This is a genomic window from Gaetbulibacter jejuensis (assembly GCF_039524015.1).
Classification (GTDB): Bacteria; Bacteroidota; Bacteroidia; order Flavobacteriales; family Flavobacteriaceae; genus Gaetbulibacter_B; species Gaetbulibacter_B jejuensis.
In genome coordinates this window covers 634,385-749,727 of the sequence record NZ_BAAAGF010000001.1, presented here as the reverse complement: position 1 = coordinate 749,727, position 115,343 = coordinate 634,385, and the positions used below count along the sequence as shown (strand labels likewise).

The window sequence follows — 115,343 nt, the reverse complement described above, 5'->3', positions numbered from 1 at the left end:
TAGTTTTTTGACCGAAAGTTATAAACAGTTGTAAACAAAAAACGCAACCTGATAGGTTGCGTTTTTTGTATTATTTTATTGATTAATTAAGGTGTACAATCACCTAACGAATCTATAAGAGCTTGCAAAGCTCCTGTGGTATCTCCACAAGCATCAATTTGAGCTGTTAAAGCATCTTTATAAGCATTACAAACATCAGTATATTCTGGAGCAGTAGTATCTGTAGCTATATAAGTTTGAGCCGCATTAGCTGTAGCTTCTGTTGCTTCTAGACATCCTGAACCAACTGTTACTAAACCTCCAACTAATGGCACTTTATAAAAATGACCTTCGTTAAAATTAACAGTATTCATTCCATCAGCTGTAAAAGCATAAAACCAAAACTTTCCTGAAATAGTTTTAGGATCAGCATCATTATCTACGTGTTCCACTATTATTTGCCCTTCATTAGGATAAATAGAAACACTAGGGTCTGGTTCGTTGTTTGTAGAATAAACCACTCCTTGAGAATTAGTAAAAGTAGCCTCATTACCACTTCCATCACCTAAATTGTATGTACCAGCAGTATCATTTGTTGTGATAAGCTGTATAGTTTCAAAATTATTACCTCCTTCTATTATAAATCCTCCAAAATCAATATCAGCCGAATAATACACTGCTCTCCATAATTCACCATCTTTATTTCCTTGTACTGCAGGTGAATTAAACTCAATTTCGTCGCCACAACTTAGTACTGACAGAAAAGTAAATAGAATTAAGGCTAATCTCTTCATTTTATAATAGGTTTCTTATTTTAATGATTGTTTGCGCAATTAAAATAACGTTTAATGATTTCCAAAAGTATAATAAAATTTCAAATTAGCTTAATTTATAATAAAATGTTGTAAATAAAAAAAATGTAGTATCTTTGCGCACTTATTAATAATCGAGGTCGAGAACCTCACTAATTAATTTATATGCCAGTAAAAATTAGATTACAGAGACACGGTAAAAAAGGAAAACCTTATTACTGGATCGTAGCAGCTGATGCTAGATCAAAAAGAGATGGTAGATACCTAGAAAAAATAGGATCTTACAACCCAAACACTAATCCAGCAACTATTGAATTAGATGTTGATGGAGCAGTAACTTGGTTACAGAATGGTGCACAACCAACTGATACCGCTAAAGCAATTTTATCTTATAAAGGTGCTTTATTAAAAAATCACCTTGCAGGTGGTGTTAGAAAAGGTGCTTTAACTGAAGAGCAAGCAGAAGCTAAATTCAATGCTTGGTTAGAAGAAAAAGCTTCTAAAGTACAAGCTAAGGCTGATGGTTTAGCAAAAGCTGATGCTGACGCTAAAGCTAAAGCTCTTGAAGCTGAAAAAGCAGTAAACGAAGCAAGAATTGCTGCGGCTGCACCTGTTGTTGAAGAAGCTGCTGAAGAGGCTGATGCTGAAGTAGAAGCTACTGCTAACAACGAAGAAGAGTAAAAAATTTTTATTTTATACCTTTGAACCCAGACAGTAATCGTCTGGGTTTTTTTATTCTTAAGTGTCACATCGAGCGCAGTCGAGATGTAATTAAACTGACACTTTTTTTATAGTTCTCGACTGCGCTCGAACAGACAACATGCAAAAAAAAGACTGTTTTTATCTAGGTAAAATTGTTAAAAAATATAGCTTCAAAGGAGAACTACTTATCAAGTTAGATACTGACGAACCTGAGCTGTATGAAAATTTAGACGCACTGTTTATTGATTTACGCAATAACCTTGTCCCTTTTTTTATTGAAACCTCACAATTACATAAATCTGATTTGTTGCGTGTAAAATTTGAAGACGTCGACACTGAAGAAGATGCAGACAGCCTTATAAAAAGCGGTGTTTACCTTCCTTTAGAATTCCTACCAAAACTAGAAGGCAACAAGTTTTATTTTCATGAAATTGTTGGTTTCAAGGTTGAAGATGCCAATTTTGGTTTTGTTGGTACCATAACATCTGTAAACGACTCTACAGCACAAGCGCTTTTTGAAATTGACAGAGAAGGCACAGAAATTTTAATTCCTATGAATGATGAATTTATTTCTAAAGTAGACAAAGAGAATAAAACCATTTTTGTTGAAACTCCTGAAGGGCTTATAGACTTATATTTAAATGAATAAGCCTTTTCAGTTTAAGCAATTCACAGTAAATCAAGACCGTTGCGCCATGAAAATAGGCACTGACAGTGTTTTGCTTGGTGCTTGGGCAAATCTTGACCATAACCCATTTTCTGTTTTAGATATTGGTGCAGGCACAGGTGTGCTCTCTTTAATGATCGCTCAACGCTCCAATGCCGAATTAATTGATGCCTTGGAGATTGATAGTGATGCTTACGAACAATGCGTAGAGAATTTTGAGCAATCACCTTGGGGAGACCGATTGTTCTGTTACCACGCTTCATTAGATGAGTTTACTAATGAAATTGACGATCAATATGATTTAATTATCTCCAATCCTCCTTTTTACTCAGAAGATTCCAAAACCAATATCCCAGAGCGCGATTTAGCAAGATTTCAAGATGCAATGCCTTTTCAGCATTTATTGCAATGCGCCTCAAAACTACTATCTGAAAACGGTTTGTTTTCAGTGATAATTCCTTACAAAGAAGAGCAAAACTTCATACAATTAGCATCTGATTTTTCTTTATTTCCAAATAGAATATTGCACGTAAAAGGAGCTAAAAACACTCCTATAAAGCGAAGTTTAATTGAGTTTTCATTCATAGAAGAAACAGTTATATCTTCAAATCTAATCATTGAAACCGAAAGACATAATTATACAAAAGAGTACATTGATTTAACCAAAGATTTTTACTTGAAAATGTAATTTATAATTGTGCACTGAAAACGTTTTCGTTATTTTTGTTTCGAGTCTAGATTAAAAACTAAATCTCGACTACTGAACAACTAAAACATACAAATGAAGCCAGATTTATTCCAAGCTCCAGATTATTACAACTTAGACGAGCTTTTAACCGACGAACATAAATTAGTAAGAGATGCTGCTCGCGATTGGGTAAAACGCGATGTATCTCCAATTATTGAAGACTATGCTCAAAAAGCAGAATTTCCTAACCAAATTATTGGTGGATTAGCTGAAATTGGTGCTTTTGGACCATACATTCCTGAAGAATATGGAGGTGCAGGATTAGACCAAATTTCTTATGGTTTAATTATGCAAGAAATTGAAAGAGGAGACTCTGGTGTTCGTAGTACCGCATCAGTACAATCGTCTTTAGTAATGTATCCTATTTGGAAATATGGAAACGAAGAGCAACGTAAAAAATACTTACCAAAACTTGCAAGTGGCGAATGGATGGGTTGTTTTGGTTTAACCGAACCTGACCATGGTAGTAACCCAGGAGGAATGGTTACTAATTTTAAAGATATGGGAGACCACTATCTTTTAAATGGTGCTAAAATGTGGATAAGCAATGCGCCTTTTGCACAAGTGGCAGTAGTTTGGGCTAAAAATGAAGAAGGACGAATCCATGGTTTAATTGTTGAACGTGGTATGGAAGGATTTTCAACTCCTGAAACCCACAATAAATGGTCATTGAGAGCATCAGCTACTGGAGAGCTTATTTTTGACAATGTAAAAGTACCTAAAGAAAACTTGCTACCTAACAAATCAGGATTAGGAGCTCCACTTGGCTGCTTAGATTCTGCAAGATATGGTATTGCTTGGGGAGCAATTGGTGCTGCTATGGACTGTTATGACACTGCTTTACGTTACAGTAAAGAACGTAAACAATTTGGTAAACCTATTGGCCAATTTCAATTACAGCAGAAAAAATTAGCTGAAATGATTACCGAAATCACCAAAGCACAATTATTAACATGGCGTTTAGGAGTACTAAGAAATGAAGGTAAAGCTACTTCTGCTCAAATTTCTATGGCAAAACGTAACAATGTGGATATGGCTATCAATATTGCAAGAGAAGCAAGACAAATGCTAGGAGGAATGGGAATTACTGGAGAATACAGCATCATGCGTCACTCTATGAACCTTGAAAGTGTAATAACTTACGAAGGAACTCATGACATCCATTTATTAATTACAGGATTAGATGTTACAGGATTAAATGCATTTAAGTAAATCCTTAAAAATTATTCTAAAAAGCGAGTTTTAAAACTCGCTTTTTTTATTGATATTTACAATATGTCTTCAAAGAAACGCTTAGATAGAGCTTACAAAAACGCCAAAAAAGTTTATTTTGACGATACGTCCAAGTTTATCCTTTTTAGTGATTGCCACAGAGGCGATAATAGTTTTGCTGATGATTTTGCAAACAACCGAAACATTTACTTTCATGCCTTAAAACATTATTATGCTGAAGGTTTTAGCTATTGTGAACTTGGTGATGGTGATGAACTCTGGGAAAACCTCTCTTTTGATTCTATTTTAAATGCTCATAAAAATGTGTATTTGCTTATGAAGTTATTTCATGAGCAAGAGCGTTTACATATGATTTGGGGAAATCACGACATGGTTTACAGAGATCCAAAATATGTAGAAAAACACCTTTCCACTTATTTTGACCCTAAAATAGGTGAAGATGTTGAGTTGTTCTGTAACATAGAGTATCATGAAGGCATTGTTTTAGAACATTCCCAAACTGGACAAAAACTATTTTTAACCCATGGTCATCAAGCCGATTGGTGGAACTATTTGTTTTGGAGATGGAGTCGGTTTATGGTTCGTATTTTATGGAAACCACTAAACGTAATGGGAATTGCAGACCCTACAAGTCCTGCAAAAAACTACAAAGAACTTATAAAAGTTGAACGTAGAACCAAAAAATGGATCATAGAAAACAACAATTTAATTACTGTTGTTGGTCATACTCATAGACCTCGTTTTCCTGAACCTGGAGACATTGCTTTTTTTAATGATGGTAGTTGTGTACATCCACGAAGCATTACAGGTATTGAAATTGAAAACGGAGAAATCTCGCTCATCAAATGGCAAATAGCCACTACAGATGATGGTACTTTAAAAATTGTAAGAGTGTTGTTGGAAGGTCCTCAAAAATTAGCAGATTATAAAACTTCGTCTTAAAATTAACTCTCAGGAGCTAATTCAACTTTTAGACCTTCTAATTCTGGTGTAATAGCAATTTGACAACCCAATCTGCTGTTTTCTTGTACATCAAACGCTTCGCTAAGCATAGCTTCTTCGTCGTCTTGCATTTCAGGAAGTTCATGATCTGATAACACATAGCATTGGCATGATGCACACATAGCCATTCCGCCACAAACTCCTATGGTTCCTTCAGGAGCTAATTCATAACTACGAACTACTTCCATAAGGTTCATAGCCATATCAGTTGGAGCATCAATTTCGTGAGCTTCACCATCACGATCAATTATTGTTATTTTAATGTCCTGTTCCATTATTCAATTGCTTTTACTACAGCTTTAGGTGCTTCTTTACGTGTTCCGTCAAAACCATCAATACCACTAACAGTAGTATATTTTAAAACATATTTTTTGTTAGGATTTATAATTTTATAAGCTGCTTGACACATTAACGTTGCCTCGTGAAAACCACACAATATCAACTTTAATTTTCCTGGATAAGTATTTACATCTCCAATTGCAAAAATACCAGGAACGTTAGTTTGGTAGTCTAAAGCATTATTAACTTTGATGGCATTTTTTTCAATCTCTAATCCCCAATTTGCAATTGGTCCAAGTTTGGGAGATAATCCAAACAAAGGCACAAAATGATCACACTCAATTTCAAATTCTTTTTTGATATGTTGTGCTTGTTCAACAACTACACCAGAAACGTGATCTTCTCCAAGAATACCAACTACTTCAGCAGGAGTAATTAAATTTATTTTACCTTTATTTTTAAGCTCTTGTACTTTTTCAACTGAATCTAAAGCACCTCTAAACTCATTTCTTCTATGGATAAGTGTTACTTCTTTAGCAACATTAGCTAAAAATATACTCCAATCTAATGCAGAATCTCCTCCTCCAGCAATAACAACTTTTTTGTTTCTGTAGACTTCAGGATCCTTTATCATATACTCTACACCTTTATCTTCAAACAAATGAATGTTATGGATTTTTGGTTTTCTTGGTTCAAAACTTCCCAATCCGCCTGCAATAGCAACTACAGGAGCGTGATGTTTTGTACCTTTATTAGTCGTAACTATAAAGGTTCCATCTTCTAGCTTTTCTATAGTATCAGCACGTTCTCCTAAAGTAAAACCAGGTTCAAACTGTTTACCTTGTTCTAAGAGTTTTTCTGTAAGATCTCCTGCTAAAATTTCAGGGTAAGCTGGTATATCGTAGATTGGTTTTTTAGGATAAATTTCAGAGCATTGTCCACCAGGTTGTGGTAAGGCATCAATTAAATGGCATTTTAATTTTAATAATCCTGCTTCAAAAACAGTAAACAACCCTGTTGGTCCTGCACCAATAATAAGTATATCTGTTTTAATCATAATAAAGCCCACAAAAGTGGGTATCTCTTTAATTTAGAAATTGTTTAATGTACTACATCAAAATTATATACTGTTTTTATAAAGATTTATGATAAATGTCATTAAAAAACAGGCTAGTTCCAGCATTTTGAAAAACCTTGATGAGCCTTCAGCTTAATAAATATTAAGCTTCAATATTAATAACCTTTTCTATTTGAGGCGCGTACTTTTTAATAGTCATTTCCACACCAGACTTTAAGGTCATTTGATTAACGCTACAGCCAACACAAGCACCTTGCAACTGAACTTTCACTAACTTATCATCTTCTATTGAAAGTAATGAAATATCGCCTCCATCACTTTGCAAGAAAGGACGAATTTCGTCTAGCGCTTTTTCAATATTACGTTTTAATTCTTCTGAACTCATCTTCTGTTATTTCTTTACTGCTGAACAACCAGCCATTGTTGTTATTTTAATTGCTTCGGTTGGTGGTAAGGCATCGTTACGTCTTACTACTTCTTGCACAACATTTTGAGTTAACTTTTCAAAAGCAGCTTCTAATGGTGTTGCTGTTTGAAGCGCAGCAGGACGACCAACATCTCCTGCTTCTCTTATACTTTGTATTAAAGGAATTTCGCCTAAGAAAGGTACTTCTAAATCTTCTGAAAGGTTTTTAGCACCTTCTTTTCCAAAGATAAAATATTTATTATCTGGTAATTCCTCTGGAGTAAAATAAGCCATATTCTCAATTATACCAAGTACTGGCACATTGATAGACTCTTGCTGAAACATAGCTACTCCTTTTTTAGCATCGGCTAAAGCTACTTGCTGAGGCGTACTTACTACTACTGCTCCTGTTATAGGAAGCGATTGCATAATACTTAGGTGAATGTCTCCTGTTCCTGGAGGCAAATCGATTAATAAGAAATCTAATTCTCCCCAATCTGCATCAAAAATCATTTGGTTTAATGCCTTAGCTGCCATTGGTCCTCGCCAAATTACTGCTTGGTCTGGTTTTGTAAAAAAGCCTATAGATAAAATTTTAACACCATAGCTTTCTACTGGTTTCATTTTAGACTTTCCTCCTACATTAACCGAAATAGGTCTTTCAAACTCCACATCGTACATAATAGGAATTGAAGGTCCATAAATATCAGCATCTAAAATACCAACCTTAAAGCCCATTTTTGCTAAAGTAGCCCCTAGGTTTGCTGTTACTGTAGATTTTCCTACGCCTCCTTTTCCAGAAGCAACAGCAACTATATTTTGAATACCAGGAATTGGTTTTCCCTTTATTTCGTTTTTTGGTGCAGCTGGTGCATTTACCTTAACATTTACTTTTACTTTGGCTTTTTCGTAGACTTCATTATGAATAGCTTTCATTATTTCAACTTCGGTCTTCTTTTTTGCCTGTAAACTTGGGTTTTTAATGGTAACATCAACGACTACTTCGTCACCAAAAGTAACAACATTGGTAACTGCTCCACTCTCAACCATATTTTGTCCTTCACCAGGAACTGTAATGGTTTCTAAGGCTTTTAATATATCTTGTTTATTAAGCTTCAAAATCAATAATTTAGATTAGTTCTAAAATGCAAATATAATTAATAAAGATGGAAGACAGAAGCACGAAGCTTGAAGTTTTATTATAGTACCATTATTGATTTCTATGGTAAACTATTTTCATAAAAATGGAAAAGTAACTAGAGTAATTCAGCAGGATCCCAAAACAGTTTTTTAAAATCTTGCACTTGGTTATCTATAACTTTTACACCTTCACTTTCCAATAGTTGCTGCATTAAATTTGTACCATCAAAATGGTGTTTACCAGTAAGCAAACCATTTCTATTTACCACTCTGTGTGCAGGCACATCTTTTCCTGAAGAACCGTTCATGGCATAACCAACCATTCTTGAACTGCGAGGAGCTCCTAAATACTTTGCAATTGCACCATAACTTGTAACTCTTCCATAGGGTATTAATTTGGCTACCTCATAAACTTTATCAAAAAAACTTAAGGTTTCTGGTTTCATGCTTCCATTAAAATATTAATCAATGTTACTCCAGCAATTAAACCTGTAATTGACCCTATAATGTAGTTCATATTTTTTTGAGACGTAAACTTCTTATTCTTGATTTTATCAAAAAAGAAAATGTACACATACAGCATCACAAAGGTCCCCATAGCTGCTCCAGACACGTACGAAATAATACTTGTTCTTTCAAAAGTTAACAAATCAAAAGACGCCAAAGTTACTGTCATATAAGCTTGATAAGGTATTGGGAACACATTTAATGCAGACATGAACATACCTTGAAAAAAACGACTGTGTTTGCTCTTGCTGTTTTCTTCTACATCTGGTTTAGAATTGGTTTTAGCAATGAGTAAAAAGTAAATGGAGATTAGCACAAAAATAACAAAGGCAACACGCTGTAAGATATCAACCACATCTTGATGATTGCTTAGATAACGTGCAAACATTGCAGCTATATAGGTTTGTAAAAAAACTACAACACAAGCTCCAACTGAAAAAATAATACCTCTAGAGTGTCCTTCCTTTAAGCTAATTTTTGCTGCAGTCATATTTAATAATCCTGGAGGAATTACACCAACAAGCGCAAAAATCAGTCCCAAGAAAAATACAACTGTTATATTCAAAATTACTTGATTTTAAATCTAATATACGTAATTGGTTTGTTTTGCTCTAGATATTGGCTTTCATAAAATGTTTGAATACCTGTAACCTCTTCAGGGCTGCCTTCTTGCTTATACACATTATGGTTAGCATACAACACTTCATGTCCTTCGCCATGCAATAACCCAAGCGTATAACCATGCATAAACTCGCTATCGGTTTTTAAATTAACTACACCATCTGGTTTTAGCACTTTTTTATAGCGTTGTAAAAACTCAGTATTGGTCATACGATGTTTGGTACGCTTGTATTTAATTTGAGGATCAGGAAAGGTTATCCAAATTTCATCAACTTCGTTTTCAGCGAAAGCAAAATCAATTAATTCTATTTGAGTTCTTAAAAACCCAACATTGGTCATATTGTCTTCAATAGCAGTTTTAGCACCTCTCCAAAAGCGAGCTCCTTTAATATCAATTCCAATAAAGTTTCTGTTTGGATATAGTTTAGCTAATCCAACCGAATATTCGCCTTTACCACAACCCAACTCTAAAACCAAAGGGTTATCATTCTTAAAAAAATGACTGTTCCAGTTCCCTTTCCATTTAAAATCTTGATTGACTAATTCATCTCTTGTTGGCTGAATTACGTTTGAAAAGGTCTCGTTTTCCTTAAATCTTTTTAGCTTATTTTTACTTCCCACAGTTAATTTAATATTTAGGCAAAATTAAGGAAACATATTAGGTTTACATTTGCTTTTTTTATGATTTTGAAAAAACGAATATTAGTTGCGCCTCTAAATTGGGGTTTAGGTCATGCCACAAGGTGTATTCCAATCATTAATGCCTTATTAAAAAATAACTACATACCTGTTATTGCGAGTGATGGTATTGCACTTGAACTTTTAAAAAAAGAGTTTCCAGATTTAATTGCTGTTGAATTGCCTTCTTACGGAATTACCTACGCGAAAAAAGGAAAATGGTTTAAGCTAAAAATTATTAGTAACTCGCCTAGAGTGGTAAAAGCCATTAAAAGAGAAAAACAAGCCACAAAGCAAATTATTGAAACTTATGATATTGATGGAATCATTTCTGATAATAGACTAGGAGTTTGTTCTAAAACAGTGCCTTCTGTATTTATTACACATCAATTACAGGTTTTAAGTGGAAGCACAACTTGGATTAGCACAAAAATTCATCAAAAATTTATTAAAAAATTCAACGAATGTTGGGTTCCTGATAATGTTAATGAACCAAACTTAAGTGGTAAACTAGGTCATGTTAATTTCTTAGAAATCCCTTTAAAATATATTGGTCCTATTAGCAGATTTAAAAAACTGGAGGTTGAAAAAGAATATGATGTCATGGCACTACTATCTGGACCTGAACCTCAACGCACACTCTTAGAAGAAAAGCTACTCACTCTACTTGAGAATTATAACGGCAACGTATTGTTTGTAAAAGGACTAGTTGAAGACCAACAAACTAAAGTTCACAAAGGCAGTATGACTATTTACAATTATATGACTTGCGAACAACTTGAACTTGCACTAAACCAAAGTGTTTTTGTGATTTCGCGTTCTGGCTATACTACTATAATGGATTTAGCAAAACTGAACAAAAAAGCATTTTTTATTCCTACTCCTGGACAATTTGAGCAAGAATATCTTGCTAAAAAACTAGATGAACAAAAGTTAGTTCCTACAGCAACGCAAGATGCTTTTACTATGGAAATGCTTGAAAAAATTTATGATTATAAAGGTTTAGCTGAATTGGATTATGAACTGAATTATAAAAAACTATTCAGCCTTTTCAAGGGTAAATGAAAACTCACTACCCACTCCAAATTCGCTTTCTACATATATTTTTTCATCGTGAGCTTCAATAATATGTTTCACTATTGATAAACCCAAACCTGAACCTCCTTCTTTTCTAGAACCACTTTTATCTACTCTAAAAAAGCGCTCAAAAAGCCTTGGAACATTAGGTTTAGCAATACCCTCACCATTATCTGTCACTCTCACGATAACCTTATTTTTTATAAGATTTTCTATACTAACTTCGGTAGTTCCCTTTTCTCTTCCGTATTTTATTGAGTTTACAATAAGATTTGTAAGTACCTGCTGTATACGCTCTTTATCTGCATTAACAAAAACGGGTTCTTTATAATCCATATCAAACGTAAGCGTAATTTTTTTCTTGGCTGCTTTCATTTCTAAAAGGTCAAAAACACTTTCTACCAGCTCAACAATGTCAAACCTTTCAACATTTAGACTCAAATCACCAACCTCAAGTTTAGTAATCATATCCAAATCCTTCACAATATAGATTAGTCTTTCAACACCTTTATTGGCTCGATTAAGGTATTTTTCTCTGATTTTCGGGTCATTTTGAGCGCCATCAATTAAGGTTAGTAAATAGCCTTGTACAGTAAACAATGGTGTTTTTAACTCGTGTGAAACGTTTCCTAAAAACTCTTTTCGATATTCTTCTCTTACTTTTAGAGTTTCAATTTCTAGTTTTTTATCTTTTGCATATTTATCTATTTCTTTTGTAAGCGTTGCCATATCTGTAGTAATAGGCTGTTTACGCAATGATGTAGACTCTAACAAGGTGAGGTCGTCGTATATTTTTTTTACACGACGGTAAATAAAACGTTCAACTCTATATTGAATGACAATAAAGCAAAAGCCATAACAAATTAGTGCAAAAGAGAGTATTAACAACCAGTCAAAAGACTTTGTTGTATATAAAAAAACACTCATGAAGAGCGTTAAAAAAATTGTGATGTACATTGAGGTTCTAATAGCGAACCTGTACGTTTTTTTTAATTTTTTCTGCATCTAGTCTACAAACTTATAACCAACTCCTTTAACGGTTTTAAAGCTTTTATCTCCTATTTTTTCGCGAAGTTTTCTAATATGCACATCAATAGTTCTTCCTCCTACTACAACTTCATTACCCCAAACTTTATCTAAGATTTCTTCGCGCTTAAAAACTTTTCCTGGTTTTGTTGCTAGCAAAGATAACAATTCAAATTCTTTTCTTGGCAAGACCAATTCTTCGCCTTTTAAAGATATCTTATACTCTTCGCGATTGATTACCAAACTACCTATTTTTAATATACTTTCAGAGGCGTCTTCTTCTTTAAGTCGTCTTAGTAAAGCTTTTACTTTGCTTACTAAAACTTTTGGTTTTATAGGTTTAGTAATATAGTCATCTGCTCCAGCATCAAAACCTGCTACCTGTGAATAATCTTCACCTCTTGCAGTTAAAAATGTAATAATCGTTTCGCTTAAATCTGGGTTTTTTCTTATTTGCTCACAAGCTTCAATACCATCCATCTCAGGCATCATAACATCTAAAATGATCAGTTGAGGTCTTTCTTTTTTTGCTTTTTTAACAGCTTCATGACCGTTTTCGGCAGTTATAACTTGGTAACCTTCAGATGAAAGGTTGTAGCCAACAATTTCCAAAATATCTGGTTCGTCGTCAACTAAAAGTATTTTAATATCCTTTTTTTTCATGTGTAGTTTTTATTGTTTTGGTTATCACATGTGTTTTGCTGTTTAGTTCTTCATTTTTTTGAGAAACAAACGATGTAAAGATAGAATTAATAACAAAAATTTATATTACATAATATAATCATAACGTTAAAATAACTTAGTCCTTACTGTTTTATAACCTACTCTATAAACTCTCAAAACACAATAAAAAATCTATTCTATTATAGCATCTTAAATCAGGTTTTTAGAGTAAAAATGTAAAACTGTCCCTAAGATAGTTAAAAAATAATGTTATATTATTGTAAATTAGCATACAATATAGTGGCTTTAACGTTTTAAACACCAAAATCTCACTATATTTGAAACAAAATTTAAACTTATTAAAATTAAGATTTATGAAAAAAATTTACTTTTTATTCCTTATTACTTTGATGGCTTTTTCTGGGTTTGCCCAAAATTTAGCTGTTAATGGTAGCTTTGAAAACTGGACAGCTGGTGTTCCTGATGGATACACTACTGTAGATTTTAGCACTACTGATCTTACAGAAAACACGAATTCAACTTTTGTTTCTGACGGAACAAGTTCTGCAAGTGTTAATGTTTTAACTCAAACTCAAGGAGATACTGACATAAGACAAACTATTGCATTAGTAGGAGGAGTAACATATACTATGAGCTTAGACGTCTATGCAACAAATAATGAAGCTAGAGCTCGTATTTTTAATGGTAATGGATTTTCGCCTTCTGTATATTCAGACGAAACTCTATTAAATCAGTGGCAAACTATTTCATTTGAATATACACCTGCTACTAATGAAGATTTTGATATGGGTATCCGTTTTTATGATATCGCTTCAAACTGGACTGCTGGCACACAATCGTCTTTATTTTATATTGACAATTTACAAGTAGTAGCTGCAACTACACCTAGTATTGCGGTAACCTCGCCATCTAATGGAGCTACAATTGCATCTAGTGATGTTGACATTGAATTAAGTGTACAAAATTTTGTTGTAGATCAGTTACCTGCTAATGGTGGTACTGGAGATGGTCACATACACTATACTGTTGATGGAGGTAGTAATGTTATGAAATATGACACAGATCCTATTAGCTTAACAGGATTAGCTGACGGTGAGCACACTGTTGAGCTTACTTTAGTTGATAACAGTCATGTACCTCTAGATCCTGCTGTAACTGCTTCAGTTACTTTTACTGTAACATCTTTACAAGCTGTTGCTGATATAGCTAGTTTAAGAGCAGGCACTATTGGTAATGTTTATCAAATTACTGGCGAAGTAGTTGTAACATTCGTAACTGGTAACAGTAGAAATCAAATTTTTATTGAAGATGCAACTGGAGGTATGTTAATTGACGACAACTCTGGTACAATTACAACCGTATTTAATAATGGTGATGGTATAACAGGTCTTCAAGGTCAGTTGGGAGAGTTCGCTAATGTTATGCAGCTTGTTCCTTCAGTTGATCCTGGTGCTGCTAGTTCTACAGGTAATTCAATAACTCCTCAAACTGTAACGGTTAATGACATCATCAACAACTTTGATATGTATGAGTCTGAATTAGTATCAATTGCTGATGTAACATTTGCTGATGGAAATGGTACTGCTACATTTGATTCAGGTCAAAACTATGACATTTCAGATGTTTCTGGAGGACCTTTAGCGTTTAGAACAAATTATCCAAATGATAACATGGCAGGAGAGACAATTCCTTCAACTGCTACTACAATTACAGTAATAGCTGGAGAATACTTTGGTACTCCACAAGTATATCCAAGAAGTCCTGATGAAGTACTTTCAATCAATAACCCTAATACAATTGCTTCTTTCTCTGTTTACCCTAACCCAACTTCAACTGGGTTTGTAAATATAACTTCATCTAGCTCTGAAACGATTTCAGTTTCTGTTTATGATGTTTTAGGGAAACAAGTTATCAATAAAGCTACAGTAAGCAACAACCGTTTAGATGTTTCAACACTAAACACTGGGGTTTATATTATGAATATTTCTCAAAACGATGCTTCAGTTACCAAAAAATTAGTTATTAAATAGATAAAACACATCTATATTAACAAATCATTAAAAGCCAACATTTAAGTTGGCTTTTTTTGTTGCTAGTATTACTTTTGGAGCTCGTTGAACTTTAAAACTTAATTCATGAAAAACATTTACTTTTTATTACTGCCTCTTTTAATGTCTGCTTATTCTTTTGGTCAGACAGTTATTTACACTCAAGATTTTGAAACATTAGATACTGGATATACTGCTTCTAGTACAGAAGGTTCAGGTGGAACCGATGTATTTAATAGAGTAAATCCTAACATTGGAGGTAACTCATCATATATATGGGCTGTTGAGGATACAAATGTTACTCCTGCAACTATAACTTTAAATCAAATTGATGTTACTGGTTATTCTGATTTTACTTTTTCTATAGATATGCTAACTCGTCATTATAATGACTGGGATGATTCTGATACCTTTTCAATAACTTATTCATTAGATGGTGGTTCAACCCAAAATTTACTTTGGGTTCGAAATGCTGGAGGCACTTTTAATCAAGCCGCTTCTTTAGATACTGATTTTGATGGAATTGGTGATTGTGGTTCAGGAATATTGCCTGCTTTAACTACAGGAACTAGTGGATGTACTGTAACAGAAAATACGTTTGCTACATTTTCATCTAGTACTATAACATTAAGCGGAAACTCTACACTTGATATTGTGTTGTCTTTTAATGGTTTTACTTCAGCTGATGAAGGTATTTACTTAGATAATATTTCTGTTTCAGCTAACTCTTCTGCTTGCTCAGCTTCTCTTTCAGCTAAAACTCCTGTATGTGATAATATTACTATAGGAACTGATACATACTCTACTACTTTTGACTTTTTAAACGGTACAGAAACAGATGCTTTTACTGTTGCTGTTTCAGCTGGCTCAGCTAGTGTAAGCACTATTTCAGCTGATGGTTTAATTACAGTTACAGGTATTAATGAAGGTACTGATGTTACTATAACATTAACTAACGAAAATTGTACTCTTACACAAACTACAGTGTCTCCTACTTGCGAGCCAGCAATTACATCTTGTTTTGACATAAGCAATGGTGCTGAAAAATTTGAAATGTTTACTGTAGCTACTAACTCTGACAATGATGTTTGGACTGAAAGTAGTGGTACATACAACATGAATGGCTATTGTGGTGGTGGCTGCGAAGAAGTGGTAAACACTTGGTTATTATTTGGACCATTAGATTTAACATCTGTTTCTGACTTAGCTTTAAAATTTAACGCTCAAGAAAATTTTGGAGACACTCCTTTAGCTATCAATTACACAGCTGCTTACTCAGGATGTCCTGATACAACTTCTTGGTCATCATTACAAACTATCACTGAAAGTGATGAAGGCGATGTTGAAATTGACTTATCTGCTTTAACTGGTACTGCTGTTTTTATTGGTATTCAGTATTATGATGATGGTGTTGACGGATACTCTAACTGGGATTTATCAAATGTAGAGTTAACTACTTACAACAACTGTCCTGTTTTAGGCGCTAGACCTACTTCAGATTGCCCTACTTTATCAATTGTTGATTCAGAGCAAAGAGAATTTTCAATTTTCCCGAACCCAACATCAACTGGATTTGTAAATATTATTTCTGCACATTCTGAAGCTATTTCAGTTAATGTTTATGATATGTTAGGTAAACAAGTAATTAATGAAACTATTGCTAACAACCGCTTAAATGTTTCAACACTTAATGCTGGAGTTTACATCATGAAAATTTCTCAAGGTAATACTACAACTACTCAAAAGATTGTAATTAAGTAAAACTTACCTTATACTATTTAAAAAGCGTCATCAACTTGGTGACGCTTTTTTATTTTGCATACTTTTGCCAAAATGATTGATACACGTTCCATTTTCAACAGTTCTACGCAAGCAGATTTTAATACTCTCGCTTTAGATATTTTCAAATTTCAATTTGAAAATAACACTGTATATCGTTCATATTGCGATTTGTTGTACAAAAACCCAAGCGACATAAAAAAAGTTGAAGACATTCCGTTTTTACCTATTCAATTTTTTAAAACACACCCTATTTTAAGTACAACTAATACAATAGAAAAAGTTTTTGAAAGTTCAGGAACAACTGGTCAAATAACAAGCAAGCATCATGTAAGTGATTTAGATGTTTACGAAAACAGTTTTAACACTGGTTTTAATCACTTTTACGGACCTATCGAAGATTATGTAGTACTAGCGCTTTTACCTAGTTATTTAGAGCGTGATGGCTCGTCATTAATTTATATGGTTGAGCACTTAATAGCACAATCTAACCATAAAGAAAGTGGGTTTTACCTTCATAATCTAGCCGAATTAAAAAACAAGTTAATTGCTTTAGATTCCGAAGGAAAAAAAGTGCTACTTATTGGTGTCTCGTTTGCATTATTGGATTTAGTGGAACAGTTCCAATTTCAGCTTAAAAACACTATTGTTATGGAAACTGGTGGTATGAAAGGAAGACGAAAAGAATTGATTCGCGATGAACTTCATACTATTTTAAAACAAGGTTTTGGTGTTTCTGAAATTCATAGCGAATATGGTATGACAGAGCTTTTAAGTCAAGCATATTCCAAAGGAAACGGTATTTTTAAATGTCCTAATTGGATGAAAGTTTTAACACGAGATACTGAAGACCCTTTAACTATAACAAGCACGTCTACTACTGGAGGAATTAACATTATTGATTTAGCAAATATTTACAGCTGCTCTTTTATAGCAACTCAAGATCTTGGTAAAGTTTACAACGATAATTCTTTTGAAATTATTGGTAGGTTTGACAACAGCGATATTAGAGGCTGCAATTTGATGGCTTTGTAAGGAAATAATATCAACTACGACTATTATCTAGCTAAGAGAAAGCAAGATTATTTTTTTTAGTTGGTTGGTTATTGTAAACGCCTGATTTTCATCAGGCGTTTTTTTATACAACTTTTATAATGTAAGTGTTTTTCTTTCCTTTATTGATAATGATATAGCTACCATTTATTAGGTCTTCATCTGTTAACTGATAGTCTTTTGTGACTTTTTCTTTGTTAACTGACACTGAATTTTCTTTTAATGCTCTTATGGCTTCACCATTAGAATTCAAAAAGCTTGTTTTGGCTGATAATGCAGCAATCATATCAAAACCTCCTTCAAAATCTGCTTTAGACACTTCCGCTTGCGGAACACCTTCAAACACATCTAAAAATGTTTTTTCGTCTAGTGTTTTAATATCATCTTTAAAAGTTTTACTAAACAAGATGTTTGACGCTTTTTCAGCAGTTAAAAAGTCTTCTTTGCTATGTACAAAGGTTGTTACTTCTTCTGCTAATCGTTTTTGAAGTAGTCTTTGGTGAGGTGCTTCTTTATGAGAAGCAACTATATTCTCAATTGTTTCTTTATCTAAAAACGTAAAGATTTTAATATACTTTTCAGCATCTTCATCAGTCGTATTCACCCAAAACTGGTAAAACTTGTAAACCGAAGTTTTATCGGCGTCTAACCAAACGTTACCACCTTCACTCTTTCCAAATTTAGAACCATCAGCTTTTGTGATCAACGGACAGGTCATTGCGTAAGCTTTAGCCTCTTCGCCAACATTCATACGTCTTACTAATTCAGTTCCTGTAGTAATATTTCCCCATTGATCGCTTCCTCCCATTTGTAGTAAGCAATTATGAGTTTTATATAAATGGTAAAAATCGTAACCTTGAATTAATTGATAAGTAAACTCAGTAAACGACATACCAACACTACCTTCTTCGCCAGAAAAACGCTTTTTTACAGAGTCTTTTGCCATCATGTAGTTAACAGTTATACGCTTACCTACATCTCTTGCAAAATCGATAAAAGAAAAGTCTTTCATCCAATCATAATTATTAACTAATAAAGGCGCATTGGCTGCTTTAGAATTAAAATCTAAAAACCTTGACAGTACATTTTTTATGCCTTGTACATTATGATTAAGCGTTGCTTCGTCTAATAAGTTTCGCTCATCACTCTTACCTGATGGATCTCCAATCATTCCTGTAGCTCCACCAACCAAAGCAATAGGCTTATGACCAAATCGCTCAAGATGTACCAGTAAAATAATTGGCACCAAACTCCCAATGTGTAAAGAATCTGAAGTTGGATCAAAACCTATATAAGCAGTTGTCATTTCCTTATCAAGTTGTTCTTCGGTTCCAGGCATAATATCGTGTACCATACCTCTCCAGCGTAATTCTTCTACCAATGATTTAGACATATTCAATTTATTTTTAGTTCCGCAAAGATAAAAATCAATGTAGAATTCTTATCCCTTTATGAATAATTCTTTACTTTAGTTTTATGATTTTAGTTACAGGAGGTACAGGTTTAGTTGGTTCGCATTTACTTTATAATCTTGCGAGTAATAATAAGAAGGTTCGTGCGATTTATAGACGTGAACACAAACTAGATACTGTAAAAAAAGTGTTTTCTTATTATACTGAACATTCTGAATCTCTTTTTAACTCCATTGAATGGGTTGAAGCCAACCTTACAGATATTACTGCTTTAACCAATGCTTTTAAGGAGGTAACACATGTTTACCATTGTGCTGCATTTGTTTCTTTTGAGCCTGATAAATACCATCAACTCCGAAAAATAAATATTGAAGGTACCGCTAACATTGTTAACCTTTGTGTTTCTCATAACATAAAAAAGCTGTGTTATATAAGCTCTATTGCTGCTATAGGACATCATGCAAATTCTGAAGAATTAATTACAGAAAACACCCATTGGAATACTGAAGACGACAACAGCGTTTATGCTATTACTAAATATGGTGCCGAAATTGAAGTATGGAGAGGCACTCAAGAAGGTGTTGATGCAGTAATTGTTAATCCTGGAATAATAGTTGGTCCAGGCTTTTGGAAAGGTGCTGGCAGTAGCAGTTTAATTCGTTTGATTTACAAAAGTGTTCCTTACTACACTAACGGAAGCACTGGTTATGTTGGTGTTTGGGATGTTGCAAGTGTTATGCAACAACTTATGGAAAGTAACATAAAAAATGAGGGTTTTATTCTTGTTTCAGATAATCTTACATTTAAGAACTTTATTTATAAAGTTGCCAACGCTTTAAAGGTTGAACCTACAAAGAAAAAAGCCAGTACTTTTTTATTGGAACTAGGTTGGCGATTGGATTGGCTTCGACATAAACTTACAGGCAAACGAAGACAGTTGTCAAAACATACTGCAAAATCGGCAAGACAGAGAACTTTATATGATAATTCTAAAATAAAAAACGCATTAGACTTTCAGTTTACACCAATTGATGAAGTTATAGAAAAGACGAGCAAACTCTTTTTAGAAGATATTAAAAAAGATTAATCTCGAGCGCCAAAGTTTTTATCCTTTAATCTTTTGGTTTCTCTTTTAATAGAATCAGATAATTTTTTTATTGAATCTCTTTTTTTATTTCTATCCTCTTCTTCCTCTTCTTTTAGTTTTTCGTAAGTTTCTTTTTCTTTGCTAAGACGTTCTTTAACAGATTCTATCATTTCAGCATAGTCTTTAGAATCGTATGCATAATACTCGTTACTTAATGCAAATTGAAGACTGTCTATGCTATACTTTTTAAATATATATCCTTCAGGATTAATACCATAGTTTTCAAGTTGTTGCTTTTTAATGCCTTTAGCAGCATTCATTAAATAAGTATCATATAACACTTGCTCCATCTTATCTTTTGGTATAAGATTACTTGGTTTTTTAGGTTTTTGCGTTTTATCGCAACCTAAAAACAACGCTATGATACAAACAAGTGTTACTATTTTTTTCATCTATCGAATGTTAGTCGTTTGGCAGCATTTCCGTTAAGGAATTTAAAATTATTATACACTAAAGTACCATTTAAAAATGTATGTGTTACTCTAGACTTAAAGGTAGTTCCCTCAAAAGGCGACCATCCGCATTTATATAATATATTGTCTTTGTTTACTGTCCAAGGGCTATTGGCATCTACTACAACTAAATCGGCAAAATACCCTTCTCTTATAAAACCTCGTTTTTCTATTTGAAATAATATCGCAGGATTATGACACATCTTTTCCACCATTTTTTCTAAGGAAATTCGTCCTCTATGGTAAGACTCCATCATTGCCACAAGTGCATGCTGTACTAATGGTCCGCCAGATGGCGCTTTTGTATATACATTCTTTTTCTCCTCTAGAGTATGAGGTGCGTGGTCAGTAGCAACAACATCAATTCTGTTGTCTAACAATGCTTTCCAAAGTTCGTCTCTATCGTGTGCAGTTTTTACAGCAGGATTCCATTTAATTAGCGTTCCTTTTTTGCTATAATCTTCATCACTAAACCATAGGTGATGTATACAAACTTCGGCAGTAATTTTTTTATCTTTTAAAGGAATTTTGTTTGAAAACAGCTTAGTTTCCTTAGCAGTTGACAAATGGAATACATGCAACCTAGCTCCTGTTTTTTTAGCAAGTTCTATAGCTTTTGAAGAAGATAAATAACAAGCTTCTTCACTACGAATGATTGGATGGTTTTCAATTGGGATATCCTCACCATACTTGCTGGTGAATTCTTCCATGTTAGCTCTAATAGTTGCCTCATCTTCACAATGAACTGCAATCAACAAATTGGTGCTACTGAATATTTTTTCGAGCACCTCAGGATTATCAACTAGCATATTTCCTGTTGAAGATCCTAAAAACAATTTAAGTGCTGCTACGTTTTTTTCGTCAACCTTTAAAATTTCTTCCAAGTTATCATTGGTTCCACCAAACATAAACGAATAATTAGCGTATGATGTTTTGGAAGCTATCTCAAACTTTTCTTCTAGTTTTTCAATAGTAGTGGTTTGCGGTACTGTATTTGGCATTTCTATAAAAGAGGTAATACCTCCAGCTATAGCAGCTTTAGATTCAGTACCTATGTCGGCTTTATGAGTAAGTCCTGGTTCTCTAAAATGCACTTGATCGTCAATAACACCAGGTAGCACATAGTTTCCTTCAACATCAATTACCACAACATCAGATGATTTAGCACTTATTGAGTCGGCAACTTCTTTAATATACTCGCCTTCAATAAGGATATCACCTTCTTTAACTTTGCCTTCGTTTATAATTTTGGCATTTTTAATAAGAATAGTTTTTGCTTTCATGTTACTTAGCAAATAGACTTTTAAATTTCATATTCAACACTCCAAAAATAGCTTCGGAAATAATACCTCCACTCATTTTTGATTTTCCTTTAGCTCTATCGGTAAAAATGACAGGAACTTCAACAATTTTAAATTGCTTTAAATAGGCTTTAAACTTCATTTCTATTTGAAACGCATAACCCACAAACTTAATTGTATCTAGATTAATAGTCTCTAACACTTGTCTTTTATAGCATACAAAACCAGCTGTTGTATCTGCAATTTTCATTCGAGTTATAAACTTTACATACTTAGATGCAAAGTAAGATAACAATAATCGCTTCATATCCCAATCAACCACATTAACAGTATTATTAATATACCTTGAGCCTATTGCCATATCAGCACCTTGTATTGCGCAAGTAGTATACAACCTCATCAAATCATCAGGATTATGAGAAAAATCGGCATCCATTTCAAAAATATATTCATATTCTCTTTCTAAACACCATTTAAATCCAGCAATATAAGCTGTTCCTAACCCTGTCTTCTCCTTTCTTTGAAGTAAAAAAAGCTGGTTATCAAATTCCTTTTGAAGCTCTTTAACCTTAAGTGCAGTTAAATCTGGTGAATTATCGTCAACCACTAAAACATCAAAAGCTTTCTCTTGAGCAAAAACAGCTCTCACTATAGCTTCAATGTTCTCTATTTCATTGTAAGTAGGTATGATGACAATTGCATCCTTCATTTTACCAAATTTTAGCAAAAGTAAGTTTTTTTGAAGTATAAAGTTTATTGAAATGAGCTTAAATAAAAGTTAAACAGGTGAAAATTTCTTTATAATTTAGCATCATGTTAAGAGAGGTAGTTTCAAATGAATGGTTTACAATATTCATTGTATTGGGTTTGGTATTGGTAACCCTGTCAAAGTTTTTGTTTGAAAACAGATTTAAAGATTTTCTCTTAGTTATAGGTAACTCCAAGTATTTAAAAATCTACTCTAGAGACCAAAAATTTATTGATGGGTTTGACACTTTAATGTTTTTAAACCTACTAATTTCAGTATCAATATTTTCGTTTATAGCCTACTCTGAACTTGTTTTACCTTCAGAATTTGATCTTACACTATTTGTTAAAGTTCTTTTTGCAATTGGAGCTCTCATACTTATAAAAGTGCTCTTAGAACGACTATTAGCAAGTTTGTTTGAAATAGACGAATTGATTGATGCATATTTATTTCAGAAAACCAGCTATTTAAATTATAGTGGCTTTGTACTCTTACCAATAAACATTTTACTCATATATAGCATAACTCCTTCAAAACCTATAATTTACACAGTTATTGGTCTTGTTTTATTGATTAATTTAATTGGATTTATAACTTCATTTAAAAAACATCAAAAGTTGATATTTGATAACTTATTCTATTTTATTTTGTATCTTTGCGCACTCGAAATTGGACCTTATCTAATTTTGTATAAGTTAATTACAGATTATAACGCTTAAAAACTATAACTAGAGCCTATGAAAGTGAAAACAATTTTAGTGTCACAGCCCGAGCCTAAAATAGAAAATTCGCCTTACTTTGATCTTCAAGAAAAGCAGAAAGTTAAGATTGACTTTAGACCTTTTATACATGTAGAAGGTGTTCCTGCTAAGGAGATTAGACAACAAAAAGTAGACTTAAGCCAGTACACAGCAATTATACTTACTAGTAGAAATTCTGTGGACCACTTTTTTAGAGTAGCTGAAGAAATGCGTTTTAAAGTTCCAGATACGATGAAATATTTTTGTCAGTCTGAAGCGGTTGCATTTTACCTTCAAAAATACGTAGTGTATAGAAAGCGTAAAATATATGTTGGTAAACGTACCTTCCAAGATTTATCGCCACTTATTAAAAAGTATAAGGACGAAAGCTTTTTACTACCTACTACCGACAAATTAAAACCTGAAGTTCCTGAAACTTTAAATGGGTTAAAGGTAAAATGGAAAGAAGCTGTTTTTTACAAAACAGTAATTAGTGATTTATCTGATTTAGCTGATGTTTACTATGACATTTTAGTATTTTTTAGTCCTTCTGGTATTGAATCTTTATTCCACAATTTCCCAGAGTTCAAACAAAACAATACACGTATAGCTGTTTTTGGAAACACTACTATTAAAGCTGTTGAGTCTCATGGATTAAGAGTTGATATTGCAGCTCCAACTCCTGAAACACCTTCAATGACGATGGCGTTAGAAAAGTATATTACTCAAGCTAATAAAGGAAAATAAATTTCTTACACATAACATAAAAAAAGCGATTCAAAATTGAATCGCTTTTTTTATGAATTAGCCTTGATTAATTAAAAGGCATAACGCTGCGGCCCACCTCTTCTTATTTCTTCACTTGCATATGATTCAAACTTTTTAAAGTTTTCTCTAAAAGCGTTAGATAACTTGAATGCTGTAGTGTAGTATGCTTCGTCATTGTTCCAAGTTGATCTTGGACTCAATACCTCAGTTGGAACTCCTGGACAACTTCTTGGTTGCGCCACTCCAAATACTGAGTGAATATGGTAATCATCATAATTATACAGTCCTAAATCACCATTTAAAACAGCATTAATCATAGCACGAGTGTATTTTAACTTCATTCTTGTACCAACACCATAAGGTCCACCTGTCCAACCTGTGTTTACTAACCAAACATTAACTCCAGACTCTTTCATCTTTTTGCTTAACATTTCAGCATATTTAGTAGGATGCAAAGGCATAAAAGGTGCTCCAAAACAAGCTGAAAAACTTGGTACAGGTTCAACAACTCCAGCTTCAGTACCTGCTACTTTTGCAGTATATCCTGAAATGAAATGGTATGCTGCCTGACTTGGTGTTAATTTAGAAATTGGAGGCAAAACTCCAAAAGCATCAGCAGTAAGGAAGAATATATTTTTTGGGTTTTCTCCTATTGATGGCTTTTTAATATTTTCAATATGATAAATTGGGTAGCTAACACGTGTGTTTTGAGTAATTGATGTGTCGGCAAAATCAACTTCACCTTTATCATCTATTATCACATTTTCTAGTATAGCTCCTTTTTTAATAGCATTAAAAATTTCTGGTTCTTGCTCTTGCGAAAGGTTTATAACTTTTGCATAGCAACCACCTTCAAAGTTAAACACTGTGTTTTCGCTTGTCCAACCATGTTCGTCATCACCTATTAAACTTCTATCAGGATCGGTTGAAAGTGTAGTTTTTCCAGTACCTGACAGTCCAAAGAAAATTGCTGTATCTCCATCTTTTCCCACATTAGCACTACAGTGCATTGGTAAAGTATTTTTAAATACAGGAAGTATAAAATTCAACGCAGAGAAAATTCCTTTTTTAATCTCTCCTGTATATCCTGTTCCTCCTATTAAGGCTATTTTTCTTGTGAAGTCTAAAATAGCAAAGTTGTGTTGACGTGTACCATCAACCTCTGGGTTTGCCATAAAACCAGGTGCATTAACTATAGTCCACTCTGGTGAGAAGTTTTCTAGTTCAGCTTCAGTAGGACGCAAAAACATGTTGTAAGCAAACATATTGCTCCATGGATATTCATTAATTACACGAATATTCAACTTGTAATTGTCATCAGCACAAGCATAGCTATCTCTAACAAAAACTTCTTTTTCTGAAAGGTAATCAGTAACCTTATCGTACAGTTTTTGGAATTTGTCCGACTCAAAAGGAATATTGATATTTCCCCACCATACCTTGTCTTCGGTAATGGCATCTTTTACAATAAAACGGTCTTGAGGCGATCGTCCTGTAAACTCACCTGTGTTTACAGCTAAAGTTCCATTAGATGTTTCTACACCTTGCTTTTTAGAAATTGCCGCAGCCTGAAGCTCGTCAGGAGACAACTGATAATTTACTTTTGCATTTTTAATGCCATATTGCTCTAACGAAATCGATTTCGTAGTTTGAGTATGGTTTACCATAATTTTTTGTGTTGTTTTAATTGTGCAAAGCTAAAACAATATTTTAAAACTGTCACTAAAATAGCTTTTTAATCCTTTTTAAGTTTTAAAAAGTTTATCAACAAAACAACCCATGAAAGTATAAGTAGTAATCCTCCTATTGGTGTAATAAACCCTATGCTTTTAAAATCAAACGAAGACAATACATTAGTTGCCAAACCATAAATTGAACCTGAAAAAAATAACACTCCAACAAGCACCAAATAAAAGATGGTTTTCTTAGCCTTTTGGGTTACAAGAGTTGTGCTTCCTACAAACAATAATAGAATAGCATGATACATTTGGTATTTTACTCCTGTTTCAAAAGTATCAATCATTTCGGCAGAAATAAGCGACTTTAAACCATGTGCTGCAAATGCACCAAGTACAATGCTTAAAATTCCTAATATGGAAGCGGTAATTAATATAGACTTGTTCATATAAATTTAATCTTTGGGTTTTTATTGCACGTTCGATTTACTACTTTCGTGAACACAAAATTACTCAACAAATCCCATTATGCGAAAGATTTTAGTTATTGGTTCAGGAAAATCTGCATCCTATCTTATAAAATATTTACTTGAAAAATCAGAATCTGAAAACCTACTTATAATTGTTGGAGACATCAACTATTCTAGTGCCAAAAAGTTAATTGGCGACCACAAAAATGCTCAAGCTATTGTGCTAGATGTGTTTGACAAACACTCTAGAGAAACAGCTATTCAAAATGCCGACATTGTTGTATCTATGCTTCCTGCAAGATACCATATAGAAGTTGCTAAAGATTGTATTTCATTTGGTAAAAATATGGTTACTGCATCTTATGTAAGCGATGAAATGCAAAGTTTAGACAAAGCTGCTAGAGATAAAGGCTTGGTGTTTATGAACGAAATAGGTGTTGACCCAGGAATTGACCATATGAGTGCTATGAAAGTAATTGATAGCATACGTGAAAAAGGCGGTAAAATGATTTTGTTTGAATCGTTTACTGGTGGTTTGGTTGCTCCTGAAAGCGATAATAACCTATGGAATTACAAGTTTACCTGGAACCCAAGAAACGTAGTTGTTGCAGGACAAGGTGGTGCTGCAAAATTTCTTCAAGAAGGCACGTATAAATACATTCCTTATAACCGGTTATTTAGAAGAACAGAATTTTTGGACGTTGAAGGCTATGGACGTTTTGAAGCATATGCTAATAGAGATTCTTTAAAATACCAAAGCGTGTATGGACTAGATGATATTAAAACACTTTACAGAGGTACAATGCGTCGTGTAGGGTTTTCTCGTGCGTGGAACATGTTTGTACTTTTAGGGATGACTGACGACAGCTACACTATAGATGATAGTGAGAACATGAGCTATCGCGATTTTGTAAACGCCTTTTTACCTTACAGCCCAACAGATTCGGTTGAATTAAAGTTTAGACATGCTTTAAAGATTGACCAAGACGATATAGTTTGGGACAAACTTATTGAACTAGATATCTTTAGTGCTAGTAAAATGGTTGAACTTAAAAAAGCAACGCCAGCACAAATACTTCAAAAGATATTAATGGATAGTTGGACACTTGCCGAAGAGGATAAAGACATGATTGTAATGTATCACAAGTTTGGTTACGAGCTTAACGGTAAAAAACACCAAATAGACTCTACAATGGTAACAATTGGTGAAGACCAGACGTTTACAGCAATGTCTAAAACTGTTGGCTTACCTGTGGCTATTGCTACCTTGGCGATTTTAAATGAAAAAATTACAACTCCTGGTGTTCAAATACCTATTAACAAAGAAGTGTATGAGCCTATTTTAAAAGAGTTGGAAGCGTATGATATTAAGTTTAAAGAATACGATGTACCGTATCTTGGTTACAATCCTTTAAACTTATAGTCTAAAGCATTACAAATCTAAATGTATTTACTACTTTTATGTTTTATAATTTCTATTTAAAACTTAATGAAAGTTGTAAATCAAAATATCCATATTGATGGTATAGACAAAAAAATTCTTCGTGCCTTAATGGAAGATGCAAGAACACCCATTCTTGAAATAGCAAGACAAGTGGGTATTTCAGGAGCTGCTATTCATCAAAGGTTACGAAAACTTGAAAAGTCTAAGTTAATTTCGGGATCAAAGTTTGTAATCAATCCTAAGGTTTTAGGGTATACTACTATGGCTTTTATAGGTATATACTTAGATAAAGCCGTTAGTAACCCAGAAGCTGTACGACAATTACAAAAGATACCTGAAGTATTGGAATGTCATTACACAACTGGTAACTGGAGTATTTTTGTAAAGATACTTTGTAAAGACAATGAGCACCTAATGCAAGTTCTTAATAAAGAAATACAATCTATTTCTGGTGTATCACGAACTGAAACCTTTATATCGCTTCAACAGCAAATTGACAGACAGATAAAAGTATAAAAAAAGCCTCTGAAAATTCAGAGGCTTTTTTGTTGTTATTTTATGTTTTAATCTCTTCCGCCAAATACTTGAAGTGCCCAATATAGCAATGAAGCTAAAGCACCAATTGCTGCTACTAGATAAGTTCTAGCTGCCCACTTAAGTGCATCTTCAGAGCCTTTATATTCTTCAGGAGTTACCATGTTTTTTGCTTTTAACCAAGCTAATGCTCTATTACTAGCATCATACTCTACTGGTAGCGTAATAAAGCTAAATAAGGTTGCAAAACCCATAAATACTAATCCTGCAACAGCAACCCAATATCCTAATCCTACACCAGCAGCTGCACCAAGTATTAAACCTCCTATTACTAACCATTGTGACATCCCAGAAGTTACACTTACAATAGGTACTAATGCTGAACGCATCCCTAAAGCGCTATAGGCTTGTGCATGCTGTACTGCGTGCCCACACTCGTGTGCTGCAACAGCTGCAGCAGCTGCGTTAGCTTGGTTGTACACTGGCTCACTAAGGTTTACTGTTTTGTTTTTTGGGTTGTAATGGTCTGTTAGTTGACCAGCTACCGAAATAACCTCAACATCATAAATACCGTTGTCTGCCAACATTTTTTCCGCAATCTCACGTCCTGTCATTCCGTTGCGTAATCTTACTTTAGAGTATTTGGCAAACTTTTGTTTTAATTGATTACTAACTAACCAACTTACCAGAGCAATTGCTCCAATTAATATATAATATCCAATCATCTTTTTAAAGTTTAATAGTGTAAATTTAATACTAATCTAGCAAAAAATAAGCCAAATTTAAGTTAAGAAATTTTGTCATACCACTACTGTCATTACTAACAAAAGAAGCAATCTTTTGATTAAGAATTTAATGAGATTACTAGGTCACTTTGTTCCTTATAATGACAAGAACTACCCAACAATATTCACAATCTTCCCAGGAACCACAATCACTTTTTTAGGTGTGCGTCCTTGTAGTTGGTCTTGTGTTTTTTCGTGAGCCATCACTGTTTTTTCAATATCTTCTTTACTCATATCTAATGGTAGCTCTAGTTCAAAACGTTTTTTACCATTAAACGAAATTGGATATACCTTACTGCTTTCTACCAAGTGCTTTTCGTCATACTCAGGAAAAGGTGCAGTAGCAATGGACTCGTTGTGTCCTAATTTGCTCCATAACTCTTCAGCGATATGTGGTGCATAAGGTGAGATTAACACAATAAGAGGTTCTAAAATTGCTCTACTTGTACATTTTTGAGCGGTTAACTCATTAACAGCAATCATAAACGTAGATACCGAAGTATTAAACGAGAAGTTCTCGATGTCTTCTTCTACTTTCTTAATGGTTTTATGTAAGGTTTTTAAAGCCTCTTTTGTCGGTTGGTCTTCTGTGACTTGAAAAACACCCTCCTGACCTCCCTCAAGGGAGGAATGATAGAGTTTCCATAACTTTTTAAGGAATCCATGCACTCCTGTAATACCAGCAGTATTCCAAGGTTTGTATTGCTCTAAAGGCCCAAGAAACATTTCGTATAGACGTAAACTGTCTGCGCCATATTCTTCACAAATATGGTCTGGATTAACCACATTGTATTTAGACTTAGACATTTTTTCTACTTCGCGAGCAACTTTAATTGTTATATCCGAAGAAATATTTTGATTCTCAACAACTACATTTCCATCAAAATAATGAGCGTTTTGTAAAACTTCAAAGCGCTTATCTTTTGTTAAAGAATTTAAATCAAGTTCATTTCTAAGATTAACAAAACTGATATCAATATTAGAAGTTTTAAATGCCTTATAACAAAAATCGTATTCATTATAAATACTATTTGCTTTTCTAAAAGAATCCATTTTTTCTTTCAAGAAATCTTTAATATTTATAGTCAACTCTTCTAAAGAACTCTCAAGTTTTTCTAATGAATCGAAAACTTCTTTGCTTATTATAACTTGACTATCAAAAACCTGGACATCATCAGAACTCTTCTTCAAGCGACCTTCAACCACATATAAAAAAGCACTCTCACCTAAAATCATCCCTTGGTTAATGAGTTTTTTAGCAAACTCATCAACAGGTACTAATCCTAAATCGAACATGAACTTTTGCCAAAAACGTGCGTACAACAAGTGTCCTGTAGCATGCTCGCTACCACCAATGTACAAGTCTATTTGCTGCCAATAGTTTACAGCTTCTTGCGAGAAAATTTCTTTGTCATTATGTGGGTCCATGTACCTATTAAAGTATTGTGAGCTTCCTGCCCACCCAGGCATGGTGTTAAGTTCTAGAGGAAAAACAGTGGTATTGTTTATGTTATCATTGCTTACCACAGTATTGGTTTCAGTATCCCAAGCCCAAACGCTTGCATTTCCTAAAGGTGGCTCACCTGTTTCGGTAGGTAAGTATTTTTCAACTTCTGGCAAGGTAATAGGCAAGTGTTGCGCGTCTATCATTTGCGGCATTCCGTTGACATAATACACAGGAAACGGTTCTCCCCAATAACGCTGACGACTAAATACAGCATCACGTAAGCGGTAATTGGTTTTCCCTTTTCCGTAGCCTAATTTTTCCAACTCATAAATAGCTGTTTTAGTTGCTTTTTTATAGTTTAATCCATCAAGAAAACCACTATTAGCAATTATAGTATTGTCTTTGTCGGTAAATGCTGCTTCACTAATATCAACACCTTCAAATATATTTGGAATAGGAATATTAAAATGCTTTGCGAAATCATAATCGCGTTGGTCACCACAAGGTACTGACATTACAGCTCCTGTACCATAACCTGCCAATACGTAATCTCCAATCCAGATTGGGATAGGTTTTTTACTAAACGGATGCTCTGCATAAGCTCCTGTAAATGCTCCTGTAATGGTTTTTACATCTGCCATACGATCGCGTTCGCTACGTTTTGAAGTTGCTTCAATATAGGCTTCAACCTCAGCTTTTTGTTCTGGTGTTGTAATTTTTGAGACCAATTCGTGTTCTGGAGCGAGTGTCATAAACGACACTCCAAAAATAGTATCAGGACGTGTTGTGAAGACTTCGATACTCTCATCATGGTTATTGACATTAAAAGTGACACTAGCACCAACCGATTTCCCTATCCAGTTGCGTTGGCTTTCTTTAAGTGAATCTGTCCAATCAATAGTATCAAGACCTTGAAGCAAACGTTCAGCATATGCCGAAATACGCATGCTCCATTGCGTCATTTTTTTGCGCACTACAGGATGTCCACCACGTTCTGAAACGCCATTAACAATTTCATCATTGGCTAAAACGGTTCCTAAAGCAGGACACCAGTTTACTTCAGTTTCGGCTAAATACGTTAACCTGTATTGCAATAGTATTTCTTGTTGTTTTTCAGAAGAAAAGCCTTTCCACTCTTCCGAAGAAAATATTTTAATATCATCATCGCAAGCAGCATTGACGTTTGCATTTCCTTCTTTTTCAAAAATAGAAATTAAAGTTGAAATGTTTTCAGCTTTATCGCTCTCGTTATTGTACCACGAGTTGAACAGTTGAATAAAAATCCACTGTGTCCATTTGTAATAGCTTGGGTCTGATGTGCGTACTTCTCTACTCCAATCAAACGAAAACCCTATTTGGTCTAATTGACGACGATAGGTTGCAATATTGGTTTCGGTAGTAATTGCAGGATGCTGACCTGTTTGAATAGCATACTGTTCTGCAGGCAAACCAAAACTATCATAACCTTGAGGATGCAATACATTAAACCCTTTATGACGCTTGTAACGTGCATAAATATCACTAGCAATATAACCTAATGGATGACCAACATGTAAACCTGCTCCACTTGGATAAGGAAACATATCCAGTACATAGTATTTTGGTTTATCACTATGGTTTTCGGCTTTAAACGTATTGTTTTCTGCCCAATATTTTTGCCATTTGGCTTCTATTTCGTTGAAATTATATGTCATAATAATGCTCTCGAAGGTGAGTGTTTTATTTTTACTATCGCTTTATGGATTCCGCATCAAGTGCGGAATGACAAATCACACTTAATTTGAAATTAGGTGCAAATTTAAGGTTTATTATACGATTGTAAAAGGAAGCGCTATCAAAAAACAGGTTGCATTAGTTTTCCTGAATACAGCACCCAAATCATCGATAAAAGCGCGGAAATATTCATCGCAAATCCAAAGAGTTTCATTTGTTGTACTGAATATGGTTTTTCTTTAAAACAGACAAACACATCAGCTATAAGCCATAACGAAAACACAGCTAAAAACGCAGATAGCACATAATCTTTAAACCAATATGCTAGAATGAATGTTTCTAGAAGCAATAATAAAAGCATTAATAATTTGGTGTTTTTTCTACCAATTAATGTTGCTGTGGTTTGTTTTCCAGCTTTTAAATCGGGTTCAATATCCATGATTTCTCCTGCAATATGTGCTTGAAATGCAAACAATGTTAGATATAAAATGGTTTGCCAAGGCAACATTGGTAAATCATTAAGTACAACACTGAAAAAAGCTGTGAATACATAACCAACCTGAATGCATATTTCAAAAGGTGGACGTTCTTTGACTCTGAAAGGTTTAAAATTGTAAATGATGTTTATGACAATCATAAACACTAAAAGTAACAGCATTTTTAATCCAGATACTACTGTAAAATAGATTAAAAAAGGCAACAGTATTACTGCTATTTTCTTAGGAATAGATGCTAATTGTTCTGATGTGGATTTTGCTCCAAACAAAAAATTTCCTTTACGCTCATTGACTTCGTCGGCTTCCACATCATTATAATCGTTTAAACCATACACTAAATAATTAAGCGGAAAAGTGACAAACAGTAAACCTATCCAAAAATTATAATCTTGCCAAAAATGGGTTTCTAAACTAAATGGCACCAAATAAATCCAAAGCGTTGGAAACCATAAACCTGGACGTGAAATTTTTAAATCGTGGAGCAAATACTAGATTTTAAAGTGCATTTTGCTTCAAATTTAAGGTTATTATAACAATGTTGAAAGATTAAACGTTGTAAACCTTACGGAAATAGTTTTGTTTATTATTTTTACACCATTAACCCACAATATTTATGAGTTCATCTTTTGATAGATACCAAAAACGAAAATTAATTTCGTCATACTTTTCTGTAGTTATCAGCATCGCCTTGGTTCTTTTTCTTTTAGGCTGTTTAGGTCTTTTGGTTTTAAACGCTAAAAAAGTAGCAGACCATTTTAAAGAGCAAGTTGTTGTTACTATTTTCTTGAATGATTCTGCCAAAGAGGTTGAAATCAACCAGCTTCAAAAAAGTTTAGCCATGGCTGAATACACCAAGAAAACGGTTTATGTCTCAAAAGAAGAAGCTGCTGAGTTTATGAAAGCAGATACAGGTGAAGACTTTATGGATTTTGTTGGGTACAATCCGCTACAAAACAACATTGAGGTTTACTTAAAAGCCGATTATGTTACTAACGAAACCCTTGATGGTATTACCGAAGAGCTTGCCAACAAACAGTTTATTGAAGACATACGTTATGACAATGACCTTGTGGAACTGATGAATGACAACGTTAAAAAAATAACGTTTTGGGTACTGATTGTAAGTGCATTATTTACCGTAATTGCGGTTTTACTCATTAACAGTTCTATACGATTAGCTGTTTATTCTAAACGTTTTATCATAAAAACGATGCAAATGGTAGGTGCTACCAAAGCTTTTATTCGTAGACCATTTGTATTTAAAAGCGTTCAACTTGGTGTTATAGGAGCTATTGTTGCGCTTATAGGTATGGCTTTAGTACTGTATTACCTTAACCGAACATTCCCTGATCTTGGCTTTGTTCAAAACCCTGTATTGTTGGCAATATTGTTTGCTGGTATTTTTATACTTGGTATAATTATCACTTGGATTAGTACATTTATTGCCACACAACGTTTCTTGAATTTGAAAACCGACCAGTTGTACTATTAAATGCAAAAATACTTTTATCTATTACTATTCTCTCTTTTGATAATTTCTTGTAAAAAGAATTCAGAAGAAGATTTAATGTATAGTAGAGGTATTATTTCAGAAGGGAATTACACAAACAATTACTTTGGATTTACATTAAACTTTGAGCCCCAAACTTGGAGTATTGTTAATAAAGATATTGTAGATTCATTGAGCGAAAATGCTCTAGAAAATGTTTTTGACAATGTTGATGAAGAGACAGTCGAAGTGTCAGAATCAAACCCACTTTTAGTACTAAACAAAACTTTTTCTGATTCAGAAGATGGTTTCACTTCTAGCTTTACCATTATTGCTGAAGACATAAGAGGCAATACTGTTTTAACCGCTCATGACTATATTGAAGCATTAAAACAACAGCTTTTGTTTTCAAATATCGACTATAAAATAAACGATAGTGAATATCCAAAAATTATCAACGGTTTTAAAGTTAGCTCTACAAACATTTTTTATAAAGAGAATAATTCTTTTCAAGATTTTATTGCTTTTGAAAGCAAAAGGTATTGTGTCTCGTTTCTACTCACTTACAGAAATTTATCAGAAAAAAAGCAACTTAAAAAAATACTTTATACACTAAAGCAGAATTAATCTACGTTATAGTTTAATTAATCAGTCAATCAAAAAGTTGAAACGAACAGTTCCTTTTTTTGCCCTTGCCCTTTTTCTAATGTTCTGGTCTTGCATTATTAATAATCCTAAACCAGAAGAATGTACTATGGTTACTGCTAAAATTACCAATATTACTGAAGGCACATCGTATGATATCGTGTTTCATGATGACAAAACCGACTTCTTTTACATTAATAGAGGTTTGGAACGCGGATTAAATTTAGATACTCTTAACGCAAAAGTTTTAAATAAAACCGTTACTTTGCACTTACCTAAACTTTGGTTAGGTACCTCAGAACATATTGCACAACTTGCCATAGGTGATGAGATTATTTTTACAGAATTTGAGTAATTAAAATAGATTCCTACTTTGGTAGGAAATGAATATGGGAGAACAAAAACGTAAAGAAAGCGCAAAAGCCGAATTTGTTTTCGGAAAGAAAAACTACAAGTTTATGCTAATAGGTTTAGCATTTATAGCCATTGGTTTTATTTTAATGTCTGGTGGTGGTAGCGATGACCCAAACGTTTTTGACCCAAGTATTTTTAGTTTCCGTAGAATTAGACTAGCGCCAACACTTATCTTAATTGGTTTTGCTATTGAAGTGTATGCTATTTTATTGAACCCAAATAAAGGAGACAGTAAGAAGTAAACCCAGCTTCCATTTTTTAATGTTTATCTGTTAGAACTACATCCTTTCTTTCGCTTTAGTTTCTACTTTGTTAATACTTAACATTTTTTCATTTGTTTTTAAATTTTCAAACGAAAAAATTCATGTACTTTTGCGCACATGGATATTATCGATTCAATTATATTAGGTATTATACAAGGACTAACAGAGTTTTTACCTGTATCATCTAGTGGACATTTAGAAATGGGAAAAGCCATTCTTGGAGATAATTTAGTTCCAGAAGAAAGCCTTCTATTTACGGTTGTACTGCATTTTGCCACAGCATTAAGTACAATGGTTGTTTTTAGAAAAGATATTTTGGACATCATTAAAGGTATTCTGAAATTTCAATGGAATGAAGACATGCAGTTTTTCACCAAAATTGTTATCTCAATGATTCCTGCTGTTATAATTGGATATAATTACGAATCACAACTGGCTGAACTTTTTGGCGGCAATATTCAATTGGTAGGATACATGTTATTATTAACAGCTTTCTTGCTGTATTTAGCCGATAAAGCCAAAGACACTAATAAAAAAGTGAGTTTTAAAAATGCTTTGGTAATTGGTTTTGCTCAAGCTATTGCAATGCTTCCTGGAATTTCGCGTTCGGGAGCAACTATATCAACTTCAGTATTATTAGGAAACGATAAAACCAAAGCAGCTCGTTTTTCGTTTTTGATGGTTGTTCCGTTAATTTTTGGTAAAATAGCAAAAGACGTTTTAAGTGGTGACATCACCTACGACAGCTCAAACTTTACAAGCCTAAGTATAGGTTTTATTGCTGCTTTTGTTACTGGGCTTTTTGCCTGCACATGGATGATTGCTTTAGTTAAGAAAAGTAAATTGTCTTACTTTGCATTATACTGTATTGTTGTTGGTATTATTGCCATAATCTATTCTTATAGCGCTGGATAATGACTAAAGACGATGTACTTTCTGGTCAAGTTTTATTAATTGACAAACCTTTGCACTGGACTTCCTTTCAAGCCGTTAATAAACTGCGTTGGGAAATTAGGCAAGCATTCAACATAAAAAAAATAAAAGTAGGTCATGCTGGTACTTTAGATCCTTTGGCTACAGGACTATTGGTGATTTGTACTGGAAAAATGACTAAGCAAATCAATATTTTTCAAGGTCAGGTAAAAGAATACACAGGAACGTTTGTTTTAGGTAGTACAACACCTTCTTATGATTTAGAAACCGAAATTGACCAAACCTATCCTACCGAACACATTTCAGAAGCACTCATACACGAAACCACCAAACAATTTATTGGTGATATAGAGCAGTATCCTCCTGTATTTTCGGCTATTAAAAAAGATGGTAAGCGTTTGTATGAATTTGCAAGAGCTGGTGAAACGGTTGAAATCAAATCTAGGACTGTACATATTTCAGAATTTGAAATTACGTCTATCAATGGTAATTCTGTGGAGTTTAGAGTAGTTTGCAGCAAAGGCACTTACATACGTTCTTTGGCTAACGATTTTGGAAAAGCCTTAAACTCTGGCGCTCACCTTTCGGTTTTAAGACGTACAAAAATTGGTGATTTTAGTGTTGACGACGCTGTTACTCCCGAAAAGTTTATTGAACAACTTGCTTCGGAATAATTATTGATAGCAAACTAGCTTTAAACCTAACAAAACCATGAAGCTATTTTTACAACTCTACTTTGCACTTTTTACTAGCCTTTTATTTTCTCAAGACACCATTAAAACACGAGGTCTTTTTTATAAAGTTTCGGCTGCTGTTACACTAACCACCAATGACGATTATAGCATTGGAAATGACGATGGTGAAACCTTTATAAACCCAAACGCTATTTTTATCAATAACACTTTAGGTTATCAGTTTGACGAACGCTCAAGTATTGGTTTAAACATAGAATATGACCGTTATTTTAAGCAAGAACTCAACTTTTTTCCTGTACACTTAAGTTTTAGATACAATGTGTTTGATTTTGATGACAAAGTGTTTGTAAGAGGAGGTTATGGTAAGATGATAGACTTAGGCAAAAACTTTGAAAGTGGTACGCTTTACAAACTAGGGATTGGATATCAAGCCTTTGATGACAACTTTAAAAACTCGTGGTTAATTGGGTTAGATTTTAGCCGAAAACGCTTCGGATTTAGGCAAACCGAAAAGCTATCTAGTGTATCTATTTTTTTAGAATTTATGCTCTTCTAATCTATTTTCCATATTTTAACGTATATATTGCGTACACAAATCTTAACGTTTGGAATGGATTGAACGACATAAAGCAGCATTAATTACGGTTCTTTTAGCAGGCATCATACTATTTGCTATGTTTAGTTTTCATATTACTAAACAGCAAGAATTTATCGCTGAAAGTTTTTACGAAATAGAACCACCTACTGAAGAAGAGCTTAAAGAACTTGAAGCTTTAAAAGCTTTGGAAAAAGGACTAAAAACGACTAATCAAGCTTATAACGAAGACGAAGAATTCAAGGAAATGATGAAGAACTTCAAATCCATGAATGCCAATGACTTTGATCGTACCACAAAAGCCCTTGAAGAAGAAGCTTCGCAAGAACTAAATGATGTGGTTACCTCATCGTCTTCCTACAACAGTTCTAGTGGCTATTCCGTTAATAAAGAAGAACTCAACCGTTATAAAAAAGCAAACGATGTACTTGCAATGCGTTCTCCAGAAAAGCGTGAAAAGAATCAAAAAGGAAATGCAATAAGTACTTTAACCTACTCTCTAAAAGGAAGAGAATTACTAGATTATAATACTCCTAGATACTTGTGTGAAGACAGTGGTAAAATTGTAATAAATATTACAGTAAATGCTGATGGCTTAGTAACCGATGCATATATAAACAGTTCTTCTACAACTCAAAATGAGTGTTTAACCGAACATGCTTTGGAGTATGCAAAATCAGCTACTTTTGATGCCTCAACCAACAATTCGCAAATAGGCTCTATTACGTTTTTCTTTAAAGGAAAAAATTAAACACCCAATAACTGCAACACATCTTTAATTACAGTTTTACCTTTATCTTGATTGTACCAACGCTGTAAGTCTTCTTTAAACTCCGCAGATAGTGTTCCGTGTTTTGCTTTAAAATCGTTTACCAATTTAGTTGCTTCACTAGGTCTTGGTCCATAAGTATCCACCACTTTTTGCGTAACATTATCAGTCATAATCAGTTTTGGGATAGACTTTGCTCCATTGGTTAAATACTGATTCATTAACTCCTCGTTTTCATCTCTAAAGACAAGTTGCAGTTCAATACCATCATTAAGTTCAGCTATTTTATTTAACACAGGCACTACATGTGCTGCATCACCACACCAACTCTCGGTAAGTACTACCCAAGTAACATTTCCTTTAAAAGATTTTATGCGTGCTTGGTCTTCTTCTGAAATTTTTACGGTCTTGTCCCAACGCTTCATTCTTCGGTCATTAAGCATCGTGTAATTCACCAATGCTTCAGAAGTATCGTTACCAGTTGTTGATTTGTTTTCAACCAATTCAGAAACCAACTCTCTGTATTGACTGTATGATAGTTTTGTATCTATATTTGGGTTCATAATTGTATGTTTGATAAAGCAAAAATAGTATCTTGTACACTCTTGTTTTATGACTAATGTCATGAATAAGTCTAATTTATAATAAAAAACTTACAACTAAGTTATGCAATCAAAACACAGATGCGGTTGGTGTGTTGGAGACGACCTTTACGAAGCTTATCACGACCAAGAATGGGGAGTTCCTGTTTATGACGATGATACTCTTTTTGAGTTTTTAATATTAGAAACCTTTCAGGCAGGATTGAGTTGGATAACCGTTTTACGCAAACGCGAAAACTTTAGAAAAGCCTTTGATAATTTTGACTATAAAACCATTGCTAACTACAAGCAAGCTAAGATTGATAGTTTACTACAAGATGCTGGTATTATACGTAACAAACTAAAGGTAAACGCAACCATTACCAATGCCAAAGCATTTATGGATGTTCAGCAAGAGTTTGGAAGTTTTTCAAAATATATTTGGGGATTTGTTGATGGCAAACCTATAAAAAACACGCTTAAAAACTACAAGGATGCTCCTGCAACCACTGCGTTAAGTGATGCCATTAGCAAAGATTTGAAAAAGCGAGGCTTTAAGTTTGTGGGTTCAACCGTTATTTATGCGCATATGCAAGCCACAGGTATGGTAAACGACCATGAAGTGGGTTGTTTTAGGTATGATGAGGTTTAGTTGAAAGATTTTCACAAATATCCTAAAAACACCTCTCTATCCATATCTTCTGCGCCTAAACGCTCTAAATGATTGGTATAGACTTGGCAATCTATAAGTTTGTAATTGGTGTTTTGTATAAAGGTTATAAAACCTGCTTTACTAGCATTGCTTACTTTGGCAAACATACTTTCGCCACAAAACACACCATTACCAACATCTACACCATACAAACCACCAACCAACTCATTGTGCAACCAGACCTCAACAGATTTGGCATAACCTAATTGATGTAATTCAGTATAGGCTTCAATCATGGTTTGGGTAATCCAAGTTCCATCTTGTCCTTCGCGTTTTGCCTTAGCACACTCCGTAATTACTTGTGTAAATGCTTGGTTTACGGTTATAACAAAATCAGTGTTTCTCAATACTTGTTTCATGCTTTTTGAGACTTTAAGCTTTTCAGGAAACATTACAAACCTTGGGTCTGGTGAACACCAAATAATAGGTTCATCTTCGCTAAACCAAGGGAATATCCCAGACTTATAGGCCAACAATAAGCGTTCAACAGACAAATCGCCTCCAATGGCTAAAACGCCTTCAGGTGATGCTGAGGTTATTTCAGGAAACGCTATGTCGTTATTTAAAATGTGCATTATTACTAAAACGTTTTCGTTGATTTTTTACTGTTAAATATGGCTTAACACTTTGAAAAACAAACATTTTTAGCCATATTTGAGTAGACCTTTACTAATTAAATTTTGTTCATCATTGCTTTTTTTTGAGTTTGTTTGTAAAGGTCAAACCTAAAACCACATTATAAAGTCCTGAAGTAATTCAGGGCTTTTTTTATGCATTAAAAATAAAAAATCCCAATGGGTTTACATTGGGATTTTCATTAACACTTATTTTGGTTGCCAATTAAAATGGCAAATCGTCATGGTCATCTTCATTTAAATCGCCAGCAGGCTCAAACGCTTCTGCTGGTGGTACTGGTGGCATATCACTAGAGGCTTCTTGTTGTAAGCTTTCAATTCTCCATCCTTGTATAGAGTTGAAATACTTGGTTTCACCTTGTGGATTAACCCATTCTCTTCCTCTTAAATTGATGCTTATTTTTACTGGTTGACCTACTTGATAGTTATTTAACAAATCGGTTTTATCTTGAATAAATTCTACCATTATATGCTGAGGGTATTGTTCCTCAGTAGTTACAACAATTTCTCTTTTTCTAAACCCATTACTTCCAAAAGTTTGGGTTTCTCCAATCATTTTTACTTTTCCTTGTATTTCCATCTAATATTTAATTTACTTATGATAATAATAACTTCCACGCACTACTTACATCGCCATAACTTAAATAGTTTCGCGCTATACTATGCTTTTGGTGGTGAGACATGTTTTTAATATTTGGATAATGCTCGCTTACAGTGGTTATAAATGCGTCAATCTCCTTTTGGTTCGGTAACTCTTCTACATTACCCAACATACCCAAATCGTTTCCTGTCAACACCATACTGTTTTTAACTTCTTCAGGCATTGCATCGACACCTATACCTAATGTTGAGAGTGGTTTAGGGATTTCAAAAAATCCTTTTTTAGCTCTATTGTAATAGCTTCCACCTGCTCTAGCAACTAAGTCTAGTTTTTCTTGGTCTATAACTTGGTTGTCGTCCAGTACTTCTTCAGTAATATGGAATTTAACTACCTCGCATATCACCAAATTACCTGCTCCTCCTTCGGTTCCTAGTTTAATAACATCGTTTACCTTACACTCAAATTGAATAGGTGATTCGGCTACTCTTAAGGGTTTCACCTCATCAGATGCTAACATGGTTAAACCAGCTTTATCAAACTCGTTAACACCTTTAGCGTATTCGGTACTACTCAATGATGCTTGATGTACCATATCATAATTCACCACATTAATGACCACTTCTTTTATAGCTTCAACATTTTCTAAAGTGTGTTTTACAGTATTATCCCTTACACGTCGTGCAGGAGAAAATATCATAATTGGCGGATTAGCACTAAACACATTAAAGAAACTAAAAGGTGACAAGTTTGGGTTACCATCTTTGTCTATAGTACTTGCAAATGCAATAGGTCTAGGCGCTACAGCACTTAATAAATAACTATGAAGTTTTCCTGTTGAAAGGTCTTTTGGTTCAAAAGATATCATTACACCATTGATTTTGCACAAATGTAACCATATTAGTACTGTTATAAAAATGATTTGAAGTAGTTGCTGTACAATATTATTAACAGATTTGCATTATATTTAATTATTGTAAACATTTTATAATGACACTTACCGCAAACAAGAACATTCTACGCTGGACCATTATTATAGTTTCTTTTATTATTATCTCGTTAATACTTTGGAATACCTATATTTTCTTTCAAAATTTTAAACAAGAAGAGCGAATAAAAATGCAAAATTGGTCGTTTGCTCAAAAAGAAGTTACCAAAACCACAGACCTTGATGGTGACATAGGTGAATTACCTTTAGAGATTTTAAGAAGCAACTCCTCTACTCCAATGATTTTATTGGATGCAAAAGGAAATGTAACCAGTAGTAACAATATTGATGAAGAGAAAATTCAAGATCCAGAATATGCTAAAAAGTTAATTGAACAGTTTAAAAAGGAAAACCAACCTATTGAAATAAAATATAAAGACAAGATTTTTTCTACTCTATACTATGGCAACTCTCCTCTATTGAATAAGTTGAAGTATTACCCAATGGCATTGTTGCTTATTATTTTCCTGTTTATAGCTGTGGCGTACTTTTTTTACCGAAGCGCTAAAAATGCTGAACAAAATAAACTCTGGACAGGAATGGCAAAAGAAACAGCGCACCAAATTGGGACACCATTGTCTTCATTAGTTGGTTGGACTGAAATTTTACATTCTGAAAACGTAAATCCAGATTATATAAAAGAAATTGAAAAAGACGTCAATAGGCTTCAAACCATTACTGAACGCTTTAGTAAAATTGGTTCTGTGCCAACACTTAAAAAAACTGATATTGTGCAAGAAACTTTAGACTCTTACGATTATTTAAAAGCACGTTCTTCCAAACTTATAGATTTTGAAATCACTACTCCCGATGCTAATATTTTTGTAAACCTCAACGCGCAACTTTACAGTTGGACTATTGAAAACCTTGTAAAAAATGCTATTGATGCCATGAAAGGTAAAGGTGAGCTTAAAATAGCAATAGTTGAAGATGGTAAATATGTAAAAGTAACTATTAGCGACTCAGGAAAAGGAATTCCAAAACACCAATTCAATAAAATTTTTGAACCTGGTTTTACCAGTAAAAAACGTGGTTGGGGATTAGGTCTTTCGTTATCCAAACGTATTATTGAAGATTACCACAAAGGCAAGATAAAAGTCTTACAGTCCGAAATTGGTAAAGGCACCACAATGTTAATCAGTTTAAAATTAGTTTAGTACATTTGAAGTATGGCTAAAAAGTTTTTTACACTAAAAGAAGTTAAACTTAACAACAATTGTCCTGAGTGCTACTCCAACAATGGATTGCAACTCACCTTTAAGCAACAGTTTGTTGAAAACGCTTTTTACAAAGCCATTACCGAAGAAACCACACAGTCTATGTCATGCTCTACCTGCAATACTGATATTTTCCCAGTACGTTGGACTGATGAGATTGAACAAGTCGTTGCTTACCAAAAACGTGCTGCTAAGCCAAAACCAAAGTCTTTGAAGCTAAAAACCTTAGCTTGGGTATTTATTGTTTTAGATTTACTTATCATAGCAGGAATTGTCCTGTTTGCTATGGGAGTTTTTGGGTAGTTTACATAAACGAAGCAATACGTTTTGCTGTAGCTTCAAACGCTTCTTTATCCATAGCAACTTTTGAAATAAAACGAGCATCTTCCATTGAGTTTAATGGAATAAGATGTACATGTACATGAGGAACTTCTAGCCCAATAACCGAAACACCTACACGTTTACAAGGCACTGCTTTTTCTAGCGCAATAGCAACGCTTCTAGAAAACTCCATTAAACCTATATATGTCGCTTCGTCAAGATCAAATAATTTATCTACTTCAATTTTTGGAATACAAAGCGTGTGTCCTATCGCATTTGGGTTAACATCCAAAAACGCCAAATAATCTTTAGTTTCGGCTACTTTATAACAAGGTATTTCACCATTTACAATTTTTGTGAATATGGATGCCATTTTTTAGGTTTTAGGTTTTAGGTTTTAGGTTACTTAGTTATTGCACTATTTGTAAATATAAAAAAGATTCCAACGTATGTGGAATCTTTTAGCATATTATTATGTCGTGAAAGCTTATCGGCTTATCTCTAAAATATCAAATTTCATTATACCATTAGGTACTTGTATATCGGCAACATCGCCTACAGATTTTCCTAATAATCCTTTACCTATTGGAGAGTTAACTGAAATTTTTCCTTGTGCTAAATTAGCTTCACCATCAGCAACCAAAGTATAAGTCATTTCCATACCGTTGGTTTGGTTTTTAATTTTCACTTTAGACAATACCAATACTTTTGAAGTGTCTAATTGCGACTCATCAATAAGTCTTGCGTTAGCCAAAGTTTCTTCTAACTTAGAAATTTTCATCTCTAGCATACCTTGAGCTTCTTTAGCTGCATCGTATTCAGCATTTTCACTCAAATCGCCTTTATCTCTAGCTTCGGCAATTGCTTGTGACGCTTTAGGACGTTCTATATCTTTAAGTTGGTTTAACTCTTCTCTTAATTTTTTTAATCCCTCAGCAGTATAATAAGATACTTTACTCATAACTTCATCGTTTACTTTATAATTAGCTTTGCGACTTTATTCAAAATATCCCGATGCTTATGCTCGGGACTAACGCAAAAAATCTCGCTCACACGAGATTATGACACAAATATACAAAATATTTATTTCACTATTTATTTTGTTTAAATTGCAGGCTTATAAATTCATGCTATGAAGAATTTTTTAACACTACTTACCTTTGTTTTATTGGTATCGTGCAGCAAAAGTGACGATAACAATAACTGTAATTTTTTACAAAATTCAGGAGTTAATGCAAGCATTAACCTTAACCTACCGCAATACAGCCAATTACAGTTTACGAGTAACTCTGTATATATTCCTTTCGAAGTTGCAGGCGGTAATGGCGGTATTATTGTGACCAATGTTGGCTCAGGACTGAGAGCATGGGATGCTGCAGACCCAAGTCACATACCTAGCAGTTGCTCAATCATGACTATTGATGGAGCAAATGCTAAGTGTGGTTGTGGTGATGAAAATGAATATAGCCTGTTTATTGGTCAGCCTCTTAACGAAGCATTACCTTGTGGTCTTAAAGAATACAGAGTTACTCCAACTGGAAGTAACACCTATAGTATTACTAATTAAAATCGTAAGGTTGCTCCTACTAAAAAGTTAGTAGTTGCCTGCGGATAAAAGCCTGCACCTTCAATTGTTTCAACTTGTCCTGGATTAGACCAAGTATCATCGTAGGTGTAATAATATCCGTTAGACTCATATTTTTTACCAAACACATTGTTTACCAATCCTGTTAACACTATAGATTTGAAAATAGAATTGGTTTTAATTTCATACATGATATTGAAATCGTTAACAAAATAGCTATCGAGCTTTGAAGCCTCAGCATTAGTATTTCCCATAAACTGCTCACCAACATACTTGCTTAAAAAAGACATTTGAAATTGTGGTGTTGGTTGAAATACAAAAGCATTAGCAGCAATAAACTCTGGTGAAAATGAAATATTGGTTTTACCAAGGTTTACTAGCTCGCCATCAATTGAGGCAACAGTTTCTTTGTTTTTATTAGAGCTAATGGTAAAATTAGGTTGCACTGAAAACTTAGGCGTTATGGCTAAAGCTGCATCAACTTCTAAACCTAGTCTATAGCTTTCTCCACTGTTAGCTCTTACAGGACTACCAACATCATCAATAGTTCCTGTTAAAACTAATTGCTCGTTATACTGCATATAGTAACCATTGATATTAAGTCTAAAGGTTTCTTTACTGTATCTCCAACCTAATTCAAAATCGTTTAACTGTTCTGGTTTTACATCTGGATTGTTTTCAAAATCATCACGTTTTGGTTCTCTGTTAGCTCTTGCATACGAGAAATACAGGTTATTTGCTGTGTTTAACTTATACGTGATACCTGCTTTAGGATTGAAAAAACTGTAGTTTTCATCAATATTAAATGGCACTCTATCTGATGTCTCTCCTGATGTTTTATAACCTACATTTCGCAATTGTAAATCACCATATAAACTAACTTTGTCATTCAATCTGTAGGTTGCTTTTGCAAATACACTAAAATCATTTTTCTTACCATTTCCGTCATAATAATGGTCTCTTATTTCACTATTACTAGCATATTGAGCCCAAATTATTTCTCCAAAATGATCGCCATCATAATTACTATAAGATAACCCTGAAATAACATTTATAGCATCGTCTTTATAATTAACGTTGACATTAACTACATAAAAATCGTTATCTAGCCATCTACGTCTTATCAAATCTGTTTCATTGATAGTTTCATCACCAATAGTGATTTCTTCTAAATCATAATCTGAAAAGCTTTCGTCTTCTTTATACTGCTCAAAATAACCATGACCATAGGTATAGTTAAGCCCTAAGTTAGTTGACCAATTGTTATTGTAACGTTGGTTCCAGTGTAGCTGATAGTGATCTTGCTGGTAATTATCAACCTCGTTATCGTAGAAGCGTGTATTACCATCTTCGTCAGTATACATACCTGCTGTATTGAAGGTACGATCATTTTCTAGTTTTTCTAAATCTTCCAATCCATTCCAAGATTGATAGGTAATTTCTTTACCAGAAAAAGTAATGGCTTTAATTAAGGTATTAGCATCTACATAAGCTGCTTGTAGAAAATAGGATTTTAAATCAGAAGTTGCTCTGTCTATATATCCATCAGATTTTATTTGAGACAAACGACCTGCAATTTCAATATGGTCATTTAACTTACCTGTACTAAACTTTAAGGTGTGTTTTCTAGTATTATAACTACCAAATGAGTTTGAAATTTCTCCATAAGGTTTTTCAGAAATTGCATCAGTAAGCACATTAATACTAGCTCCAAAAGCTCCTGAACCATTAGTAGAGGTTCCTACTCCACGTTGCAATTGTAAATTTTCAACTGAAGACGCAAAGTCCCCTAAATTCACCCAAAATGTTCCTAATGACTCTGCATCATTATAGGGAATTCCGTTAATAGTTACGTTAGTAGATTGCGAACTAATACCACGAACTCTAATTCCTGTGTAACCAACTCCTGCTCCAGCATCGGTTGTAGTAACAACTGACGGTAAATAATTTAAAAGTACAGGAATGTCTTGACCTAAATTGCGTTTTTTAAGGTCTTCTTTTTTTACGTTTGTGTGAGTAATTGGCGATGTTGCCTCAACACGAACTGCTTTTACTAGAACTTCGTCTAGCTTTTCTACTTCGGTAGAATCTTTTTGTTTTTCTTGTGAAAATGCATTGACAGATAGCACGAATAATGCTAAAAATGCGAATAAGTTTTTCATTACGATTATGTTTATAATCGAATAAAAAGAGGTAATTATTCTTTGGTTAATAAATTATTATAAAATAGAATACTTTAGGTTGTTCCGGATACAGCATTAAGTATTCACAGTCCCTAAACAGCATTACCTGTTCTAGGTTCATTAGGTATGATCTCAGCCGAAATCAGTGCGCAGTTTGCAGTATTACAGTTAGCAGTCTGTATTAAAAACACTTAAACTGCAACTGAATACTGTTCTACTGAGTACTGAAAAAAGCACCCCTTTTTGAGAACGCTGCAAAATTAATGAACTAATTTAGACTTTAAAAGACTTCTCAATACAATTTTTATTACTCAAAAAATCACTGAGAGTGACACCTATAACTTTTAAATTTCAGGAGGCTTTCTATTGGCTTTTTTTTCAGACAGTTGCTTTTTGTTTTGAAGTCGTTTTTGTTTTACTGCCTTAGGAACAGCTGTCTTTTTTCTTTTTTTAGGAACAATCAAACCTTGTTTAATAATTTCTAAAAAACGCTCAATTACAAGTGCTTTATTTTTATGCTGACTTCGGCTTTCACCACATTGTAAGACAAGTACGTTTTGGTTGCTTAATCTTGTTTGTAGGTTTTTGAGCAAGAGTTCCTTTTGCTCCTCATTTAAAACTGTAGATGCTTCAACATTAAAAGTCAATTCAACTTTTGAAGCTGTTTTATTAACGTGTTGTCCACCAGCTCCAGAACTCTTTATGGCTTTAAAAGATAATTCGGCAAGTAAGAGGTCTTCGTTAAGCATCACTTTTTATTTGGTGTGGTGCTTTTAATAAATCGTTTACTGTTTTTACAGAATTAAAGGTAATAAGAGGTACTTCAACAAAAACCGTGTTCCAGTTAGACATGCTTCCATTCCATAAACCAGGTAGCTCAAGTGCTTTTAAATCTTTTCCTACTTTGGTCTTCATGGTAATGAATGCTGTTTTTGGGTCTACAAAGTCAGTTAAATCAAACTTTTCTCCTTTATAGTTTTTAACACTGCATACAATATCAACAGGATTAAAGTGTGTAGATTTTTTTAAAATGGCTTTTTGCGGCTTGTTTTTCATGTTTATTTGAGCAGACTCCACAATTTGAAGCGACACATTTCCGCTTTCGTCTTTTACCCAAAATGGTCCACCACCTGGTTCACCTTCATTTTTCACCATTCCACAAATACGTATTGGTCTATTTAGTTTTTCTCTTAAATATTCAATTTGGTATTTAGCTTTATATTTTTCAAACTCAGGAGAAATTTTTACCTGTAATTTATTAAGAAGGAATTCAGCAATTTTAATCAGTTCCTCTTCAGTTGTTTCTTCATCATCCAATTGCTCCATATATTTAAACGAGGTTTCTTGAAGGTTTAGTAAAACACCTGCAAGTAACTTTTTGTATTTAGCAACTTCAGTCTTGTACTTATACACCACAACATTATCAATGTTTTTGATGAAGATAATGTCAGCATTTAGGTCGTTTAAGTTCTCAATAAGTGCTCCATGACCTGATGGCCTAAACAACAATGTACCATCGTCTTCACGAAAGGGTTTATTTTTTGGAGTTACTGCAATAGTATCAGTAGATTCTTTTTGATAGGAAAACGAAATATCAAATTTTGCGCCTGTTTTTTTCTCTACTTTTTCCTGAATTCTATTGAACTCATTCTTGAATTTGTCTTTATACTTTTCAGAAATTGTAAAGTGTAGCTTAGTTGTCGCATTTGTTGAAGAATACAAAGCCGACTCAAATAAATGCTCTTCAAAAGCCGTTGAAATTATTTTGTTTTTGTATTCATGAAAAGGCAATAAACCTTTAGGGAAATTACCATAGTTAAGCTTGTCTTCATCTAACATAGTTTTTACAAACAACAATGCTTGATGACCTGTACTTAGCGCTTTATAATTAGGATGTTTTTCATTGAGCATATCCATAACCTCATAATAAAACGGAAACTTTTCTAAACCAACCAAAAACATAGACAGGTTATTGTTTTTTGTTCTATTTATATAGGCATTTAAGGTTTCAGCTTCAGGATCATAGTCTTTTATAAACTGAAATAAAAACTTAAACATGCGAGTTGCAGCACCAGAAGCAGGAACAAATTTTAAAACGCATAGGTCATTTTTTTTGCCTTCAAACACGTTTATATAATGTTCAATCTCAGTATCAGTATACCTGATAATTCCATCACCAATGGTAGCAGCTGAGACAAGATTAGAAAAAGGTAATCCTGTTACAAAAAGTTCTATTTGAGACTGGACTTTTCTAAGCGTTAGACCTTTACTTTCAATTTGTTTTAAATCTGAATCTGAAAAACTCATGTATTGCTTTTTAATAATTGATCAATGTGTTTTATGGCAGTTTCTAGACGTTCACTTTTATTTCCTTTAAGCAAAACATAAGGTTTTTTATGCTTGATTAATGCACTTTCAAACGCTTTAAACATACGTTCTCGCTCATTGGGTTTATCACGTAAATCGTCTGCCTCCCAAGGCGTATCAATATACGTTAAAAAGTATAAACTATAGGTGTTCTCTAAAGCAAATTTTTCTAAAATTGGATCGCAAGTCCCTGAGTAGTACGCTTCAGAATAAACTTTGGTTTCTAACAAATCGGTATCGCAAATCAAAACAGTATTTGTTTTTTTAGCTAGCTCATTTTCTAAACGTATTTGCCCAATAGCAATTGGCAGCAAGTCTTTTGGTTCACAGGTTTTACGCTCATTGTTCCATTTATTTTGAAGGTACTCACGTGCATACTCTGGTACCCAAACGGAATTATAATGTCTAGCTAACTGTCTAGAAAGTGTTGTTTTGCCTGTACTTTCCGGTCCAAACAAAACTACTTTTATGCAATTTGCTGGTTGTTGTTTAAGCTGTTCTTCCATGCTTTATATCCATAAATAGCTATAATAGTAAATAAAAAATATTGAAAAGACGTGAAAATTAGACCTTTATAAAAATATAAGGGTACCGAAATTAAATCTCCTATAATCCAATATGTCCAATTTTCTAATTTCTTTTTTGCCATTAACCACATACCAACAAAAAATATAGCAGTTGTAACAGTATCTACATAAGCTGTCCAAGAATCAAACTTATCATTTACTTTATAAATTAGAATCACAAAAAGAATTGTAGCTACAAAAATAACTGCACCCCACAAGTGTTCTTTTTTTGTAGTTTTTGTTACTGGCACTTCTTGGTTATTATCATCTTTTCTTGTCCAGAAATACCAGCCATAAATACTCATAGAAAAGTAATAGGCATTTATAAACATATCTCCTAAAAGACCATAAACCCAAAGAATATAAACAAAAATTGCTGTACTAATAATTCCTGTTGGATACACCAAAATGTTTTCTTGCTTGGAATACCAAACACTTAAAAAGCCAAAGAAGACTCCTATAAACTCAAGAACTATTAAATGTGTATCTATACCTTGATACTGTGAAAATAACCAATCAAAAATGTGGCTCATAATCGTGTCTGTCTGATTTTACAATTTTCATATACAGTAAGCCTCTTTCCACAAGTTCAAATGCTTCTTTTATTTCGGTTGTAAGCACCTGCATAACCTCATCATACTCACCATAAACCTGAGTGCTTAATGGGTTTTCTAATACTTTAAGATTTGAAGCTCTCAACTTTTTAATAAAATGGATGATTGATGGTTCAAAATCGTCTTGTAATGGTGTTAATGTTAGTTCTACTGATATTTTCATATTTATTTTTTTAAACTGTCAAAAAATGATTCGTCTTCTTCAAAAGCGGTTCCTATAACCACAACATCTGCTCCAGCTTGATATGCAGCATTCATTTGTATTTTACTTCTAATTCCTCCTCCTACAATCAACGGAATATTCAGTTCACTTTTCACTTTAGAAATAATACTTTCTGAAATTAGTTCACATGCTCCACTTCCTGCTTCAAGGTAAATAAGTTTCATACCTAAAAACTCTCCAGCTTTTGCTGTGTTTACTATATGTTCACTATTGTTTTTAGGCATAGGTTGGGTTTGAGTAACTCTTTGAACTGCTGTTTCTTTTCCGTTTTCTATAAGCAAATATCCTGTTGGAATAATATCAAGCTGCGTGCCTTTTAGTTTTGAAACTGCTTTTATATGTTTACCTATTAAATATTCTGGGTTTCTTCCAGAAATCAATGATAAAAATAGCAAGCCATCAGCTTTATTTGTAATTTGAGTAACATCTCCAGGAAACAAAACAATTGGCAATTGCGTGTGTTTTTTTATTTCATTAACCAAAATATCTGTAAGCTGTTCTTGTACTTCACTCCCTCCAACAAAAATATGAGTTGCTATAGACGCGTTAACTTTACTAATGAATGCTGGTGTATGTTCTATTTGAAACTTATCAGGATCAATAAGTACTGCCAATAACTTTTTGCCATTAGAAACAGACTGTACTATGTTTTTGTAAATCTGTTTCATTTATGATGGTAAAGCTAACGCACAGGTAAATCCTTCAAATTCTAAAAATGTGGTTTGGTAACGGTATTTCTTATTATCATAATCAATCCAAGCTATTGTTTCTTCATCTTTCATCATAAATGGAATTACCAATGTATGCTGAAAAAAGCTTAAACCTGGTGTTGCAAACAACTTATACAAGGACTCTTTAATACACCAAATTACAGTAAGCTTATTAATATAATCCGTTGCAGTTTTATCGAGATATTCAAACTCATACTCAACAAACTTTTGAGCAATAATACTTATTTTTTCTCGTTGCTTTTCAATATCAATACCTACTTCTTTATCGCTTACTACAACTGCCGAAAATATAAACGAATGTGTTATGGAAATATGCTTTCCATCTTTTAGGTGTGGTTTTCCATTTTCGTCATAAAACAAATCGGCATCAGTGTATCCAAACTCTGCTAGTAAATGTCTCACACTTAAAAAACCACGTTGATGCAACTCGCTTTTCATACCTAAAACACGAGTTTCGCACTCTGGTCTTAAAAACATACCTTGCTTTAACTGGTTATAAGATTCTGTAATCTTCCAAATTTTAACAGTAGTATAAGAATTAGGAGTAAGGGTTTTATATAGAGGCATTTATTATTCTGAAAGTTATTAGTTATCTTTGCAGTCTCAATTAATTTTACAAAGACAAATATACTAATATGAACACAAAAACTGTTGCTTACGTACCTAATAAGGTAAAAGATATGTCGCTTGCGGCTTGGGGACGAAAAGAGATTGAATTAGCCGAAGCAGAAATGCCAGGTTTAATGAGCCTTCGTGAAGAATATAAAGATGAACAACCTTTAAAAGGTGCTCGTATTGCAGGATGTTTACACATGACTATTCAAACTGCTGTTTTGATTGAAACATTACAGGCTCTTGGTGCAGAAGTAACTTGGAGTTCTTGCAACATCTTTTCTACGCAAGATCAAGCTGCTGCTGCTATAGCTGAAACTGGTACTGCAGTTTATGCATGGAAAAATATGACCGAAGAAGAATTTGATTGGTGTATTGAACAAACACTTTTCTTTGGTGAAGACAGAAAGCCACTTAACATGATTCTTGATGATGGTGGTGATTTAACAAATATGGTATTAGACAAATACCCAGAGTTAGTTCCTGGAATTAACGGATTAAGTGAAGAAACTACAACAGGTGTTCACCGTTTATACGAGCGTATGGAAAAAGGTACATTACCAATGCCTGCTATTAACGTAAACGATTCTGTTACTAAATCTAAATTTGACAACAAATACGGTTGCCGTGAGAGTGCTGTAGATGCTATTCGTCGTGCAACTGACGTTATGCTAGCTGGAAAACGTGTGGTTGTTTGTGGTTATGGTGATGTTGGTAAAGGTACTGCTGCTTCTTTTAAAGGTGCAGGAAGTATTGTAACTGTTACTGAAATTGACCCTATTTGTGCACTACAAGCTGCTATGGATGGTTTTGAAGTGAAGAAACTGGAAACTGTTATTGGTAATGCAGATGTTGTAATTACAACTACAGGAAATAAAGATATTGTTCGTGGTGAGCACTTTGAAGCTATGAAAGACAAAACCATAGTTTGTAACATTGGACATTTTGACAATGAAATTGACATGGCTTGGTTAAACAAAAACTACGGTAACACTAAAGATGAAATTAAGCCACAAGTTGACAAATACAACGTAAACGGTAAAGATGTTATCATTTTAGCTCAAGGTCGTTTGGTGAATTTAGGTTGCGCAACAGGACACCCAAGTTTTGTAATGAGTAACTCGTTTACAAACCAAACATTGGCTCAAATAGAACTTTGGAATAACAAAGACGCTTACGAAAACAAAGTGTATATGTTACCAAAGCATCTTGATGAAAAAGTAGCGAAATTACACCTTGAAAAAATTGGTGTTGAGCTAACAGAACTTAAGCAAGACCAAGCAGAGTATATTGGTGTTAAGGTAGAAGGTCCTTATAAACCTGAGTATTATAGATACTAAAAAAAGCTAGCGTCTAAACTATAGATTGCTTTGCTTTTAGATAATAAAAAACCCTTACTAAATTTAGTAAGGGTTTTATTTTTATCCAATTTATTGAGCTGTTTTACTAACTAATTTCATTTCTTCAATTAGGTGTTTTGCTCCTGCATATTTATCTATTATAAAAAGGACATATCTAATATCTACCATAATGTTTCTACAAATTTCAGGATCATAATTCATGTCACTCATAGTACCTTCCCAAACACGGTCAAAATTGAGTCCTATTAAATTTCCGTAAGCATCTATAGCTGGACTACCAGAATTTCCACCAGTTGTGTGATTAGTACCTATAAAACACACTGGCACTTTTCCGTTGTTATCAGCATATGGACCAAAATCTTTAGTATTGTATAAGTCTATTAACTTTTGTGGTACATCAAACTCATAATCACCAGGAATATACTTTTCCATAATTCCTTCTAAATAAGTTACTGGACTGTAATACACAGCATCACTTGGCGAATAGCCTCGAACTTGTCCATAAGTAACACGTAAAGTACTATTTGCATCAGGAAAATAACGTTCATTAGGTAATGCTTTCATTAAAGCTGTCATATAATCAGTTTGCAATGCAGTTATTAGCTCGTTTTTTTCTTTATACTCAGGGTCTATTGTATTAAAATACTCCTCTATCATAGGTTTTGCGTAAGCATAAGCAGCATCCTTATTTATATTTTTCAGAACTTTTTTAACGTCACCTTCTAAAAGCTTTAAAGCAGAGTCTAAGTTTGTTAAAGCCGTTTTATCATAAATTGAGGCATCAACAGATTCTCCATATAATGGCATTACATTTAAGTAAACACCTTTATCAACATCAACATCATAATTTTTATGAATTTTCTTAAGGCGTTGGATTAAATCAGGTTTTTGCTTTTCAAAATCTTCAGGATTGTCAACAAGTGCTTGCTCAAATTTGTATAACCTATACGTCATTTGCATTAACTCATTGGTTACTAAAAAAACTTCGGTAAAATTCCTTCTTTTGATATTAATTGGAGCAAAGTCTTTATAAAGTCTATCAAACTCAGGAAGAATGTGCGCATATTTTTCTTCTAAATTATTCTCTTTTAAAGCTTTTGTAAATGTAGCTTCAAACTCACGTCGTTTAGCAACAGCATCACTCTTCTCAATGCCTAAATTCTCACCTATCCATTTTTTCCATGCATTTGCAATTCTAGCTTGCTTAGAGGCATATTTAATACGTACTTCATCACTCGCTTTCATCTTAGCATCAATCACTTTTAAAGCGGCTTCCCTAATTGCAATATTTGTAGGGTTATACTCTTCAGTAATATGCTCAATGGCCACAGCTGGAAGGTATTCGTTTGTTCTACCTGGAAAACCAAAAACCATTGTAAAATCCCCTTCTTCAATACCATCTAACGAAACAGGTAAAAAATGTTTTGGTCTATAAGGAACGTTGTCCTTGCTATATTTTGCTGGTCTGTTATTTTTATCAGCATAAATTCTGAATAACGAAAAATCACCTGTATGTCTTGGAAACACCCAGTTATCAGTATCACTCCCAAACTTACCTATACTGCTTGGAGGTGCTCCTACCAATCTAATATCTTCAAATCGTTCGGTTACAAATAAGAAATATTGATTGCCTTTGTAAAAAGATTTTGTTTTTACATCTTGCCATTCTTCTTTTGGCCAAGAGTCCATTACTGCATTTCTATTTTGATCAATTAAAGACTGTTTTTCTTTTTCGGTCATAGAGTTATTAATCCCTTTTAAAACGGTCTCAGAAACATCATGAATACTTACAATGAACTCAATATAAAGTCCTTCGTTAGGCAGTTCTTCTTCCAAAGACATTGCCCAAAATCCATCTTTTAAATAATCGTTTTCTAAAGAAGAATGTGATTGGATTTGACTAAAGCCACAATGGTGATTAGTAAGTACCAAACCACGTTCGGAAATCACCTCACTTGTACAACCTCCATTAAAATGTCCAATAGCATCTTTAAGGCTAGAATTATTAACATCATAAATATCTTTAGCTGTTAATTTACTTCCAAGGCTTTGCATTTCATCTTCATTCATACCTTCTAAAAGAGATGGAATCCACATACCTCCTTGTTGGGCAGACATTTGAAAAACAACGAAAAAGCAAAGCAATTTTATTATGCGCATATTTAATATTTTATAGTTTGCGTAAAAATAAAAAAAGTACATTTTTATATCTTTAAAACTTATCAATTTAACGAGATATTATGATATACCACCAATCAAAACTATCCAACGTAGGCAACTCCATTTTTTCTGTAATGAGTACATTGGCAAATACCCATAATGCTATGAACTTAGCACAAGGGTTTCCTGATTTTAAAAGCGACCAAAAACTCATTGATGCAGTTTCAAACGCAATGAATTCTGGGTACAACCAATATGCACCTATGCAAGGACATTTGGGTTTACGTCATGCTATCAGTAAAAAATATGAGTTACTCTATAATTCTAGTTACAATCCTGAAAATGAAATTACCGTTACAGCTGGAGCTACCCAAGCTATTTTCACTATAATATCAGCATTTATAAAACCAAATGACGAAGTTATTATTTTTAAACCTGCTTATGATTGCTATCAACCTGCAATTGAACTTAATGGTGGAAAAAGCATTGCTATACAACTAAAAGCACCTAACTATACTATTGATTGGAATACTGTTGCGAAAAGCATAAACAGTAATACCAAAATGATTATTGTCAACACACCTCACAACCCAAGTGGAACAGTAATGAGTAAAGCTGATATGCTCAAGTTACAAGAATTAACTAACGAAACAGATATTGTTGTTTTAAGTGACGAAGTATATGAGCATATTATTTTTGATGGTGAACAACACCAAAGTGTTTGTAGGTTTAAAAACTTAAAAGAGCGAAGTTTTATAACAGCTTCTTTTGGAAAAACATTTCATAATACTGGTTGGAAAATTGGTTACTGTTGTGCGCCAAAAACACTAATGGACGTTTTTAGAAGTTTGCATCAATTTAACGTGTTTTCTGTGCATCATCCTTCACAAAAAGGACTATCGGATTATATGAAAGAGCCAAATCATTATTTGAATTTACCTGAGTTTTATCAAGAAAAACGCAACTTATTTCTAGAATTAATAAAAGATTCTCGTTTTAAGTTTACACCTTCAATAGGCACATACTTTCAAGTATTGGATTACTCTGACATTACACTAGAGCATGATGTAGATTTTGCAAAACGCCTAACTATTGAGCATGGTATAGCCTCAATTCCATTATCAGTTTTTAACGATAATAATTTAGATGAGCATGTGCTACGCTTTTGCTTTGCTAAAACAAATGACACTCTAAAAAAGGCTGCAGAATTATTAAACAGCATTTAAAAAATAGTTGAATTAATTTGCTACAAAAGAGTTACTTTTACAATAATTCTGTGTCTTACTTTACATAGAAACCAAATACATAAATACATGAAATTCTGGATTACAATATTATTTTTAAGCTTAGGACTGTACTTAAACGCACAAGAAGTTAAACATGAAGGAAAAACTTACGAAATAAAAAAAGGAAAAATTTTCCTTGAAGGAAAAGATGTTACTGATACGTTTACTAAAGAAGAAATTGAAGCATTTAAAGTAAAAATAGCCAAAGCAAAAGAAGAATACGACAAAGTACAAAAACAAGAAAAAGAAGCTAAAAAACTCGAAAATCAAGCAAAAAAAGCTGAAAAAGCTCAAAAAAAGGCCGAAAAAGAATTAAAACGAAAAGAAAAGGCGCAATCAAAATTTGATAAAGCTTCTAAAAAATTAGAAGACGCTCAAAGCAAGTACGAAAAGCTAAAAAAGAAAGGAAAACTATCTCCTAATGACGAGACAAAATGGCTTGAAAAAATAGAAAAACTAAAAGAAAACTACGATAAGTCTAAAAAGAAGCTCAAGTGAGCCTAAACTCAATGCAAGACCAACTAAAAATCGCTTATTTACAATCGGATTTAATTTGGGAAGACCCAAAACAAAACCGCAAACATTTTAAACAAAAAATAGAAGACATCACCAAGCCTGTTGACGTTATACTTCTTCCTGAAATGTTTACCACAGGTTTCACCATGAATGCCAAGGATAATGCTGAAACCATGACTGGTAAATCTGTAGAGTGGATGCAAAAAATGGCCAATAACAAAAATGCAGCTTTAGTTGGCAGCTTAATTATTGAAGAAAATAACGCGTTTTATAATAGACTGTGTTTTGTAGAACCAGATGGAACTATCCATAAATATGATAAACGCCACACTTTCTCTTTAGCAGGTGAAGACAAAGTATTTTCAGCTGGTAGTGATAAATTAGTTATCGATTTTAAAGGTTGGAAAATTTGTCCTCTTATATGCTACGACTTAAGATTTCCTGTTTGGAGTCGAAACATTGAAGACTACGACTTATTGCTATATGTTGCCAATTGGCCTAAACCTCGCATACAAGCTTGGGACGCATTGCTGAAAGCAAGAGCAATAGAAAACATGACATATTGCATTGGTGTAAACCGAATTGGTGTTGACGAAAAGGAAAACGAATATTGTGGACACTCAGCTGCTTACGATGTTTTGGGCAATGTGATGCTACCTATAAAACCCAATAAAGACCTTACTGAAATAGTTACGCTAGAGCGTAGCCATATTACATTTTATCGTAATAAACTCAGATTTTTAAACGATAAAGACCGTTTTACTCTAGAATAAATTCAATAATAGGGTCCCAATTAGCTCTTGCGTCTATAGCATCAGGGAAGTGGCTAACGCGTTCGGGCTGTATCTTTTTAAGGTAATTTCCTGTATCCCATTTTTGGTTACCATTAGCATCATGCACAACTCTTAAAAAATAAGTTCCTGGAAGAATATACCTAAAATCTATTGGCTTTAACTCTGTAGCAAATTGTTCATATTTAACTTCGCCTTTATCATCAGTAAGTTGAACAACAGCAGGATATTTAGCGTTTCTTAAAGTCACTCTCACATTAGAATAATCAGAATAAGCTTTAGTTTTTAAATTAAAGTTTAGCGTATCATTAACTTTACCAAAAAAGTCGGTAAATGTTTCTGGTAACATCTGTATCTTATAGGTATTGTTTTGGGACTTTTCAAACTTAAAAGCATAGGTGTTTTCCATTTCGTTAAACTCTGTAGTGAAATCTACATTTACCGAATCTTGATCTAAGATAGTCACCTGCTTTTCGTTTAAAGACACAAAAGGCGTACTTCCTTGTAATGAAAAATCTTTACCAAAATCTATAGTTCCTGAAACCAACGCTCTAACAGTTAATGAGTCTTTATCTAAATCTCTAAACCTATGTTTTAGTGAATCAACATACGTTTTATTTTTAACCACAAACAATGTAGAATCTAATTCTAATTTAGGTTTGTACCAGTAATACAAAGTATCAGTTTTACTGTCTTTAGTTATTTTGGTTTTAAAGTTATTAGGTATACTGTCGTTGAGCATTTCAATCTGCATTCCGTTATAGTCTCCTTCATAGCCAAAAGCAATTCGTTGTTTTGCAATTTGTTTTGGCTTTATAGCTTTAAAATCGAGTTCTTCTTCAAATAGTTTTAAAGTATAAATGGAATCGCTAGGGACTTCAATAAAGTCTTTATGAAATCCTATTTTATCACTTTTAGGCTCAAATGTGTAATTACTGTTTTCATCTTTTACAGCAACCATCAAGTATTTACCAGCTTTTAAATTATCAATACTAAATGTTGTAACACTATCTAGTGTATTAGTAATGTATTTAGGTTTTTCTTTATAAATGATAGAATCAGTAAAAGTAGAATCGACTTCATACAGCATTACCGAAACAAAGGTATCTGGTTTTTTAAGTTTAGAATCCATAACCACACCTTTAACCGAAAGCGAATCGATATAATCACCTGTAGAGAATACATATCTGTAATAAGGGTAAGGGTTTTCTTCGTTGTTATCTACTATACTTTCACCAAAATTGAACGCATAAGTTGTATTAGGTTGAAGCGTATCTTTTATGGTAATTTTTATATACTTACTTGCTGAACTTAACGGAATAATATCTGGTTGTGTGTCCATTGGTGGTGAAATGATAAGCTGACGCTGAACATCTTTCACCTTAATGTATTCATCAAAATAAATTCGAATTTCGTTACCCTTAAAATTTGTCGTGAAGTTTTCAGGAACAGATTTTAGTATTACTGGTGGTTCAGTATCTTTTTCTCCACCTGATGGAGTTCCTCTATTAGCACAACTAGCAATAACTAATGCTAAGAAAACAATGCCTAAAATCCGTGTGATATATGAGCGCATTAAATAAGAATAATTTTGCACAAAGAAACAATTTTAAAAACTATACTCAAAACTCAAACTTATTAAGTTTTATTGTATTAAAAAACGAAAACCACCTACCGTTAAGCAATACGTTAATGTGTAATTGCCATAGTTGCCACACTTATTTTAACGCCTTCTATTTGCAACATGGCATTAGCGCAAGCTTCTATTGTTGCTCCTGTTGTAATAATATCGTCAACCAATAAAATATGCTTGTGTTTTAATGATTGGTTTTCAGATATAGCAAAAATAGTTTTACTATCATCGGTTCGTTTTAATCTGTCCTTAAATACTTGCGTTTTAGTATTTGCAATCTTTTGTAATGTTGTCGTGTTTACATTTACATTTAAGGCTTTGGCAATTTCATCTGCAAACTTTGAAACCTGATTATATCCTCGCTTTCTAAGTTTATGTTTATGTAAAGGCACTGGTATCACTACATCTATTGTGTTATAAGCTTCAATCGTTTTTAATTCAGCCCCTAACCACTTCCCTAAAAATGTTCCTACCTCTTCGTAACCTTTATATTTTAATTTATGAATAAGTTGCTGTACAATCCCTTTTTTAGAAAAGTGTAAAAAGGCGGTTGCATTTTCAAGTTTTACTCTTCCATAAAGTACTTTTTTAACGGTATCGTCCTCATTAAAATGAAAATTTGTCAATGGAAGATCATGCCTACACTTAATACAAATATATGCTTCATTATCACCCAAATAGCTTGCACATGACAGACAAACCTTTGGAAAAAACAAGTTTAACAAGTTTTTTATCATTTCATCGATAAAAATAATCAACCTTAACATAAAGTTATACTTTCGCGAGGAAATAACAAATTAATAATGATAGTTAACCCTCAATTTTTTAACTACAGATTAATTATAGGTTCATTAGTAGCAACTATTGCGGTTTTATGTGTTTTTAGTTTTACAAGTTACCAATCCATTAGAACTCATCAACAATTTTTAGAACAAGAAAAACACTTAATGGAAAATGAATTATCTCAAATGATTTTGAGATATGACAACTCGCTTACCTCTAATAATCTTTTATCTACTCAACTCGAAGATGCCAAAAGAGAAACACAAGTAGCTTTGGATTCTCTAAAGCTTATGCAAGTAGACTTATCTGTGATTTCGAAGTTTAAGAACCAAGTTATTAATCTTAAAGAAAAAAACAATTTATTGTTCTTTACTATAGACTCTCTAAAGGCTATCAACCACAACCTTCAAAAGGAAAAACTATTAGCTTACAACGAGTTACAAAAAGAGCGACTTACCAACAAAAAGCTTTCTGAAGAAAATTTTATATTAAACAAAAAGCTAGAAGAAGGAGCTGTTTTAACTGCAAATTCTTTTAAAGCTAAAGCGGTTAAAAACTTTTTAGGAAAAGCCATAATTACTCGAAAAGCTAGTAGTACCAACCAAATAGACGTAAGTTTTACTTTGGTTGAAAATGCATTAGCTGAGAATGGAGATAAAGAATTATATGTTCAAATAGTAAACCCAAAAAACAATGTAGTAGCTGATAAAGGCTCAATTGATTTTGGAAATTCGCTATTAATCTACAGTCTTAAAGAAGTGGTTAATTACCAAAATAATGATATGGATGTCACACTGTCAATAGACACAGATAATGACGATCAACCTTTAACAAAAGGCACCTATCACATTAATGTGTTTCACAAAAATCATCATTTAGGTTCAACCAAAATAGAGCTTAATTAACTAACTAATTTTATTTTTTGAAAAACCGTTCCGTTAGTTGGTGCGGTTTTTTATTTTTGCATCATGGCAAACAACGACGATCAATTTAAAAAGGTTATATCACACGCAAAGGAGTATGGATACGTATTCCAAAGTAGTGAAATATACGACGGTTTAAGTGCTGTATATGATTATGCACAAAATGGAGCCGAACTCAAAAAAAACATACGTGACTATTGGTGGAAAGCCATGGTACAAATGCACGATAATATTGTAGGTATTGATGCTGCAATATTTATGCATCCAACTACTTGGAAAGCCTCAGGACACGTCGATGCTTTTAACGACCCATTAATTGATAACAAAGACTCTAAAAAGCGCTATAGAGCTGATGTGCTTGTTGAAGACTACTGTGCCAAAATTGAAGCTAAAATAGATAAAGAAGTTGCTAAAGCAGAAAAACGTTTTGGTGACGCATTTAATAAACAAGAATTTATTACCACAAATCAACGTGTTTTAGGGTATCAAGAAAAAATTGATACTATCTTATCGCGTCTTGCAAAATCTTTAGAAAATGAAGATTTAGCTGATGTAAAAGCGTTGATAGAAGAGTTGGAAATTGCCGACCCACTTACAGGAAGTCGTAACTGGACAGATGTAAAGCAATTTAACCTTATGTTTGGCACCAAACTAGGTGCTTCTGCTGAAAGTGCAATGGATTTGTACTTGCGACCTGAAACAGCTCAAGGTATTTTTGTAAACTTTCTAAACGTTCAAAAAACAGGACGTATGAAAATTCCTTTTGGAATTGCCCAAACAGGAAAAGCATTTAGAAATGAAATTGTTGCAAGACAATTTATTTTTAGAATGCGTGAGTTTGAACAAATGGAAATGCAATTTTTCATAAAACCAGGAACCCAAAAAGAATGGTTCGACTATTGGAAAGACACACGTTTAAAATGGCATAAATCTCTAGGTTTAGGCGAAGACAACTATCGTTTCCATGATCATGAAAAATTAGCACACTACGCTGATGCTGCTACTGATATTGAATTTAAATTCCCATTCGGATTTAAAGAACTAGAAGGCATCCACTCGCGTACAGATTTTGATTTAAAACAACACGAAGAATACTCTGGTAAAAAGCTACAGTATTTTGACCACGAAGAAGGTAAAAGCTACGTGCCTTATGTTCTAGAAACGTCTATTGGACTTGACAGAATGTTCTTAGCAGTGTTTTCAAACGCATTAGTAGAAGAAGAATTAGAAGATGGTTCTAAACGCGATGTGTTGAAACTTCCTGCTGTTTTAGCACCTACAAAAGCTGCTATACTACCATTAGTAAGAAAAGATGAAGCTTTAACAAATATGGCTAAAGCAATTGTTGATGACCTAAAATGGGACTTCAACGTATTTTATGATGAAAAGGATGCTGTAGGTAAACGTTACAGAAGACAAGATGCTGCTGGTACGCCATTTTGTATTACTGTAGATGGAGAAAGTTTAGAAGACAACACAGTTACAATTCGTCATAGAGACACTATGGAGCAAAAGCGCGTTAAGGTTTCTGAGTTAAGAGACATTATCAAAAAAGAAGTTGATGTTCGTGAGTGGTTAATGAAAATGTAACTTATCACTACAAAAAACTAACATACCTCAATAAAAAAATCCCAAGTACACTCTTGGGATTTTTTTATAGCATTTTGTGTAGATTAAAATCTGTAACCAAAATTAACTCCAAACCTTAATTCGATATTTTCTAAATAATCAGTATCAAAATTTCCTAGGTTTCTTGCAATATCACCATAAAGTGTTAGAGTAAATTTATTACTAAACATCCATTTATGTCCAATTCCAAAGCCTGCTGAAAACCCATCAACATCATAGGTGTATTCTTCTTCAATTGATGTTTCATTTTCATAGTCATAGTAATAATATTCTTCAACAGTAATTTCTCCTGTTCTAACTTTTAATTGAGGGTAAAAGAAAAAACCTGCATGCTCTTTTTCTTTAGAAAAGTAAATTAAATAAGCAGCCTTAAAACTTAATGCATTGCTTTTTTCAATATATCCTGCGTCATAATAACCATAGGTATCAAAAAAGTTAGCACTAATTAATAGTGATTGATTTTTGTCGAACAAACGCTCGTAATTTACATTTAAAGTTCCTGCAACTACTAAATCTAATAGGTTTGTTGAAATTTCAGATTTTTTTGGCGCTTCATCTGTTAATTCTTGAGCATTTACAGCAAAGACAGATAATAATAAGGCTACATGCAAAATTGTTTTTTTCATAAAGAATAGATAAAAATTAATACTATAAAGATGCAATAGTAGTGAAAACGTTGCGTGAGAATTCACTTATTTTTAAAAATAAGCCTTCAACTGTACTGTTCCTGTATGAATGGTCTTGGAGGTTTCGGTTTTTCTTCCAAAGTAGTTTAAATTCAAATCTAAAAACTTAGTCAATTTCTTTTGAGCCAATAAACTCCAAGTAAAGTTTTTTCCTGGTTGTAAGCCTTCTAGCATTTGATAGCTTACAGGTGTATTGGCATTACCCTCAAAAGTGTTTTGAAACAAATTGACTTCACCTGTAAGTGAAATTTTTTGTGCGTTATTATATGTAAAAGAAACTCCATAATTATTTTGAAGTAAGGTTTCCATATTACCAATAGTATTGTCTTTTGAAGTGTATTGGTAAAACACATCAAAACTTGCATTTTCATTGAATAAATATGACAACTTTGGGTTAAACCTTACTTCGTCAATCGTATAATTTCTTGAGCTGTAATTTTCACTTTCGCTCTCATTGACATCAATAGCCGAAGTCATGTTAAGCAACCAGCTTTTCCCGAATTTATGATTAAAATTAAACTGATGACTCTTTAATTTATTTTGTTGAAATCCTATTGAAAGTACTGTTCTATTACTATTAGACAAGAATGTGTAAGATGTTGTAAAACGCTGTTTTCCTCTATTAAAAAACAACACATTTCTTATACTTTTATTAACTGCCAATTGGTTGTTCTCATCTTCTTCAAAAGGATTTAAATTAAAGTCATTGCCTTCTTTTCTCAACTTTCGGTCAATTAAAAATGCGGTTTGATTGTAAAAATGAGACCAGAACTTTTTGGATTTATTTTCTGAAACTGACCATTGCTGCGGATTTAAGGTTATAGTTTGACTCAACCTATTTTGATGTGTTTTTATAAATACCTGATTAGGCAATAACACGCGTATATAATTTCCTTCATCTTGAAATTGAGCCACTTCAAACTCGTTCAACTCTTGAATTCCATCTTCGTTATAATCAATCCAAGTATAGCTACCTTGTCCTGCTTCAACTTCAACATAAGTAAAATCTTGTTGCGGTAATGTTCCTGAATTGGTCTCAAAAATTGTATTCCATTGTATTAAATTATTAAACAAGTTTTGATTGTAGTTTACTCTAGAGTTCAACGACTGCTCATCTTCAACAGCTTCTTCTATCCATTTTAATTTTCGGTAATTAACATAAACTCCTAAATTGGTATTATCATTTTGTATCAACTTTGACTTAATATAATACGTATTTGAACTATTTACACGCTTAAGCCCTTCAACCCTTAAACTGTCATTAACCCTGTGTTTATAACCCAATTCAACAAACACATTTGTACTATCACCAATACCTGAAAACACTTCGTAAGACGTGAAGCGCTGACTTAAATTAGTGAAATTACCTGATAGTTTTTCGCGTTGCTTGTTCTCTTCTGAAGCTAATTTGGCACCAACCCATTGTTTGTTAAAACCATACACAGCACGATTAAATGACCTAAAAAACCTAGAATCTGAAATTGTGTTATCACTCTTGGTTATGCTTGTATTTGTAAATACATTTAAACCTTTAAAATTCAAATTAGCCAAAAGGCTGTGACGGTTTCCTGTGAAGTTTTCAGAAAACCCTAAATACTCAAAATTATAATTTGCAATTCCTTTTTTAGGATGAAATAATTCTACTCCAGAACTCAACAGGTTTTGATTACCAAGTGGATCTTCGAGGTTCCAATCTCTGTTAAATTCGGCATAATACAAACGTTGAATGGTTTTAAAATTCTCCTGGATAATATCTGCATCTACATAAGCATTTAAGTTCCAAAGGCTATCGGTTTGTATCAGTTTTTGGTTCACTTTTAATTTAGCAGCAAACCCATCGTTATTAGCATCATCTAAACCCGAAAATAAATTGAGGTCGTTTTTGCTTCCTGCAACTTCAAAATACACATCTGTTTTCTCAGTTGGCTTATATGTTGCATTCAGTACTGCTATCTGCAATTTTGTAGGTGCTATCAACTGCACAACAGGTTCATAATTTCCTTGTGGCACACCATTTACTGATGGCACATACTCGTAAATATTATTAATGGCATTACTATTTATTATAATGTAATTTCCTTGATTATCACCAACCAACGAGAATTTCACATTAAACAATTCGTCATCAGGATTGTTTGAAAACACAAAGGCTTCAACACCATTAATGAGTTCCTTTTTGTACAAAATTCGATTTTCACTGTAATTTTCAGGAACATCAGAAGGCGCAACCATTAAGGAGCTATCATCACCTGCATTGGCCAATATTTGCTTTTGTTCATTAGATAGGTTTTGCTGTAAGGGTTGATTTTTAGCATCCACTTCAGAATACACCGAAACACCTAACTTTAGTTTTTCGGTTTCATAACTTCCACCTCCATACGCTGTAAAACGCGAAAAATTACGTTCACTAAACTGATAATCGACAGTGATACGCATTTCAGAAGTGATAGGATAGGTTGAGTTGAAAATAATCTCACCAGCATTATAATCTATGATATAGTCTTTGTTTTCTCCACGTTCAACCGGAATTCCATTAACATAAACCGTTTCGCTTCCAGAAACAATAAGCACAAACAACTCGTTATTTGGTCCTCTAAGTTTATAAGGACCTTGGTTACCCTCTTGAGCTGTAAACTTACTGGTTGTAAACTGCCCTCTTACCAAAGCACCTGAAGCAAAAAAATTGGTTTTAGAGTTAGGGTGTTCTAAATCCACATTAACCAGCAATCCTTGTACTCGCTTAGTAAAATTGGCAAAATAGCTACTGTTGTTAACCAAATCGATATCTCCTGCTCTAATGTTCCAATTGTCACTAAACAACTCAATAAACACTTGATCAAACTCATCTAATCGTTGCGAATATCCACTCTCTTGCAAAGGTATATTTGCATCTTGTATTGATGCTCGCAGTGAGACTTTATCGTTCAATTTACCTGTGATTTGCAAATCCAATTCACTGTTTAATACTGAGTTTTGGTTATTACCAATAGTAACACCTCTAGAGATACTTCCTGAAGTATTTAAACCGTCAAAAGGTGTGAAATTATTTTGTAGTGTAGATTGTTGCAACCTATACAATCGTTGTGTATCATTGGTGTTATTGACAATAATATTGTCATCCAACTGAAAATATTTACGAGTCATAAACTCAGGAAAACGCAAGTATTCAATAACAAGTGTATCAGTTTCTACAGGAGCATTAAAAGTTAAGAGCGCTTTAGAAAAATCGACATTGTACTTAGAGCTGTCAATAACCACATTAGTTTTAGTCTTTAACACAAACTTGCTAGAGTTAATGCTTACAGTGTCAATTTTTATGGTATCACTTACTGCTACTTTTTTGGTTCTGTAATTAGAGGTCGATTCTTGCGCTAAAGCACAAAAAGACATTAAAACACACACACAAGCAATAGCAATTTTCATCAGTACCTAAAACTCTTTAAACACAAAAATATTTTATAGTTAAAAGCTCCATAAAATTTTAGTGTAAAAGTACAGTATTATTTATTTTAGCTAAAATTCAAAAAAACGATTCAATGAAGATTATTTCCTATAACGTCAATGGTATAAGAGCAGCATTAAATAAAGGGTTTATAGATTGGTTAAAAATTGCAAATCCAGATGTTGTTTGCCTTCAGGAAATAAAAGCTTTAAAAGAGCAATTGGATTTAGATATTTTTGAAGAAGCAGGTTACACTCACAACTATTGGTTTAGTGCCCAAAAAAAAGGCTACAGTGGTGTTGCTATACTTAGCAAGATAAAACCAGATCATGTAGAGTTTGGTACAGGAATAGAGTCTATGGACTTTGAAGGCAGAAACATTAGAGCCGATTTTAATGGTGTTTCAGTAATGAGTATGTATTTACCTTCAGGAACCAATGATGATAGGTTAGCGCATAAATTTGAGTATATGAATATGATTCATGAATATTTAAATGAATTACGCGAAGCCTACCCTAACCTTGTAGTGTGTGGTGATTATAATATTTGCCATGAAGAAATTGACATTCACAATCCTAAAATGAAAGGCGTTTCAGGATTTTTGCCCGAAGAACGCGAATGGTTAGGCAATTTTATCAATAGTGGTTTTATAGATTCTTTCAGACATTTACATCCTGGAAAACAAGAATATACTTGGTGGAGTTATAGAGCCAATGCAAGAGCCAACAACAAAGGTTGGCGACTAGATTATGCTATGGTAACCGAACCTTTACAAGAAAACATAAAACGAAGCGTTATACTATCTGACGCTGTTCATAGTGACCATTGTCCTATTTTATTAGAAATTGAAACCCAAAACAATTAAAACTTAATTATATGCTTAAAAAATTGTCGTTAATAGCACTTACACTAACCTTAACAACATCATGTGTATCTAAAAAAATCTATACTGATTTAGAAAACAAATATGCCGATTTAAAAAAGGAAAACAGAGCGTTATCCAGTGAGAACAAAAGTTTGTCTGATGCTTTAAACAAAGCTCAAAACGATTTGGCAAAACTTAAAAAAGATTACGACGCAACTGTTGCTCAGCGTGATAAATTGCAAACCGATTATGACGCTACAAAAACCAATCTCGACAACTTAAAAGAATCTTATGATGCTTTAGAAAAAAACAGCTCTTCAGCTATTGCAGCAAACTCAAAAAAGAATAGAGAATTGTTAGCGCAACTAGAAGCTAAAGAACAAGCACTTGCTGCCGAAAACGAGCGTTTAGAGAAATTGAAAAAAGAACTGGAAAGTAGATCGCAACGTGTAGCTGAACTTGAAAATGTGATAGCCTCTAAAGATGCTGCCATGACACGATTAAAAGACGCTATTTCAAAAGCGTTAACTAATTTTGAAGGTAAAGGTTTAACCGTAGAGCAACGCGACGGAAAAGTATATATATCTATGGAAAACAAACTATTGTTCCAATCTGGTAGTTGGGCTGTTGGTGCTAACGGACGAGAAGCAGTAAAACAACTTGGTAGTGTTTTAGCTAAGAACCCTGAAATTGCTATCCTTATTGAAGGACATACAGATAATGTTCCTTATACAGGCAATGGTCAACTTAGTGGTAACTGGGATTTATCAACAAAACGAGCAACAGCTATCGTTACTATTTTAAGAGAAAACCCTTCAATAAACCCTGAAAATTTAACTGCTGCAGGACGTGGAGAGTTTGCACCTGTTGCAAGCAATGATACTGCTGAAGGGAAAGCGAAGAACAGAAGAATTGAAGTAATTTTAACACCAAAATTAGACGAGATTTCAAAGTTATTGAATGATATATAAGCTTATCTTAAAAGGCATATAATCTTAACACATATTTAGACCTTTCAAGTTTTATAAACTGAAAGGTCTTCTTATATTTATAACTTAATATGAAGTCTCTATTAAAATACGCTTTAATCTTAATTATTCCCTATTTAAGCTTCGCTCAAAACACCAAAGATGTGGGTTTTTTGAAAGATATGAAGTATCTAGAACTAGCAACTAGAATTAATTGTGATAGTACTACAGGAACAACTATTGAAGCTAGAATTTGCCTTAACATTGAACTAAGAAAAGTAGATTCTATTATGCTCAGTGATTTTAATCAATTTTTAAAAAAAATTGATAATGATAGCTTAAAGAATGTATTTAAAGATTATCAAGCTAACTGGGAGTCTGAACGAAAAAGTATCAGTCTGTTAAAATGTGAAGGTTTAGATGGAGGTGCTGAAGCTAATACCTATATGTATTCAATGATAGAACATACCAAGTTAAGAATTAAAGCTATTAGAAAGATATTGGAAGAATTATACTAAATTTAATACTGCTAAAACCTTGTTTAATTAAAAAACGATTCCTGCTTTTACTGAAAATAATATGAAATACACTACACTCCCAAATACCGATATAAAAGTGAGCAAACTATGTTTAGGCACAATGACTTGGGGAAATCAAAACACCCAAGACGAAGGCTTTGCTCAAATGGATATGGCTTTAGACCATGGCATAAACTTTTTTGATACTGCCGAATTATATCCTGTACCAGCAACACCTGAACGTTATGCGCACACCGAAATAATTATAGGAAACTGGTTTGAAAAAACTGGTAATAGAGACAAGGTTATTTTAGCAAGTAAAATTGCTGGACCAGGAGATTACACAGCACATATAAGAACTAATGGGTTTAGCAAAAACGCACTGCATGAAGCGGTTGAGAATAGTTTAAAACGATTAAAAACCGACTATATTGATTTGTTTCAACTGCATTGGCCAGAGCGTCAAACAAACACCTTTGGCATAAGAGATTATAAACACAATTCTGCTGATGTGTGGAGTGATAATTTTCATGAGGTTTTAGAAACTTTAGACGATATTATCAAGTCTGGAAAAGTTAGACATGCTGGTATTTCAAACGAAAAAGCTTGGGGAACTATGCGTTATTTAGAAGCATCTAAAACTCATGATTTACCAAGAATGATTACCATACAAAATGCGTATTCACTATTGAACAGAACCTTTGAAGGTGACTTAGCTGAAATTTCATTACGTGAAAATATTGGGCTTTTAGCCTACTCACCAATGGCATTTGGTGTATTATCTGGTAAGTACATAAAAGGACAAGATGAAGAAAACGCGCGATTAAATCTCTTTCCTAGATTTGCAAGATACAGTAGCGCACAATCCACCGAAGCTACAAAGCGATATTTAAAAATTGCTGAAGACTACAACATGTCATTAGCTCAAATGTCTTTGGCATTTGTAACACAACGTCCTTTTGTAACCAGCAATATTATTGGAGCAACCAGTACCAAACAGTTACAGGAAAACATTGACAGTATACACATCACATTAACTGATGATATCCTTAAAGAAATAGACCAAGTACATGCTGAAATACCTAATCCAGCTCCTTGATACTTTCTTGCTTTAATCTTTAAACTTATGAGACTGAGAATAGTTATAACATACCTTATTGGAATTACAACATTTTTTTCTTGCAATCATAAGAGTTTTGATTTAAATAATAATGTTGAAGAAATTATCGGTATAACAATTGATAGTTTAAGTTTTCCTTTACCTCCATTACCTGAAATAGTAAATGATTCGTTAGTTTCAGGTTCAATAAGTGAAAAAACAAAGGATTCCTTAAAAAAGGTTCGAATGAAAGTAGCTATTCATCCTTTAATTAGTTTAGGTTTTAGTGAAGATTTTTTAAAATTAAAAGACAATAAATTAAGTTTAAACAAAACATTAGAAAACTCAATAAACAAGATAAGCAAACATAATATTGTAATAGCTGATACTCTAGTTCTAAAAAAGACTATCGATTGGAAGGAATATGATTTGTTATACAGATTCTCCAAGGTTAATTTTAATTCTGATAGTGCTTGTATAAGTTCAGTAGGTGTAAGTAGAAGTGGACTTTGGGGACAAGGATACGATATCCATTATGAAAAAAAAGATGGAAATTGGAAAATCATAAAACTATATAAAACTGAAAAATGGTAATAAAAAAACCCCTTTCCACGATAGTGAAAAGGGGTTTTAGATATTATTTGATTTCCTTACCATTTTTGTCAAAAAAATGATATTCAAGATATGTGTAAGCATCTCTAGGTAACACTTTTACCCATTTTTTATGTTCCATAAACCATTTTGTTCTAATGGATGGAAAACCTTTGGTTAAAAAGGCTGCTATAAAAGGATGTGTGTTTAAAGTCACCTTTTTATAGTCTTTATTGAAAATCCTTTCAAGGTCTTGTGTAATTTTATTCACAATTTTAATTGGTGCTTCAATTTCGTCACCATTATTACCATTAGGGTTTTCTTCTTTAGTTTTAATATTCCTTTCCGGACGTACACGCTGTCTGGTAATTTGTACTAGCCCAAACTTGCTCGGAGGTAATATCTTATGTTTTGCTTTATCATCTTTCATTTCTTCGCGAAGATGATTGTACAGTGTTTTTCGGTTTTCTGCTTTGTTCATGTCAATAAAATCAACTACAATAATTCCTCCCATATCACGTAAACGCAATTGTCGAGCAATTTCAGATGCTGATATCATATTAACTTCAAGAGCAGTGTCTTCTTGGTTTTTTTCTTTGTTAGATCGATTACCACTGTTTACATCAATAACATGTAGTGCTTCGGTATGTTCAATAACCAAGTAGGCACCTTTTGCCATTGATACTGTGCGTCCAAAAGATGTTTTTATTTGACGTTCTATACCAAATTTTTCAAAAACTGGTACGCCATTTTTGTACATCTTTACTATAGACTCTTTTTTTGGTGCAATTTCTTGCACATAATCTTTTATTTGTACGTACAACTCTTCATCATCCACAACAATACTAGAAAATGAATCATTAAATATATCTCTTAAAATAGAAGAGGCTTTGTTCATTTCTCCAAGTACTTTGCTTGGGTGATGTGCTTTGTTAAGTTTTTTACACATTGCTTTCCACCTAGATAGTAAGTTTTGTAAATCTCTATCTAGTTCTGCAACTTTTTGTCCTTCAGCTACAGTACGAACTATAACTCCAAAACCTTTAGGTGTTATACTTTTTACCAATCGTTTTAAACGATCTTTTTCTTCTTTCGATTCAATTTTTTGAGAAATTGAAATTCTATCAGAAAATGGTACTAAAACAATATAACGACCAGCTATGGACAACTCACTACTAATGCGAGGTCCTTTGGTTGAAATTGGTTCTTTTACAATTTGTACTAATATTGATTGATTGGACTTTAAGGCGTTAGTAACGCTTCCGTTTTTATCAATATCTTTTTCAAACTGAAAGTTTTTGAGTAAAAAATCTGTGTGTTTTCCTGTGCTTACACGTTTTACGAATTTTAAAAGTGAAGGTAATTTTGGTCCTAAATCATGATAATGCAAAAATGCATCTTTTTCATAACCTACATTAACAAATGCAGCATTTAAACCAGGAACAACTTTACGTATTTTGGCTATAAACACATCACCAACCGAGAAGTTGTTATCCTCTTCATCTTTATGTAATTCAATAAGTTTTCCATCTTTTAATAAGGCAAAATCAACAATATCTGAACTCGATCTTATAATCAATTCATTCTCCATATTGTAAATTTAAATCCACCATGGTCATAAATGACCACGATAGATGGATTGTACTTTATTTTTTGACACAGGATGTTAAATCCGTTAAACCCATATTTTACGAAGGTAAACGTAAAGTATTATGGATTTTATATCAAAGAACGTTTGTTTTAAAAAATTGAAAAAGTAGCTTAAAAACTACTTTTTCAACTTTATTTCTTTTTGTGTCGATTAGCGCGACGTCTTTTTTTACGCTTGTGCGTAGCTACCTTGTGTCTTTTTCTTTTTTTACCACTTGGCATAAATTGTTGTCTTTTTTAATTAATATTTATTTTATAATGTCTTAGTTAACTTCAACATTTGTCTTTACACCTTCTACAAATACTTTAGCAGGCTTAAATGCTGGTATGTTGTGAGCAGGAATTTTAATTGTTGTATTCTTAGAAATGTTTCTTCCTGTTTTTTCTGCTCTTGTTTTGATAATAAAACTTCCAAAACCTCTTAGGTAAACATTGTCTCCACCTTCTAATGAGGTTTTTACTTCTTCCATGAATGTCTCTACTGTTGCTTGTACATCTCCTTTTTCAATTCCTAACTTGTCAGAAATTCTAGCTACTATATCAGCTTTAGTCATAGTTATTTAATTTTTGGGTTACTATTAATTATAAGGGATGCAAATATAGGAATTTTAATTTCAATATTTCAAGCCTAATTAATTAAAATTTAACGTTGTAAAGATTTATTTTTGTCAATATTTAGAAATTTAAATGAATTTTAAAGAAATTTTAACTAATTGGTATTCAGTAAATAAGCGTGAACTTCCATGGCGAAAAACCAAAAACCCATATTACATTTGGTTATCCGAAATAATTTTGCAGCAAACCCAAATTAAGCAAGGTTTACCATATTATGAAGCTTTTGTTACTAATTTTCCTACTATTTTCGACTTAGCTAATGCCAGCGAAGAAGAGGTTTTAAAACTATGGCAAGGTTTAGGTTACTACTCTAGAGCCAGAAACCTCCATTTCACTGCAAAATATATTGTAAACGAACTAAATGGGATTTTCCCTAACACATACAAGGAGCTACTTAAATTAAAAGGTATAGGAGATTATACTGCAAGTGCAATAGCTTCAATTTGTTTTAATGAACCTACTGCTGTTGTAGATGGTAACGTATATCGGTTTTTATCTAGACACTATGGTATTGAGACTCCAATAAACACTACCGAAGGCTTTAAAACTTTTAAGGCTTTGGCAACAGAGCTTATTGACACCAATAATCCTGCTGATTTTAACCAAGCCATTATGGAGTTTGGCGCTACACAATGTAAGCCTAAAAATCCTGAGTGTACTCGTTGCCCTTTTAACTCTAGTTGTGAAGCTTTAAAAAATGATACCATTTCTAAACTACCTGTTAAACTCAAGAAAACTAAAGTGAGTAAAAAGCACTTTAACTTTTTGGTGTGTATCTCTTCTGATAAAAAAACTGTATTCAATAAACGAACAGGTAAAGGTATTTGGAAAAACCTATATCAATTTCCGTTAGTTGAAACTAAATCTAGTTTAAGTGTTGACGATTTTAAAACACATCCTTTGGTTAAAGATTTTTTTAATGGTCAGCGTTATGACTTTACATTATATAATGAGACTGAAATTATACATAAACTATCGCATCAACATTTACATACTAAATTTTGGATCATTGAAGTTAACACCTTGCCTGAAGAAGGAATTTATATTACTGAGTTACACAATTATCCTACTCCAGTTTTAATAAGTAACTTTTTAAACGATTTTAATTTTCCTGTTTAGTAAAGACTCATATTTTTTTATTACTTTTAAAAAAGTCATTTTAAAATGGCTAATTTTGCTAACTTAAATTTTAATTATGTCTGGAACCTTAAATAAAGTAATGCTCATTGGGCATTTGGGAGATGAAGTAAAACTGCATTATTTTGAAGGTGGAAACTGTGTTGGTCGTTTTCCTTTGGCTACAAACGAAACCTACACCAACAAGCAAACTAACGAAAGGGTTACTAATACTGAATGGCATAATATAGTGGTTAGAAATAAAGCTGCTGAAATTTGCGAAAAATATTTAACCAAAGGTGATAGAATTTATGTTGAGGGTCGTATAAAAACTAGAAAGTGGCAAGACGATAAAGGCATGGACAGGTATTCAACCGAAATACAATGTACAGACTTTACGTTTTTAACTACTAAAAGCGAATCTCAACAAAACAGCCCTACACCTCAACCACAAAAACCACAACCAACTGCCAATAGTAGTTCTGAACCAATGGTTGATGATAATGATGATTTGCCATTTTAATTATGTTTAACCAAATTTTTTAGAATTGGACCCTGAACCCTCGAGTTTAATAATAACATTAATTTCAGTAAACCTTCCGTTAATTTCGGGAATTATTCTGCTTGTAGTTTTGCTAACTTGCTCTGCACTTATCTCTGGAGCCGAAGTTGCTTTTTTCTCTTTAACACGATCTGATATTGATACAGGTTTAGACGAAAAACCTAACACTTTCAATATAATTTCTAACCTTTTGGAACGCCCAAAAAAACTTTTGGCAACCATACTTGTTGCTAACAATTTTATAAACATTGGTATTGTAATCTTGTTTGCTTATTTAGGAGAAAGCTTATTTCATAGCATACAAGTCCCTTGGGTACGTTTTTTATTAGAAGTGGTGGTTATTACCTTTTTAATTTTACTATTTGGTGAAATTCTTCCTAAAATTTATGCGAGTAGAAATAGGGTAAAGTTTTCATCTTTTATGGCTGTCCCTTTGCGCTTTTTAGATGTTGTTTTTACACCTGTGAGTATGCCTATGCGTTTTATTACCATTACTATTCAAAATAGGCTTGGAAAACAAAAGTCCAACATTAGTGTAGACCAGCTCTCACAAGCTTTAGAACTCACTAGCGAACAAGACACCACTACCGAAGAACATAAAATATTACAAGGAATCGTTTCTTTTGGAAACACCGACACCAAACAAGTTATGCGACCAAGAATGGATATTTTCGCACTTAATTCTGAACAGAAATACTCCGAAATTATTCCTGAAATTGTAAAAAATGGGTATTCTAGAATTCCTGTTTACAAAGAAAGCATAGATACTGTTGTTGGTATTTTATATGTAAAAGATTTATTGCCTTATATTGACCGAAAGCAGTTTGATTGGACTAGTTTGCTACGCGAACCATTTTTTGTTCCTGAGAATAAAAAACTAGATGATTTAATGGTTGAATTTCAAACTAAAAAAGTACATCTTGCAGTTGTAGTTGATGAGTATGGAGGCACATCAGGGTTGGTCTCTTTAGAAGATGTTATTGAGGAAATAGTTGGAGATATTAGTGATGAGTTTGACGATGAAGACCTTATTTACACTATAATTGATGATAAAAACTTTTTGTTTGAAGGTAAAACACCTTTAAAGGATTTTTATAGAATTATCTCGTTAGAAGACGACTCAGACTTTGAAGAGTTTAAAGGAGAAGCTGAAACCGTTGCAGGCTTTGTCCTAGAGATTTCTGGTATATTTCCAAGAGTGAGAAGTAAAATAAATTTCAAAAACTACGTTTTCACTATTGAAGCTCTTGACAAAAAGAGAATAAAACAAGTAAAGTTTACAATATTAGATTAATGAAGAAGCTCATTTTACCTGTCTTAGCAAGTTTATGCATGTCTTGTGGCGACGATCCAGTACCAAAACCTAATGGTTATCTTCGTTTAGATTATCCTGCTGCTGAGTATAAGCGCACAAACACTATTCTTCCGTTTTCATTTGAAAAAAATACACTTTCTGATAGTATTTCTTCAATTAAAATTGACGAGAATAGAAATGCTTATGGTATTGATATAAACTATCCTTCAATGAAAGGAACTATCTATCTTACCTATAAAAAAGTTACCGAAGACAACTTAAACAATTTACTAAGAGATGCTCAAAGTTTAACTCTAAAACATGTTAGTAAAGCTGATGAAATCGTTGAACAGCCTTATGAGAATGAAAAGCAAAGCGTTTTTGGAATGTTTTATGAGGTTGGTGGTAATGCTGCATCGCAATCTCAATTTTATGTTACTGATAGCATTAATCACTTTTTAACAGGGTCACTTTACTTTTATGCAAAACCTAATTACGACTCCATTTATCCTGCTGCTGTGTATTTAAAAAACGACATTAAGCACATAATGGAAACCATAAAATGGAGACAATAAAATAAAAAAAAACCGCTGAAGTATTTCAGCGGTTTTTTTTTATAGTGATATCTGTTATTATTCGTTCAATATCCACTCACCACCTTCTTTGATAAGGCTTAAAGATTCAACTGCACCACTACCAACATATACATCATAGCTTAATACATATTTTTGACCTTCTTCAGCAGTAGGAGCAATAACATTAGCTAATAAATCTGTTAATACAGTAAACATCATTTCATCACTCCAGCTAGTACCACCACCAGTTCTGTTAAAGTTACCAAATGATGCTAAGTTACCTGCAGCAGCTTCAAACCCTTCTACTTCAGCATAATTTGTTGCTACGTAAGAGTAATCAGTTCCTGTTAATGTGTATTGAATTGTGTTATCAGGTAGCCACTCAGTACCATCATGTCCAAACTGTAAAGTTGTTTCGATAGTAGACTCGTGACCTGTCCAAACACCGTCAGTTACAGTGTAAAGGTTTCCTCTAATTTGCGCTCCAGTAGAACTAGAGAAATAGTCATAAATAATAAACATTTCTTCATCTTCTTGACCGTAAGGGAAAGTGATTTCCATAAACGCTGGCAAGTAGTTGTTTGGTGATACAGAACTACTAAAGTTATCGTATTGACCTGGTTGACCAGAACCTTCTCCCATTGCATCAAAATCATCAGAACTTAAATAGTATACACCTTCAACAGCTACCCAAGTACCTCCAGAATACATAAAGTATTCTCCTTTAGAGTTAGTGTCTCCTGTTGCACCAAGAGTTTTAATTTTTAAACTTGCAATTCTCCATCTAGCAGCATCACTATCAGTTGACTCATATCTAAATGCAACGTTAATTGTTTCTCCATCATAAGCTGAAAAATCATAATCTTCGGAAGAAGCCATATCACCTGTTGCTGGGTTAGCTAAAGTAATTTCATCCCAAGTTGCAGTTAAAACATCATCAGTATAATCAGTTGAAACTAAGATTTTGATTAAAGATGTATCTCCAGCGAAATCTAACTCTTGAGTGATTTGGAATTTCAAATCACTTTCTCCTGATAAATCAATTGAAGGCGATACTAACCACTCTTCATTAGCTATTTGAGTTCCAAAATATCCGTTACCTTGAACATATCCTGATTGAGAAGTCCAAACATCATCAGCTCCTGATTCTTCAGCAACAGTCCATCCTTCCATGCTTCCTGCAAAGTTGTAAGCTACTAAGTCAGCTAAACCTACTTCAGGAGTTTCTGTATATTGATCGTATTTAGCTAAAACTATTTGTCCTTCAGTTGGACTAGCTATTTGAGCATCTAATATTGCAGGAATTTCGTTAGTAGCATTTACATTAGGATAGAAACCAAAAGCATCACTACCTGTTGTAGCATAATCAGAATTTGTGAATTCATAAATATCAGCTCCAGTAAAATCACTTACACCTTCAGCATTTCCAACATAAAGGTTGTACCCTACTACTACTGATGAACCATCTCCCCAAAATGGGTATAATCCTGCAAGGAAATCTGGTAACAATTCTCTAGCTTGGTCTTCAGAGTCGAAGCTACCAAAACCTAGTTCAAGATCTTCGTAATCATCATCTGTTAATGTGTATTCTGCATTTCCAACAACTGGGTTGTCAATTGCATCTATCTCATTATTGATGTCTTCCATAGGATTACATCCTACAAAGATGATTCCTACAATTGTTAATAAATAAACTATTCTTTTCATTGTTCTATTTTTTTAAAATTTAAGTTTTGCGCCTACACTAAATGTTCTTCCAAATCCGTAATAAACAAGTGCTGTTTGAGCATTAGAACCTGTTCCGTCTAAAGCATCAGCAATGTATTCAGTATCAAATACGTTGTTTATTCTCGCTGTTAAAGAAGCATCGAACTCTCCAAAAGAGAAACCGTGAGTTAATGCAGCATCAAAAACACCATACGCTGGAACTTCCCATGGATCTGGAGCACCTTCAGTACCTCTATCACTTGGGTCAAAATCAGCATATAAACGATCAAAATAATTATAATCTACTATTAATCTAGTATCAGCACCAAATTTATAGTTAATACCTAAAGCTAAAGTAGTTTGAGCAGCATCTCCTACAGGAGTATCTTCGATATATAAGTCTACTGTATCAACCACTTCTTGCTCTTCATTTAAGATTTGAACACCTGTTACATCTTCTTCCCATCTCCAGTCTCCTAAAGACGCCATACCAGTGATATCTAATTTATCAGTAGCTCTATATACAAAGTCTACCTCAATACCTTGGTGAACAGCGTTAATTCCTAAAATATTAGCAAACCCTGTTTCGTCTTCATTTAATTGGAAACCGATTGTCTCTGTTCTATCTCTCCAAGCTGTTCTGTATAAGTTAACATTTGCAGATAACTTATCACTTCTATATCCATATCCTAACTCAAAACTTAGAATTTTTTGGTTTTCAGCATCCTCATTAATTTCCTCATTGTTAAAGTTAGGGAATACAGCGTCAAAATCGGCAGCTTTTTCAAAGTATCCTAAGTTAACAAATACGTTGTGGTTATCAGTAAGTCTATAGTTAGCACCTCCTTTTGCTCCAAAACCGAAGAAGTTGTAACGATCAGTCTCTCTTAATGGATCGTCTGGAGTGTATAAGAAGTAATCTTTTCTTTTGTAAGAAGTGTTAGACGCGTTTAATGCAATAAATGTGTTGAATTTTTCATTAACGTCATACTCTAACTGAGCAAAAGCTCCAACCCAACCTACAAGACCATCGTTATAGTAAGAAATTTTATCACCTACTCTAGCAATTCCTGTTGGGTTGTTTACGTTATCTTCGTTGATAATGAATTGACCTCCTAATAAATCAGTTACTTCTCTAAAGTGAATACCTTTATAATTTCTAAAGTCTAAACCTCCTAAAAGTACTAAATCATCGTTAAGGTTAGTTTTTAATGTAGAAATAACTCCAAACCAGTTGTGGTCATTACGAGAAGCTCTTAATGCTGCAGTTGAACCGTTAGCTCCAAGAGCAATGTTTTCGTCAATTATTCTGTCGAAATCTAAAGGACCAAACTCTCCTATTCGATAGTCATCACTAGTAAATTTAGATCTACCATCTCCAGCAACTTCACCATCGCTACCAAGAGTTCCTCCTCCTCCACCAGAGCCAAAAGAAACGTAAGCTGCAGTAGAAAGACTAGTGTTATCATTTATATCCCAATAGTGGTTTAAAGATATTTGTGGTTTGTGGTAAAAGTTATCTTCTATAAAAGCAACTTCTCCATTTTTGTAACCCCAATCAGAGTTGTATTTTTTACCTCTTTCGCTATCTCTATAAGTTGCAATTGTATGACGGTTTTGTCTTTGACCGTGACGTTGTTTAGCTCCAAAAGCTGTGAAAGATAATTTGTGTGCGTCATTAATTTGCTTAGATAAGTTAACAAAATAAGAAACAGCATTAAATTGAGTTCCATCTACATATCCTTCACCATCTGTTTTAGAAGCAGAAACTGTTGCAGCAAAACCGTTATCCATTAAACCAGTAGAATAAGTCACTCCAAATTTCTTGTAACCATCGTTACCTAAAGTTGTGTAAAAATTTCCACCAGCTTCAACATCAGTAGTTTTAGTTAAAATGTTGATAGTTCCACCAACAGAAGGCACAGCTACTCTTGCAGCTCCTAAACCTCTTTGTACTTGCATTGAGCTTGTAACATCAGATAAACCAGCCCAGTTACTCCAGTATACTTGACCATTCTCCATATCGTTTACTGGTACACCATTAATCATTACAGCTACGTTTTCAGACGTAAACCCACGTAAGTTAATACGACCGTCACCAAATCCACCACCAGACTTAGTTGCATATACACCTGGAGTAGATTTTAATACTTCAGGAAATTCTTGAGTTCCTAATTTTAACTCAATGTCAGCAGCCTTAACAGTAGATACAGCAACAGGTGTTTTTCTGTCTACTGCTACAGAAGCAATAATTTGTACTTCTTGTAAACCTACTTCGCTAGATTGTAAAATGATTTCACCTAAATCTTGATTACCATTAAAAGCAATAGTCTTTGTTGTGTAACCAACATAAGTAATAGTAATCTCACCCGAAGATGCTTTAGTTGTAATTGAAAATTCTCCATCAAAGTTTGTTGTTGTTCCGTTTGATGTTCCTTTCTCAATAACATTTGCTCCAGGTAATGGTTCATTCATGTCTGAACCAATAACTTTACCTGTAATAGTGCTTTGTGAAAAAGCAATTGTCGTAAAAAGCATTAGTACGACAATCGATAAAAATTGAGTAATTTTTTTCATACTGAATTATTAAAAAATTTGAATTAGTTTTTTGGCAAAATTACGCATTAAAGGAAATAATATATTACCTAAATGTTAAGAATTAAACCGATAGAAGTTACCTATAATATTGAGGTTATCAGTTATTAACGCCTTTAAACTATCAAGAACTTTTTAACAATTTTTATGTTAAATTTTTGTAGAATTTTAAAAGGTTAAGCGTAGATGCATCGTGTTTATTAACAATTTCTTTTTCGTCAATGTCTTTTAAAATTGCATTTGCCAGTTGCTTACCAAGCTCTACACCAAACTGATCGTAGCTAAAAATGTTCCAAATTACACCTTGAACGAATATTTTATGCTCGTATAATGAAATTAGCTTTCCTAAGCTTTCAGGTGTTAATTGGTTTATTAAAATTGTAGTTGTAGGCTTGTTACCTTCAAATATTTTAAAAGGCACTAATTTTTCAGGAGCACCTTCAGCAATTACTTGCTCTTTTGATTTACCATTTAACAAGGCTTCGGTTTGCGCAATAAAGTTAGATATTAACTTATCTTGATGGTCTTGATTACCGTGTAAAGATTTAGCAAAACCTATAAATTCTGCAGGAATTATTTTTGTACCTTGATGTATTAATTGAAAAAATGCGTGCTGCGAATTAGTTCCTGGTTCTCCCCAAATAATAGTTCCTGTTTGGTAGTTTATAGGTTCTCCGCTTCTGTCAATACTTTTTCCATTACTTTCCATTATACCTTGTTGCAAATAGGTAGCAAACTGGTTTAAGTATTGTGTATAAGGGATAATGGCTTCGGTTTCTACATTAAAAAAGTTATTGTACCACACACTTAACAAGCCTGCAATTACTGGTATATTTTTATCAAAGTCTTCAGTCTTGAAATGCTCATCCATTTTATGAGCTCCTTGAAGCAGTTTATCAAAGTTTTCAAAACCAACCGACAAACTAATTGATAGTCCTACAGCACTCCAAAGCGAAAAACGACCACCTACCCAATTCCACATTGGAAAAATATTGTTTTCGTCAATACCAAAAGCTTTTACTTTTTCAATATTTGTAGATACAGCTACAAAATGTTTAGCAACTGCATTATCTGGCGCTTTTTCTAAAAACCATTTTCTAATAGTTGTTGCGTTAGAAAGCGTTTCTTGTGTGGTGAATGTTTTGGACACTATAACAAATAGTGTTGTTTCTGGATTTAAGTTTTTGATAACTTCATTAACATGATCTCCATCTACATTACTTACAAAATGCGTTTTTAAATGATTTTTATAATATGACAAAGAATCGACTACCATTGCAGGACCCAAATCGGAACCACCTATACCAATGTTTACAACATCAGTAAAAGCTTTTCCTGTATATCCTTTTAATTCGGCATTAACAATTTTATTAGTGAAATCTTTAATCTTTTCTTTAACACTATAAATTTCTGGGATAACATTTTCTCCATCTACTAAAACCTCAGCTGTTTTTGGAGCTCTTAAAGCAGTATGAAGTACCGCTCTTCCTTCGGTTTCGTTAATGATATCGCCTTCAAAATATTTTGAAATAGCATCTTTTAAATCAACTTCATTAGCTAACTCTAGTAAAAGGTTTAGCGTTTCTTCAGTTATTCTGTTTTTAGAATAGTCTACATAAAAATCTTCCCATTTTATGGTCATTTTATTTGCTCTTTCTGCATCTTGAGCAAACCATTGCTTCATGTGAACATCTTTAACATTGTTAAAATGCTCTTCTAATTTTTTCCAAGATTTTGTAGTTGTAGGGTTGATTGTTTTTAGTGCCATTATATACTTATGATATTATATCGTCCTCTATTGCTAATTCGATTTCAGGTTCTTGTTCTTCAAATAGAATATTATCCAATTGGGTTCTTATTGGTTTTATGTATTCTAAATATCTAACCTTTAAGCTATCAGTAATTGGCTCAGCTTCAGGTAGTTTTTCTCTAAAAGGATCTACTTGTTTTCCGTTTTTCCAAAAACGATAACATACGTGTGGTCCTCCTGTATTACCTGTCATTCCTACCCAACCGATAACGTCGCCTTGCTTTACATAGTCGCCTACTTTAACTTTTCGTCTGCTCATGTGCAAATATTGAGTAGAGTAGGTTGCATTATGCCTAATCTTAACATAATTACCATTTCCTCCTTTTCGTCTAGATTCAGTTACAGTACCATTTGCTGTTGCCATAATTTCAGTACCAACAGGAGCAGCAAAGTCTGTTCCTTTGTGAGGTCTAATTTTATAACCGTAATAGGCTATACGTCTTTTTAAATTATAGCGAGAAGACAATCTACCATACTTAACAGGCATTTTTAAAAAGGCTCTTCTTAGGTTTTTAGCTTCTTCGTTAAAGTAATCTTTAATACCTTTAGTAGAATCTGTTTCAAACTGAAATGCGTAAAAAGGCTCTTTGTTATGCTCAAAAAAGGCAGCTTTAATATTATGCACACCTGCATAAATACTGTCATCAATATACTTATCAGTATAAATTACTTTAAACCTGTCTCCTGGTTGTAAGCGTCTAAAATCAATAGTCCAAGCATATATTTCGTCAGCCATTTTAAATGCTAATCTAGGGCTTAAACCTTGCTCTTCTAAAGCTTCTGAAATATTGCTAGAAATAGTTCCTGTAGCAACTTTTTCGACATACTTTATTGGTTTTCGACTAGTGTAAGCATGAATGGAATCGTGAAAATTCACAACCACATACTCTTCTTTATTAGGTTGATAAATAAAACACCTAGGCGTTTGTATAGAATCTTTAGCGCATAACAAGGTATAAGGTTTTCCTACTTGCAGTTTTGTGATATCAAAAGTATCTTTAGCTCTTTCAGCAATTTGAAAAATTTTTGGATACCCTAAATTGTTTCTTTCTAAGATAACACCAAAACTATCTCCTGATTTAATAGTGTCTCTTTTTACAATATAATCGTTAAGATTAAACCCAAACTCTTTAATTCCTTCAGGTTCAACAAAGGTTTGTAGCGGAACTTCTTCAATTTTTTCTTTTTCATCATCCTTACATGATAAAATTGAAGTGAAAATTAAAAGTGCTATTAATAATTTTTTTGATTGCATTATTTTGATTGATTTTATACGTCCATTCCCCAATTATCCAATTCTTCTTTGGTCCAAAGTTCAGGAAAAAATATACGTCTTTGATATTTTGGGTGCATGTATTTTTTCCAATCGCTTCCTCCAGTAGCTTCGCCATCACCTGTACCGCTTTCAATATAGTGTTTTGCAGCGTTGTAATGCGCCATAACCCATGTAACGTTTACAGTGTAATCGTAATGTCTCATTGCCTTAACAAGATCTTCATCTTTTTGATCTTTTTCTGGCAATTCTTTAAAACGCGTCCAAAGGTTTTTGGTATTATAACTTTCCATAAACCTTAAAAACTCATCTTTGTAGCGTTTTTCAAAATTAACTAAAAGTGTTGATTTTTTACCAGTTTTATAATCTTTACCTGCTGCTTGCCAATACAAATGCTCAAAAGCATGCGTGTAAGGTGTATTTCGATCAATAGAGGCTCTAAACCTATAGTCAATTAAATTTATCAATTCGGTTGAAGCAAATTCAACCAATCTGTATTGCGCACTTTGAAAACCACTCGCAGGTGTTAAAGTATATCTAAACTTCATGTACTGTTCTATTTCCATACCTTCTCTCATAATATTGAATGAGGTGGTAAGCATATCAAAATAACGACTTATACGCATTATTTTTCCTTCAAAGAACGTAGCATCTAATTCTTCTTTTTCGGCTACTTGCTGAATTTCCCACAAAATCATTTTAAAGATAAGCTCGTTAATTTGATGATAGGCGATAAACACCATTTCATCTGGTAACGTGGTACGTTGCGTTTGTAGGCTTAAAAGTGCATCGGTTTGAATATAATCCCAATAAGTAATGGGTTTACTGTACAAAAGACCATATAAATGGTCTTCGGTATCTTGATTTATGGCTTTGTACTTCTGTTGAAGTGCTTCTATTATTGTATCGTAATCTTGTTGGTTAGACATGGTATTAATCAAATTGTACTTGAAAGGAGTGCTTTAGTCCTTTAAAAGCTTCTAAGTCTGCTCTTAATGATCCTACAGCTAAATCTGCTTTAATTTTTAATGGTATTTTATTTTCGTCTGCACTTACCCAAAGCGTCAAACTTTCTTGTTCTTTAAACACTCGTCCTGCCATAACGTATGGTCTGAATATTAGTGTTTTTACTTTTCCAAATTCAGTATCTATAGTTTCTCTTCCTAGAAATTTCAATTTAAAATTGAAGTTTTCTTCATCGAAAAACATATTAAGAGAGACCATGTCTCCTTCTTTTATAGATTCGGTTTTATAGTTATTACGTAAAAAATAAAACGCAGACACCATATCTTGTACATCTTTCTCTGTAGCAATTACTTTTTTGGTATTGTGTTTTTTATTTTCAACATGAGCTTGCCTTTTTTTATGGTCAAAGTCTATTTCAATATCTTTTGTGTGACCACCTTCATCTATTTTTCTTATAAATTTATATGGAAGTCCTGTTTGTTTATCAAAATAGCTTTCATAGCGATCTTTCACTTTAAAAAACCACTTTATAGCTCCAGTTGTCCATCCTTTACCAACCACATGGTATACTTGCTTACCATTAAGGGTAGTTTCATCTACTGTTAATGTTGCGTTACCAGCTTTTAAAAAGCCACTGTAACTCATTCTAAACTTAAACCATTCTCCATCTTGAAATGCAGTTTTCTCTTGAGCAAAAGACGTTTGCATAAAAGACAGGGCAACTATTATAAGTAGTAATTTTTTCATGATCTATACAAGATTGTAAATGTAACTTATTTGCTTACATTTTATTGTTATAAACTACAAATTACAATTACTGTTCCAAAAGTATTAAAACAAAAAAACTCCACAATATTTTAGCGGAGTTTTTTGATACTGTAATTGTTAAACATTTGTTATAATGTTCCGCGCTTTTCTTGCTCTCTTTCAATGGATTCGAACAAAGCTTTAAAGTTTCCAGCTCCAAAACCTCTTGCTCCCATACGTTGAATAATTTCAAAGAATAACGTTGGTCTATCTTCTACTGGTTTGGTGAATATTTGTAATAAATAGCCTTCTTCATCAGCATCAATCATGATACCTAAACTTTTTAACGTTTCGATATCTTCACGTAATTCATGACTAAATTCTTCCAATCGACCAGGAACTGCTTTGTAATACTCTTCTGGTGGAATAGATAAAAACTCAACACCTCGAGAACGCAACTGCGAAACTGTTGTTATGATATCATCAGTAGCTACAGCTATATGTTGAACTCCTGGACCTTCATAAAAATCTAGATATTCTTCAATTTGTGAGCGTTTTTTTCCTTCAGCAGGTTCGTTTATTGGGAATTTAATGCGACCATTACCATTACTCATTACTTTACTCATTAAAGCAGAGTATTCGGTGTGGATTTGCTTGTCATCAAAAGACAGGAAATTTACAAAGCCCATGACGTCTTCGTACCATTTTACCCAAGTATTCATTTCGCCCCAACCTACGTTACCAACCATGTGGTCAATATACTTTAAGCCAACTGGTTCTGGATTGTAATCAGATTCCCATTTCACAAACCCTGGCATAAACTGACCTTTATAGTTTTTACGTTCTACAAACATGTGAACGGTTTCTCCATAGGTGTAAATACCTGCTCTTACCACTTCTCCAAACTCATCGGTTTCAACTGTAGGTTCCATGTACGATTTTGCGCCACGCGATGTGGTTTCTTCGTAAGCACTACGAGCATCTTCAACCCAAAGTGCAACTACTTTTACACCATCGCCATGTTTTACAATATGGTCGTTAATTGGGTGTTTAGAGTTTAATGGAGTGGTTAAAACCAAGCGTATTTTGTCCTGTTTTAAGACATAAGATACTGTGTCTTTGCTTCCTGTTTCCAAACCTTTGTATGCGTAAGATTGAAACCCGAAAGCGGTTTTATAAAAGTGTGCTGCTTGTTTAGCGTTACCAACGTAAAACTCCACGTAGTCGGTCCCTAATAAAGGTAGAAAGTCTTCTGCTCCTTCAAATATTTTTTCCAGTCCGTAGTTTACTGATTCTATGTTTTTGCTCATTTTGTTTATTTTTTAGCCCTGATTGAGGCAGTTTGTTGGAGCTCTTAAAAACTGTATCTCGACTGCGCTCGATAGGACAGTTTTTAAAGCGACTGCCGAAAGCAGGATTAGCTTCTTATTAATATGTTATTCCAACCAAGATTTAAAATAATCTTCGTCTGCTATTTTTAATGCGTCTTCGGTTACTTGTAAGGGTTTAAATGTATCTACCATTACTGCTAACTCGTCGGTTTTTATCTTACCAATGCTTCGCTCTGTTGCTCCAGGATGTGGTCCATGCGGAATTCCTGCTGGATGCAGCGAGATATGACCTGCGTCAATATCGTTTCGGCTCATGAAATCGCCATCTACATAGTACAAAACCTCATCGCTATCTATATTGCTATGGTTATAAGGTGCAGGAATTGCTTCTGGATGGTAATCGTACAGCCTTGGTACAAAACTGCATACCACAAAGGCATCGGTCTCGAAAGTTTGGTGTACTGGTGGTGGTTGGTGCACACGACCTGTTATGGGCTCGAAATCGTGAATTGAAAAGGCGTACGGATAGTTATACCCATCGTACCCAACAACATCAAAAGGATGTGTGGCATAAACCATATCAAAAATATCGCCTTGCTTTTTAACTTTCATTAAAAAGTCTCCTGTTTCGTTATGAGTTTCCAATTCTTGCGGTTGACGTAAATCGCGCTCACAAAATGGCGAATGCTCTAACAATTGCCCAAACCAGTTGCGGTAACGCTTTGGAGTGTAAATTGGACGACGAGACTCCACAATAAACAAACGGTTGTCTTCGGTATCGAAATCTATTTTGTAGATGATTCCTCTTGGTACTAACAAATAGTCGCCATATTTAAAATCGAGGTTTCCTAAATGTGTTCGTAGTTTTCCGCTACCACGATGTACAAAAATAAGCTCGTCGGCATCGGTATTTTTGTAAAAATACTCTTTGGTAGATTGTTTTGGCGCTGCCAAAATAATACTACAATCGCTATTGGTCAATACTGTTTTTCGGCTTTCGAGATAATCGTTTATCTGTGGAATTTTAAATCCGTGAAGCCTATAGGATTGAATGTTATTTGCTTTGGCAATTTTAGGCGCTACACTGTATTGTTTTTTTATGTCTTTGACTTGTGTTGGCCTATGTTCGTGATACATATTGGTGGACATACCATCAAAACCAATGGTTCCAAATAATTGCTCGTAGTACAAGCTACCATCTGGTTTTCTAAACTGCGTATGTCGTTTATGTGGGATTTTCCCTAATTTATGATAAAAAGGCATTTTTTATATTTTAATGTTCTGATATTAAAAGTTTAAAGTTACAGAACAGTCGTTATTTAATTTATATAAAGATACAAAATATAAGATTTCTGTCTAAGCAGAAATTACAATAAGGCCTAATTATTCTGGGTTTCTCTTGATGAGAAAATGTAAGTGTAGTAATAAGTCTTCCCAAAATGGTTTCATGTCCTCAAATATCGAAAAATTTAAGCGATTATTAAAACCAAAACCCAATATTAAAGACCCAAATGCTTTTATTGTTCTCTGGAGACCATGTATACTTTGCTTCAAGCGGTCCTAAAAATGTTTCTACTGAATAACCTAAGGCATAACCACTGTAGTCAACCTTAGAAATCCATCCTCCAGACTCAAACAAGCCATCTTCAATATTTGCATAGTTAGCAGCAGCTATTATATGGTGTTTTTTAAATAACTCATAGTCTAAGGTTATGGTTCCTTTTACAAAACTATTACCTGTTAAGGCAATGTTTTCATACCCATAGAATGAAATAAAATTATTGATAAAGTTATTACCATAACCACCGAGTGCAAAATCGAGTGTTTTGGTAGAGTCGTCACCAATTTTAAAGCCTCCTTGTGATAAAAGGTTTACCGCAAACTTATCAGAAAAACTAAACGCATATCCTATATCAGCTTTAGCTATTGAGAATTCAGAAAACTCCTTGTTAAAGTTTGAAGCGTGTAAATACAAATGAAAATCGCCATTAAAATAAAATCCTTTCTTTGGAAAATACTTATTACTATATGTGTCTAGCTTAAGTCCTCCAAACAAACTTAAGTAATCTGTGTTTTCAAAAATGACCTCATCATCATCGCTTTGAAAATCGTCGATTATCGTTTCCGATTTAATTCTTAAACGCTTATGCTCTGCTCCAACACTAAATGCAAAGTCTTTTCTGAAAAGGGTTTGTAAATAAAATTGATTGGTTTGATCCTGTAATTCTACATCTAGTTTATTGATTCCTGTTAAGTCTTGCTCAGCATCATCTAGCAATAATTGTGCACTAATTCCCTTTTGAAATTGGTTAAATCTAGACCTTAAACCAATACTCCAGTAAAACCCTTTGTCAATAAAATATTCAAAATTATATCTAACATTATCTCCTAGAATAAAATCGAAAGAAGCTACATCGTTATCAAATAAAAATCGCTTTTTGGTAATGTTTACTAATGCTGCACTTTTATAAAGATCGTCATAATGTAAACCCAGCTTTAAAAAAGTAGTTGCTTTACTTTCTTTTAAGGTTGCATCTAAATCGTAACCATCAGAGTCTTTTGACTTTTTGAACTTGTATTGAAAGGCATCAAAATTATTGGTTGCAACCAAATTATTTACGCCACTATTAAAATCTTCATAGCTTACTTTAGAGTTTTGTTTTAATCTTAACTTTCCTAACACATACGACCTCGTGTAGCGTTTATTACCATCAAAATTTACTGAATTAATAAGTATACTATCTGGTGATTTAACTGCTTTATACTGTACAGACTTTTGATTTGTTTTTGCTAATGCTAAAAGTTCATCAATCTTTTGACTTGCAGCATATTCACCATTTTCCACAATTTGACTTCCTTCACTAAACGAAATTACAGTAAAGTCTTTAATGTCTGGTTTTATGTAAACATCGGTTTTCTTTACTTTAGACTTCATATCGTTAATTGTCCTGTAATTATTGATTTGAAGTAAAATATCAGGTGCTGAAGTCAACTCGTCCCTTGTAGCCAATCCATCTTGCACATCAACACCAATAATTATATCCATCCCTTTGGCTCTAAGCTCATCAATAGGATAATTGTTTACTACACCTCCATCGATAAGTAGTTGACCATCAATCTCAACAGGCTGAAACAACGACGGAAACGCTCCACTTGCTGTAATAGCTTTAGCTAAATTTCCTTTATCTAGAATTACCTCCTTACCAGTTTCTACATCAGTAGCAATACAAAAAAACGGAATAGGTAACTTTTGAAAATCATCAACCTCACTCACATGTAGGGTTAAATAGGTTAATAAATTATATACATTTTGCCCTCTTGAAATTGCTGAAGGTAACTTAAGTTTAAATTTATCAAACGGTAAGCTTACTGCATATTTTTCGGCATTATCCCGTTCGTAAAATGTTTTTGCTTCTCGAGGTAGATTATCGCTAATAACATCATCAAAATTTAGAGTTCTAAAAATTGAATCTAATTGTTTTCCTGTATAACCAGACGCATATAACGATCCAATAATAGCTCCCATACTGGTTCCTGCAACTTGGTCTACTTTAATACCTAAGCTATCAATAACCTTTAAAACACCTATGTGTGCAAACCCTTTTGCTCCACCACCACTTAGCACTAAACCTATTTTGGGCTTGGTTTCTTCTACGCTTTCTTGAGCATAAAGTGATATATTAAAAAATATCAGTGCTATTAAGATTATATGCTTCATTAATTATGATAGTAATTATAAATTTTATCTGCTTTTGATTTACCTACTGCATCTTCTAACTCATCTAGTTTTGCATTAGATACTCGACGAGCCGATTTAAATGTTTTTAAAAGCTCAACAACTGTTTTTTCTCCAATTCCTGGAATGGTTTCCAACTCAGTATTTAAAGCACTTTTGCTACGTTTGTTTCTGTGGTGTTCTATTCCAAAACGATGTGCTTCGTTACGTAATTGTTGAATGATTTTTAGGGTCTCGCTTTTTTTATCTAAATATAAGGGAATTGGATCATCTGGATAAAATAATTCTTCTAAACGTTTTGCAATTCCGATGATTGCTATTTTTCCTCTCAACCCCAAAACATCCAAACTCTTTAAGGCAGAAGAGAGTTGTCCTTTTCCTCCATCAATAACAATTAACTGTGGTAACGGTTGATCTTCGTCAAGCAAACGCTTGTATCGTCTAAACACTACTTCTTCCATAGACGCAAAATCGTCTGGTCCTTCAACTGTTTTTATATTAAAATGCCTGTAATCTTTTTTACTTGGTTTACCATCTTTAAACACTACACAAGCTGCAACAGGATTGGTTCCTTGTATGTTTGAGTTATCAAAACACTCAATATGTCTAGGCTCTTCACTTAACCGCAAATCGGCTTTCATTTGTGCCATAATCCTATTGACATGTCTATCAGGATCGGTGATTTTTACCTGTTTAAAGCGTTCCATTCGGTAATATTTAGCATTTCGAAGAGATAGGTCTAAAATGTGCTTTTTATCTCCTAGCTTAGGAATTGTTGTTTTTATATGTTCTCCAATATTCACCTTAAATGGCACATAAATTTCTTTTGACTTTGAATTAAAACGTTGTCTTAACTCGGTAATTGCCAATTCTAAAAGTTCAACATCAGTTTCTTGAAGTTTCTTTTTAATTTCTAATGTATGCGAACGAATAATTGAACCATAAGATAATTGCAAAAAATTGATATAGCCATAAGATTCATCACTTACAATGCTAAACACATCCACATTGCTAATTTTTGGATTGACTATAGTAGATTTTGACTGGTAGTTTTCTAAAACTTCAATTTTTTCTTTTATTTTCTGCGCTTCTTCAAACTGCATATCTTCGGCATAGTCTTTCATTTGCTGTTTAAACTGTGAAAGCGAATCTTTAAAATTTCCTTTAAGAATTTCTTTTATAGCATCAATGTTTGCGTGATACTCTGTTTCAGTTTCATAACCTTCACATGCACCTTTGCAATTTCCTAAATGATATTCTAAGCACACTTTATATTTATTGGCATCAATTTTTTCTTGTGACAAATCATAATTGCAAGTTCTTAATTGAAAAAGCCCTTTTATAAGGTTAAGCAATGTAGAAACGGTCTTCATACTTGTATAAGGACCAAAGTACTCACTACCATCTTTTATGACTCTTCTGGTAGAAAATACTCTTGGAAAACGCTCATTCTTAATACAAATCCATGGATAAGATTTGTCGTCTTTGAGCATAACATTGTAACGCGGTTGGTATTTTTTAATAAGATTATTCTCCAGCAATAGCGCATCGGTTTCGGTATCAACAACAATATGCTTTATAGTTGCAATTTTTTTCACCAACACTCTGGTTTTACCATAATCGTGCTGTTTATTGAAGTAAGAGCTTACGCGTTTCTTTAAGTTTTTGGCTTTACCTATGTACAAAATCTTGCCATCACTATCAAAATACTGATATACACCAGGTTGATTTGGTAGGGTTTTTAGCTGAATTTCTAGTGATGTATTGCTCATTACTTCAAAGGTAAATATTTTAATTTTTTAGCGTGAAAAATTTATGATTTTTAAAATTTTTTGAATTAACTTATTTACTACATTGCGCCACTTTTTTAAAACGTAAAAAAACACATGACAAAACAAATTATTGGTAGAATTGACAGAGTAGATTTTCCTACGCTAGGTCTTTTTAGCATTGATGTTAAGATAGATACAGGTGCTTACACCTCTGCCATACATTGTTCAAAAATTATTGAAAAAGACAACAAACTTTTTTGCACATTTTACAGTGCTGGTCATCCTAATTTTAGCGGAAAAGAAGTTGTGTTTGACAGCTATACTCGTACTGACGTAAAAAGTAGCAATGGTTTTAAGGAAAATAGATTTAAAATAAAATCAACCATTATATTTTTTGGTAAAACGTATAAGATTAACTTAACTTTAAGCACTAGAGATGATATGAAATTTCCTGTACTCATTGGCAGACAGTTTTTGAGCAAGAAATTTCTTGTTGACGTTAATCAACAAAATGTATCATACAATACCAGCATCCATGAACATTGTAATTCTATCTAGAAATTCGCATTTGTATTCAACGCGTCGATTAATCGATGAAGGAGAAAGAAGAGGTCATATCGTTGAAGTTATTGACCCTTTAAAATGTGATATTATTATTGAAAAAGAAAAACCAACTATCTATTATAAAGATAGGTATTTGGATTATGTAGATGCTATCATTCCTCGAATTGGAACTTCGGTAACCTTTTATGGTTGTGCTGTGGTAAGACAGTTTGAAATGATGAATGTATTTACAACTGTAACCTCTGATGCCATTGTACGTTCAAGAGATAAGTTGCGCAGTTTACAACGCCTAAGTAAAGCTGGTGTTGGTATGCCAAAAACGGTTTTCACTAACTACTCTAGAGACGTTGAAGAAGTTATTGAACATGTTGGAGGAACACCTGTAATTATTAAACTTTTAGAAGGCACACAAGGTTTAGGAGTTGTTTTAGCTGAAACAAAAAATGCTGCCGAATCAGTGTTGGAGGCCTTTAATGGTTTACAAGCAAGAGTTATTGTTCAAGAGTTTATTAAAGAAGCAAAAGGAGCCGATTTAAGAGCTTTAGTTGTTGATGGACATGTGGTTGGTGCCATGAAACGCCAAGGTAAAGAAGGCGAATTTAGGTCTAATTTACATAGAGGCGGAACTGCTGAAGTAGTAAAACTAGACGATGCTGAACTACGATTAGCAATGCAAGCATCTCGCGCTTTAAAATTACCTGTTTGCGGTGTTGATATGCTACAATCGGCAAGAGGACCTTTGTTATTGGAAGTTAACTCTACTCCAGGGCTTGAAGGCATTGAAGGTGCAACAGGGAAAAATATAGCAAAAGCTATTATCACTTATATAGAAAGAAACAGAACATGACCTACAAACAGAGGAAAGTTATAACAATTTTAGGACGCGATATTAAAGTTGGCGAAAGCTGTGAACTTAGTTTTGGTGTTGCTAATTTGCATACTTCCTCTAGTGTTGATGTTCCTGTAATTATTGAACGTTCTAAAAAACCTGGACCTGTAGTTTTATTTACCGCAGGTATTCATGGTGATGAAGTTAATGGTGTTGAAATTGTGCGTCAAATTATAGCAAAAGGCATCAATAAACCTAAGTGCGGAACTATTGTGTGTTTACCTGTAATTAATGTGTTTGGGTTTATTAACCTCAACAGAGAGTTCCCAGACGGAAGAGATTTAAACCGCGTATTTCCAGGTACAAAAAAAGGTTCTTTGGCTAGTAGAGTTGCTAATAAATTAGTTACCGAAGTTATTCCTGATGTAGATGTTGTAGTCGACTTTCATACTGGAGGAGCAGGTCGTTTTAATGCACCTCAAATGCGTATTGTAAAAAATAATCCTGAGCTCGATTTACTAGCAAACATTTTTAATGCACCTTTTATACTGTACTCAAAAAACATTAAAAAATCATTTAGAAGCGTGTTGAGCAAACATGGTAAACCTGTACTATTGTTTGAAGGCGGAAAATCTAATCATATTGATAACAACATTACCAATACTGGTGTAAATGGAGCTAAACGCGTCTTAAATCATTTAGGTATGTTATCTGCAAAATTTAAGGTGTCTAAACCTAAAAACAATCCTGTTTATATTTTAGACAGTCGTTGGCAACGTGCAAATATTTCAGGTATGTTTAGAGCTTCAGTTCAAATAAGTTCTGAAGTTACTAAAGGAGATATTATTGGTAATATTACTGACCCTTACGGAAAATTCAACCACTTTGTGAGAGCTTCTTTTTCGGGTTATATTATTAATGTTAATGAATCTCCTATTGTATATCAAGGTGATGCCCTTTTTCATATTACCACTAAACTAAAACCCTCTTCAAGTGAAAAAAGCCACCTTAAGAGCAACCTATAAACAAAAACGCAACGCTTTAACAGTAAATGATGTTGATGATTTGAGTCTTCAAATTGCAAATGCGTTACTTCAATTAGATATTTGGGACAAATCGTTTTATCATATTTTTTTATCTATTGAAGAACAAAAGGAAATCAATACCGATTTTATTTTAAATATACTCTCTGGAAAAGATAAAAACATAGTGATTTCAAAAAGTGATTTCAACACGTATGAAATGACTCATTTTCTCTTAACTGATGCAACAGTTATTAAGAAAAACCATTATAATATCCCAGAACCAGTTGATGGTATTGCTATTCCTTCGGAAAAAATAGATGTTGTTTTTGTTCCGCTTTTAGCTTTTGATAAACAAGGTCATCGTGTAGGTTATGGCAAAGGGTTTTATGATAAATTCCTGTCGCAATGCAACCCTGAAACACTGAAAATTGGACTGTCTTTTTTTGAAGCAGAAACCCAAATTGAAGACACTTTTGAAAGTGATGTTACTTTAGATTATTGCGTGACGCCAGAGCAAGTTTATATGTTTTAATTATATAACCTTGTATTGAGTTATAATAGCTTCTTCAATATCTCTATAACTATTAGTGCAAAAAATATGGTCAATATATTCTTTTAGTTCATCGAAGCCATAATTAAATTGTGCATGTGAAACATATAGAAAGACTTTACTAGCACCAAGGTTTTTTAGTGCTTTTGCCAAATCCTTAAATGTTCTTCCTCCATCAGCAATATCATCTACAATTAAACAATCTCTCCCTTTTATATTTCCCTGAATTTCTATTTTTGGCTTTCCATTTATTCTGATTTTATTCGAAGGGATTAAATCTGTTTTTAAAATTTCGGCTATTTTGTGAGTGTTTTTATACGCGCCAGCATCTGGGCTTACAAGTATTGGGGCTCCAATTTCTTCGTAAGCCATTTTTATGAATTTATAACTATTTAATTCTTTAGAGTTGTTAATTAAAGCCAATGCTACACTACTATGAGGATGAAACAATTCAACTCTATCAAAATTCATGGTATTTATAAATCTAGAAATAACTTTTAAATCAAAAGATTCAGATTCGTTAAATCTCCTGTCTGACCTTTGGCCTATTAAACAGTAAATTGTCAATATGGATGAAAGACCTTTACTTGTTACGTTTTCATTATCCCATGCCTCTTTTATAGATGCAGCTCTAAATAAATCTTCATAATTATTACCTCTTATTTTCACATGTAGATTTCCAGTCCCAATAATTTTAGCTGTCACTTGACCATCTTTAAATTTTTTTGTTTCGTAAATCATAAAACGTATTATAATATTTTATTAATTCTTTCCCTTATTTGATTTAAATTAGTAAAATTAAAAAACTTGCCATTTTCATATATTACCTTTAATTCTCCTTTATTTTCCTCAATTTCAGAAACTTCATCCTTCAATATATATATTCCATCTTCATAATCTACCTTAATAAGTCCCTTTGCGGATTTTTTTACACCATCATCCGTTATTGGATCTTTAAAAATCTCTCTTCTCATACCATTTACTACTACTGATGTAGCTTTCATAGCAAAGCCAAAAGTATCTCTAGTGTTAAATTGATAAGTAAAAGAACCTATTCCAAGCACGACATTAGTTGTGGCAAACCCTTTATCATGCAATCTTTTACATATTTGCTCTGCCCTTTCTGTAGTAATGCTATCTCCATAGATAGCTCCAATATGGCTGTCTAAAACTTTAAACCCTTGTTTGTTAATAGTTCCTCCAAAAATTTCCCAAAGTAATTCAATTACCCCTTTGTCTTTTGGCAATAATCCACCTAGTTCAAAACTTTCTCCACAAATTATATCTACTGGGTCACCACTATCTGGCCTAATAACTAACTTACCATCTCTATTTAAGATTTCATTTTTGAGTTTAGGTAAAAATTCTGTAATTACTTTCCACAAATCCCATGTGTCACTTACTACAGATAAAATCCCTTTAGGATAAATCTTCATTAAATTTTGAAAAGTAGTAATCTCGTCTTTTTTTGTTCCTGCGCACATTACAGAGTGCTCAGTTGCATTAACAGAACCAATAACAAATCCTTCTGCTGAATAATATTTACGCATACCACCAATTACAGGAAGTGTATCCGAACCCAAAAAAACACTTGCGTGTCCCATACCAGAAGACAAAGTGCTTTGTAAACCTCCCATGCCTCTCATTGAAAAATCATGTCCTTGAAACTCTATAAACCCTAAATTGTTCCTATCAGTTAAAAGTGCCCATTTTTTAAATATGCGCTTATAATTTAATGCGATTGAGGCAGAAGTCATTGGCTGCCAAAGCATTGACGAAAGTATAGTTTCTAAAAAATTTGTTACCCAATAAAATTCTTTTCTAGTATTTACTATAGTTAAAATTGGGACTCTTATAGGCACTTCTACACCTTCTGGTAGTGATTTAATCTTGATTGGTAAATATTGTAAGTCATGTAATTGTTCAAAATGCGAAACATCATAATCCATCCCTAAATACAAAGAAAGCTCCTCCTTTATTTCTTTACAAACTTGTGCTTTAGATTTAGAGAAGAAATTATTTTTAAAATAATCATGCAACCAGCTAATTACATATTGTTGCCCAAAAGAAACCACATTATCACAACCTTTGGGAGCATATTTATTACTTCTAGGAGTCCAATTTGAGTAAACCTCTTCTGTCCCATTAGGGTATTGCTTGTGATGTCCCGTTTTATATCCGTCAGTTAAAAACAAACCATTCATAATAATTGTATTTGTGTTATATGTACGCAAATATAATTTGTATTTATGTTTTAGCAAAATTATTTTGTGTTTTTTTTACACAAATACGTGATTTATAGATTTTAGATTTCGAAAATTATTCCTTCTTTTTTAAGTTGGAAGTACTTTTTTTTGTTGAACTGAAATAATTTAGCGGGTCTTCCAGAACCCTTAGATACTTTTTCTTCAAGTTCATCTAGAATATTCAGATTTAAAATCTTTTTTCTGAAATTTCGCCTATCAATTTCTCTTCCTAAAAGCGTCGTATAGAGCTTCTCTAAATCTGAAAATGGAAATTTTTTGTCAAGTAATTCGAACCCTATAGGTTCATAGGTAATCTTACCTCTCAATCGTTCAATAGCAGTGAGTAAAATCTCATAATGGTCAAATGACAACTCAGGTAAACTATCAATATTAAACCATTGCACTTGTTCTGCATCAGTAGAAGCATATAACTTATATATACTTGGTCTTACCAAGCCAAAATAAGCAACAGATACTATTCTAGTTCTTGGGTCTCTATCAGGCTTACCAAATGTATATAATTGTTCAAGGTAATTTATTTTTAAACCTGTTTCTTCATATAATTCTCTTTCTACAGCATTTTCTAAAGACTCTTCATTCCAAACAAAACCTCCTGGAATCGCCCATTTTCCAATAAATGGTTTATATTTCCTTTTAATCAATAATACAGATATATTCCCTTCTTCATATCCAAAAACAACTGCATCTACTGATAATTTAATTGATTGATTACGCATTATGTGTGAATTATACACAAAAATATATAATCTATTTTAAAAAAGCCTAAATTATTAATTGAACGCTTTTTTATTAAAGAAGATTAAAATTCCTATTCCAGTACTTATTGCCATATCAGCAATATTAAAAACAGGTTCAAAAAATGTAAAGTACTTTCCGCCATAAAACGGAATCCAATTAGGTAAAACACCTTTCCAAATAGGAAAATGAAGCATGTCTACAACCTTCCCATGAAATAACGAATCGTAGCCTCCATCTTGCGGTAAAAATGTAGCAACTTGGTTAGAGCTAGAATCAAATAAAACACCATAAAATACTGAATCTATAATGTTACCTAAAGCACCAGCAAATATTAAAGAAACTGCAATGGTTAGTGTTTTGGACGCATTTTTTTTAACCGAAGTCACTAACCAATATCCAATACCAACAACAGCTACTATTCTAAAAAGTGTTAGGCAAAGTTTAGCTGTTCTATCAGAAATAAAAGTAACAAAATCGCTGAGTTTAGTTCCCCAAGCCATTCCATCGTTTTCAACAAATACTATTTGAAACCAGTCAAAAACTATTGCTCTTTCAGTTAATGAAAAATTCGTTTTAATGTATACTTTACTTATTTGGTCAATAAGTAGTATTACAATTATTAAGAGTGTTGCTTTTTTTAATGACATATTTGGGTGCAAAAATAAACTATTATTTTATTAAAAATAAAAACGTCTTGCCATGAGCAAGACGCTAATTATAGTTACTTAAACTCGTTACAATATCACGAGGTTCTCACTTTTATGAGAATGTTATTGTTGCATATTTTTAGCTTCAATACTAAGTGTAGCATGTGGCACAAGCTTTAAACGTTCTTTATTGATAAGCTTTCCTGTAACACGACAAATGCCATAAGTTTTATTTTCTATTCTAATAATAGCATTTTTTAAATCGCGAATGAATTTTTCCTGACGAATAGCTAACTGTGAGTTTGCTTCTTTACTCATTGTTTCACTACCTTCTTCAAAGGCTTTAAACGTTGGAGAGGTATCATCAGTACCATTATTGAGGTCATTCATATAAGCACTTTTAATTAATTCTAAATCGTGCTCTGCTTTATCTATTTTCTCTTGTATTAAAGCTTTAAATTCTGCTAAATCTTTATCAGAGTATCTTACGTTTGTTTCTGCTGCCATATTCTCTAATGTTTTTGAATAAACAATTTGGTATTTACATCATCAAAAGCAATTTCTATACCATTGTTTACAGTGTCCATAATTTCAAGTTCTTCGGTTAAAGTTTCTGTTTTGATATACTCAAGATTTGTATCTATGGCTTTAACAATATTATCATCTTTTTGAAGTACAACATTAATTCTGTCTGTAACTTCAAAGCCTGAATCTTTACGTAAATTTTGAATACGGTTTACGAGCTCACGAGCAATCCCTTCTCTTCGTAAATTATCAGTAAGTGTAACATCAAGTGCTACTGTTAAAGCACCTTCGTTAGCAACAAGCCAACCTTCGATATCTTGAGATGTTATCTCAACATCAGCGAGTTCTAAAGTAATGTTTTTTCCGTTAACTTCAACATCTAAAACACCATTTTGCTCGATTTTTTTAATATCTTCTGAAGTAAACTTAGAAATTGCTCCAGCAATAAGCTTCATATCTTTACCAAAACGTGGTCCTAACGCTTTAAAATTAGGCTTTATCTGTTTTACTAAAATATCTGAAGCGTCGCTTAACAATTCAATTTCTTTAATGTTAACCTCATGTTTTATTAAATCGGCAACTGCAAGAATTTCTTCCTTTTGTTGTTCACTATCAACAGGAATCATAATTTTTTGCAATGGTTGACGCACTTTAATCTTCTCCTTTGCTCTTAACGACAATACCAACGACGATATTGTTTGCGCATTCTCCATTTTACGTTCTAAACTTTTATCTACAAAGCTTTCATCGTATTTTGGAAACTCCGCCAAATGTACACTCTCAAAGTTTTCTTTTTGTGTTACTTGTGTTAAGTCTTGGTAAAGTTTATCCATATAAAATGGTGCAATTGGCGCGCCTAATTTTGCAAGCGTTATCATACAGGTATAAAGTGTTTGATAAGCCGAAATTTTATCGGTTTGGTAATCGCCTTTCCAAAAACGTCTTCTACTTAAACGCACATACCAGTTACTTAAATATTCTTGTGTAAAGTCTGATATAGCTCTTGCTGCTTTAGTAGGTTCGTATTCTGCATAGAACTCATCTACCTTCTTGATAAGCGTATGTAGTTCAGATAAAATCCAACGGTCTAACTCTGGACGTTCTTCTAACGGAATATCAGCTTCGCTATAATTGAATGTATCTAAATTGGTATATAAACTAAAGAATGAGTAGGTATTGTAAAGTGTTCCGAAGAATTTACGTTTAACTTCCTCAATACCATCTACATCAAATTTTAGGTTATCCCAAGGGTTTGCGTTTGAAATCATGTACCAACGTGTGGCATCAGCACCATAAGTTGATAAGGTTTCAAAAGGATCTGTAGCATTACCTAAACGTTTAGACATTTTTTGTCCGTTTTTGTCTAATACCAGTCCGTTAGACACCACGTTTTTATAAGCTACTGAATCAAACACCATCGTTCCAATAGCATGTAGCGTATAGAACCAACCACGTGTTTGGTCAACACCTTCTGCGATAAAATCGGCAGGGAATGAAGTGTTGTTGTCTATTTTTTCTTTGTTTTCAAACGGATAATGCCATTGTGCATAAGGCATAGAGCCTGAATCAAACCAAACATCAATTAAGTCGCTTTCGCGCTTCATTGGTTGTCCTGATGGTGACACAAGCACAATTTCATCTACAATGTTTTTATGTAAATCTAACTTTGCATAGTTTTCTTCGGAATTGTTTCCTACTTCAAAATCAGCAAAAATATCAGCTTTCATTACGCCTGCCTCAACAGCTTTAGCCATTTCAGCTTTAAGCTCTTCAACAGAACCAATACAGATTTCTTCTTTACCATCTTCGGTTCTCCAAATTGGCAACGGAATTCCCCAATAACGCGAACGCGATAAGTTCCAATCGTTGGCATTAGCAAGCCAATTTCCAAAACGACCAGTTCCTGTTGCTTTTGGTTTCCAATTGATGGTTTCATTCAATTCAAACATTCTGTCCTTAACATCGGTTACTTTAATAAACCAAGAATCTAACGGATAGTATAGAATTGGCTTATCAGTTCTCCAACAGTTAGGATAGCTGTGTTTGTATTTTTCAACCTTAAAGGCTTTATTTTCGGTTTTTAATTTGATAGCTAACTCTACATCAACTGATTTTTCAGGAGCTTCGCCATCATTGTAATATTCATTTTTCACATACTTACCTGCAAACTCACCCATTTCAGGACGGAATTTACCTTGTAAATCTACTAGAGGCACCAAGTTTCCATTAGCATCTTTTACCAACATTGGTGGCACTTCAGGAGTTGCTTGTTTAGCAACCAAAGCATCATCTGCACCAAAAGTTGGCGCAGTATGCACAATTCCTGTTCCGTCTTCAGTCGTTACGAAATCTCCAGCAATAACTCTAAAGGCATTTTCAGGATTGTCGTTTGGTAACGAATAAGGCAATAATTGCTCATACGTAATACCAACTAAATCGGCTCCTTTAAATTCTTTTACAACGTAGTATGGTATTTTCTTATCTCCAGATGTATATTCTAATAATTCTGGTTTTGTTTCAACACGCTTAAACTTTCCGTCAAATTGCTTGTTAACTAACGGTTTTGCTAGCACTACGTTAATTGGTTCAAACGTATATTGGTTATAGGTTTCAACTAAAACATAATCTATTTTAGGCCCAACCGTTAAAGCTGTATTACTTGGAAGCGTCCAAGGCGTGGTAGTCCAAGCCAAGAAATGAATGGTTCCTTCGTTTTGTAAAAAGTCAGGAAGCGATGCTTCATTAGCTTTAAACTGCGCAACAACCGTTGTATCTGTTACATCTTGATAGGTTCCTGGTTGGTTTAACTCATGCGAACTTAATCCTGTACCAGCTTTTGGCGAATATGGTTGAATGGTATAACCTTTATACAACAAGCTTTTGTTGTATATCTGCTTTAGTAACCACCAAACCGATTCCATGTATTTAGGTTCATAAGTAATGTATGGATCGTCCATATCAACCCAGTAACCCATTTTTTGAGTCAGGTCATTCCAAACATCAGTGTAACGCATAACTGCTTTACGGCAGGCAGCGTTGTAGTCTTCAACCGAGATGGTTTTACCAATGTCTTCTTTTGTAATTCCCAATTCTTTTTCCACACCTAACTCAATAGGTAATCCGTGGGTATCCCAACCAGCTTTACGCTTTACTTGGAAACCTTTCATGGTTTTGTAACGCGGAAAAATATCTTTGATAGCACGTGCTAAAACGTGGTGTACACCAGGTAAACCGTTTGCAGAAGGAGGCCCTTCAAAAAACACAAATGGTTTAGCGTTTTCACGTGTGGTTACACTTTTTTCAAATACGTTATTTTCTTGCCAATAATTGCCAATTTCTTCAGCAACTTTTGGTAAGTCAAGACCTTTATATTCAGGGAATTTCTTACTCATTATATCATTAATTCGTTTCGACGTGCGAAATTAATGATTTTTAGTAAAATAGTCATTGAAATGGTCTAAAACTATTTTGTATACAATCTAAAGGAATCAATGTGTTTTCTCAAAGTCTCTTTTAAATATTTCAGCCTTTTTAGAAAGTCTAGCAAATTCCCTTGCATGTTCTAAAGTACACCATCTATTTGTAAAGTATAGATATTGAGGATAAGAAGCTTCCGTTTCACCAACTAAAACGAAATAAAATTCACCATTTTTAAAGTAATAATTTTCAACTAGTGTCTTATCAGTTATTTCTATATTCTTTATCCTAAAGAGCTCATTTGTTTTCTCATTATAGAATACTGAATGTTTAAATCTTGTTGTATCTGTTGAGATTACTTCAGCAATTTCTTGCTTTAAATTTTTATTGTTTTTAACCTCTCTTTCGTAATTTTTAAATGCTATTATTTCTTCTTTTAAATCTTCAAAAGACTTAACAAAAGTAGTTTCTTGGTTAATTTCTGGACTACATGAAGCAAAAATTAAAAAAACAATTACTATTCTAATTTTCATTTGATTTTTTTATTAAACAATAAAATCTACCAAATCCTCAATTTTCGAAATCATTTGAATCTTGATAACAGTATTCTTGAGTGATATTTTATTGTACTTAGATACGAAAATAGTTGAAAATCCTAATTTTTCAGCTTCTAGAATACGTTGCTCAACACGTTGAACAGGTCTAATTTCACCAGACAAACCAACCTCAGCAGCAAAACAAAAATCGCTTTGCAAAGCCTCGTCTTCATTAGATGATAAAATGGCAGCTACAACCGCTAAATCTATTGCAGGATCATCAACAGTAATACCTCCTGTGATGTTTAGAAAGACATCTTTTGCTCCAAGACGAAAACCAGCTCGCTTTTCTAAAACCGCTAAAAGCATATTTAAGCGTTTTGCATTAAAACCAGTGGCACTACGTTGTGGTGTTCCATAAACTGCTGTACTTACCAAAGCTTGTACTTCAATCATTAAAGGTCGCATACCTTCTAGTGTTGCTGCAATAGCGTTACCACTTAAGGCTTCATCTTTTTCTGAAATTAATATCTCGCTTGGGTTGGTAACTTCTCGCAAACCAGAACCTTGCATTTCGTAAATTCCGAGTTCGTTAGTAGATCCAAATCGGTTTTTATTGGCCCTAAGGATTCTAAACACATGATTTCGGTCGCCTTCAAATTGTAAAACCGTATCTACCATGTGCTCCAATATTTTTGGGCCAGCTATATTACCATCTTTGGTGATATGACCAATCAAAATTACAGGCGTTGCTGTTTCCTTGGCAAATTTGATAAGCTCTGTAGTACACTCCTTAATTTGCGAAATACTCCCTGAAGACGACTCGATATAATCGCTGTGCAATGTTTGAATAGAATCTACAACAACAATATCTGGTTCTAACTCTTCAATTTGCCTAAAAATATTTTGTGTTTTGGTTTCGGTTAAAATATAACAATTGCTACTGTTTGGGTTAATACGTTCAGCACGCATTTTTATTTGCTTTTGGCTCTCTTCACCTGAAACATATAGTGTCTTGTATGGCAATTTTAAAGCTATTTGAAGCAAGAGTGTGCTTTTTCCTATTCCTGGTTCGCCTCCTAAAAGCGTTAACGATCCAGGAACCAATCCACCTCCTAAAACACGATTAAACTCATGGTCTTGGGTGTTTAAACGCGCTTCTTGGGCTGTATCAATTTCATTAATCAATAACGGTTTTGAAACGCGTTTTGTTGATGCTTTTTCGGGAGTTTTCCAGTCGCTTTTTTCTGGTTTTTGTATGAGTTCTTCAGCAATGGTATTCCACTCTTTACACGCTGTACATTGTCCTTGCCATTTAGAGTATTGTGTGCCACAATTTTGACAGAAAAATGTCGTTTTTACTTTAGCCATTAACCTTTCCTAACAACCTCTCCAAAGGAGAAGGAATTTATATTTTTATTATAATTTAGTACCCAAAATCTGCTTTAATCTCATCTGCCTTTTCTAGCATTAAATCTTTTGTGATGCCTCCTATTTCTTCTAAAATATAAGCAGACCTATAAGTTTTCATTGCTTTTTTAGGTTCTCCAGTTTGTTCATAAAACTGAGCTAAATAATAATGTCCTAAAAGCGTATCAGGATATTCTTTTCTGGCAATTTTACCTAATTCTTCAAAATAGTCCCACTGCTCTTTCTTTTTAATAGCAGCTTCAATAGCTCTAAAATCGTTTACAAGAATTTTCTTATCAATTCCAAAAAGGTCTTTTATTGTGGTGTATTTTTCCTGAAGGTATTCTACTGGAGAAGAGTCTAGTTTTAAGATACTTTCGGTATATTCTTTTTTACTAATAGGTTGAAACACAAAAAAGATACTTTCTAAAGCTTTAGGAATTGCATGAGCTGGTAAAGCATAATGAGAAGGTCCTTCAAAAGTATCAAAATTATATAATAGGTTTTTATTGTCTAAGCCTGTTAAACTTTTATTTAAAGCTTCGGTTCCTTCTTTTATTGAACCAACGTCGTTGGTTGATGTTGCTAAATAATAAAAAATCTTGTTCTCTAATTTTCCAAATCTTTCCGCTAAATACTCATTCATATTTGGTGCTAAATCTGGACTAATAGTAATGTAAGCTTGAAATAACGGAACGTCTTTCAGTAAATAATAATTAATGAAATTAGCGGTTTCTCCATGACCTACTGCTACTCTAAAGTTTTCAGTTTTGTACGATTTGTTCAAATACGGAATAAGTTCCATGCCTACAAATTCAAAAAATGCTGCACCTGTTTCAATTGGAAGCGAATTTTGTTCAGAATACATACAATCGTCAAACCTTTTATCGGCTTGCTTGATACCTACAACAATAGCTTCAGGAATATCTTCCCAATAGGAATAATAATCTACATTTCCAGCTACTGCCTCAAACAAATAATCACCATCCATAACAATGATTAACGGATATTTTTTATCGTCATCATCACTATAACCTCTTGGTAATAATATTTTTAACTGTCTATCTTCTCCTAGTTTTTCAGAAAAAATAGATTCGTAATTAGCTTGTGAATAAATTGTGTTTGCTGAAAAACACAACAGCATTAGCAGGATAAGTTTTTTCATGGTTAGCCTATTAAAAATTGTTACTGCAAGGTAAACAATTATTTTATTCTATTATAGATTGGTAAGTACAGAAACGATATACTTCCTAAAACAATAACCATTATGGTTTGTGAAGCCCACATAATCCACCCAAATGCATAGCTTGGGTCTTTTTCAATTCCAAAAAGTGTAAATGCAGCCATAACAGCAGCAGGATACACAAAAATCCCTCCATTGGTTGCTGCAATGGTAAAACTTGCTGAAATAAAACCAACCAACACCACACCAATTGTAACTTTATCTAAATCTGGTAAAGCAAAAGTAGTAACGTAAAACATTAAAACATACATTCCCCAAATGAACAATGTATGAGCAATAAATGCCCATTTATGTTTCATTTTAAAAATGCTTAACACACCTTCCATTAATCCTGTGAAGAAGGTCTTTACTTTTACAGCAAATTTAGAACTGCTTTTTTTGATATAGATGAATACTAAAAATAGAACTACAATTCCTGTAAGGCCTAATAGTAATAATTTTTTAGGCTGAAATGATTGCTCAAGAAGGTTTAAAATAAAATCGTATTCTATAATTAAAGTCACTAAGATAATACCAAGCATAACTACCAAATCTGCCATACGCTCAGCCACAATAGTTCCAAAGCTTTTTTCAAATGGTACTTTTTCATAATTAGTAAGTACTGCTGCTCGCAATACTTCGCCTGATCTTGGAATACCATAATTAGCCAAATAAGCGATAAATACTGCCATAATTCCATTAGGTAATTTGGTAGTATATCCTAAAGGCTCTAGCAAATACTTCCACCTGTATGCTCTTGATAAATGACTTAAGATACCTAAAAACACACCAAAAGCAATCCACCAATAATTAGCAGATTTTACAAAAGGAATGATTGTATCTACAGGTAGTTTAGAAAAGGTGTACCAACCAAAAAATACAGCAAGAGCAATTGGAATTGCTATGCGAAGTAATTTTTTAGTTTTTGCTGTCAAAGTTTACTTTAATAAATTGGTTGCTTCGTCTGGAAACACTAGTGAAGGTTTAAAGCTTTTTGCTGTTTCAATATCCATGAATGCATAGGTAATTAAAATAAGCGTGTCTCCTACTGATACTTTTCTTGCTGCAGCACCATTAAGAGTAATTTCGCCACTTTTTCGAGGTCCAGGAATACAATAGGTTTCTAAGCGTTCACCATTGTTATTATTTACAATTTGAACTTTTTCACCTTGAATTATGTTTGCTGCATCCATTAAGTCTTCATCGATAGTTATACTACCAATGTAGTTAAGTTCAGCACCTGTACATTTTACTCTGTGAATTTTAGATTTTACGACTTGAATTTGCATGAGGCAAAGGTAATTAATTTAATGCGATATTATCTATTAGTCTTATATCATCTGCATATACAGCTATAAATGCTCTATATGTTTTGTCTTTTGACTTTCGTTTTACTGTTTTTAGTGTTTGGGTATCAGCAATTGTGAAATATTCTAGTTTTAATAACTCATGATTTTCAAACTGTTTTTCAACCCATTCCGTCACTGTATTAGCACTTTTTGTGCCAAACTTTTGTTTGGCAGCTAATAGCGTTTTATAAATAAAAGGAGAAGCGTTTCTGTATTCTGGTTTTAAACGTGTATTTCTAGAACTCATTGCCAACCCATCCTTTTCTCTATGTATAGGACAGCCTACAACATTTACAGGAATATCATGCTTTTCAACAAGCTTTTTGATAATCATTAATTGCTGAAAATCTTTTTCTCCAAAATAAGCATTGTCTGGTTGTACAATTTCAAAAAGACGTTTTACAATAGTACCAACTCCGTCAAAATGACCATGTCTAAATTTACCTTCCATAGCATGCTCTAGACCATCAAAAGTATAGTTAACTGACGTTACATTATCGCCATAAACATCTTCAACGGTTGGTGCATACACAACAATATCGTTAGATACTGTTTTAAGCAGCTCTACATCAGACTCTAAAGTTCTTGGGTATTTTTTTAAATCGTCCTTGTTATCAAACTGAGTTGGATTTACAAAAATAGAAATAGCAACCCTGTCATTATTTTCAAGTGCTTTTTTGATTAAAGACAAATGACCATCGTGTAAAGCTCCCATTGTAGGCACTAATCCTAAGGACAGTTTTTGAGCTTTCAATTCTTTAATGAATTGATTTAAATTTTGCTTTTTATGATAAATTTCCACGTGTTTACTAAAAAATAACAGCTTGCAAACTTAATATTTTACTAGCAATCTGCATAAATTTTTGTAATTTTGCATGTTTTTTATTTTTAATTTCCAAAACGAACTGATTTATGAAAGATAAGCGAATATTGTATGTGTCTTCTGAAGTTGTACCATATTTACCAGAAACTGAAATTTCCTCAATGTCTTTTGAGGCTCCAAAAATGGTAAACAAACAAGGAGGTCAAATACGAATATTTATGCCTAGGTATGGAAATATAAACGAAAGAAGACATCAACTACACGAAGTAATAAGACTTTCAGGAATAAACCTAGTTATCAACGACTTAGATATGCCTTTGATAATTAAAGTTGCTTCGATTCCTAAAGAACGTATTCAGGTTTATTTTATTGATAATGAAGAGTATTTTAAAAGAAAAGCAACCTTAACAGATGAAGATGGAAATCTTTTCCCTGATAATGACGAACGCGCTATTTTCTTTGCTAAAGGTGTTATCGAAACAGTTAAAAAATTAAATTGGTCACCAGATATTATTCATGTAAATGGATGGATGGCATCATTACTGCCTTTATATCTTAAGGAGTTTTATAAAAATGAACCATTATTTAATGAAAGTAAAATAATAACTTCGATATACAATCAAAGCTTTGATGGTACGTTAGATAAAAACATGATTGGTAAAGTTAAGTTCGACAATATTGACGAAGAGATTATAAAAGTACTTGACACACCTAATTATAACAACTTGATGAAAATTGCTATTGATCATTCAGATGCTTTGATTAAAGGGTCTCAAGAAATTCCTAATGAGCTTGAAGATTACTTAAAAGCATCTAAAAAACCTGTGTTAGATTATTTTTCACCAGAGGAGTTTGCTGAACCATATACTGAGTTTTATAATTCTCAGTTTTAGACTAATACAAATTCACTGAGCACTTTCTAAAGTTTTGTTAAACCAAAGGCATCAAAAAAGATAAGATGTTACATTTGACAATCAAAAAACAAAAATTTTAAATGAAAAAGATAAAGTTTGCCCTGAAATACATTGCTATTTTAACAGTGTTAATAAGCTCATTTATTGCATGTGATAAAGATTTTGCAAGTATTGATTCAGATATCATAAATGGAGATAATGCTACACATTTCAATTCAAGCCAAATCCAGTATGATGTTATAGCTTACAACAAAAAGCTGCCTCCTGTACAAACAAACAATCTTCCAGTAAATCTATTTGGGATATACAATGATCCAGTATATGGAAAAACAACAGCTAATTTCGTAACACAACTCAACATCAGCACACTAGATCCTGACTTTGGCGATAATATTGAATTAGATTCGGTAATATTATCAATCCCATATTTCAGTACAGCTATAGAATCTGATGGTGAAGGAGGCACAATCTATGAGTTAGATTCAATATTTGGTGATGGTTTTATGAAGTTTTCTATTCATGAAAGTAATTACTATTTAAGAGATTTTGATCCAAATTCAGAGTTTGATATTTCTCAACGCTACTATTCCAATTACTCAACGTCTTCCTCAGATTTTATTCCTGAGTCTTTACTTGAAGGTGACTTAATTTATTACACAAATTCAATGAATCATCCTCCTGATGGGCTATTTAAACCTAGTGCAAGTCAAATTGTCCTAAAAGAAGAAAACGAAGATGGTGAAATGGAAATTTCTGATAGACTAGCACCTGCATTACGTTTAAAACTTGACAATGCATTTTGGCAAGAAAAAATTCTTGATAAAGAAGGAGAACCAGAACTAACAAATCAAAATAATTTTAGCGACTACTTTAGAGGCTTATATTTTAAAGTTGAAGAGGTAAACCCTGGCAGTGGGACACTTTCTCTATTAAATCTAACTGCAAGTACCGCAAATGTAACCTTATATTACACCAAAGACCCTCTAACAGAAGGAGCTGACAGAATATCCTCTACCTTTACAATTAATTTTACTGGTAATCGTGTAAATTTACTTAACAATGACTACAATATTCCATTAGCAGATGGCAATCAAGTTAATGGTGACGAAAAACTTTACTTAAAAGGAGGTGAAGGCTCAATGGCTATAATTAATTTATTTAATGGAGACGAAAATGGAGACTCTCCTGAGCTAGAAGAATTCAAATCAAATAACTGGTTAATAAACGAAGCAAATCTAGTGTTTTATGTTGACCAAGATATGATGATTGGTGACAACGAAACTGAACCAGATAGAGTTTATTTATACGATTTAAAAAATCAAACTCCTTTGATAGATTATTACTACGACTTAACTAACACAACATACCCTCTTTTATCTAAAGCTAATCACCTAGGTGCTTTACAAAGAGAAGATACTGGTTCTGATGATTTAGGAAAAGGAATAAAATATAAAATTAGAATCACTGAACACATCAACAACATTTTACTTAACGACTCTACCAATGTAAAGCTTGGGTTAACCGTTAGCAGCAATGTTGATTTTGAAAACAACACAGTACAATATAGCTTTCAAACTGATGATGAGGATTTTAATAGGATTCCTGGTAGTTCTATTATATGTCCTGAAGGAACTGTTTTATTTGGAAACAACACAACAAACGAAGAAAAAAAGGTATATTTAGAAATCTTTTATACCGAACCAAATAACTAAAATATTATGTGCGGAATAGTTGGCTATATTGGACATCGAGAAGCTTACCCAATAATTCTAAAAGGTTTAAAACGATTAGAATATAGAGGCTACGACAGTGCAGGTATTGCACTTTATGATGGCTCTGATATAAAACTTTCCAAAACAAAAGGAAAAGTTGCCGATTTAGAAGCACGTTTAGAAAAAGAAATAACTACAAATGGAACTCTAGGAATTGGTCATACTAGATGGGCAACTCATGGTGTTCCAAACGATATAAACTCTCATCCTCACTATTCAAATTCAGGCAACCTTGTTATTATTCATAATGGAATAATCGAAAACTATGAGTCTTTAAAAAAAGAACTTATAAAAAGAGGGTACACTTTTAAATCAGATACAGACACAGAAGTTCTTGTCAATTTGATTGAAGATGTGATGAAAAAGGAAAACACAAAACTAGGTAAAGCTGTTCAAATTGCCTTAAATCAAGTTGTAGGAGCTTATGCCATTGCTGTGTTTGACAAAAACAAACCTAACGAAATTGTCGTTGCTAGATTAGGAAGTCCATTAGCCATTGGTATTGGTGACGATGAATTTTTCATTGCTAGTGATGCATCTCCTTTTTTAGAATACACTAAAAACGCCATTTATCTTGAAGACGAAGAAATGGCAATAGTAAGAAGAGACAAGGAAGTTAAAATCAGGAAAATTAAAGACGACTCTCCTGTTGCTCCTTACATGCAAGAGTTACAACTCAACCTTGAACAAATTGAAAAAGGTGGTTATGACCATTTCATGCTTAAGGAAATATATGAACAACCTAGAGCAATTTTAGATACTTTTAGAGGTCGATTAAGAACCAACGAAGCCATAATAAAAATGTCTGGTGTTGAGGATAACATGAAAAAGTTCCTTAATGCTGACAGGATTATTGTTGTGGCTTGTGGCACCTCTTGGCATGCAGGTTTAGTATCAGAGTACATCTTTGAGGACTTAGCAAGAATACCTGTTGAAGTTGAATATGCCTCAGAATTTAGATATAGAAACCCAGTTATAACAGAAAAGGACTTAGTGATAGCCATTTCGCAATCAGGTGAAACCGCTGACACATTGGCCGCAATAAAACTCGCTAAATCTAAAGGTGCTTTTGTTTTTGGTGTTTGTAATGTAGTAGGCTCTTCTATAGCAAGAGAAACTGACGCTGGAGCTTACACTCATGCTGGACCAGAAATTGGTGTTGCTTCTACAAAAGCGTTCACTACACAAATTACTGTCTTAACGCTTATTGCTTTGAGATTAGCTAGAGCAAAAGGAACTATTTCAAGTTCAGACTATAGACATCACTTAATCGAATTAGAACTTATTCCTGGTAAAGTGGAAAAAGTTCTAAAATCTGATGACTATGTAAAAACTATAGCCAACATTTATAAAGATGTAAAAAACTTCCTGTATTTAGGGAGAGGTTACAACTTCCCTGTTGCACTTGAAGGCGCTCTAAAGCTTAAAGAAATTTCATACATCCATGCCGAAGGTTATCCTGCAGCAGAAATGAAACATGGACCAATAGCATTAATAGATGAAAACATGCCTATTGTAGTCATTGCTACAAAAAAAGGACACTATGATAAAGTTGTAAGTAATATTCAAGAAATAAAATCTAGAAAAGGAAAAATAATTGGAATAGTTACTGAAGGTGACCAGCAAGTAAAAGAGTTAGCTGACCACGTTATTGAAGTTCCTGAAACTCTAGAGTCGTTATCTCCATTAGTTACTACAATTCCGCTTCAATTATTATCATATCATATTGCAGTAATGCTAAATAAAAATGTAGACCAACCAAGAAACTTAGCAAAGTCAGTAACTGTGGAGTAAATTTGCTCTTATTTTACTAAATATCAAATGTTAAATTCTCAGTTTAAGTGTTCAAAATTGCTAAAAACACAATTTTAACCCTTAAATATTTTCAAAATTTTACTATGCGTGCATACTTTTTTAAAAAAACGCATTAAAATTTCGTATATTTATTTATATTGCCATTAATAAATTAACTAATTCTCTATACATGAAAACAATTCTTAAGATTTTTATGCTGTTTTGTTGTGCTGTTTCCTTTGCACAAACTACCGTGAAAGGGACTGTGACTGACAATAACGGTCAACCTTTACCTGGAGCGAATATAATAGTAGTAGGTACAACAACAGGTACAATTTCAGATTTTGATGGTAAATTTACCCTAACCTACAATCAAGAGCCACCATTTTCTATACAAATAAGTAGTGTTGGCTTTGAAACAGTAACAAAAGAAATAACCACAAACCCTCAAACAGTAGAAGTTATTTTAGTTGAAGGAACCTCATTAGATGAAGTTGTTATTTCAGCTTCAAGAACTCCTGAACGAATTTTCGAATCTCCTGTTACAGTTGAGCGTTTTGGATTAAAAGAAATCAAGAATACTGCTTCAGCAGATTTTTATGATGGTCTTGAAAACTTAAAAGGTGTTGACGTAAACACCAACAGTTTAACCTTTAAATCTGTTAATACTCGTGGTTTTGCAACCTTTGCAAACACAAGATTTATGCAGTTAGTAGATGGTATGGACAACTCCACACCTGCACTTAACTTCCCAATAGGTAACCTTATGGGTATGAATGAAACAGACATTCAAAGTGTTGAGCTTTTACCAGGAGCTGCTTCTGCATTATATGGAGCAAATGCTTTTAATGGTATACTATTTATGAGAAGTAAAAGCCCTTTTGACCATCAAGGTATAAGTGGATATTACAAGCAAGGTATGACTTCTCAAGATGCTGCTGGAGACAACACTTATAGAGATGCAGGAATAAGAATGGCTTATAAGTTTAGCGACAAGTTTGCTGCTAAAGTAAATTTTGGTTGGTTAAAAGGAACCGATTGGGCTGCTAATAACTACAATGGTAAACCAGGAACTGGAGACACAAGAGATGCTCTAGGTTACGATGGATACAATGTTTATGGTGATGAGGTTGCAACTAACATCAGAGCTGCTTCTGGAGGATTAGGAATAATTCCTGATGTTGTAGTTAGTAGAACTGGTTATAATGAAGAAGACCTAACTGATTATAATGCTGAAAGTGTAAAGGCTGATTGGGGATTATACTATCGTCCATGGGCTAATGACTTCGAAATTCAATATGTTGGTAAAGTAGGTACTGGGTCAACAATTTACCAAGGAACTAACAGGTATTACATTAATGGGTTTACTCAGGAACAACATAAAATTGAAGTTAAAAACGATAATTTCTTTTTAAGAGGATATATTGTATCTGACAAAGCAGGTGATTCTTATGACATGGTATTTACAGGAATTAATATCAATAGAAGTTGGAAAAGTGATGAAGATTGGTTTGGGCAATACATACAAACATATGCTGCTGCAACTTTAGGTGGTGCAAATGATACTCAAGC

111 protein-coding genes (1 of these 111 cut by a window edge) are annotated in these 115,343 nt (G+C 33.4%); 49 read left to right on the top strand and 62 right to left on the bottom strand.

Features of this window, described 5'->3' with window-relative positions; all coding sequences use genetic code 11:
* Positions 1-86 precede the first annotated feature (86 nt).
* Complete coding sequence (locus ABD011_RS03365) at positions 87-773, bottom strand: DUF6252 domain-containing protein (protein ID WP_343795771.1); 687 nt, start codon at positions 771-773, stop codon at positions 87-89.
* 183 nt (positions 774-956) lie between these two features.
* On the opposite strand from ABD011_RS03365, the gene ABD011_RS03360 reads away from it, so the two are divergent.
* From ABD011_RS03360 to ABD011_RS03340, 5 genes are all read left to right on the top strand, one after another.
* Positions 957-1,472, top strand: coding sequence for a 30S ribosomal protein S16 (locus ABD011_RS03360; RefSeq protein WP_129759496.1), 516 nt, complete (start codon positions 957-959; stop codon positions 1,470-1,472).
* Between the two features lie 139 nt (positions 1,473-1,611).
* Positions 1,612-2,142 (top strand): ribosome maturation factor RimM, encoded by a 531-nt coding sequence (gene rimM / locus ABD011_RS03355; protein ID WP_343795769.1) that lies wholly within the window; start codon positions 1,612-1,614, stop codon positions 2,140-2,142.
* Positions 2,135-2,848 carry a tRNA1(Val) (adenine(37)-N6)-methyltransferase gene (locus ABD011_RS03350; RefSeq protein ID WP_343795767.1) on the top strand — a complete coding sequence of 238 codons (714 nt, stop codon included), beginning with the start codon at positions 2,135-2,137 and terminating at the stop codon, positions 2,846-2,848. The genes rimM and ABD011_RS03350 overlap by 8 nt, the downstream gene beginning before the upstream one ends.
* Positions 2,849-2,941: 93 nt before the next feature.
* The gene (locus ABD011_RS03345) at positions 2,942-4,120 is read left to right on the top strand and encodes an acyl-CoA dehydrogenase family protein (RefSeq protein ID WP_262732269.1); all 1,179 of its coding nucleotides are present in this window, start codon (positions 2,942-2,944) and stop codon (positions 4,118-4,120) included.
* 63 nt (positions 4,121-4,183) lie between these two features.
* Positions 4,184-5,083 (top strand): metallophosphoesterase family protein, encoded by a 900-nt coding sequence (locus ABD011_RS03340; protein WP_129759501.1) that lies wholly within the window; start codon positions 4,184-4,186, stop codon positions 5,081-5,083.
* 2 nt (positions 5,084-5,085) lie between these two features.
* Here ABD011_RS03340 and ABD011_RS03335 read toward each other — a convergent pair whose 3' ends face one another.
* From ABD011_RS03335 to trmB, 7 genes are all read right to left on the bottom strand, one after another.
* Positions 5,086-5,418: a 2Fe-2S iron-sulfur cluster-binding family protein gene (locus tag ABD011_RS03335; protein ID WP_131506161.1), complete on the bottom strand. Its 333-nt coding sequence runs from the start codon at positions 5,416-5,418 to the stop codon at positions 5,086-5,088.
* Positions 5,418-6,479 carry an NAD(P)/FAD-dependent oxidoreductase gene (locus ABD011_RS03330; protein WP_129759503.1) on the bottom strand — a complete coding sequence of 354 codons (1,062 nt, stop codon included), beginning with the start codon at positions 6,477-6,479 and terminating at the stop codon, positions 5,418-5,420. The genes ABD011_RS03335 and ABD011_RS03330 overlap by 1 nt, the downstream gene beginning before the upstream one ends.
* A 163-nt stretch (positions 6,480-6,642) precedes the next feature.
* The gene (locus tag ABD011_RS03325) at positions 6,643-6,885 is read right to left on the bottom strand and encodes a NifU family protein (RefSeq protein ID WP_129759504.1); all 243 of its coding nucleotides are present in this window, start codon (positions 6,883-6,885) and stop codon (positions 6,643-6,645) included.
* A 6-nt stretch (positions 6,886-6,891) separates the two neighbouring features.
* A complete protein-coding gene (locus tag ABD011_RS03320) occupies positions 6,892-8,025 on the bottom strand; it encodes an Mrp/NBP35 family ATP-binding protein (protein ID WP_129759505.1) in 1,134 nt (377 codons plus the stop codon).
* A gap of 137 nt (positions 8,026-8,162) precedes the next feature.
* Positions 8,163-8,492, bottom strand: coding sequence for an MGMT family protein (locus ABD011_RS03315; RefSeq protein WP_343795760.1), 330 nt, complete (start codon positions 8,490-8,492; stop codon positions 8,163-8,165).
* Positions 8,489-9,118 (bottom strand): LysE family transporter, encoded by a 630-nt coding sequence (locus ABD011_RS03310; RefSeq protein WP_129759507.1) that lies wholly within the window; start codon positions 9,116-9,118, stop codon positions 8,489-8,491. Before ABD011_RS03310 ends, ABD011_RS03315 begins: the two co-directional genes overlap by 4 nt.
* Positions 9,119-9,120: 2 nt before the next feature.
* On the bottom strand, positions 9,121-9,795 hold the full coding sequence (trmB, locus tag ABD011_RS03305) for a tRNA (guanosine(46)-N7)-methyltransferase TrmB (RefSeq protein WP_343795758.1): 675 nt from the start codon (positions 9,793-9,795) through the stop codon (positions 9,121-9,123).
* 60 nt (positions 9,796-9,855) lie between these two features.
* Here trmB and ABD011_RS03300 point away from each other — a divergent pair, with 60 nt between their 5' ends.
* A complete protein-coding gene (locus ABD011_RS03300) occupies positions 9,856-10,917 on the top strand; it encodes a glycosyltransferase (RefSeq protein WP_343795756.1) in 1,062 nt (353 codons plus the stop codon).
* Here ABD011_RS03300 and ABD011_RS03295 read toward each other — a convergent pair.
* Together ABD011_RS03295 and ABD011_RS03290 are read right to left on the bottom strand one after the other, a co-directional pair.
* Positions 10,891-11,934, bottom strand: coding sequence for a sensor histidine kinase (locus tag ABD011_RS03295; RefSeq protein ID WP_343795754.1), 1,044 nt, complete (start codon positions 11,932-11,934; stop codon positions 10,891-10,893). The genes ABD011_RS03300 and ABD011_RS03295 overlap by 27 nt on opposite strands.
* Entirely contained in the window at positions 11,935-12,618 is a 684-nt protein-coding gene (locus tag ABD011_RS03290; protein WP_129759511.1) for a response regulator transcription factor, read from the bottom strand.
* 374 nt (positions 12,619-12,992) lie between these two features.
* Between ABD011_RS03290 and ABD011_RS03285 the strand changes: the two genes are divergently transcribed.
* The 3 genes from ABD011_RS03285 (at position 12,993) to ABD011_RS03275 (ending at position 17,501) form a co-directional block, all read left to right on the top strand.
* Positions 12,993-14,669 (top strand): T9SS type A sorting domain-containing protein, encoded by a 1,677-nt coding sequence (locus tag ABD011_RS03285; protein ID WP_343795751.1) that lies wholly within the window; start codon positions 12,993-12,995, stop codon positions 14,667-14,669.
* A 105-nt stretch (positions 14,670-14,774) separates the two neighbouring features.
* Positions 14,775-16,448 carry a T9SS type A sorting domain-containing protein gene (locus ABD011_RS03280; RefSeq protein ID WP_343795749.1) on the top strand — a complete coding sequence of 558 codons (1,674 nt, stop codon included), beginning with the start codon at positions 14,775-14,777 and terminating at the stop codon, positions 16,446-16,448.
* 72 nt (positions 16,449-16,520) lie between these two features.
* Positions 16,521-17,501, top strand: a complete 981-nt coding sequence (locus ABD011_RS03275) for a LuxE/PaaK family acyltransferase (protein WP_343795747.1) — start codon at positions 16,521-16,523, stop codon at positions 17,499-17,501.
* A gap of 103 nt (positions 17,502-17,604) precedes the next feature.
* Here ABD011_RS03275 and tyrS read toward each other — a convergent pair whose 3' ends face one another.
* Complete coding sequence (gene tyrS / locus ABD011_RS03270) at positions 17,605-18,912, bottom strand: tyrosine--tRNA ligase (RefSeq protein ID WP_131506170.1); 1,308 nt, start codon at positions 18,910-18,912, stop codon at positions 17,605-17,607.
* Positions 18,913-18,995: 83 nt separating this feature from the next.
* Between tyrS and ABD011_RS03265 the strand changes: the two genes are divergently transcribed.
* On the top strand, positions 18,996-20,018 hold the full coding sequence (locus ABD011_RS03265; RefSeq protein ID WP_343795745.1) for an NAD-dependent epimerase/dehydratase family protein: 1,023 nt from the start codon (positions 18,996-18,998) through the stop codon (positions 20,016-20,018).
* Here ABD011_RS03265 and ABD011_RS03260 read toward each other — a convergent pair.
* From ABD011_RS03260 to ABD011_RS03250, 3 genes are read right to left on the bottom strand one after another with little or no spacing between them, the layout of a single operon-like run.
* Positions 20,015-20,470, bottom strand: a complete 456-nt coding sequence (locus ABD011_RS03260; RefSeq protein WP_262732278.1) for a DUF4296 domain-containing protein — start codon at positions 20,468-20,470, stop codon at positions 20,015-20,017. The genes ABD011_RS03265 and ABD011_RS03260 overlap by 4 nt on opposite strands.
* On the bottom strand, positions 20,467-21,813 hold the full coding sequence (locus tag ABD011_RS03255) for a dihydroorotase (RefSeq protein ID WP_335973499.1): 1,347 nt from the start codon (positions 21,811-21,813) through the stop codon (positions 20,467-20,469). Before ABD011_RS03255 ends, ABD011_RS03260 begins: the two co-directional genes overlap by 4 nt.
* Position 21,814: 1 nt before the next feature.
* Positions 21,815-22,540, bottom strand: a complete 726-nt coding sequence (locus ABD011_RS03250; RefSeq protein WP_343795740.1) for a polyprenol monophosphomannose synthase — start codon at positions 22,538-22,540, stop codon at positions 21,815-21,817.
* A 104-nt stretch (positions 22,541-22,644) separates the two neighbouring features.
* On the opposite strand from ABD011_RS03250, the gene ABD011_RS03245 reads away from it, so the two are divergent.
* Both ABD011_RS03245 and ABD011_RS03240 read left to right on the top strand, forming a co-directional pair.
* Positions 22,645-23,298 carry a DUF4271 domain-containing protein gene (locus ABD011_RS03245; RefSeq protein ID WP_343795738.1) on the top strand — a complete coding sequence of 218 codons (654 nt, stop codon included), beginning with the start codon at positions 22,645-22,647 and terminating at the stop codon, positions 23,296-23,298.
* A gap of 18 nt (positions 23,299-23,316) precedes the next feature.
* Positions 23,317-24,066, top strand: a complete 750-nt coding sequence (locus ABD011_RS03240) for a uroporphyrinogen-III synthase (protein WP_131506175.1) — start codon at positions 23,317-23,319, stop codon at positions 24,064-24,066.
* A 71-nt stretch (positions 24,067-24,137) separates the two neighbouring features.
* Here the strand turns inward: ABD011_RS03240 and pckA are convergent, their stop codons facing one another.
* Together pckA and ABD011_RS03230 are read right to left on the bottom strand one after the other, a co-directional pair.
* On the bottom strand, positions 24,138-25,754 hold the full coding sequence (pckA, locus tag ABD011_RS03235; RefSeq protein ID WP_343795736.1) for a phosphoenolpyruvate carboxykinase (ATP): 1,617 nt from the start codon (positions 25,752-25,754) through the stop codon (positions 24,138-24,140).
* 68 nt (positions 25,755-25,822) lie between these two features.
* Positions 25,823-26,212 carry a DUF423 domain-containing protein gene (locus tag ABD011_RS03230; protein WP_134198510.1) on the bottom strand — a complete coding sequence of 130 codons (390 nt, stop codon included), beginning with the start codon at positions 26,210-26,212 and terminating at the stop codon, positions 25,823-25,825.
* A gap of 79 nt (positions 26,213-26,291) precedes the next feature.
* Here ABD011_RS03230 and ABD011_RS03225 point away from each other — a divergent pair, with 79 nt between their 5' ends.
* Both ABD011_RS03225 and ABD011_RS03220 read left to right on the top strand, forming a co-directional pair.
* Positions 26,292-27,656 (top strand): saccharopine dehydrogenase family protein, encoded by a 1,365-nt coding sequence (locus ABD011_RS03225; RefSeq protein WP_131506178.1) that lies wholly within the window; start codon positions 26,292-26,294, stop codon positions 27,654-27,656.
* Positions 27,657-27,722: 66 nt separating this feature from the next.
* Positions 27,723-28,193 carry an Lrp/AsnC ligand binding domain-containing protein gene (locus ABD011_RS03220; RefSeq protein ID WP_129759525.1) on the top strand — a complete coding sequence of 157 codons (471 nt, stop codon included), beginning with the start codon at positions 27,723-27,725 and terminating at the stop codon, positions 28,191-28,193.
* 47 nt (positions 28,194-28,240) lie between these two features.
* On the opposite strand, the gene ABD011_RS03215 is transcribed toward ABD011_RS03220, so the two are convergent.
* The 3 genes from ABD011_RS03215 to ABD011_RS03205 all read right to left on the bottom strand — a co-directional run bounded on the left by ABD011_RS03215 (position 28,241) and on the right by ABD011_RS03205 (position 33,138).
* A complete protein-coding gene (locus tag ABD011_RS03215; protein ID WP_131506179.1) occupies positions 28,241-28,936 on the bottom strand; it encodes a zinc metallopeptidase in 696 nt (231 codons plus the stop codon).
* Between the two features lie 171 nt (positions 28,937-29,107).
* The gene (locus ABD011_RS03210) at positions 29,108-32,137 is read right to left on the bottom strand and encodes a leucine--tRNA ligase (RefSeq protein ID WP_343795732.1); all 3,030 of its coding nucleotides are present in this window, start codon (positions 32,135-32,137) and stop codon (positions 29,108-29,110) included.
* Between the two features lie 140 nt (positions 32,138-32,277).
* Complete coding sequence (locus ABD011_RS03205) at positions 32,278-33,138, bottom strand: UbiA family prenyltransferase (RefSeq protein WP_343795730.1); 861 nt, start codon at positions 33,136-33,138, stop codon at positions 32,278-32,280.
* A 128-nt stretch (positions 33,139-33,266) separates the two neighbouring features.
* On the opposite strand from ABD011_RS03205, the gene ABD011_RS03200 reads away from it, so the two are divergent.
* The 8 genes from ABD011_RS03200 (at position 33,267) to ABD011_RS03165 (ending at position 38,438) form a co-directional block, all read left to right on the top strand.
* Positions 33,267-34,145, top strand: coding sequence for a cell division protein FtsX (locus ABD011_RS03200; RefSeq protein ID WP_129759528.1), 879 nt, complete (start codon positions 33,267-33,269; stop codon positions 34,143-34,145).
* On the top strand, positions 34,146-34,769 hold the full coding sequence (locus tag ABD011_RS03195) for a hypothetical protein (RefSeq protein WP_343795725.1): 624 nt from the start codon (positions 34,146-34,148) through the stop codon (positions 34,767-34,769).
* A 37-nt stretch (positions 34,770-34,806) separates the two neighbouring features.
* On the top strand, positions 34,807-35,142 hold the full coding sequence (locus ABD011_RS03190; RefSeq protein ID WP_343795723.1) for a hypothetical protein: 336 nt from the start codon (positions 34,807-34,809) through the stop codon (positions 35,140-35,142).
* 34 nt (positions 35,143-35,176) lie between these two features.
* Positions 35,177-35,443 carry a DUF3098 domain-containing protein gene (locus ABD011_RS03185; RefSeq protein WP_343795721.1) on the top strand — a complete coding sequence of 89 codons (267 nt, stop codon included), beginning with the start codon at positions 35,177-35,179 and terminating at the stop codon, positions 35,441-35,443.
* A gap of 138 nt (positions 35,444-35,581) precedes the next feature.
* A complete protein-coding gene (locus ABD011_RS03180) occupies positions 35,582-36,379 on the top strand; it encodes an undecaprenyl-diphosphate phosphatase (RefSeq protein ID WP_343795719.1) in 798 nt (265 codons plus the stop codon).
* Positions 36,379-37,071, top strand: a complete 693-nt coding sequence (gene truB, locus ABD011_RS03175) for a tRNA pseudouridine(55) synthase TruB (RefSeq protein WP_343795717.1) — start codon at positions 36,379-36,381, stop codon at positions 37,069-37,071. Before ABD011_RS03180 ends, truB begins: the two co-directional genes overlap by 1 nt.
* 37 nt (positions 37,072-37,108) lie before the next feature.
* Positions 37,109-37,648: a hypothetical protein gene (locus tag ABD011_RS03170; protein WP_129759533.1), complete on the top strand. Its 540-nt coding sequence runs from the start codon at positions 37,109-37,111 to the stop codon at positions 37,646-37,648.
* Positions 37,649-37,697: 49 nt separating this feature from the next.
* Positions 37,698-38,438, top strand: a complete 741-nt coding sequence (locus ABD011_RS03165) for an energy transducer TonB family protein (RefSeq protein ID WP_131506186.1) — start codon at positions 37,698-37,700, stop codon at positions 38,436-38,438.
* Here the strand turns inward: ABD011_RS03165 and ABD011_RS03160 are convergent.
* Positions 38,435-39,019, bottom strand: coding sequence for a thioredoxin family protein (locus tag ABD011_RS03160; RefSeq protein WP_343795714.1), 585 nt, complete (start codon positions 39,017-39,019; stop codon positions 38,435-38,437). The two genes, ABD011_RS03165 and ABD011_RS03160, sit on opposite strands and share 4 nt — an antisense overlap.
* A 103-nt stretch (positions 39,020-39,122) precedes the next feature.
* On the opposite strand from ABD011_RS03160, the gene ABD011_RS03155 reads away from it, so the two are divergent.
* Complete coding sequence (locus ABD011_RS03155) at positions 39,123-39,689, top strand: DNA-3-methyladenine glycosylase I (protein WP_343795712.1); 567 nt, start codon at positions 39,123-39,125, stop codon at positions 39,687-39,689.
* Positions 39,690-39,700: 11 nt separating this feature from the next.
* Here the strand turns inward: ABD011_RS03155 and aat are convergent, their stop codons facing one another.
* The 3 genes from aat to ABD011_RS03140 form a co-directional block, all read right to left on the bottom strand.
* Positions 39,701-40,324 (bottom strand): leucyl/phenylalanyl-tRNA--protein transferase, encoded by a 624-nt coding sequence (aat, locus tag ABD011_RS03150; protein ID WP_343795710.1) that lies wholly within the window; start codon positions 40,322-40,324, stop codon positions 39,701-39,703.
* 265 nt (positions 40,325-40,589) lie between these two features.
* On the bottom strand, positions 40,590-40,964 hold the full coding sequence (locus ABD011_RS03145; protein WP_343795708.1) for a DUF3127 domain-containing protein: 375 nt from the start codon (positions 40,962-40,964) through the stop codon (positions 40,590-40,592).
* 16 nt (positions 40,965-40,980) lie between these two features.
* The gene (locus tag ABD011_RS03140; protein ID WP_343795706.1) at positions 40,981-41,850 is read right to left on the bottom strand and encodes a flavin reductase family protein; all 870 of its coding nucleotides are present in this window, start codon (positions 41,848-41,850) and stop codon (positions 40,981-40,983) included.
* A gap of 122 nt (positions 41,851-41,972) precedes the next feature.
* Between ABD011_RS03140 and ABD011_RS03135 the strand changes: the two genes are divergently transcribed.
* Together ABD011_RS03135 and ABD011_RS03130 are read left to right on the top strand one after the other, a co-directional pair.
* Positions 41,973-43,127 carry a sensor histidine kinase gene (locus tag ABD011_RS03135; RefSeq protein WP_343795703.1) on the top strand — a complete coding sequence of 385 codons (1,155 nt, stop codon included), beginning with the start codon at positions 41,973-41,975 and terminating at the stop codon, positions 43,125-43,127.
* Between the two features lie 12 nt (positions 43,128-43,139).
* Positions 43,140-43,490: a hypothetical protein gene (locus ABD011_RS03130; RefSeq protein ID WP_335973463.1), complete on the top strand. Its 351-nt coding sequence runs from the start codon at positions 43,140-43,142 to the stop codon at positions 43,488-43,490.
* A gap of 1 nt (position 43,491) precedes the next feature.
* Here the strand turns inward: ABD011_RS03130 and ABD011_RS03125 are convergent, their stop codons facing one another.
* Together ABD011_RS03125 and greA are read right to left on the bottom strand one after the other, a co-directional pair.
* Positions 43,492-43,881 carry an HIT family protein gene (locus ABD011_RS03125; protein WP_129759542.1) on the bottom strand — a complete coding sequence of 130 codons (390 nt, stop codon included), beginning with the start codon at positions 43,879-43,881 and terminating at the stop codon, positions 43,492-43,494.
* Between the two features lie 114 nt (positions 43,882-43,995).
* Positions 43,996-44,469: a transcription elongation factor GreA gene (greA, locus tag ABD011_RS03120; RefSeq protein WP_129759543.1), complete on the bottom strand. Its 474-nt coding sequence runs from the start codon at positions 44,467-44,469 to the stop codon at positions 43,996-43,998.
* Between the two features lie 171 nt (positions 44,470-44,640).
* On the opposite strand from greA, the gene ABD011_RS03115 reads away from it, so the two are divergent.
* Positions 44,641-45,075, top strand: a complete 435-nt coding sequence (locus ABD011_RS03115; protein WP_343795698.1) for a hypothetical protein — start codon at positions 44,641-44,643, stop codon at positions 45,073-45,075.
* Here the strand turns inward: ABD011_RS03115 and ABD011_RS03110 are convergent.
* From ABD011_RS03110 to ABD011_RS03075, 8 genes are all read right to left on the bottom strand, one after another.
* Positions 45,072-47,255: a TonB-dependent receptor gene (locus ABD011_RS03110; protein ID WP_343795696.1), complete on the bottom strand. Its 2,184-nt coding sequence runs from the start codon at positions 47,253-47,255 to the stop codon at positions 45,072-45,074. The genes ABD011_RS03115 and ABD011_RS03110 overlap by 4 nt on opposite strands.
* A 365-nt stretch (positions 47,256-47,620) precedes the next feature.
* Positions 47,621-48,025 (bottom strand): alternative ribosome rescue aminoacyl-tRNA hydrolase ArfB, encoded by a 405-nt coding sequence (gene arfB, locus ABD011_RS03105; protein WP_343795693.1) that lies wholly within the window; start codon positions 48,023-48,025, stop codon positions 47,621-47,623.
* Positions 48,018-49,583 (bottom strand): DUF4301 family protein, encoded by a 1,566-nt coding sequence (locus ABD011_RS03100; protein WP_343795691.1) that lies wholly within the window; start codon positions 49,581-49,583, stop codon positions 48,018-48,020. Before ABD011_RS03100 ends, arfB begins: the two co-directional genes overlap by 8 nt.
* A complete protein-coding gene (locus ABD011_RS03095; RefSeq protein WP_131506197.1) occupies positions 49,580-50,149 on the bottom strand; it encodes an AAA family ATPase in 570 nt (189 codons plus the stop codon). The genes ABD011_RS03100 and ABD011_RS03095 overlap by 4 nt, the downstream gene beginning before the upstream one ends.
* Positions 50,110-50,742: a nicotinamide riboside transporter PnuC gene (pnuC, locus tag ABD011_RS03090; RefSeq protein ID WP_343795688.1), complete on the bottom strand. Its 633-nt coding sequence runs from the start codon at positions 50,740-50,742 to the stop codon at positions 50,110-50,112. The genes ABD011_RS03095 and pnuC overlap by 40 nt, the downstream gene beginning before the upstream one ends.
* Positions 50,726-50,986, bottom strand: coding sequence for a thiamine-binding protein (locus ABD011_RS03085; protein WP_129759550.1), 261 nt, complete (start codon positions 50,984-50,986; stop codon positions 50,726-50,728). Before ABD011_RS03085 ends, pnuC begins: the two co-directional genes overlap by 17 nt.
* A 2-nt stretch (positions 50,987-50,988) precedes the next feature.
* Positions 50,989-51,714, bottom strand: a complete 726-nt coding sequence (locus ABD011_RS03080) for a phosphoglycerol geranylgeranyltransferase (protein WP_343795685.1) — start codon at positions 51,712-51,714, stop codon at positions 50,989-50,991.
* Complete coding sequence (locus tag ABD011_RS03075; RefSeq protein ID WP_129759552.1) at positions 51,715-52,344, bottom strand: 4'-phosphopantetheinyl transferase family protein; 630 nt, start codon at positions 52,342-52,344, stop codon at positions 51,715-51,717.
* Positions 52,345-52,412: 68 nt separating this feature from the next.
* Here ABD011_RS03075 and ahcY point away from each other — a divergent pair, with 68 nt between their 5' ends.
* Entirely contained in the window at positions 52,413-53,729 is a 1,317-nt protein-coding gene (gene ahcY / locus ABD011_RS03070; RefSeq protein WP_129759553.1) for an adenosylhomocysteinase, read from the top strand.
* A 90-nt stretch (positions 53,730-53,819) separates the two neighbouring features.
* On the opposite strand, the gene ABD011_RS03065 is transcribed toward ahcY, so the two are convergent.
* Complete coding sequence (locus ABD011_RS03065; protein WP_343795682.1) at positions 53,820-55,910, bottom strand: S46 family peptidase; 2,091 nt, start codon at positions 55,908-55,910, stop codon at positions 53,820-53,822.
* A gap of 83 nt (positions 55,911-55,993) precedes the next feature.
* On the opposite strand from ABD011_RS03065, the gene ABD011_RS03060 reads away from it, so the two are divergent.
* The 3 genes from ABD011_RS03060 (at position 55,994) to ABD011_RS03050 (ending at position 58,485) form a co-directional block, all read left to right on the top strand.
* A complete protein-coding gene (locus ABD011_RS03060) occupies positions 55,994-57,136 on the top strand; it encodes a methionine aminotransferase (RefSeq protein ID WP_343796776.1) in 1,143 nt (380 codons plus the stop codon).
* A gap of 87 nt (positions 57,137-57,223) precedes the next feature.
* On the top strand, positions 57,224-57,694 hold the full coding sequence (locus tag ABD011_RS03055) for a hypothetical protein (RefSeq protein ID WP_343795680.1): 471 nt from the start codon (positions 57,224-57,226) through the stop codon (positions 57,692-57,694).
* Positions 57,695-57,705: 11 nt separating this feature from the next.
* On the top strand, positions 57,706-58,485 hold the full coding sequence (locus ABD011_RS03050; protein ID WP_343795678.1) for an amidohydrolase: 780 nt from the start codon (positions 57,706-57,708) through the stop codon (positions 58,483-58,485).
* Here the strand turns inward: ABD011_RS03050 and ABD011_RS03045 are convergent.
* Together ABD011_RS03045 and ABD011_RS03040 are read right to left on the bottom strand one after the other, a co-directional pair.
* Positions 58,472-60,079: an Ig-like domain-containing domain gene (locus ABD011_RS03045; protein ID WP_343795676.1), complete on the bottom strand. Its 1,608-nt coding sequence runs from the start codon at positions 60,077-60,079 to the stop codon at positions 58,472-58,474. The two genes, ABD011_RS03050 and ABD011_RS03045, sit on opposite strands and share 14 nt — an antisense overlap.
* Positions 60,080-60,192: 113 nt before the next feature.
* Entirely contained in the window at positions 60,193-60,762 is a 570-nt protein-coding gene (locus ABD011_RS03040; RefSeq protein WP_343795674.1) for a ComF family protein, read from the bottom strand.
* A gap of 177 nt (positions 60,763-60,939) precedes the next feature.
* On the opposite strand from ABD011_RS03040, the gene ABD011_RS03035 reads away from it, so the two are divergent.
* Together ABD011_RS03035 and ABD011_RS03030 are read left to right on the top strand one after the other, a co-directional pair.
* A complete protein-coding gene (locus ABD011_RS03035; RefSeq protein WP_343795672.1) occupies positions 60,940-61,824 on the top strand; it encodes a hypothetical protein in 885 nt (294 codons plus the stop codon).
* A gap of 63 nt (positions 61,825-61,887) precedes the next feature.
* Positions 61,888-63,432, top strand: a complete 1,545-nt coding sequence (locus tag ABD011_RS03030) for a glycine--tRNA ligase (protein WP_129759560.1) — start codon at positions 61,888-61,890, stop codon at positions 63,430-63,432.
* Positions 63,433-63,515: 83 nt separating this feature from the next.
* On the opposite strand, the gene ABD011_RS03025 is transcribed toward ABD011_RS03030, so the two are convergent.
* Both ABD011_RS03025 and ABD011_RS03020 read right to left on the bottom strand, forming a co-directional pair.
* A complete protein-coding gene (locus ABD011_RS03025) occupies positions 63,516-64,097 on the bottom strand; it encodes a DUF3575 domain-containing protein (protein ID WP_129759561.1) in 582 nt (193 codons plus the stop codon).
* 72 nt (positions 64,098-64,169) lie between these two features.
* Positions 64,170-67,580, bottom strand: a complete 3,411-nt coding sequence (locus tag ABD011_RS03020; RefSeq protein ID WP_343795669.1) for a hypothetical protein — start codon at positions 67,578-67,580, stop codon at positions 64,170-64,172.
* Between the two features lie 113 nt (positions 67,581-67,693).
* Between ABD011_RS03020 and ABD011_RS03015 the strand changes: the two genes are divergently transcribed.
* The 5 genes from ABD011_RS03015 to ABD011_RS02995 all read left to right on the top strand — a co-directional run bounded on the left by ABD011_RS03015 (position 67,694) and on the right by ABD011_RS02995 (position 71,643).
* Positions 67,694-68,464, top strand: coding sequence for an exodeoxyribonuclease III (locus ABD011_RS03015; RefSeq protein WP_343795667.1), 771 nt, complete (start codon positions 67,694-67,696; stop codon positions 68,462-68,464).
* Positions 68,465-68,475: 11 nt separating this feature from the next.
* Positions 68,476-69,435 (top strand): OmpA/MotB family protein, encoded by a 960-nt coding sequence (locus ABD011_RS03010; protein ID WP_343795665.1) that lies wholly within the window; start codon positions 68,476-68,478, stop codon positions 69,433-69,435.
* 89 nt (positions 69,436-69,524) lie between these two features.
* The gene (locus ABD011_RS03005; RefSeq protein ID WP_343795663.1) at positions 69,525-69,950 is read left to right on the top strand and encodes a lysozyme inhibitor LprI family protein; all 426 of its coding nucleotides are present in this window, start codon (positions 69,525-69,527) and stop codon (positions 69,948-69,950) included.
* 61 nt (positions 69,951-70,011) lie between these two features.
* The gene (locus tag ABD011_RS03000; protein ID WP_343795661.1) at positions 70,012-71,049 is read left to right on the top strand and encodes an aldo/keto reductase; all 1,038 of its coding nucleotides are present in this window, start codon (positions 70,012-70,014) and stop codon (positions 71,047-71,049) included.
* Between the two features lie 27 nt (positions 71,050-71,076).
* Entirely contained in the window at positions 71,077-71,643 is a 567-nt protein-coding gene (locus tag ABD011_RS02995) for a hypothetical protein (protein WP_343795659.1), read from the top strand.
* Positions 71,644-71,686: 43 nt separating this feature from the next.
* Here ABD011_RS02995 and ABD011_RS02990 read toward each other — a convergent pair whose 3' ends face one another.
* Both ABD011_RS02990 and ABD011_RS02985 read right to left on the bottom strand, forming a co-directional pair.
* A complete protein-coding gene (locus ABD011_RS02990; protein WP_134198476.1) occupies positions 71,687-73,231 on the bottom strand; it encodes an Rne/Rng family ribonuclease in 1,545 nt (514 codons plus the stop codon).
* Between the two features lie 322 nt (positions 73,232-73,553).
* Positions 73,554-73,844 carry an HU family DNA-binding protein gene (locus tag ABD011_RS02985; RefSeq protein WP_129759568.1) on the bottom strand — a complete coding sequence of 97 codons (291 nt, stop codon included), beginning with the start codon at positions 73,842-73,844 and terminating at the stop codon, positions 73,554-73,556.
* Between the two features lie 133 nt (positions 73,845-73,977).
* On the opposite strand from ABD011_RS02985, the gene mutY reads away from it, so the two are divergent.
* The 4 genes from mutY (at position 73,978) to gldD (ending at position 77,452) form a co-directional block, all read left to right on the top strand.
* The gene (gene mutY / locus ABD011_RS02980) at positions 73,978-75,024 is read left to right on the top strand and encodes an A/G-specific adenine glycosylase (RefSeq protein WP_343795656.1); all 1,047 of its coding nucleotides are present in this window, start codon (positions 73,978-73,980) and stop codon (positions 75,022-75,024) included.
* A 76-nt stretch (positions 75,025-75,100) separates the two neighbouring features.
* Positions 75,101-75,544 (top strand): single-stranded DNA-binding protein, encoded by a 444-nt coding sequence (locus tag ABD011_RS02975; protein ID WP_129759570.1) that lies wholly within the window; start codon positions 75,101-75,103, stop codon positions 75,542-75,544.
* 25 nt (positions 75,545-75,569) lie between these two features.
* Positions 75,570-76,877 (top strand): gliding motility-associated protein GldE, encoded by a 1,308-nt coding sequence (locus ABD011_RS02970; RefSeq protein WP_129759571.1) that lies wholly within the window; start codon positions 75,570-75,572, stop codon positions 76,875-76,877.
* Positions 76,877-77,452, top strand: a complete 576-nt coding sequence (gene gldD / locus ABD011_RS02965) for a gliding motility lipoprotein GldD (RefSeq protein WP_131506215.1) — start codon at positions 76,877-76,879, stop codon at positions 77,450-77,452. Before ABD011_RS02970 ends, gldD begins: the two co-directional genes overlap by 1 nt.
* A gap of 57 nt (positions 77,453-77,509) precedes the next feature.
* Here the strand turns inward: gldD and ABD011_RS02960 are convergent, their stop codons facing one another.
* From ABD011_RS02960 to uvrC, 10 genes are all read right to left on the bottom strand, one after another.
* Positions 77,510-79,159 (bottom strand): choice-of-anchor J domain-containing protein, encoded by a 1,650-nt coding sequence (locus tag ABD011_RS02960; RefSeq protein WP_131506216.1) that lies wholly within the window; start codon positions 79,157-79,159, stop codon positions 77,510-77,512.
* 12 nt (positions 79,160-79,171) lie between these two features.
* The gene (locus ABD011_RS02955; protein WP_131506217.1) at positions 79,172-81,736 is read right to left on the bottom strand and encodes a TonB-dependent receptor; all 2,565 of its coding nucleotides are present in this window, start codon (positions 81,734-81,736) and stop codon (positions 79,172-79,174) included.
* Between the two features lie 163 nt (positions 81,737-81,899).
* Entirely contained in the window at positions 81,900-83,522 is a 1,623-nt protein-coding gene (pgi, locus tag ABD011_RS02950; RefSeq protein WP_343795651.1) for a glucose-6-phosphate isomerase, read from the bottom strand.
* Between the two features lie 7 nt (positions 83,523-83,529).
* Positions 83,530-84,819: a peptidoglycan DD-metalloendopeptidase family protein gene (locus tag ABD011_RS02945; RefSeq protein ID WP_343795649.1), complete on the bottom strand. Its 1,290-nt coding sequence runs from the start codon at positions 84,817-84,819 to the stop codon at positions 83,530-83,532.
* A gap of 14 nt (positions 84,820-84,833) precedes the next feature.
* The gene (locus ABD011_RS02940; RefSeq protein WP_131506220.1) at positions 84,834-85,766 is read right to left on the bottom strand and encodes a tryptophan 2,3-dioxygenase family protein; all 933 of its coding nucleotides are present in this window, start codon (positions 85,764-85,766) and stop codon (positions 84,834-84,836) included.
* A 4-nt stretch (positions 85,767-85,770) separates the two neighbouring features.
* Positions 85,771-86,550: a DUF3108 domain-containing protein gene (locus ABD011_RS02935; protein ID WP_129759578.1), complete on the bottom strand. Its 780-nt coding sequence runs from the start codon at positions 86,548-86,550 to the stop codon at positions 85,771-85,773.
* 149 nt (positions 86,551-86,699) lie between these two features.
* Positions 86,700-87,860, bottom strand: coding sequence for a 4-hydroxyphenylpyruvate dioxygenase (gene hppD, locus ABD011_RS02930; protein ID WP_343795647.1), 1,161 nt, complete (start codon positions 87,858-87,860; stop codon positions 86,700-86,702).
* A 126-nt stretch (positions 87,861-87,986) separates the two neighbouring features.
* Positions 87,987-89,144 (bottom strand): homogentisate 1,2-dioxygenase, encoded by a 1,158-nt coding sequence (locus ABD011_RS02925; RefSeq protein WP_343795646.1) that lies wholly within the window; start codon positions 89,142-89,144, stop codon positions 87,987-87,989.
* 217 nt (positions 89,145-89,361) lie between these two features.
* Positions 89,362-91,599 carry a patatin-like phospholipase family protein gene (locus tag ABD011_RS02920; protein ID WP_343795644.1) on the bottom strand — a complete coding sequence of 746 codons (2,238 nt, stop codon included), beginning with the start codon at positions 91,597-91,599 and terminating at the stop codon, positions 89,362-89,364.
* Positions 91,599-93,389 carry an excinuclease ABC subunit UvrC gene (gene uvrC / locus ABD011_RS02915; RefSeq protein WP_343795642.1) on the bottom strand — a complete coding sequence of 597 codons (1,791 nt, stop codon included), beginning with the start codon at positions 93,387-93,389 and terminating at the stop codon, positions 91,599-91,601. The genes ABD011_RS02920 and uvrC overlap by 1 nt, the downstream gene beginning before the upstream one ends.
* A gap of 114 nt (positions 93,390-93,503) precedes the next feature.
* Between uvrC and ABD011_RS02910 the strand changes: the two genes are divergently transcribed.
* Genes ABD011_RS02910 through ABD011_RS02895 form a run of 4 tightly spaced genes read left to right on the top strand, consistent with a single transcriptional unit; the run spans position 93,504 to position 96,339 of the window.
* Positions 93,504-93,947 (top strand): ATP-dependent zinc protease family protein, encoded by a 444-nt coding sequence (locus ABD011_RS02910; protein ID WP_343795641.1) that lies wholly within the window; start codon positions 93,504-93,506, stop codon positions 93,945-93,947.
* Positions 93,925-94,800, top strand: coding sequence for a 30S ribosomal protein S6--L-glutamate ligase (gene rimK, locus ABD011_RS02905; RefSeq protein ID WP_343795639.1), 876 nt, complete (start codon positions 93,925-93,927; stop codon positions 94,798-94,800). The genes ABD011_RS02910 and rimK overlap by 23 nt, the downstream gene beginning before the upstream one ends.
* A complete protein-coding gene (locus tag ABD011_RS02900; protein WP_343795637.1) occupies positions 94,797-95,807 on the top strand; it encodes a succinylglutamate desuccinylase/aspartoacylase family protein in 1,011 nt (336 codons plus the stop codon). The genes rimK and ABD011_RS02900 overlap by 4 nt, the downstream gene beginning before the upstream one ends.
* Complete coding sequence (locus tag ABD011_RS02895) at positions 95,776-96,339, top strand: 5-formyltetrahydrofolate cyclo-ligase (RefSeq protein ID WP_343795635.1); 564 nt, start codon at positions 95,776-95,778, stop codon at positions 96,337-96,339. The genes ABD011_RS02900 and ABD011_RS02895 overlap by 32 nt, the downstream gene beginning before the upstream one ends.
* On the opposite strand, the gene ABD011_RS02890 is transcribed toward ABD011_RS02895, so the two are convergent.
* From ABD011_RS02890 to panC, 12 genes are all read right to left on the bottom strand, one after another.
* Positions 96,340-97,098, bottom strand: a complete 759-nt coding sequence (locus ABD011_RS02890; protein WP_343795633.1) for a phosphoribosyltransferase family protein — start codon at positions 97,096-97,098, stop codon at positions 96,340-96,342.
* Positions 97,099-97,106: 8 nt separating this feature from the next.
* The gene (locus ABD011_RS02885; protein WP_343795631.1) at positions 97,107-98,561 is read right to left on the bottom strand and encodes a nicotinate phosphoribosyltransferase; all 1,455 of its coding nucleotides are present in this window, start codon (positions 98,559-98,561) and stop codon (positions 97,107-97,109) included.
* A 101-nt stretch (positions 98,562-98,662) separates the two neighbouring features.
* Positions 98,663-99,340 (bottom strand): NUDIX hydrolase, encoded by a 678-nt coding sequence (locus ABD011_RS02880; RefSeq protein ID WP_343795629.1) that lies wholly within the window; start codon positions 99,338-99,340, stop codon positions 98,663-98,665.
* 54 nt (positions 99,341-99,394) lie between these two features.
* Entirely contained in the window at positions 99,395-100,009 is a 615-nt protein-coding gene (locus tag ABD011_RS02875; RefSeq protein ID WP_129759589.1) for a lipoprotein signal peptidase, read from the bottom strand.
* A gap of 123 nt (positions 100,010-100,132) precedes the next feature.
* The gene (locus tag ABD011_RS02870) at positions 100,133-100,516 is read right to left on the bottom strand and encodes a TraR/DksA family transcriptional regulator (RefSeq protein ID WP_129759590.1); all 384 of its coding nucleotides are present in this window, start codon (positions 100,514-100,516) and stop codon (positions 100,133-100,135) included.
* Between the two features lie 5 nt (positions 100,517-100,521).
* Complete coding sequence (gene ileS, locus ABD011_RS02865; RefSeq protein ID WP_343795624.1) at positions 100,522-103,926, bottom strand: isoleucine--tRNA ligase; 3,405 nt, start codon at positions 103,924-103,926, stop codon at positions 100,522-100,524.
* Between the two features lie 96 nt (positions 103,927-104,022).
* Entirely contained in the window at positions 104,023-104,484 is a 462-nt protein-coding gene (locus ABD011_RS02860) for a hypothetical protein (RefSeq protein WP_343795622.1), read from the bottom strand.
* A 12-nt stretch (positions 104,485-104,496) separates the two neighbouring features.
* The gene (gene radA / locus ABD011_RS02855) at positions 104,497-105,858 is read right to left on the bottom strand and encodes a DNA repair protein RadA (protein ID WP_343795620.1); all 1,362 of its coding nucleotides are present in this window, start codon (positions 105,856-105,858) and stop codon (positions 104,497-104,499) included.
* Between the two features lie 55 nt (positions 105,859-105,913).
* On the bottom strand, positions 105,914-107,062 hold the full coding sequence (locus ABD011_RS02850) for an alpha/beta hydrolase (protein WP_129759593.1): 1,149 nt from the start codon (positions 107,060-107,062) through the stop codon (positions 105,914-105,916).
* A 38-nt stretch (positions 107,063-107,100) separates the two neighbouring features.
* Positions 107,101-108,054: a lysylphosphatidylglycerol synthase transmembrane domain-containing protein gene (locus ABD011_RS02845; protein WP_343795617.1), complete on the bottom strand. Its 954-nt coding sequence runs from the start codon at positions 108,052-108,054 to the stop codon at positions 107,101-107,103.
* A 3-nt stretch (positions 108,055-108,057) separates the two neighbouring features.
* The gene (gene panD / locus ABD011_RS02840) at positions 108,058-108,408 is read right to left on the bottom strand and encodes an aspartate 1-decarboxylase (protein ID WP_129759595.1); all 351 of its coding nucleotides are present in this window, start codon (positions 108,406-108,408) and stop codon (positions 108,058-108,060) included.
* Between the two features lie 13 nt (positions 108,409-108,421).
* Entirely contained in the window at positions 108,422-109,270 is an 849-nt protein-coding gene (panC, locus tag ABD011_RS02835; protein ID WP_343795614.1) for a pantoate--beta-alanine ligase, read from the bottom strand.
* A gap of 110 nt (positions 109,271-109,380) precedes the next feature.
* On the opposite strand from panC, the gene ABD011_RS02830 reads away from it, so the two are divergent.
* From ABD011_RS02830 to ABD011_RS02815, 4 genes are all read left to right on the top strand, one after another.
* Positions 109,381-110,184: a glycogen/starch synthase gene (locus ABD011_RS02830; RefSeq protein ID WP_343795612.1), complete on the top strand. Its 804-nt coding sequence runs from the start codon at positions 109,381-109,383 to the stop codon at positions 110,182-110,184.
* A gap of 101 nt (positions 110,185-110,285) precedes the next feature.
* Positions 110,286-111,917, top strand: coding sequence for a BamH family beta-barrel-assembly machinery protein (bamH, locus tag ABD011_RS02825; RefSeq protein ID WP_343795610.1), 1,632 nt, complete (start codon positions 110,286-110,288; stop codon positions 111,915-111,917).
* Between the two features lie 6 nt (positions 111,918-111,923).
* Entirely contained in the window at positions 111,924-113,771 is a 1,848-nt protein-coding gene (gene glmS, locus ABD011_RS02820; protein WP_131506239.1) for a glutamine--fructose-6-phosphate transaminase (isomerizing), read from the top strand.
* Positions 113,772-113,961: 190 nt separating this feature from the next.
* Positions 113,962-115,343, top strand: partial view of a TonB-dependent receptor gene (locus tag ABD011_RS02815; RefSeq protein ID WP_131506240.1) — the 5' portion only. The gene runs 1,366 nt beyond the window's last position; the window shows 1,382 of its 2,748 coding nt (coding positions 1-1,382); its start codon is at positions 113,962-113,964; its stop codon lies beyond the right edge, outside the window.

Bases quoted from the DNA above. Each gene is read 5' to 3' on its own strand.
- ABD011_RS02890 (WP_343795633.1), bottom strand. From the start codon at position 97,098: ATGATTTACGAAACAAAAAAATTTAAAGATGGTCAAGTGACAGCTAAA.
- rimK (WP_343795639.1), top strand. From the start codon at position 93,925: ATGAACATTGTAATTCTATCTAGAAATTCGCATTTGTATTCAACGCGT.
- ABD011_RS02925 (WP_343795646.1), bottom strand. From the start codon at position 89,144: ATGCCTTTTTATCATAAATTAGGGAAAATCCCACATAAACGACATACG.
- ABD011_RS03035 (WP_343795672.1), top strand. From the start codon at position 60,940: ATGATAGTTAACCCTCAATTTTTTAACTACAGATTAATTATAGGTTCA.
- ABD011_RS03315 (WP_343795760.1), bottom strand. From the start codon at position 8,492: ATGAAACCAGAAACCTTAAGTTTTTTTGATAAAGTTTATGAGGTAGCC.
- ABD011_RS02900 (WP_343795637.1), top strand. From the start codon at position 94,797: ATGACCTACAAACAGAGGAAAGTTATAACAATTTTAGGACGCGATATT.
- ABD011_RS03100 (WP_343795691.1), bottom strand. From the start codon at position 49,583: ATGAGTTTTTCAGATTCAGATTTAAAACAAATTGAAAGTAAAGGTCTA.
- ABD011_RS03290 (WP_129759511.1), bottom strand. From the start codon at position 12,618: ATGAAAAAAAAGGATATTAAAATACTTTTAGTTGACGACGAACCAGAT.
- ABD011_RS03015 (WP_343795667.1), top strand. From the start codon at position 67,694: ATGAAGATTATTTCCTATAACGTCAATGGTATAAGAGCAGCATTAAAT.
- ABD011_RS03155 (WP_343795712.1), top strand. From the start codon at position 39,123: ATGCAATCAAAACACAGATGCGGTTGGTGTGTTGGAGACGACCTTTAC.
- ABD011_RS03250 (WP_343795740.1), bottom strand. From the start codon at position 22,540: ATGAAGGATGCAATTGTCATCATACCTACTTACAATGAAATAGAGAAC.
- ABD011_RS03365 (WP_343795771.1), bottom strand. From the start codon at position 773: ATGAAGAGATTAGCCTTAATTCTATTTACTTTTCTGTCAGTACTAAGT.
- ABD011_RS03115 (WP_343795698.1), top strand. From the start codon at position 44,641: ATGAAGAATTTTTTAACACTACTTACCTTTGTTTTATTGGTATCGTGC.
- ABD011_RS03220 (WP_129759525.1), top strand. From the start codon at position 27,723: ATGAAAGTTGTAAATCAAAATATCCATATTGATGGTATAGACAAAAAA.
- ABD011_RS03145 (WP_343795708.1), bottom strand. From the start codon at position 40,964: ATGGAAATACAAGGAAAAGTAAAAATGATTGGAGAAACCCAAACTTTT.
- ABD011_RS02885 (WP_343795631.1), bottom strand. From the start codon at position 98,561: ATGAATGGTTTGTTTTTAACTGACGGATATAAAACGGGACATCACAAG.
- ABD011_RS03200 (WP_129759528.1), top strand. From the start codon at position 33,267: ATGAGTTCATCTTTTGATAGATACCAAAAACGAAAATTAATTTCGTCA.
- ABD011_RS03225 (WP_131506178.1), top strand. From the start codon at position 26,292: ATGCGAAAGATTTTAGTTATTGGTTCAGGAAAATCTGCATCCTATCTT.
- ABD011_RS02920 (WP_343795644.1), bottom strand. From the start codon at position 91,599: ATGAAGCATATAATCTTAATAGCACTGATATTTTTTAATATATCACTT.
- ABD011_RS02995 (WP_343795659.1), top strand. From the start codon at position 71,077: ATGAGACTGAGAATAGTTATAACATACCTTATTGGAATTACAACATTT.
- ABD011_RS03210 (WP_343795732.1), bottom strand. From the start codon at position 32,137: ATGACATATAATTTCAACGAAATAGAAGCCAAATGGCAAAAATATTGG.
- pgi (WP_343795651.1), bottom strand. From the start codon at position 83,522: ATGGCACTAAAAACAATCAACCCTACAACTACAAAATCTTGGAAAAAA.
- ABD011_RS02880 (WP_343795629.1), bottom strand. From the start codon at position 99,340: ATGCGTAATCAATCAATTAAATTATCAGTAGATGCAGTTGTTTTTGGA.
- ABD011_RS03125 (WP_129759542.1), bottom strand. From the start codon at position 43,881: ATGGCATCCATATTCACAAAAATTGTAAATGGTGAAATACCTTGTTAT.
- aat (WP_343795710.1), bottom strand. From the start codon at position 40,324: ATGCACATTTTAAATAACGACATAGCGTTTCCTGAAATAACCTCAGCA.
- ABD011_RS02910 (WP_343795641.1), top strand. From the start codon at position 93,504: ATGACAAAACAAATTATTGGTAGAATTGACAGAGTAGATTTTCCTACG.
- hppD (WP_343795647.1), bottom strand. From the start codon at position 87,860: ATGAGCAAAAACATAGAATCAGTAAACTACGGACTGGAAAAAATATTT.
- ABD011_RS03300 (WP_343795756.1), top strand. From the start codon at position 9,856: ATGATTTTGAAAAAACGAATATTAGTTGCGCCTCTAAATTGGGGTTTA.
- ABD011_RS02860 (WP_343795622.1), bottom strand. From the start codon at position 104,484: ATGAAAATTAGAATAGTAATTGTTTTTTTAATTTTTGCTTCATGTAGT.
- ABD011_RS02945 (WP_343795649.1), bottom strand. From the start codon at position 84,819: ATGCAATCAAAAAAATTATTAATAGCACTTTTAATTTTCACTTCAATT.
- ABD011_RS03135 (WP_343795703.1), top strand. From the start codon at position 41,973: ATGACACTTACCGCAAACAAGAACATTCTACGCTGGACCATTATTATA.
- ABD011_RS03160 (WP_343795714.1), bottom strand. From the start codon at position 39,019: ATGAACCCAAATATAGATACAAAACTATCATACAGTCAATACAGAGAG.
- pnuC (WP_343795688.1), bottom strand. From the start codon at position 50,742: ATGAGCCACATTTTTGATTGGTTATTTTCACAGTATCAAGGTATAGAT.
- ABD011_RS03025 (WP_129759561.1), bottom strand. From the start codon at position 64,097: ATGAAAAAAACAATTTTGCATGTAGCCTTATTATTATCTGTCTTTGCT.
- ABD011_RS03285 (WP_343795751.1), top strand. From the start codon at position 12,993: ATGAAAAAAATTTACTTTTTATTCCTTATTACTTTGATGGCTTTTTCT.
- ABD011_RS02975 (WP_129759570.1), top strand. From the start codon at position 75,101: ATGTCTGGAACCTTAAATAAAGTAATGCTCATTGGGCATTTGGGAGAT.
- ABD011_RS03340 (WP_129759501.1), top strand. From the start codon at position 4,184: ATGTCTTCAAAGAAACGCTTAGATAGAGCTTACAAAAACGCCAAAAAA.
- ABD011_RS03350 (WP_343795767.1), top strand. From the start codon at position 2,135: ATGAATAAGCCTTTTCAGTTTAAGCAATTCACAGTAAATCAAGACCGT.
- greA (WP_129759543.1), bottom strand. From the start codon at position 44,469: ATGAGTAAAGTATCTTATTATACTGCTGAGGGATTAAAAAAATTAAGA.
- ABD011_RS03020 (WP_343795669.1), bottom strand. From the start codon at position 67,580: ATGAAAATTGCTATTGCTTGTGTGTGTGTTTTAATGTCTTTTTGTGCT.
- ABD011_RS03260 (WP_262732278.1), bottom strand. From the start codon at position 20,470: ATGAAAAAAATAGTAACACTTGTTTGTATCATAGCGTTGTTTTTAGGT.
- ABD011_RS03095 (WP_131506197.1), bottom strand. From the start codon at position 50,149: ATGGAAGAACAGCTTAAACAACAACCAGCAAATTGCATAAAAGTAGTT.
- truB (WP_343795717.1), top strand. From the start codon at position 36,379: ATGACTAAAGACGATGTACTTTCTGGTCAAGTTTTATTAATTGACAAA.
- ileS (WP_343795624.1), bottom strand. From the start codon at position 103,926: ATGAGTAAGAAATTCCCTGAATATAAAGGTCTTGACTTACCAAAAGTT.
- ABD011_RS03055 (WP_343795680.1), top strand. From the start codon at position 57,224: ATGAAATTCTGGATTACAATATTATTTTTAAGCTTAGGACTGTACTTA.
- ABD011_RS03195 (WP_343795725.1), top strand. From the start codon at position 34,146: ATGCAAAAATACTTTTATCTATTACTATTCTCTCTTTTGATAATTTCT.
- ABD011_RS03360 (WP_129759496.1), top strand. From the start codon at position 957: ATGCCAGTAAAAATTAGATTACAGAGACACGGTAAAAAAGGAAAACCT.
- ABD011_RS03230 (WP_134198510.1), bottom strand. From the start codon at position 26,212: ATGAACAAGTCTATATTAATTACCGCTTCCATATTAGGAATTTTAAGC.
- uvrC (WP_343795642.1), bottom strand. From the start codon at position 93,389: ATGAGCAATACATCACTAGAAATTCAGCTAAAAACCCTACCAAATCAA.
- ahcY (WP_129759553.1), top strand. From the start codon at position 52,413: ATGAACACAAAAACTGTTGCTTACGTACCTAATAAGGTAAAAGATATG.
- ABD011_RS03045 (WP_343795676.1), bottom strand. From the start codon at position 60,079: ATGCGCTCATATATCACACGGATTTTAGGCATTGTTTTCTTAGCATTA.
- ABD011_RS02940 (WP_131506220.1), bottom strand. From the start codon at position 85,766: ATGTCTAACCAACAAGATTACGATACAATAATAGAAGCACTTCAACAG.
- ABD011_RS03280 (WP_343795749.1), top strand. From the start codon at position 14,775: ATGAAAAACATTTACTTTTTATTACTGCCTCTTTTAATGTCTGCTTAT.
- ABD011_RS03085 (WP_129759550.1), bottom strand. From the start codon at position 50,986: ATGAAAATATCAGTAGAACTAACATTAACACCATTACAAGACGATTTT.
- radA (WP_343795620.1), bottom strand. From the start codon at position 105,858: ATGGCTAAAGTAAAAACGACATTTTTCTGTCAAAATTGTGGCACACAA.
- ABD011_RS03325 (WP_129759504.1), bottom strand. From the start codon at position 6,885: ATGAGTTCAGAAGAATTAAAACGTAATATTGAAAAAGCGCTAGACGAA.
- ABD011_RS03245 (WP_343795738.1), top strand. From the start codon at position 22,645: ATGTTAAGAGAGGTAGTTTCAAATGAATGGTTTACAATATTCATTGTA.
- ABD011_RS03010 (WP_343795665.1), top strand. From the start codon at position 68,476: ATGCTTAAAAAATTGTCGTTAATAGCACTTACACTAACCTTAACAACA.
- ABD011_RS03295 (WP_343795754.1), bottom strand. From the start codon at position 11,934: ATGCAGAAAAAATTAAAAAAAACGTACAGGTTCGCTATTAGAACCTCA.
- ABD011_RS03005 (WP_343795663.1), top strand. From the start codon at position 69,525: ATGAAGTCTCTATTAAAATACGCTTTAATCTTAATTATTCCCTATTTA.
- glmS (WP_131506239.1), top strand. From the start codon at position 111,924: ATGTGCGGAATAGTTGGCTATATTGGACATCGAGAAGCTTACCCAATA.
- ABD011_RS02870 (WP_129759590.1), bottom strand. From the start codon at position 100,516: ATGGCAGCAGAAACAAACGTAAGATACTCTGATAAAGATTTAGCAGAA.
- ABD011_RS03345 (WP_262732269.1), top strand. From the start codon at position 2,942: ATGAAGCCAGATTTATTCCAAGCTCCAGATTATTACAACTTAGACGAG.
- mutY (WP_343795656.1), top strand. From the start codon at position 73,978: ATGAATTTTAAAGAAATTTTAACTAATTGGTATTCAGTAAATAAGCGT.
- ABD011_RS02990 (WP_134198476.1), bottom strand. From the start codon at position 73,231: ATGGAGAATGAATTGATTATAAGATCGAGTTCAGATATTGTTGATTTT.
- ABD011_RS03275 (WP_343795747.1), top strand. From the start codon at position 16,521: ATGATTGATACACGTTCCATTTTCAACAGTTCTACGCAAGCAGATTTT.
- ABD011_RS03255 (WP_335973499.1), bottom strand. From the start codon at position 21,813: ATGAAAGCAAAAACTATTCTTATTAAAAATGCCAAAATTATAAACGAA.
- gldD (WP_131506215.1), top strand. From the start codon at position 76,877: ATGAAGAAGCTCATTTTACCTGTCTTAGCAAGTTTATGCATGTCTTGT.
- arfB (WP_343795693.1), bottom strand. From the start codon at position 48,025: ATGCTTAACGAAGACCTCTTACTTGCCGAATTATCTTTTAAAGCCATA.
- ABD011_RS03050 (WP_343795678.1), top strand. From the start codon at position 57,706: ATGCAAGACCAACTAAAAATCGCTTATTTACAATCGGATTTAATTTGG.
- ABD011_RS02935 (WP_129759578.1), bottom strand. From the start codon at position 86,550: ATGAAAAAATTACTACTTATAATAGTTGCCCTGTCTTTTATGCAAACG.
- bamH (WP_343795610.1), top strand. From the start codon at position 110,286: ATGAAAAAGATAAAGTTTGCCCTGAAATACATTGCTATTTTAACAGTG.
- ABD011_RS03265 (WP_343795745.1), top strand. From the start codon at position 18,996: ATGATTTTAGTTACAGGAGGTACAGGTTTAGTTGGTTCGCATTTACTT.
- ABD011_RS02875 (WP_129759589.1), bottom strand. From the start codon at position 100,009: ATGTCATTAAAAAAAGCAACACTCTTAATAATTGTAATACTACTTATT.
- ABD011_RS03240 (WP_131506175.1), top strand. From the start codon at position 23,317: ATGAAAGTGAAAACAATTTTAGTGTCACAGCCCGAGCCTAAAATAGAA.
- panD (WP_129759595.1), bottom strand. From the start codon at position 108,408: ATGCAAATTCAAGTCGTAAAATCTAAAATTCACAGAGTAAAATGTACA.
- ABD011_RS02960 (WP_131506216.1), bottom strand. From the start codon at position 79,159: ATGAAAAGAATAGTTTATTTATTAACAATTGTAGGAATCATCTTTGTA.
- ABD011_RS03335 (WP_131506161.1), bottom strand. From the start codon at position 5,418: ATGGAACAGGACATTAAAATAACAATAATTGATCGTGATGGTGAAGCT.
- pckA (WP_343795736.1), bottom strand. From the start codon at position 25,754: ATGGTAAACCATACTCAAACTACGAAATCGATTTCGTTAGAGCAATAT.
- ABD011_RS02955 (WP_131506217.1), bottom strand. From the start codon at position 81,736: ATGAAAAAAATTACTCAATTTTTATCGATTGTCGTACTAATGCTTTTT.
- ABD011_RS03080 (WP_343795685.1), bottom strand. From the start codon at position 51,714: ATGAAACAGATTTACAAAAACATAGTACAGTCTGTTTCTAATGGCAAA.
- ABD011_RS03030 (WP_129759560.1), top strand. From the start codon at position 61,888: ATGGCAAACAACGACGATCAATTTAAAAAGGTTATATCACACGCAAAG.
- ABD011_RS03065 (WP_343795682.1), bottom strand. From the start codon at position 55,910: ATGCGCATAATAAAATTGCTTTGCTTTTTCGTTGTTTTTCAAATGTCT.
- tyrS (WP_131506170.1), bottom strand. From the start codon at position 18,912: ATGTCTAAATCATTGGTAGAAGAATTACGCTGGAGAGGTATGGTACAC.
- ABD011_RS03110 (WP_343795696.1), bottom strand. From the start codon at position 47,255: ATGAAAAACTTATTCGCATTTTTAGCATTATTCGTGCTATCTGTCAAT.
- ABD011_RS03075 (WP_129759552.1), bottom strand. From the start codon at position 52,344: ATGCCTCTATATAAAACCCTTACTCCTAATTCTTATACTACTGTTAAA.
- ABD011_RS03140 (WP_343795706.1), bottom strand. From the start codon at position 41,850: ATGATATCTTTTGAACCAAAAGACCTTTCAACAGGAAAACTTCATAGT.
- ABD011_RS03185 (WP_343795721.1), top strand. From the start codon at position 35,177: ATGGGAGAACAAAAACGTAAAGAAAGCGCAAAAGCCGAATTTGTTTTC.
- ABD011_RS02985 (WP_129759568.1), bottom strand. From the start codon at position 73,844: ATGACTAAAGCTGATATAGTAGCTAGAATTTCTGACAAGTTAGGAATT.
- ABD011_RS03215 (WP_131506179.1), bottom strand. From the start codon at position 28,936: ATGATTGGATATTATATATTAATTGGAGCAATTGCTCTGGTAAGTTGG.
- ABD011_RS02850 (WP_129759593.1), bottom strand. From the start codon at position 107,062: ATGAAAAAACTTATCCTGCTAATGCTGTTGTGTTTTTCAGCAAACACA.
- ABD011_RS03180 (WP_343795719.1), top strand. From the start codon at position 35,582: ATGGATATTATCGATTCAATTATATTAGGTATTATACAAGGACTAACA.
- ABD011_RS03130 (WP_335973463.1), top strand. From the start codon at position 43,140: ATGGCTAAAAAGTTTTTTACACTAAAAGAAGTTAAACTTAACAACAAT.
- ABD011_RS02830 (WP_343795612.1), top strand. From the start codon at position 109,381: ATGAAAGATAAGCGAATATTGTATGTGTCTTCTGAAGTTGTACCATAT.
- ABD011_RS03170 (WP_129759533.1), top strand. From the start codon at position 37,109: ATGAAGCTATTTTTACAACTCTACTTTGCACTTTTTACTAGCCTTTTA.
- rimM (WP_343795769.1), top strand. From the start codon at position 1,612: ATGCAAAAAAAAGACTGTTTTTATCTAGGTAAAATTGTTAAAAAATAT.
- ABD011_RS03330 (WP_129759503.1), bottom strand. From the start codon at position 6,479: ATGATTAAAACAGATATACTTATTATTGGTGCAGGACCAACAGGGTTG.
- ABD011_RS03000 (WP_343795661.1), top strand. From the start codon at position 70,012: ATGAAATACACTACACTCCCAAATACCGATATAAAAGTGAGCAAACTA.